Annotated in this window: 97 protein-coding genes, 9 pseudogenes and 1 riboswitch (2 of these 107 running past the window's edge); of the genes and pseudogenes, 27 read left to right on the top strand and 79 right to left on the bottom strand. The window is 38.0% G+C overall.

From position 1 onward, the window contains the following. On the top strand, positions 1-130 hold the 3' end of the coding sequence (locus GMB29_RS10110) for a LysR family transcriptional regulator (RefSeq protein WP_136357512.1). It extends 773 nt beyond the left edge of the window; the window shows 130 of its 903 coding nt (coding positions 774-903); its start codon lies off the left edge, out of view; the stop codon is at positions 128-130. A gap of 446 nt (positions 131-576) precedes the next feature. Here the strand turns inward: GMB29_RS10110 and GMB29_RS10105 are convergent, their stop codons facing one another. From GMB29_RS10105 to GMB29_RS10055, 11 genes are all read right to left on the bottom strand, one after another. After that, positions 577-1875: a (Fe-S)-binding protein gene (locus tag GMB29_RS10105; protein WP_136357570.1), complete on the bottom strand. Its 1299-nt coding sequence runs from the start codon at positions 1873-1875 to the stop codon at positions 577-579. Between the two features lie 41 nt (positions 1876-1916). Next, positions 1917-3359, bottom strand: coding sequence for an FAD-binding oxidoreductase (locus tag GMB29_RS10100; protein WP_227551654.1), 1443 nt, complete (start codon positions 3357-3359; stop codon positions 1917-1919). A 376-nt stretch (positions 3360-3735) separates the two neighbouring features. Next, entirely contained in the window at positions 3736-5088 is a 1353-nt protein-coding gene (locus GMB29_RS10095; RefSeq protein ID WP_136357510.1) for a TRAP transporter large permease, read from the bottom strand. Beyond that, on the bottom strand, positions 5085-5570 hold the full coding sequence (locus tag GMB29_RS10090; protein WP_136357508.1) for a TRAP transporter small permease: 486 nt from the start codon (positions 5568-5570) through the stop codon (positions 5085-5087). Before GMB29_RS10090 ends, GMB29_RS10095 begins: the two co-directional genes overlap by 4 nt. A 6-nt stretch (positions 5571-5576) precedes the next feature. After that, on the bottom strand, positions 5577-6605 hold the full coding sequence (locus tag GMB29_RS10085) for a DctP family TRAP transporter solute-binding subunit (RefSeq protein ID WP_136357506.1): 1029 nt from the start codon (positions 6603-6605) through the stop codon (positions 5577-5579). 890 nt (positions 6606-7495) lie between these two features. After that, positions 7496-8266: an SDR family NAD(P)-dependent oxidoreductase gene (locus GMB29_RS10080; protein ID WP_168733943.1), complete on the bottom strand. Its 771-nt coding sequence runs from the start codon at positions 8264-8266 to the stop codon at positions 7496-7498. Positions 8267-8550: 284 nt separating this feature from the next. Then, positions 8551-9318 (bottom strand): SDR family oxidoreductase, encoded by a 768-nt coding sequence (locus GMB29_RS10075; protein ID WP_211091273.1) that lies wholly within the window; start codon positions 9316-9318, stop codon positions 8551-8553. A 22-nt stretch (positions 9319-9340) separates the two neighbouring features. Next, a complete protein-coding gene (locus GMB29_RS10070; RefSeq protein WP_136357499.1) occupies positions 9341-9658 on the bottom strand; it encodes a Zn-ribbon domain-containing OB-fold protein in 318 nt (105 codons plus the stop codon). A gap of 2 nt (positions 9659-9660) precedes the next feature. Then, positions 9661-10797 (bottom strand): thiolase domain-containing protein, encoded by a 1137-nt coding sequence (locus GMB29_RS10065; RefSeq protein WP_136357497.1) that lies wholly within the window; start codon positions 10795-10797, stop codon positions 9661-9663. Further along, positions 10794-12275, bottom strand: a complete 1482-nt coding sequence (locus tag GMB29_RS10060; protein WP_136357495.1) for a class I adenylate-forming enzyme family protein — start codon at positions 12273-12275, stop codon at positions 10794-10796. Before GMB29_RS10060 ends, GMB29_RS10065 begins: the two co-directional genes overlap by 4 nt. Before the next feature lie 4 nt (positions 12276-12279). Continuing rightward, positions 12280-12774, bottom strand: coding sequence for a PPC domain-containing DNA-binding protein (locus GMB29_RS10055; protein WP_227551732.1), 495 nt, complete (start codon positions 12772-12774; stop codon positions 12280-12282). A gap of 1326 nt (positions 12775-14100) precedes the next feature. Between GMB29_RS10055 and GMB29_RS10050 the strand changes: the two genes are divergently transcribed. Beyond that, positions 14101-15519 (top strand): sigma-54 interaction domain-containing protein, encoded by a 1419-nt coding sequence (locus GMB29_RS10050; RefSeq protein WP_136357491.1) that lies wholly within the window; start codon positions 14101-14103, stop codon positions 15517-15519. Positions 15520-15755: 236 nt separating this feature from the next. On the opposite strand, the gene GMB29_RS10045 is transcribed toward GMB29_RS10050, so the two are convergent. Then, positions 15756-16763 (bottom strand): SGNH/GDSL hydrolase family protein, encoded by a 1008-nt coding sequence (locus tag GMB29_RS10045; protein WP_136357489.1) that lies wholly within the window; start codon positions 16761-16763, stop codon positions 15756-15758. Between the two features lie 378 nt (positions 16764-17141). Between GMB29_RS10045 and GMB29_RS10040 the strand changes: the two genes are divergently transcribed. Further along, the gene (locus GMB29_RS10040; RefSeq protein WP_136357487.1) at positions 17142-17582 is read left to right on the top strand and encodes a cell wall hydrolase; all 441 of its coding nucleotides are present in this window, start codon (positions 17142-17144) and stop codon (positions 17580-17582) included. 484 nt (positions 17583-18066) lie between these two features. Here GMB29_RS10040 and GMB29_RS10035 read toward each other — a convergent pair whose 3' ends face one another. The 8 genes from GMB29_RS10035 to GMB29_RS10000 all read right to left on the bottom strand — a co-directional run bounded on the left by GMB29_RS10035 (position 18067) and on the right by GMB29_RS10000 (position 25571). Beyond that, a complete protein-coding gene (locus tag GMB29_RS10035; protein WP_406600345.1) occupies positions 18067-19239 on the bottom strand; it encodes a M20 metallopeptidase family protein in 1173 nt (390 codons plus the stop codon). 192 nt (positions 19240-19431) lie between these two features. Continuing rightward, positions 19432-19584: a hypothetical protein gene (locus GMB29_RS10030; RefSeq protein ID WP_155443868.1), complete on the bottom strand. Its 153-nt coding sequence runs from the start codon at positions 19582-19584 to the stop codon at positions 19432-19434. Between the two features lie 97 nt (positions 19585-19681). Next, on the bottom strand, positions 19682-19840 hold the full coding sequence (locus tag GMB29_RS27345; RefSeq protein ID WP_227551652.1) for a hypothetical protein: 159 nt from the start codon (positions 19838-19840) through the stop codon (positions 19682-19684). A 226-nt stretch (positions 19841-20066) separates the two neighbouring features. Next, complete coding sequence (locus GMB29_RS10020; protein WP_136357484.1) at positions 20067-20861, bottom strand: XdhC family protein; 795 nt, start codon at positions 20859-20861, stop codon at positions 20067-20069. A gap of 24 nt (positions 20862-20885) precedes the next feature. Beyond that, positions 20886-21755: an FAD binding domain-containing protein gene (locus GMB29_RS10015; RefSeq protein ID WP_136357482.1), complete on the bottom strand. Its 870-nt coding sequence runs from the start codon at positions 21753-21755 to the stop codon at positions 20886-20888. Beyond that, a complete protein-coding gene (locus GMB29_RS10010; protein ID WP_136357479.1) occupies positions 21740-22216 on the bottom strand; it encodes a (2Fe-2S)-binding protein in 477 nt (158 codons plus the stop codon). Before GMB29_RS10010 ends, GMB29_RS10015 begins: the two co-directional genes overlap by 16 nt. Next, positions 22209-24371 (bottom strand): xanthine dehydrogenase family protein molybdopterin-binding subunit, encoded by a 2163-nt coding sequence (locus GMB29_RS10005; RefSeq protein ID WP_136357477.1) that lies wholly within the window; start codon positions 24369-24371, stop codon positions 22209-22211. The genes GMB29_RS10010 and GMB29_RS10005 overlap by 8 nt, the downstream gene beginning before the upstream one ends. 612 nt (positions 24372-24983) lie before the next feature. Continuing rightward, the gene (locus tag GMB29_RS10000; RefSeq protein ID WP_136357475.1) at positions 24984-25571 is read right to left on the bottom strand and encodes a nucleotidyltransferase family protein; all 588 of its coding nucleotides are present in this window, start codon (positions 25569-25571) and stop codon (positions 24984-24986) included. Between the two features lie 514 nt (positions 25572-26085). Here GMB29_RS10000 and GMB29_RS09995 point away from each other — a divergent pair. Next, positions 26086-26307: pseudogene (locus GMB29_RS09995) on the top strand (transposase); the annotation flags it as partial. Positions 26308-26362: 55 nt separating this feature from the next. Here GMB29_RS09995 and GMB29_RS09990 read toward each other — a convergent pair. The 3 genes from GMB29_RS09990 to GMB29_RS09980 form a co-directional block, all read right to left on the bottom strand. Continuing rightward, positions 26363-26665, bottom strand: coding sequence for a spore coat protein (locus GMB29_RS09990; protein ID WP_136357473.1), 303 nt, complete (start codon positions 26663-26665; stop codon positions 26363-26365). A gap of 13 nt (positions 26666-26678) precedes the next feature. After that, complete coding sequence (locus GMB29_RS09985; protein WP_136357471.1) at positions 26679-26876, bottom strand: spore coat protein; 198 nt, start codon at positions 26874-26876, stop codon at positions 26679-26681. A 316-nt stretch (positions 26877-27192) separates the two neighbouring features. After that, positions 27193-29475, bottom strand: a complete 2283-nt coding sequence (locus tag GMB29_RS09980; protein ID WP_136357469.1) for an ATP-dependent DNA helicase — start codon at positions 29473-29475, stop codon at positions 27193-27195. A gap of 417 nt (positions 29476-29892) precedes the next feature. Here GMB29_RS09980 and GMB29_RS09975 point away from each other — a divergent pair, with 417 nt between their 5' ends. Beyond that, positions 29893-30750 (top strand): dimethylarginine dimethylaminohydrolase family protein, encoded by an 858-nt coding sequence (locus tag GMB29_RS09975; RefSeq protein ID WP_136357467.1) that lies wholly within the window; start codon positions 29893-29895, stop codon positions 30748-30750. 626 nt (positions 30751-31376) lie between these two features. Here the strand turns inward: GMB29_RS09975 and GMB29_RS28030 are convergent. From GMB29_RS28030 to gltB, 5 genes are all read right to left on the bottom strand, one after another. Then, entirely contained in the window at positions 31377-31454 is a 78-nt protein-coding gene (locus tag GMB29_RS28030; RefSeq protein WP_406600344.1) for a putative holin-like toxin, read from the bottom strand. A 51-nt stretch (positions 31455-31505) separates the two neighbouring features. Next, entirely contained in the window at positions 31506-31739 is a 234-nt protein-coding gene (locus tag GMB29_RS09970) for a hypothetical protein (protein WP_227551650.1), read from the bottom strand. A gap of 58 nt (positions 31740-31797) precedes the next feature. Then, entirely contained in the window at positions 31798-32445 is a 648-nt protein-coding gene (gene sigH, locus GMB29_RS09965; protein ID WP_136357462.1) for an RNA polymerase sporulation sigma factor SigH, read from the bottom strand. A 1023-nt stretch (positions 32446-33468) separates the two neighbouring features. Then, on the bottom strand, positions 33469-34953 hold the full coding sequence (locus GMB29_RS09960; protein ID WP_136357459.1) for a glutamate synthase subunit beta: 1485 nt from the start codon (positions 34951-34953) through the stop codon (positions 33469-33471). 3 nt (positions 34954-34956) lie between these two features. Further along, complete coding sequence (gene gltB, locus GMB29_RS09955) at positions 34957-39552, bottom strand: glutamate synthase large subunit (RefSeq protein WP_136357457.1); 4596 nt, start codon at positions 39550-39552, stop codon at positions 34957-34959. 1040 nt (positions 39553-40592) lie between these two features. Here gltB and psiE point away from each other — a divergent pair. Beyond that, positions 40593-41057, top strand: coding sequence for a phosphate-starvation-inducible protein PsiE (gene psiE, locus GMB29_RS09950; RefSeq protein ID WP_227551648.1), 465 nt, complete (start codon positions 40593-40595; stop codon positions 41055-41057). Positions 41058-41443: 386 nt separating this feature from the next. Here psiE and GMB29_RS09945 read toward each other — a convergent pair whose 3' ends face one another. Next, complete coding sequence (locus GMB29_RS09945) at positions 41444-41902, bottom strand: CBO0543 family protein (RefSeq protein WP_136357455.1); 459 nt, start codon at positions 41900-41902, stop codon at positions 41444-41446. 512 nt (positions 41903-42414) lie between these two features. Here GMB29_RS09945 and GMB29_RS09940 point away from each other — a divergent pair. Then, positions 42415-43638 carry an IS110 family RNA-guided transposase gene (locus GMB29_RS09940; RefSeq protein WP_136359330.1) on the top strand — a complete coding sequence of 408 codons (1224 nt, stop codon included), beginning with the start codon at positions 42415-42417 and terminating at the stop codon, positions 43636-43638. 214 nt (positions 43639-43852) lie between these two features. On the opposite strand, the gene GMB29_RS09935 is transcribed toward GMB29_RS09940, so the two are convergent. The 3 genes and pseudogenes from GMB29_RS09935 to GMB29_RS28025 all read right to left on the bottom strand — a co-directional run bounded on the left by GMB29_RS09935 (position 43853) and on the right by GMB29_RS28025 (position 45257). Then, positions 43853-44461, bottom strand: a complete 609-nt coding sequence (locus tag GMB29_RS09935; RefSeq protein WP_136356380.1) for an NAD(P)-dependent oxidoreductase — start codon at positions 44459-44461, stop codon at positions 43853-43855. 465 nt (positions 44462-44926) lie between these two features. Then, positions 44927-45055: pseudogene (locus tag GMB29_RS27335) on the bottom strand (GNAT family N-acetyltransferase); the annotation flags it as partial. Between the two features lie 91 nt (positions 45056-45146). Then, positions 45147-45257 (bottom strand): IS3 family transposase, encoded by a 111-nt coding sequence (locus tag GMB29_RS28025; protein ID WP_406600322.1) that lies wholly within the window; start codon positions 45255-45257, stop codon positions 45147-45149. A gap of 10 nt (positions 45258-45267) precedes the next feature. On the opposite strand from GMB29_RS28025, the pseudogene GMB29_RS09930 reads away from it, so the two are divergent. Further along, positions 45268-45492, top strand: a pseudogene (locus tag GMB29_RS09930) (GNAT family N-acetyltransferase); the annotation flags it as partial. Between the two features lie 208 nt (positions 45493-45700). Here GMB29_RS09930 and GMB29_RS09925 read toward each other — a convergent pair. The 4 genes from GMB29_RS09925 to GMB29_RS09910 form a co-directional block, all read right to left on the bottom strand. After that, on the bottom strand, positions 45701-45994 hold the full coding sequence (locus GMB29_RS09925; protein WP_136356384.1) for a hypothetical protein: 294 nt from the start codon (positions 45992-45994) through the stop codon (positions 45701-45703). A gap of 181 nt (positions 45995-46175) precedes the next feature. Continuing rightward, positions 46176-46520, bottom strand: a complete 345-nt coding sequence (locus GMB29_RS09920) for a zinc ribbon domain-containing protein YjdM (protein ID WP_136356386.1) — start codon at positions 46518-46520, stop codon at positions 46176-46178. A 24-nt stretch (positions 46521-46544) separates the two neighbouring features. After that, a complete protein-coding gene (locus GMB29_RS09915) occupies positions 46545-46883 on the bottom strand; it encodes an ArsR/SmtB family transcription factor (protein WP_136356388.1) in 339 nt (112 codons plus the stop codon). Between the two features lie 57 nt (positions 46884-46940). Further along, a complete protein-coding gene (locus tag GMB29_RS09910; protein WP_136356390.1) occupies positions 46941-48671 on the bottom strand; it encodes a SulP family inorganic anion transporter in 1731 nt (576 codons plus the stop codon). Between the two features lie 529 nt (positions 48672-49200). Between GMB29_RS09910 and GMB29_RS09905 the strand changes: the two genes are divergently transcribed. From GMB29_RS09905 to ytzI, 3 genes are all read left to right on the top strand, one after another. After that, a complete protein-coding gene (locus GMB29_RS09905) occupies positions 49201-49359 on the top strand; it encodes a hypothetical protein (RefSeq protein ID WP_155443867.1) in 159 nt (52 codons plus the stop codon). A 141-nt stretch (positions 49360-49500) separates the two neighbouring features. After that, on the top strand, positions 49501-49977 hold the full coding sequence (locus GMB29_RS09900) for a DNA mismatch repair protein (RefSeq protein ID WP_136356398.1): 477 nt from the start codon (positions 49501-49503) through the stop codon (positions 49975-49977). Positions 49978-50033: 56 nt separating this feature from the next. After that, positions 50034-50201, top strand: a complete 168-nt coding sequence (ytzI, locus tag GMB29_RS09895) for a YtzI protein (RefSeq protein WP_136356400.1) — start codon at positions 50034-50036, stop codon at positions 50199-50201. Positions 50202-50336: 135 nt separating this feature from the next. Here the strand turns inward: ytzI and GMB29_RS09890 are convergent, their stop codons facing one another. Continuing rightward, a complete protein-coding gene (locus GMB29_RS09890) occupies positions 50337-50774 on the bottom strand; it encodes a GNAT family N-acetyltransferase (RefSeq protein WP_136356402.1) in 438 nt (145 codons plus the stop codon). A gap of 512 nt (positions 50775-51286) precedes the next feature. On the opposite strand from GMB29_RS09890, the gene GMB29_RS09885 reads away from it, so the two are divergent. The 3 genes from GMB29_RS09885 (at position 51287) to GMB29_RS09875 (ending at position 54381) form a co-directional block, all read left to right on the top strand. Then, a complete protein-coding gene (locus tag GMB29_RS09885; RefSeq protein ID WP_136356404.1) occupies positions 51287-51883 on the top strand; it encodes a beta-class carbonic anhydrase in 597 nt (198 codons plus the stop codon). 754 nt (positions 51884-52637) lie between these two features. Beyond that, complete coding sequence (locus tag GMB29_RS09880) at positions 52638-53465, top strand: carbonic anhydrase (protein ID WP_136356406.1); 828 nt, start codon at positions 52638-52640, stop codon at positions 53463-53465. 349 nt (positions 53466-53814) lie between these two features. Next, positions 53815-53915: riboswitch (guanidine-I (ykkC/yxkD leader) on the top strand. An 82-nt stretch (positions 53916-53997) separates the two neighbouring features. After that, a complete protein-coding gene (locus GMB29_RS09875) occupies positions 53998-54381 on the top strand; it encodes an ACT domain-containing protein (protein ID WP_136356408.1) in 384 nt (127 codons plus the stop codon). A gap of 273 nt (positions 54382-54654) precedes the next feature. Here GMB29_RS09875 and GMB29_RS09870 read toward each other — a convergent pair whose 3' ends face one another. Both GMB29_RS09870 and GMB29_RS28020 read right to left on the bottom strand, forming a co-directional pair. Continuing rightward, positions 54655-55770 carry a mandelate racemase/muconate lactonizing enzyme family protein gene (locus tag GMB29_RS09870; RefSeq protein ID WP_136356410.1) on the bottom strand — a complete coding sequence of 372 codons (1116 nt, stop codon included), beginning with the start codon at positions 55768-55770 and terminating at the stop codon, positions 54655-54657. Positions 55771-56147: 377 nt separating this feature from the next. Further along, positions 56148-56273 (bottom strand): annotated as a pseudogene (locus GMB29_RS28020) (ATP-dependent DNA ligase); the annotation flags it as partial. Positions 56274-56843: 570 nt separating this feature from the next. On the opposite strand from GMB29_RS28020, the gene GMB29_RS09860 reads away from it, so the two are divergent. Next, the gene (locus GMB29_RS09860; RefSeq protein ID WP_136356412.1) at positions 56844-57296 is read left to right on the top strand and encodes a VOC family protein; all 453 of its coding nucleotides are present in this window, start codon (positions 56844-56846) and stop codon (positions 57294-57296) included. A gap of 408 nt (positions 57297-57704) precedes the next feature. Beyond that, positions 57705-58726, top strand: a pseudogene (locus GMB29_RS09855) (DHA2 family efflux MFS transporter permease subunit); the annotation flags it as partial. Positions 58727-59240: 514 nt separating this feature from the next. On the opposite strand, the gene GMB29_RS09850 reads toward GMB29_RS09855, so the two are convergent. After that, positions 59241-60140, bottom strand: a complete 900-nt coding sequence (locus tag GMB29_RS09850; RefSeq protein WP_136356414.1) for a sulfite exporter TauE/SafE family protein — start codon at positions 60138-60140, stop codon at positions 59241-59243. A gap of 743 nt (positions 60141-60883) precedes the next feature. After that, positions 60884-61132 (bottom strand): hypothetical protein, encoded by a 249-nt coding sequence (locus GMB29_RS09845; protein ID WP_136356416.1) that lies wholly within the window; start codon positions 61130-61132, stop codon positions 60884-60886. Between the two features lie 593 nt (positions 61133-61725). On the opposite strand from GMB29_RS09845, the gene GMB29_RS09840 reads away from it, so the two are divergent. Both GMB29_RS09840 and GMB29_RS09835 read left to right on the top strand, forming a co-directional pair. Beyond that, entirely contained in the window at positions 61726-63354 is a 1629-nt protein-coding gene (locus GMB29_RS09840) for a family 14 glycosylhydrolase (RefSeq protein ID WP_136356418.1), read from the top strand. Positions 63355-63587: 233 nt separating this feature from the next. Further along, positions 63588-63779: a hypothetical protein gene (locus GMB29_RS09835; RefSeq protein WP_136356420.1), complete on the top strand. Its 192-nt coding sequence runs from the start codon at positions 63588-63590 to the stop codon at positions 63777-63779. Between the two features lie 20 nt (positions 63780-63799). Here the strand turns inward: GMB29_RS09835 and GMB29_RS09830 are convergent, their stop codons facing one another. The 10 genes and pseudogenes from GMB29_RS09830 to GMB29_RS27325 all read right to left on the bottom strand — a co-directional run. Continuing rightward, complete coding sequence (locus GMB29_RS09830; protein WP_136356422.1) at positions 63800-65200, bottom strand: sensor histidine kinase; 1401 nt, start codon at positions 65198-65200, stop codon at positions 63800-63802. A gap of 3 nt (positions 65201-65203) precedes the next feature. Further along, positions 65204-65932, bottom strand: a complete 729-nt coding sequence (locus GMB29_RS09825; protein ID WP_406600343.1) for a response regulator transcription factor — start codon at positions 65930-65932, stop codon at positions 65204-65206. A gap of 24 nt (positions 65933-65956) precedes the next feature. Further along, positions 65957-66685 carry an ABC transporter permease gene (locus tag GMB29_RS09820; RefSeq protein ID WP_168733909.1) on the bottom strand — a complete coding sequence of 243 codons (729 nt, stop codon included), beginning with the start codon at positions 66683-66685 and terminating at the stop codon, positions 65957-65959. Positions 66686-66698: 13 nt separating this feature from the next. Continuing rightward, a complete protein-coding gene (locus GMB29_RS09815) occupies positions 66699-67442 on the bottom strand; it encodes an ABC transporter permease (RefSeq protein WP_136356428.1) in 744 nt (247 codons plus the stop codon). Further along, a complete protein-coding gene (locus GMB29_RS09810; RefSeq protein WP_136356431.1) occupies positions 67439-68350 on the bottom strand; it encodes an ABC transporter ATP-binding protein in 912 nt (303 codons plus the stop codon). The genes GMB29_RS09815 and GMB29_RS09810 overlap by 4 nt, the downstream gene beginning before the upstream one ends. Positions 68351-68839: 489 nt before the next feature. Beyond that, a pseudogene (locus GMB29_RS09805) lies at positions 68840-69051 on the bottom strand (DDE-type integrase/transposase/recombinase); the annotation flags it as partial. A gap of 121 nt (positions 69052-69172) precedes the next feature. Continuing rightward, the gene (gene tatC, locus GMB29_RS09800) at positions 69173-69901 is read right to left on the bottom strand and encodes a twin-arginine translocase subunit TatC (protein WP_136356433.1); all 729 of its coding nucleotides are present in this window, start codon (positions 69899-69901) and stop codon (positions 69173-69175) included. A gap of 77 nt (positions 69902-69978) precedes the next feature. Continuing rightward, the gene (locus GMB29_RS09795) at positions 69979-70218 is read right to left on the bottom strand and encodes a twin-arginine translocase TatA/TatE family subunit (RefSeq protein WP_136356435.1); all 240 of its coding nucleotides are present in this window, start codon (positions 70216-70218) and stop codon (positions 69979-69981) included. 295 nt (positions 70219-70513) lie between these two features. Next, the gene (locus GMB29_RS09790; RefSeq protein ID WP_136356437.1) at positions 70514-72157 is read right to left on the bottom strand and encodes a PhoX family protein; all 1644 of its coding nucleotides are present in this window, start codon (positions 72155-72157) and stop codon (positions 70514-70516) included. A gap of 883 nt (positions 72158-73040) precedes the next feature. Next, positions 73041-73350: pseudogene (locus GMB29_RS27325) on the bottom strand (fructose-bisphosphatase class III); the annotation flags it as partial. A gap of 192 nt (positions 73351-73542) precedes the next feature. On the opposite strand from GMB29_RS27325, the gene GMB29_RS26975 reads away from it, so the two are divergent. Further along, positions 73543-73689 (top strand): hypothetical protein, encoded by a 147-nt coding sequence (locus tag GMB29_RS26975; RefSeq protein WP_168733910.1) that lies wholly within the window; start codon positions 73543-73545, stop codon positions 73687-73689. A gap of 276 nt (positions 73690-73965) precedes the next feature. Here GMB29_RS26975 and GMB29_RS09780 read toward each other — a convergent pair whose 3' ends face one another. Continuing rightward, positions 73966-74247, bottom strand: a complete 282-nt coding sequence (locus GMB29_RS09780; protein WP_136356441.1) for a hypothetical protein — start codon at positions 74245-74247, stop codon at positions 73966-73968. A gap of 1474 nt (positions 74248-75721) precedes the next feature. Then, the gene (locus tag GMB29_RS09775; protein ID WP_155443866.1) at positions 75722-76654 is read right to left on the bottom strand and encodes a hypothetical protein; all 933 of its coding nucleotides are present in this window, start codon (positions 76652-76654) and stop codon (positions 75722-75724) included. Positions 76655-76823: 169 nt separating this feature from the next. Between GMB29_RS09775 and GMB29_RS09770 the strand changes: the two genes are divergently transcribed. Beyond that, on the top strand, positions 76824-77021 hold the full coding sequence (locus tag GMB29_RS09770) for a hypothetical protein (protein WP_136356445.1): 198 nt from the start codon (positions 76824-76826) through the stop codon (positions 77019-77021). A 99-nt stretch (positions 77022-77120) separates the two neighbouring features. Next, complete coding sequence (locus tag GMB29_RS09765; RefSeq protein WP_136356447.1) at positions 77121-77399, top strand: hypothetical protein; 279 nt, start codon at positions 77121-77123, stop codon at positions 77397-77399. Between the two features lie 122 nt (positions 77400-77521). On the opposite strand, the gene GMB29_RS09760 is transcribed toward GMB29_RS09765, so the two are convergent. The 5 genes and pseudogenes from GMB29_RS09760 to GMB29_RS09740 form a co-directional block, all read right to left on the bottom strand. After that, positions 77522-78118 (bottom strand): 4-hydroxybenzoate synthetase, encoded by a 597-nt coding sequence (locus GMB29_RS09760; RefSeq protein ID WP_136356449.1) that lies wholly within the window; start codon positions 78116-78118, stop codon positions 77522-77524. 57 nt (positions 78119-78175) lie between these two features. After that, positions 78176-79024: pseudogene (locus GMB29_RS09755) on the bottom strand (bifunctional 3-deoxy-7-phosphoheptulonate synthase/chorismate mutase); the annotation flags it as partial. A 64-nt stretch (positions 79025-79088) separates the two neighbouring features. Beyond that, positions 79089-80324, bottom strand: coding sequence for a phenylacetate--CoA ligase family protein (locus GMB29_RS09750; RefSeq protein WP_136356453.1), 1236 nt, complete (start codon positions 80322-80324; stop codon positions 79089-79091). Positions 80325-80358: 34 nt separating this feature from the next. Continuing rightward, positions 80359-81702 carry a phenylacetate--CoA ligase family protein gene (locus tag GMB29_RS09745; RefSeq protein WP_136356455.1) on the bottom strand — a complete coding sequence of 448 codons (1344 nt, stop codon included), beginning with the start codon at positions 81700-81702 and terminating at the stop codon, positions 80359-80361. Positions 81703-82134: 432 nt separating this feature from the next. Beyond that, positions 82135-82326 (bottom strand): hypothetical protein, encoded by a 192-nt coding sequence (locus GMB29_RS09740; protein WP_136356457.1) that lies wholly within the window; start codon positions 82324-82326, stop codon positions 82135-82137. Positions 82327-82744: 418 nt separating this feature from the next. On the opposite strand from GMB29_RS09740, the gene GMB29_RS09735 reads away from it, so the two are divergent. From GMB29_RS09735 to GMB29_RS09720, 4 genes are all read left to right on the top strand, one after another. Then, entirely contained in the window at positions 82745-83404 is a 660-nt protein-coding gene (locus GMB29_RS09735) for a DUF4915 domain-containing protein (protein ID WP_235883166.1), read from the top strand. Between the two features lies 1 nt (position 83405). Then, on the top strand, positions 83406-83930 hold the full coding sequence (locus tag GMB29_RS09730) for a hypothetical protein (protein ID WP_227551646.1): 525 nt from the start codon (positions 83406-83408) through the stop codon (positions 83928-83930). 34 nt (positions 83931-83964) lie between these two features. Then, positions 83965-84648 carry a hypothetical protein gene (locus GMB29_RS09725; RefSeq protein WP_227551730.1) on the top strand — a complete coding sequence of 228 codons (684 nt, stop codon included), beginning with the start codon at positions 83965-83967 and terminating at the stop codon, positions 84646-84648. A gap of 99 nt (positions 84649-84747) precedes the next feature. Continuing rightward, positions 84748-84990, top strand: a complete 243-nt coding sequence (locus GMB29_RS09720) for a hypothetical protein (protein WP_136356461.1) — start codon at positions 84748-84750, stop codon at positions 84988-84990. A 907-nt stretch (positions 84991-85897) separates the two neighbouring features. Here GMB29_RS09720 and GMB29_RS09715 read toward each other — a convergent pair. Beyond that, positions 85898-87661 carry an AMP-binding protein gene (locus GMB29_RS09715; protein ID WP_136356463.1) on the bottom strand — a complete coding sequence of 588 codons (1764 nt, stop codon included), beginning with the start codon at positions 87659-87661 and terminating at the stop codon, positions 85898-85900. Between the two features lie 26 nt (positions 87662-87687). Continuing rightward, positions 87688-88661: pseudogene (gene aroC / locus GMB29_RS09710) on the bottom strand (chorismate synthase). Positions 88662-89002: 341 nt separating this feature from the next. Here aroC and GMB29_RS09705 point away from each other — a divergent pair. Beyond that, positions 89003-89788, top strand: coding sequence for a metal-dependent hydrolase (locus GMB29_RS09705; protein WP_136356465.1), 786 nt, complete (start codon positions 89003-89005; stop codon positions 89786-89788). 122 nt (positions 89789-89910) lie between these two features. On the opposite strand, the gene GMB29_RS09700 is transcribed toward GMB29_RS09705, so the two are convergent. From GMB29_RS09700 to GMB29_RS09670, 7 genes are read right to left on the bottom strand one after another with little or no spacing between them, the layout of a single operon-like run. Next, on the bottom strand, positions 89911-90522 hold the full coding sequence (locus tag GMB29_RS09700; RefSeq protein ID WP_136356467.1) for a malonate decarboxylase holo-ACP synthase: 612 nt from the start codon (positions 90520-90522) through the stop codon (positions 89911-89913). Further along, positions 90513-92198, bottom strand: coding sequence for a biotin-independent malonate decarboxylase subunit beta (gene mdcD / locus GMB29_RS09695; RefSeq protein ID WP_136356469.1), 1686 nt, complete (start codon positions 92196-92198; stop codon positions 90513-90515). The genes GMB29_RS09700 and mdcD overlap by 10 nt, the downstream gene beginning before the upstream one ends. Further along, complete coding sequence (locus tag GMB29_RS09690) at positions 92182-92487, bottom strand: malonate decarboxylase subunit delta (protein ID WP_136356471.1); 306 nt, start codon at positions 92485-92487, stop codon at positions 92182-92184. Before GMB29_RS09690 ends, mdcD begins: the two co-directional genes overlap by 17 nt. A gap of 15 nt (positions 92488-92502) precedes the next feature. Next, complete coding sequence (locus GMB29_RS09685; protein ID WP_136356473.1) at positions 92503-93357, bottom strand: triphosphoribosyl-dephospho-CoA synthase; 855 nt, start codon at positions 93355-93357, stop codon at positions 92503-92505. A gap of 12 nt (positions 93358-93369) precedes the next feature. Beyond that, positions 93370-95031, bottom strand: coding sequence for a malonate decarboxylase subunit alpha (gene mdcA / locus GMB29_RS09680; RefSeq protein ID WP_136356475.1), 1662 nt, complete (start codon positions 95029-95031; stop codon positions 93370-93372). Between the two features lie 14 nt (positions 95032-95045). After that, on the bottom strand, positions 95046-95978 hold the full coding sequence (gene mdcH / locus GMB29_RS09675) for a malonate decarboxylase subunit epsilon (RefSeq protein ID WP_136356477.1): 933 nt from the start codon (positions 95976-95978) through the stop codon (positions 95046-95048). A gap of 19 nt (positions 95979-95997) precedes the next feature. After that, entirely contained in the window at positions 95998-96651 is a 654-nt protein-coding gene (locus tag GMB29_RS09670) for a GntR family transcriptional regulator (RefSeq protein ID WP_136356479.1), read from the bottom strand. A 408-nt stretch (positions 96652-97059) separates the two neighbouring features. Between GMB29_RS09670 and GMB29_RS09665 the strand changes: the two genes are divergently transcribed. Further along, complete coding sequence (locus GMB29_RS09665) at positions 97060-98358, top strand: SLC13 family permease (protein ID WP_136356481.1); 1299 nt, start codon at positions 97060-97062, stop codon at positions 98356-98358. Between the two features lie 481 nt (positions 98359-98839). On the opposite strand, the gene GMB29_RS09660 is transcribed toward GMB29_RS09665, so the two are convergent. The 12 genes from GMB29_RS09660 to GMB29_RS09605 form a co-directional block, all read right to left on the bottom strand. Further along, on the bottom strand, positions 98840-99661 hold the full coding sequence (locus tag GMB29_RS09660) for a carbohydrate ABC transporter permease (RefSeq protein ID WP_136356483.1): 822 nt from the start codon (positions 99659-99661) through the stop codon (positions 98840-98842). 1 nt (position 99662) lies between these two features. Continuing rightward, positions 99663-100631, bottom strand: coding sequence for a carbohydrate ABC transporter permease (locus GMB29_RS09655; protein ID WP_136356485.1), 969 nt, complete (start codon positions 100629-100631; stop codon positions 99663-99665). A 387-nt stretch (positions 100632-101018) separates the two neighbouring features. Further along, the gene (locus tag GMB29_RS09650; RefSeq protein WP_136356486.1) at positions 101019-102317 is read right to left on the bottom strand and encodes an ABC transporter substrate-binding protein; all 1299 of its coding nucleotides are present in this window, start codon (positions 102315-102317) and stop codon (positions 101019-101021) included. A gap of 109 nt (positions 102318-102426) precedes the next feature. Continuing rightward, positions 102427-103887 (bottom strand): response regulator transcription factor, encoded by a 1461-nt coding sequence (locus tag GMB29_RS09645; RefSeq protein WP_136356488.1) that lies wholly within the window; start codon positions 103885-103887, stop codon positions 102427-102429. Beyond that, positions 103884-105323, bottom strand: a complete 1440-nt coding sequence (locus tag GMB29_RS09640; protein WP_136356490.1) for a sensor histidine kinase — start codon at positions 105321-105323, stop codon at positions 103884-103886. The genes GMB29_RS09645 and GMB29_RS09640 overlap by 4 nt, the downstream gene beginning before the upstream one ends. Then, positions 105320-106327 (bottom strand): sugar-binding protein, encoded by a 1008-nt coding sequence (locus tag GMB29_RS09635; protein ID WP_136356492.1) that lies wholly within the window; start codon positions 106325-106327, stop codon positions 105320-105322. The genes GMB29_RS09640 and GMB29_RS09635 overlap by 4 nt, the downstream gene beginning before the upstream one ends. 471 nt (positions 106328-106798) lie before the next feature. Next, entirely contained in the window at positions 106799-107653 is an 855-nt protein-coding gene (locus GMB29_RS09630; RefSeq protein ID WP_136356494.1) for a lipase family protein, read from the bottom strand. Positions 107654-107690: 37 nt separating this feature from the next. Continuing rightward, positions 107691-108521: a lipase family protein gene (locus GMB29_RS09625; protein WP_136356496.1), complete on the bottom strand. Its 831-nt coding sequence runs from the start codon at positions 108519-108521 to the stop codon at positions 107691-107693. Between the two features lie 286 nt (positions 108522-108807). Then, positions 108808-110127 carry a prolyl oligopeptidase family serine peptidase gene (locus GMB29_RS09620; protein ID WP_136356498.1) on the bottom strand — a complete coding sequence of 440 codons (1320 nt, stop codon included), beginning with the start codon at positions 110125-110127 and terminating at the stop codon, positions 108808-108810. Positions 110128-110368: 241 nt separating this feature from the next. After that, positions 110369-112771, bottom strand: coding sequence for a beta-glucosidase (locus tag GMB29_RS09615; protein ID WP_211091266.1), 2403 nt, complete (start codon positions 112769-112771; stop codon positions 110369-110371). A 348-nt stretch (positions 112772-113119) separates the two neighbouring features. After that, a complete protein-coding gene (gene sda / locus GMB29_RS09610) occupies positions 113120-113248 on the bottom strand; it encodes a sporulation histidine kinase inhibitor Sda (RefSeq protein ID WP_136356500.1) in 129 nt (42 codons plus the stop codon). Positions 113249-113438: 190 nt separating this feature from the next. Further along, positions 113439-115343, bottom strand: the 3' portion of a protein-coding gene (locus GMB29_RS09605) for a beta-glucosidase (RefSeq protein WP_227551642.1). 483 nt of this gene lie beyond the right edge of the window; only the last 1905 of its 2388 coding nucleotides appear in the window; the start codon falls outside the window, past its right edge; its stop codon occupies positions 113439-113441.

The following is a 115343-nucleotide window of genomic DNA, read 5'->3' as shown; positions in this document are numbered from 1 at the left end:
CATCGAACAAGAAGCCCCACGTGTAGAAATGAGTCTTGCCTGGCGAACGAATGAAAATTCAAATTTAGTTAAACAATTTCTCGATACAGCAACAAAATTCATTGATTGCGGAAAGCATAGCAAAGGTTAAATGACATCGTGTTAAACCAACTAATACAATCCAAATTATCTTTAAAATAAGCAAAAAACCCTGCCTACTTAAGCTTATGTAAACTTCATCAAAAGGAAGTCTGATACGATCTGAACCATTATAGACATGAACAAGCAGTACATCTATCCTTTAGCTTTTCTTTGCTGTTTCTATATAAAGAACAAAACATACTTTCCTTGCTGAAGTTATTGTCGCAAATTTGTATGTACCTTGCTTGTTTTTCATAGCCTAAGAGGTTCGGAATGAGACCATTCCGAACCCCTTTATCGACAAACTGAGGATTATCAAATTTTCTGCTCAGCTTCTTTCGTTCATAATTCTATTGAAATCTTCTACTGATTTAGTTATTTCTTTTCATTAATCTAGTAGCAATATAAAAAGGCATCTAAAGCATGTATCCTGAGGCCCTCTCCTATTCCCTAATTCTAAAGTGCTCTGGCTAATAAATCCATGATATGGATTGCTTCTATTTTATCTTGCATACCCGTGCGGATGATTCCTTGCTTCATTTGAAGCAAACAACCTGGATTAGATGTAACAATTAGGTGAGCCTTTGTTTTCTTTACATCTTCCATCTTATCGTCCAATATCTGCATAGACATATCATAATTGGTCATATTGTAGATTCCCGCAGAACCACAGCAGCTATCTGCCTGATGCAATTCAACATATTGGGCTCCGGGAATACTACGAATGAGCTCACGCGGCTGATTTCGAATGCCTTGTCCGTGAGCCAAATGGCAGGAGTCCTGATAGGTGATACGAACATTCATTGGTTTGGTAAATGAAAGAGGAGGCAATTCTGCGAGTAATTCATTAGCATCGCGCATTTTTTCTACAAAAGCCATGGCGCGCTCCTTCCATTCCGGTTCATCATGGAACCAATGGTGGTACTCCTTTAAAGCAGCTCCACAGCCACCCGCATTATTGACAACAAAATCCACATTCGCTTTCTCAAACGCTTCAATATTTCGTTTGGCCAGTCCCTTCGCCCCATTCATTTCACCTGAGTGAGCATGCAGAGCACCGCAACAGGATTGATTTTCAACAAAGACTACATCACATCCTGCCTTTGTTAACAATCGGGCGGTTGCCTGATTGGTTTCATAGAACATGACATCCATCACGCATCCGGTGAAAAGTCCAACGGTAAAGAGTTTTTCCTTTTCGGCGTTCATTTTTAGCTGCCGCTTCTTTCTTTCTTTGGGAGAAGCAACTGTTTCCACCGCTTCTTGCATTTCAGCCAACGGACGGGGAAGAACCTTGATTAACCCGGTTTTGCTCGCTAAGTTTTGAAGGCCTGCTGCCTGGGCAGCCCATAATACAGTCCCCATCCATTCCATCCGTTTCGGATGGGGAAACAGGTGTTCAAATGCGATTTTGCGAGCCAACGGTGGCTTGGCTTGACTCTTTTTATTTTCCTCTATGACTACACGAGCCGTTTCGATTAAGCTTCCGTACGCGACACCTGCGGGACAGGCCGTTTCGCAGGCTCGACAACCTAAACAGGCAAACATATTTTTCTCGAATTCATGATCAATTGACAGTTTCTCGTTGGCTACTCCTTTCATCAAGGCAATACGTCCGCGTGGACCATAGGATTCTAGTCCTGTTTGACGAAAAGTCGGGCAGGCAGGTAAGCAAAATCCGCAATGCATACAGTTCATGATTTCATCCATATCGAATTTACGCAGCACCCCTTCGCCCGTTTTGGTTAATTTCATCGATTCACAGGGCTTCGCCTCAGTGGCTTTGGCATTTGCACTCATTTTTTCACCACCAGCCTGCGACGTTCACTATTGGCAAAGATCTTACCGGGATTCATGATATTGTTAGGGTCAAAAGCTTCTTTGATCTGTCGCATCAGTTCAATGCCGCCTTCTCCGACTTTCAAATGCAAATAATTCATCTTGGCAAGACCAACTCCATGCTCTCCTGTAATCGTCCCTCCAAGTCGTATGGCAGTATGAAAGATTTCCTCAAAGGCTAGTTCCACTCGGTGTATTTCCTCTTTGTCACGTTCGTCGGTCATACAGGTAGGGTGTAAATTTCCATCCCCTGCATGGCCAAAGGTACAAATCTGGACTTGATATTTTTCAGCGATGCGTTCTACCTCTTCGACAATCTCTGCCAGTCGGGAGCGGGGAACGGTTGCGTCTTCCAAAATTGTGGTCGGTCTTAAGCGAGATAGGGCAGAGAGAGCCGCCCTCCTAGCAGCAAGTAACCTGGCACCATCTTCCATCGTTTTTGATACTTGAACAATGGAGGCCCCTTCTTGTTTTGCAATCTCAGCAATTCTCTCAATATCACGGGTTACCAATTCCTCTGGCCCATCCTGTTCAACCAAGAGCATCGCTTTCATTTCCAGTGGTAAACCCAGTTTAGCAAAGTCGTCCACGACCTTCATGGTCCCTTGATCCATAAATTCCATTGTGGCTGGAATAATTTTAGACGAAATGACCTTTTCGACCGTTTTTGCTGCGTCTACTAGTTTCGTAAAGTAAGCGACTAATGTTCGTTTGGTTTCCGGAAGAGGCAGGAGTTTTAAGGTAATCTCGGTAATAACAGCAAGAGTTCCTTCAGAACCAACCAAAAGTCTCGTCATGTCATATCCTGCTACATCTTTCACATTTTTCCCGCCTGACCGCAAGACCGCTCCTGAAGGCAGCACATATTCAAGCCCCATAATATAATCTTTCGTTACCCCATATTTAAGACCGCGCATGCCTCCTGCACACTGTGCCATATTTCCGCCAACCGTAGAAATTCGCATGCTTCCCGGATCTGGCGGGTAAAATAAACCCGCTGCTTCTACTGCATTATGAAGGTCTGCGGTAACTACACCAGGACCAATTGTAGCTGTTAAATTTTTTTGATCGATTTCAATTATTTGATTAAAGCGCGTCATATTCAACACAATTCCACCATGAACAGGAATCGTGCTTGCCGCTAAGTTCGTTCCGGATCCCCTGGGTATAATCGGAATTTGATGTTCATTTGCAATTTTTAACACTTCTGAAACTTCTTTGGTCGTTCCCGGCATCACAACCGCATCTGGCATCGATTGAAAAATAGGTGTAGCATCATAGGAATACGTATACAAATCATTTGGACTATCAAGATACCACTTTTCACCTACGATCGATTGGAGCTGTTTTTTCATGACAGGACTAATTTTACTGTCTTTTTTCATTCCAGTGGTTTGCATAAGCCCTCCTGTTAATCGTGTGACTTTTATTGATTTAGATCTATTTAATAAATGCTCAGAAGATGACAAGTAAACCGGAAAAAATTATGGATGTTTCTGTAAGGAAACAAATATAACAGCCATTTAGATATATAGATTCTTAGTTTTTGCTTAGTATTGGGATTGGAAACATCGCTTCAATTATTTAGAAAAGGAGTAGCTGTCATTTTGCAGCTACTTCCTTTCTTCTATTTATCGATATACATTTATACTTGGCTCTATCAAGAATGCTCCCTTTCCTTATACAATGAATCTCTGTTTACAGTACTGTCTGAATCAGATAATACCTTTTAAATGTTGTATATAAGGTGTAAGCCAACGCCTTTTTTCTGTTTATTTACTTCACACCTAACAAATTAGGAAGGTATGTAGAAATACTAGGAATAAATGTAATTAACAGCAAAACGATAATGGCTGATATAAGAAAAGGAAGCGTGCTTTTGGATATCTGATATAGTTTCACCCTGCCGATTCCGCTAGCAACATAAAGATTAACACCTACAGGCGGTGTAAAGAGCCCAATCGCTAAGTTTACAGTCATAAAAACACCAAATACGGTCGGATCCACATTCAAAGATAGAATGATTGGAGTTAAAATCGGTACGAAGATATAAAAGGCTGAAACAGCGTCTATAAAAGCACCTGCAATAAGTAAGATTAAATTGATAAGCAACAAAATAACAATTGGATTAGAGCTTAGAGCCAGCATTGAATCTGCCATGGATTGGGCAATTTGCTCTGTTGTAATAATATATGCAAAGAGCGACGCCGAGCTAACGATGAGCATAATGACCGCTGTCTGTGCACCTGCTTCGTACAATATCTTATAAATCGTGTTTAGCTTCAGATCTTTGTAAATAAAAACTCCTACAAAGAAGCCGTAAAAGACTGCAACAACTGCTGCTTCTGTCGGTGTAAAAACACCTCCATAAATTCCGCCTAATATGATGACTGGCATTAACAAGCCCCAAATGGCATCTTTAAATGCACGCGCGATATCTTTTGTCTTTTCTAAATCTGATGCTCCAGCGACAATTCCAAATTTCGTACTCATGTTCTCTTGTTCTTTTGCTGTAATGACCGAGACATCCTTATTCCTTACATATATTGCTGCAACAATAAAGCCGACTCCAAGCAGTATTCCTGGAATAACACCAGCTAAAAATAGCCTTTCAATTGAAATGTTCAATTGCCCACCTGCTACAATAGCAAAGACAATCATGGCAATACTTGGTGGAATCACGATGCCAATAGCTCCTGAACTAGCTAACAAAGCACTAGCTGACTCTTTTTTCATTCCGTTTTTCACCAGGGCAGGAATTAAAATGCCCCCAATTGCAGCAACCGTTGCTGGTCCTGATCCTGAAATGGCCGCAAAGAATATTGCTGTTAAAACCGTTACAAAAATCATGCCACTTTTATAATGGCCGACACATGCATAGGCAAAATTGATTAACCTTTTTGAAATCCCTGCATATTCCATAATCACACCCGCAAGAATAAAAAATGGTATGGATAGCAGTGTGAATTTTGAGACACTGGCATATAAAATATCTGGCAATAGTGTAAAGCTTGAAGGACCCCAATTGAGAAATAACACGACTAGAGAAGAAGCAGCTAAAGAAATGGCAATCGGCACCTGCAATAAAACCAATATGGCAAATAGACCAAATAACAATATAGCTGTCATGCGCGCGTTTCCTCCTCTTCCTTTAATGATTTCCATCCGGTGATGCCAGATTCAATAGCACGATAAAGACAGAACAGGCCTCCAATTGGGAGTGTCATGGAGAAAATCCATTGCTCCCAGCCTAATACTGGAGTTGTCAAGTTCCTGTCCATTTGAAACATCATCATATCAAACCCATAATAAACCAGTAGGAAGAATACAATTGAAATAACCGATGTTGAAAATACGATGAGGATTTTTTTTAATAACAACCCGGATTTTTCAAATAAAAGAGAAAAACCAAGATGCGCGTTCATCCTTAACCCTACAGCTGCACCTAGAAAAGATAGGAGTACAAAAAGGTTCACAGTGATTTCTTCAGTAAAAGATAAAGGATAATGGAAAAAATAGCGTGACATGACATTCGCGAATGTGATAACACACATCACAAGCATCGTAACAGCCAGCAGCACATTTTCAATACGGCTTAAGATCTTTGACATCACAGCTTATCTCCCCTCTGAACTCTGCTGAAATTTATCTAGTAATTCACTGCCCCAAACGGGTTCGTATTTTTGATAGATGCTTTCCGAAGCATTTCTGAACGCTTCGATTTCTTCATCATTAGGATAGTAGAGTTCCATTCCGGCAGCCTTTAGTTCTTCAATTTGTTTTTGTTCTGTTTCACGTGCCTTTTCAATTTGGAATTTGGTTGCTTTTTTTCCTGCATCTAGAAGGATCTTTTGATCTTCCGGATGCATGCTGTCGAATTTTTCTTTATTCATCCCAAATATAAGCGGGTCATAGGAGTAATTCCACATGCTTAAATATTTTTGGACTTCTTCAAGTTTTGAGGATTTAATCACATCAATTGGATTTTCCTGCCCATCAATGGTTCCTTGCTGCAAGGCAGTAAACACTTCTGAAAATGACATGGCGGTCGGATCAGCTCCAAGGTTTCTCCACAAATCTGTATACATTTTAATACCTGGTATGCGTATTTTTAGATTTTGTAAATCCTCAGGTTCTTTAATTGGGTGGACATTATTCGTCACTTGTCTGAAACCGCTTTCCCCAAAACCCAGAAGTTGGATTTCATTTTCCTTTAGAATCTCTTTTAACGCTTCTCCGCCTTCCCCATTCATCGCTCTGTCAGCTTCTTCTAATTTTTTGAATAGGAACGGTGCCGTAACGACTCCTAACCGCTTTTCAAAAACCGAATAAATAATTGGAGAATGGAAACTGATGTCAGTAGAGCCCTTCATTAACATTTCCACGCCCTTCCCTGGATCACCAGCTGAAAGTTGTTCATTCGGGTATATTTTTACTTTAATCCGCCCTTCCGTTTTTTCTTCTACCTCATCTGCAAAAAGTTTTGCACCCATATACCACGTAGAAGATTCAGAAGTTGTAATGGATAATTTCAAATTATAGTTGCCTTTTTCTTTTGCAGCACCAGTGCTTACTGTACCGCATCCCGCTGTTAGCAACAAAAGGAAAGCGCTCATAATGAGAAGTGCCACCTTTTTTAATTTCATACTCCCTACCCCCTTTTTAGATTTAACTTTGTTATTACTAAAATTGAAGAATGCTAATTCAGTTCTTCTTCCATCCAGGAAGTTCATTACCTAAACTAAATATCCTCGTTTCGCTAGAGTAGTAGGTATACGATACGATTGTTTCATTGCTATCCTTTAAAATGGGATGGATGACTAACCGGGTGAATATAAAGGTGCCTCGTAAATTGGTGCCTAAATCCAGGATCAAGATATCATCTGGGCTGTTCGTTAAATCCACCCGGCCGCAGGTACCCGCATGATTAACAGCAATATCAATCCTTTTTTGTTAGCGGTTTCATTTTTTAGGGAGGAAAATGACAAACACTGCACTTTGGAGTATGTGTATAAGCACAGGAAGCTCCGTTACCTGTTCGTTATTCAATGATGTTTTTCATATCGTCTAACCAACGGATTTTCTATTTCCCTCTTTATGTAAATGACTATTGTTCTGTGTCCCCCCTTTTCCTTATCCTTATCCTTATCCTTATTAAATACTTTTGCAAGTTCCATACCAATAAGCAGTGTTTCAATAAACTAATGCCACATCTCGGTTATTACATGTGATACAATCTATAACTTTCTACTAACATTTAAATATTTCCTCTCACTTTTGCAATATTGCCATTGTATTTTTGCAGAATATGGCAATATTACTATAAAAAATACCAAGTAAAATTAAGAAATAGATAATAGGGTCTATAAATGGATCTATCTACTAAAGGACAGTAGAACCACGTGAATTTAAATTTAACTAAAAATTTAAACATTCCTGAATACAATTATTCCGTAGATATAAATTGCAATAGTGTACCAGAAATAGATATCAAATGTTTAAGAGTCATAAGCAATGACAAGTAGATCATGATCGATTATTTCAATGTTAATCCTCCACATATATTTATCGACTGCCCCGTGATATAGCTTGATGCAGGAGATGCTAAAAAAACGACAGACTGTGCAACTTCCTGAGGAAATCCGATTCTTCCTAAAGGGATATGTCCGACATAATCCATTAGTGCCTGCTTGGGTTGAACGCCCGAAATATCTCCCATTGATTCCGACATTTCTCCCAGCAGGTGTGTCTCCATCGCACCAGGACAGATCGCGTTTACCCTAATGCCTTTGTCTGCAAAAGCGACTGCCGCTGTTTTTGTCATACTGATCAACCCTGCTTTAGAAGCCGCATAAGCGACCGATAAAGGTCTCGGACTGTTTGCCGCAATGGATGAAATATTAATAATGGAGCTCCCCTTGGACATGAAGGGAACGACCGCTTGCATGAGAAAAAAAGAAGCTTTCAGATTAATATCCATAACGAAATCCCAGTCTTCCGAAGTAACATCTTGGAGAGGCTTAACTTGATTGACCCCTGCATTATTAACTAATACATGAGGTGAGCCTATTGAATGAACCACATCATCGACTACACTTGAAATCTCATCGATGTTTGACAAATCACACCCCAGTCCATATGCATTAATTCTAAGATCTTTCAACTTTCCTACGGACTGAGCTAAGAGTTCCTCCCTCCGGTCCAATAAAACCACTTCATAATCGTTTACTCCCAGTTCCTTTGCAATTTGTAATCCTAATCCCCTCGCTGCCCCCGTAATGAGGGCAATTTTTCGATTGCTGTTCAAAATCATCCCCCCTTTTTACGTGATGGTTTTGTTTACATTGACTTGGGTATTGTAATTTCAACTCCGACCCTTTAACAAAAGAAAATTCTGTAAATATATACTAATCAGGTGCCGTCCTAGCTTATAAGTTGATCTAAGGAAAATCGAACTGCACAAAACTACACAATGATATACAACTTCCTATTAAACTTTTACCATCACTTCCCTTGCTAGTATCTATCAAATAAGTAAAATAATATTTTACAATTTTGCCGGTAAAATTTCATTTCATTACCTCTTTTGAATTAGCCTATAGCTGCCCCTCCACATACCTTTATCACTTCACCTGTTACATAATCTGCAGAAGCTAAATACACAACTGCATCAGCTATGTCTTCTGGATTGCCCATTCTTTTTATCGCTTGGTTTAATTGATAATTCATTCCTTGAGTAATCGCAGTTTCTATCGGTCCTGGTGCAATGCTATTACAATTAATTCCGAGCTCGCCAACTTCTTTGGCAATCCATTTCGTCATGGCAATAACACCACCTTTTGATGCAGCATATGCTGGACCAGAACGACCATCGTCACCATTCTCTCCTTTATTACCGGATAAAGGACCACCCATAATCCCTGAAATCGAGCTAATATTGATCAATTTCCCAAATCCTTGTTTTTTCATATGGGGATAAATGGCTGCCTGGCAAAAAAGAAATGTACCCCTAAGGTTGGTATCAATATCTCTGAACCACATCTCATCCGTCATGTGCTCTAAATCTAGACGGGAACAAGTACCAGCATTGTTCACCACAACATCCACACGTTTAAAATGTTCAACCGTTTGATTTACTACATTAACAACTTGTTCTCTTTCTCTGATGTCGATACTGAAAGATAACACTTCAACTTCAGGGTTTACTTCATTAATTTGTTGTTTCGTATGTTTGCAGTCTAATAGATCAACAAGCACAATATGAGAACCCTCTTTCGCTAATGCGATGGCTGCAGCTGCACCGATTCCACGTGCGCTTCCAGTTACAATAGATACTTTATTTCTAAGTTTTTGAAACATCTTCATTTCCTCCTTAAGAGATTTAATTATTTATTTGTTCGAACCAATAGATTGAATCTTCTTTTTTACAAAGCTTAACCTCCTGATTAATGCAAGGTTCCCCCTCAACAAGGCGGGCTGTCACGCGTAGACCCTCATCCAGGTCTACTAAAATAACATGATAAGGAGCCTCCGCAGCTAACCTTTCTGGTGCAGCATATATTGTTGTATAAGAATAAATCCGGCCTCTGCCGCTTACCTTTGTTTCTACTAGTTCCTCACTATAACAATGGGGACACATGTACTGCGGTGAAATAAAGTCTTTCATGCAGCCTTCACAAGATAATAAGGTCATATCCATTATTACAGCCCCTTTCCTTCAAAAATATGGACCGTCGAATAAGCTCCAGTTCCCCCAAGGTTTTGCGCCAACCCAATTCTAGCTCCTTCAACTTGGTTGACCGCTCTTCCTTGAAGTTGATTCACAATTTGAACGATTTGAGCTATACCGGTGGCTCCTATCGGATGTCCACGTGAGATTAACCCTCCACTGGTGTTGATAGGAACCTTCCCACCCTGCTTCGTTAAACCGCTTTCAATCGCTTTCCAGCCTGTTCCCTTTTCAAAGAAACCTAAGTCTTCAATCGCTAGGATTTCGGTCATCGCAAAACAATCATGGAGTTCAGCGACATCAATATCGTTCGGGCCCACCCCTGCCTGACTATAGGCTTGGCGTGCAGATTCCTGAATTGCCCCAATGCTTAGCAGGTCAGGAATATCTTGCATGAGCGGCGGTCCAGAAGCTTGACTTGAGGAAATCACCTTTACTCCTTCATCTCTCGAGGTTATCACCACAGCGGCTGCTCCATCCGTAATCGGTGAGCAATGGAATAGTCCAAGGGGTGCAGTAATTGGACGAGCATGCATGATTTCTTCAAGGCTAGTTTCTTTTCTGAACTGCGCTTTTGGGTTATTCATCGCGTATTCTCGATTTTTAAGGGAGACCATGGCCAAATGTTCTTCACCAGCTCCATATTCGTACATATACCTGTTGGCAACGACTCCAAAAAATCCTGGAAAGGTAAGTCCAGATATCCCTTCATTTGAATCATTATCCATTGCTGAATTAATTGCTTGAGTCACCACGTTCGTCGGTGCTTGGGTCATTTTCTCCACACCTACGACCAATACGGTCTCATGTACACCGGATGCGATCATATGATACGCGTGACGAAACGCAATACCTCCTGAAGCACAAGCTCCTTCCATTTTCGTAGCCGGGATTGGTCCCAACCCTAATTCTTTTGCTAAGATTGACCCGATAATTTCTTGTCCCGATAATAGTCCGCCTAAAAAATTCCCTACATAAATCGCATCCACCTTAGGACTTCCTGCTTCCAGCAGGGCCTCCCTGCAAGCGGCTAAAGCAAGGGATTTCACAGAAGCTTCATGCTTTCCAAATTTGGTCATGCCCGTTCCTATGACAGAGACATTTCTCATACCATACTCCTCCTATATGATTCCCGTATTTCTTTGCGTAAGATTTTTCCGTAAGGACTTTTCGGAAGACTCTCGACAATATGAAGTTGCTTTGGTTTTTTGAAACTGGCTAAATGACTTTTGCACAGGTCGATCAGTTCCTGTTCCGTTACCATATGACCTTCACGGAGGACCACATGTGCACAAATGGACTCTCCCCACTTCTCATCTGGAATGCCGAATACACATGTTTCTTTCACAGAAGGGTGAAGATTCAATACCTCTTCTACTTCACGAGGGTACGTATTGGCCCCTCCACTGATGATGACATCTTTCTTCCGATCCACGATATGAAGATACCCTTCTGCGTCAACCCAACCTAGATCTCCAGTGTGTAACCAGCCATCCCTAAGGGTTTCTGCTGTAGCTTCGAGATTATTCCAATATCCCTTCATGACCAGGGATCCTTTGCAAATAATTTCACCAATTTCTCCCACTTGGACTTCTTCACCCGTTTCATTGACAATTTTCATGTCCACAAAGGGGCCCGTGGCTCCGCAAGAAGTTAGTCTTTTACCCAGTTCGTGTCTCGGCATGACGGTAATCGTCATCGGAGCTTCGACCTGACCAAACGTTTCTACAATTTTCGGACCTAATAAATCTATAGCCAATTTAATTTTTTTAGCTGCCATCGGTGCCCCAGCCATGTTGATCGTTTTTAAAGAACTAAGATCCCTTTTTGAAAAGCTTTCTTCATGAATCATGAGATTCACCATAGTTGGCACTAAGAAAACCGTCGTAATCCTTTCCTTTTCAATGGCCTCAAGAAAATATTCTGGTTCAAACTTATTAAAAATGACTTGCTTACTACCGAGAAATAAAGCACTGTGAGCAAGAAAGTTACTTCCATGTGTCAGTGGAGCGACATGTCCGACAATGTCCTCTTGTGTCATATCACAAGCAATGATCAAAGTTAAAGAAGAAGAAAGGATATTCCGATGAGTTAGCATAGCTCCCTTCGGTCTTCCGGTTGTTCCTGATGTATACATGATCGCATAGACATCATCTTCATGAATCTCAACCTTTGGTACTCTGTCGGGAAATGATGTCATCCAAGCTTCATACTCTTCTCCCACTCGTATCATCGGAATGCTGCTTTGTATCGACCCGACTAAATGGTCTTCTGCAATGAGTATTTTTGCTCCTGAGTTTTCTAGAGCGTATTCATGCTCTTTGAAATGAAGCCTGTAATTGAGAGGTACTTTAATAAGTCCCGCAAGAGCAATGGCTACATCCAATTCGATATGTTCCAGTCTATTGGACATGAGAATCGCGACACGATCTCCTTTCATTAATCCACGAGAGAGTAAAGCATTTGCTAAACGTAATGAACGCTCCTTTAATTGTGCAAAGGTATAAGTCCTTTTCCCATCATATAAGGAAGGATGCTGACTAAATTTATCAAATGACTTGAGGTATACTTTACCTAATGTCTCCATCTTTTCATTCACCTCTTCTAAATTGGATCGTTTGGAAACCAAGTTCTGGTTTGAACTCACGAACTGCCCGGATACCCTTTCCAACCTGAATAGCAAATTCAATCATAACAAGCACAGGATTTTTACCAGAGACGATATGCCCTCCGGAAACAATCCCTTGAGTATTTACATACGAGGCATGCATGTGACAATCCGTTTTGGCTTCCTCATTTACGCAGAGAAATCCCGTCCCATTTAAGACTTCTAGAGGCCCTTTCACAATAATGGGGTCACTGTAGATTACTTTTCCATTCGGATCAACTTCTGGATTAACAAATGTTGCCTCTGATACAGAGCCGATGCAGGTTACGATTCCGGATGTTACGTTGTATTTTTCATATTCACGGATAATACCTTCCATTAAATCAGTCCCTGTCGTTAACGTCCCGAAGATCATACCGTTTTCTTCATCATAAAGAGATTGATTTTCAAGTTTGTCCATAACCTTTACTTCTTTCATATCCAATAACAAGCCCTCCTCATCTTTTAATGACTTGCCTCTTTACTTAATGAGATACCTAGAAGCATAGGATACTATACTAATAAAGATGCCATGCTTACTCCTGTGCACTGCATCAATACTAGATTCTGACTTTCAACACTTAACTAATTAGCAAATTTCATGCCAACATGATTAATGTGATAACTGAAGGCATGCTTCATCTTCTTTATTGATGAAGCAGGTAACAAAACTATCGTAAGTGCTATGATAATTGCAAGATTGCTATTGCATAAACGCCATAACCAGAACATATTTTCCTGTTTTATGGTACTCCTTAAGATTCTCCTCCTTTTTAAGTTTCGTTTTTTCTAACTTTCCTTGATCTTTTTACTTGTTCGCAACCTTCCGAGCTGCATTCATGAGGAAAATCATTAATTTCACTATCTTTTCATTTCTACTAGTTGGCGATGACAACAACTAGTTAAAAGATATATAATGAAGCAAAGACATTATCATATTTGCAATCGTAGAATTACTATAAAGTGAGACTTCCATCAGTGGGGATTTTCTTCATCCCCCACTGATGGTTAGCGAAACTTATCACGCACAATACGCCACATCGTGTGGCTTCGCCTGACTCGGAAGTCAATCGCTCGTCGGATCTTTACGGGCAGTTATCTCCCGCTAATCTTCTTTGTTTCTCTCGAATCTTGAAGTGGGAGTCTTACTGCCCGTTAAGAATGGGATAAAACTAGCATTATTGCCACATGTTGATTTCCTGCGTAAACATTCACAGCTTTTAACAACATTACAGCATAAAATTTGGTTTCTTCTTATCGCTTTACAAACCGTATATGGATAAGGAAACATGAAAGCGCTGACAAAAAAGTTCAAAGCGATGAAAGAAAACCTCTGCATTCAAGCAACCTGATTGAGAGCGGATGGGAAGCAATAAATAGAACAAGCTGTTCTATTCATCGTACATACAGTGAAATCCGAGATATACAGCGAATTCCAAGATATATCAGGGAAATTCAAGATATATCAGCGAAATCCATGATATATCAGCGAAATCCGAGATATATCAGCGAAATTCAAGATATATCAGCGAAATTCAAGATATATCAGCGAAATCCGAATTATATCTGCGAAATCCGAATTATTGGGGTCTATCTGCCAACTACAGTTAGAAAAGGATTATTTAAAATTAGTAACTGTTTCATTTTGTTATGACTGTTTTTTGGAAACGAAATTTACAAATTCTTAGCGTTATTTTGTTTGGATTCTATAGCTCTAATATTTATTCATTTTTAGGTAAATAAGCCGAGGAGCAGGAGGTAGAAGATGAATAGAGATAAAATCATTGAAGATCCCATTGAATCCCAAATATTACTTAGTAATTTAATAGATAGTCTATATGACGGAATCACTGTAACAGACCCGCAAGGCAATACCCTCTGGTATAATAAAGCGTTCTTGCGAATATCCGGCTTAACACCATACCAGTTAACGAATTATACGAGCTATGAGCTTGTTGAAAAAGGTTGGCTAAAAAATGCTGCAGCAATAGATGTTATTAAACAGAAAAAGACGATCAATACGATTGTTAAGTATCCTACTGGTATAGAAGCTTTAATCACTTCAACTCCGGTTTTTGATAACGAAAACAACTTGCATTTTGTTATAAATAATGTCAGAGATATTACGGAACTGAATAAATTGAAACGTGATTTAGACGAAACGACCGCTCTAACTAAAAGTTATCGACAAACATTGCATGAAGTGCAGCTTTCTAACGTAGATGGTAATCAGATTATTTATCGAAGTCCTGTGATGGAAAAGATTGTTTCGCTTGCAAATAAGTTTGCTGCTGTTGATACCCCTATCCTCATTCTTGGTGAATCCGGGGTTGGTAAGGATGTACTTGCGAATTACATTCATTCTGTAAGTGATCGAAATAAGAAAGGACCTTTTGTTAAAGTAAACTGCGGTGCTATTCCCGAACATCTCCTTGAATCAGAATTATTTGGATATGAAGCCGGTGCTTTTACCGGTGCTAATCGTCATGGAAAAGCTGGGCTATTCGAAGTAGCAAATAATGGGACAATCTTTTTAGATGAAATTGGAGACATGCCTTATTCTCTGCAGGTCAAATTATTAGGGGTTCTCCAAGATATGAAAATTCATCGAGTAGGAAGTACAAAATCGATACCAATCAATGTGAAAGTCATTGCTGCCACCAATGCTAATTTACAAGAGATGCTAAAAGAAAAACGTTTTCGGGAAGATCTCTTTTTTAGAATCAATGTATTATCTCTTAATATCCCTCCCCTCCGTGAGCGGCCGGAGGATATATTCGTCCTTTTAATGCATTTTCTTACATTTTTTAACGAAAAACATAGGATGAAAAAGACATTCTCGCCCACTCTGATTGATTTGTTATTAGAATATCGTTGGCATGGAAATATTCGCGAGTTGAAAAATTTAGTGGAAAGGCTTGTTATTATTTCAGATGATGAGGAAATTGATGACTCATTACTTCCATCGTATTTACGGAATAAACAACGAGACGAAATTAACACTGTAAATAATGATGATTTCCAAAATACCACTGGGTGCACTTTAAAAGAAATGGTTGAGGAACATGAAAAAAAAGTTCTATCCTATTATATATCACATTATAAACCTTTAAAAAAATGTGCTGAGATGCTTGGCATGGATTTAACAACTCTTTTCCGTAAGAAAAAGCGTTATGGGCTTTGATCAACCTACCATTCAACATCTTGAAGGGATGTAAAAAAGACTGTTCGGTGCTAGAACACCAACATTCATACAATAGCTAGGTTGCCCTTCAAAGGGGATCAGCGATGTTGGCAATAACCCCCACCCTATCGCCGTGCTAGGTTCAAGGGTGGGTTATTTTTCGTCTAAAAAATGTTTGAAAACACCAATCTATAAAGAGAACAGAATATGAAACATTTTCCAAAAATAAGAGAATTTTATTCAACATCCTCAGTAATACCCTCTTGTTCGACACTAACTTCTTCCATGTTCTCTAAGATACGCTCTGCCATGAGTTTATATCCGCTCGTGTTTGGATGGAAATGATCATCAGCTAATAGCTCAATGTCGGAATCACTAAATAGATCAGCGGTTGGGATATAGTTTACATTCTCAAATTCCTCTGTAACGGATTTACTTGATTCATTCCAATCGTTCACAATCATTTGTAATTCTTCAATATCGCCAAAATAACGTTCGAATGGATTATAAAAACCAATTAAATAAATTTTTGTATCTGGATTTATTTCATTGATCTTATGAAAAATAGCGGTTAATCTCTCAAGATACTCTATTTTTTCTTCATTAAAAAGCTCTAAATGAAGGTTAGTAAAACTGTTTTTGACAATTTTCATCATGTCGTTTGCTCCGATTGTGATGAAAACAATATCAGCATGTTGAATTGATTCTGCAATCTCTTCCTTTTCCAGGCGTTTTAATAATTGGTCTGTACGGTTTCCTCTTTTTCCATAGTTTTCAATCGTGATATTTATATTATTCTCTTCAAATGTGTTATTTAAGATCCCGACATAACCGCTGCTTTTTGTTTCATCTCCTACACCTTGAGTAAGGGAATCACCTATTGCCACGACCTGTAAATCTTTATTGAATAATTTGATTACACCTTCTACTGCTTCCCTAACCTTTCCCCCGATATCTTCTGTTAGTGTACTGCTTTTACGATTCTCGCCATCTACAACTTCTTCCTCTTCTTTACCTGCCATATCACTAGAATCATCCTCGACCTGTTCCACTTTCTCAGGGCCTGTATCTTCAGAAGCATTCTCTTCATCCATTATCGCTTCATCTGTCGTTACAGTTATATTCGAAGTTTCTACAGCTATCTGTTTTGTTTGTTTAGGATTAGAATTGAAAAGAAATAAGTACAGGCTAAAGCATACTACTAGCAAACTAGTAATAATGACTATTCCTTTCAGTCTCCGCATTTTAACCACACCTATCGATTTATATTACTGTTTCATTATTATAAAAGAATCGTAAAATAATAAAACATAGGATATTGTATCATTTATTGTACTATAAAAATGGATACACACTCTTGGAATTTTATAATACAATGGGCTATAACTACAAATTTACACTTCATTTACCACATAAAAATCCCCTAACAAAACAAGGAAAAGATAAAACCCACACACTTACCTGAACGTGGGAGATACATGACAAAAGACCTATGTTCTTACTAGTGAACTAAAAGCCCTATAAAGTTGACAATTTGATAAAAGTAGATGCTGTTTATTTTGCAGCGATTAGCCGACTTTTTTATCATTCTTTATCATACAATTCTTTTAGAGGTGATAAAAATGCCAAGGGTAAAATATACGGACAGTGACGTTGCTTTAATGGCGAGGATGATGAGGGCAGAAGCAGAAGGTGAAGGGAAACAAGGGATGCTTATGGTTGGTAATGTCATTGTCAATCGACTAAAGGCTAATTGTTTAGATTTTAAAGATTTAAGGACAATACCTCACGTGATTTTTCAAGTGCAGGGAGGAAATTTTTCTTTTGAAGCCGTACAAAAAGGCAATGTGTTTTATCAAAGAGCAAGAAGCGAAGAAAAAAGATTAGCCAAACAAACGTTAGACTATTGGAGAGAACATCCTTCAAAGTATGCTCTATGGTATTTTAACCCGTATGCTCCATGCCCGCCAACTTGGTACAACCAGCCAATTGCAGGACAATATAAACAACATTGTTATTATGAGCCACAGGCTAATACATGTGAAAGTGCTTATACTTGGTAAATCCCCACATATTGTGGGGTTTTTTGAGCATTAACCCTTTTTCTATCAATGCCTTTCGTTAAGTGTAACTTTTCACATTCTATAACCAATTATCAAATACCATGAAGGTACTAGTAAACTTGGCAATTATGGTCTAAGTTAATGTATATTTGTATTCATAAAAACTTGAAAGGCTTAAGCCATTCAAGTTTTTTAATGAAAATTTTTTTTACTATTTACTCTCTTCTTTAATAATGTACTTATCAATGATTGATTTTGGCCTATCACCTTCTGTGATTTGGAAATGATCTCCGTACTTGTACTTGGAAGGAAGTTCATGGTCCTGTGGATGATCACAGCATCCAAATGACTTGTTGCGGGCCTGTAACTCTTTTGAAAACTCTATTAATCTAGTGAGGCAAATATGATTTTTAAACTTTATTACGATGTTTTTCAGAACTCCCCATTAGAGTGACAACTTCGGTAATATTCTTTTTAATGATTTTTAAAAAAGATAGTGTGAAACGATTTTCACAAACGACTTTTCAATATTCAATAAAGCATGCTCATCAAAATCAAATTTAGGATGATGAAGTGGGAAATGAGTACTTTTATTGTCATTTCTCGAACCCACTTTGAAATAAGTACCTGGTTTTTCTTTTAGAAAATAAGCAAAGTCCTCAGCCCCCATGGAAGGTTCCATAACGATAACCCCTTCCTTAGTAAACACTTCTGATAAAAGTTCGCTTACAGTTTCCGTTTCTTTTTTATGATTAAACAATGCAGGGTAGCCATTAAGATAATCTATTTTATATGTTGCATGAAAGGAGCTAGTAATTCCCTTTACAATGGAATGAATCTCTTCCTCCACCTGCTTTCGAACATTTTCATCAAATGTACGGACAGTACCTTCAATTCTAGCAGTATCAGGTATCACATTAAATGCAGTACCAGCTTGAAAAATGCCAATAGTAACAACAGCAGATTTCAATGGGTCAATTTTCCGACTAACAATTTGTTGAAGAGAATTAACGATATTCGTTCCAATTACAAGTGCATCGATAGCCTGATGTGGAGATCCTCCATGTCCACCTTTTCCTTCCACAATAATTTCAAATTTATCTACAGCTGCCATCCTATACCCTTCTCCATAAGCTACTTTTCCTAATGGAATATTCGAGGCAAGATGGGCACCGAATACATAGTCTACTCCGTTCAAAATCTTTTCCTCAATCATAAATTTTGCGCCACCAGGAGGCTTTTCCTCTGCATGCTGAAAAACAAAGATAATTGTACCTTTTATATAGTCCCTGTATTTGCTCAATATCTTTGCTGTACCTAATAAAGCAGAAGTGTGACCATCATGTCCGCACGCATGCATGACACCCTTATTTAGTGATTTATACGGAACATCTTTCTCATCATCGATTGGCAGGGCATCAAAATCTGCCCGTAAAGCGATTGTTTTTCCTTGTTGTGCTCCCTTTAGAACCCCAATGATACCGTTTCCACCTATTTTTGACTGCACATCAAGTCCAAAGTTTATCAATTTTTCTTCGATAAACTTTGCAGTATTTACTTCTTCAAAAGATAACTCTGGATGTTGATGCAAGTATCTTCTCCAACTTTGGAGCTCCTTAAAGGATTCATCTATTTTAGTGAAAATGGATTCTACCAACTTATTGCCTTGTAGTGTCGTCATATTAATCCCTCCATTTTAATAGAAAATTTTATTTATAAAACTGCACCACCTGAAATTTTTATGGATTCCCCTACATTAGTTAGTAAAAATGCAACCGTGTTAGCCACTTCGATAGGTTTTATAATTTCACCAGATGGAAGCTCAGTCTTTATTTTTTTCAAGCTGTCTTTAATAACTTAAATCGTTTCGTTGAGCAACTGCCATAATGGCAGCTTTTCTCATTGCAGTAACTACATATCCAGGACACACGGCATTTACGCGATTATGATGTTGAATAGCTTCTAAAGCAAGCGACTGAGTATGTTGTTCCTTATACGTCAAATTTTAAATCCACTATCTTGTTTAAAATAAATAGTTATAACTACGAAAATTGAATTACCTCTTCTACTAAATTATTAAAAATACCGTAATGCGCCATTTATGATACCACCTTTTCCAGTGGTCGATCGATTGTTGCTCCTCCTCCTCTTTTCCATACAGGGATTGTAATCTCTTTTTCTTTTCTTTCTATTTTGTATTGTTCCATTCCAATTTCTTTATTTCTCTTAATTTCATTTTCAAGGTAATCTTCTTTCATGTATAGTGTCAATCCATTTTCTTGAAGTAATCTTAACTTTTGTTGGAGTTCAAAATCTTGTTTTTGTAAGTTTTTTTATGACAAAATCATTCTATGGAACCTGTCACTTCCTTGTTAAGCTATAAAAAGGATAGTAAGATGTTCATTTCTCCAAACAAAAAAACACTCACAAACATTGATATATCAACATTTGCTAGTGTTTTTCCCCACTGTTTCTTCTTTTTACTTATCTGTTTAATTGTTTCACTTTTATAGGCTTCTTTTCCCTGCTTAGTTTGATGATTTCCCCGATAATACTGATTGCAATTTCTTCAGTTGTTTCTGAGCCAATTCCCAACCCGATTGGAGAATGAACCTGCTCCAACTGTTCTTGTGTGACTCCTTCACTTTTTAATTTTTCAAATATGTTGATGACCTTTCGCTTGCTGGCGACCATCCCAACATATGCAATCGGAAATTGCAGTGCCATTTTTAATGCAATTTCATCACGATCTTTTGTAACAATCACCACGTAAGATTTTTCATTGAGGTTGGCTTCAAGCATTGCTTCTCCAATATCCTCATTCACAAAAAGGTTGGACGCATTAGGAAAACGTTCCTTCGTACAGTAACCAATCCGATCATCGACAACGCAATAAGGATATTCAAGAAAATCAGCAAGCTTTGCCAACGCATAGCCTAAATGACCGGCACCGGCCAGAACGAGTTCAGGCCTGCTTGTATAGACTTCAATAAACACCCGCAACGTTCCGCCACAATTCATTTGAATTCCGTCTTTTGCATGTTTATTCAATTTGTATTCAACGATTTTTGATTGACCCTTTTGAATCGCCTTTACACTCTCTTCGATAATATAGTGTTCAGCCAAGCCCCCTCCGACCGTTCCTTCAATCGTACCATCACGATAGACAATCATTTTTCCTACATGACTAGGTGTCGAGCCTTTTGATTCAATAATCATGGCTAAAGCAAAGGTTTCGTTTTGACGTGTCAGCATGGCCACTTTTTCCATCAGCAGCATAAGTAGCTCCCCCTTTTTTAAGCATTAATTCGATTGATATTGCTTCATGCAAAGAAAATAACGTAAAAGATTTAAGGCCACTGTTTTTCTGTATATTGCAGTGGAGCGCTGATCGTCGATTGGATTAATGATTTTGTCGAAGGCTGCCACAATCTGAGCGATGTCTGCTTCTGTTAGTGGTATGGTCAATCCATACAACTTCTTCTCAATATCAATGGAACGAACGATAGTAGGTCCGACCGCACCGAATGCAAAGCGAACATCCTCGATTCGAACACCATTTATCCGGATATATCCTGCAAACGATACTTTAGCAATTGCGTCTGCGTTGCGGTTGCCGATTTTCTCAAAAACGATATGAGAGCCTTCTTCTAATACGGATGGCAAGATAATTTCAACCAACATTTCATTGTAATGACGTTGAACCCTTCGTGGCCCTTGAATAAAATCATTAATCGCTACGACACGGTCACCATGAACGGAGCGCAGCAAAAGTTTTGCGTTGTATACATATAATAATGGCAGTGTGTCCCCAGCTGGAGAAGCGTTGCAAATATTTCCTCCCAATGTCCCTCTGTTTCTAATTGCCGGTGCCGCAATCGTTTTGATTGCCTTCTTTAATGGGATTGGAATGAACGGGTCTTCAAGTAAATCGCTATAGGTACAGCAGGCACCAATGTGGAGATCCTTATGATTTTGATAGATCCGCTTTAGCTCAGAAAGGTGATCTATAAAAACAATTGGTTTAGGGATTTTCGGGGGGACTCCCCTTCGACTTTTGTGAAGGACCATGACATCGGTGCCTCCAGCAATGATTACACAGTTTTCTTTATTCAATTGGGTCAACGTTTGGTCTAAACGATCGAAGCGATACGCGGTTATTTTTTCTGCCATAAGCCGTCCCCTTTTTTAGCTGCTAGTTTAATCGCATCAACAATCATATTGTAGCCCGTACATCGGCACAGATTTCCGGAAATACCTTCACGAATGTCACCCTCTGAAGGATAAGGATTTTTGGATAATAAAGCTGCACTTGCCATGACCATTCCAGGAATGCAATATCCGCATTGCACTCCTCCAGCAATTGAATAGCTCTCATCTAAAATCTTAAATTGGTCCGTTTCCATGATCCCTTCAATCGTTTGTATATCAGCCCCATCAATCGAGCCAATTGGTATAAGGCAGCTGTTTTGCAGGAGGTTATTCACAAAAACACTGCAGGCTCCGCATTCGCCTTCACCGCAGCCTTCCTTTGTTCCGATTAACTCAAACTCATCTCTTACTAAATCTAGTAATCTTTCTGTGGCAGGTGCGTTAGTTTCAACCACTTTTCCATTAAGTGTAAATTTAATCAACCTCTTCACCTTCTCTCACCCAAAGACTTTCAATAATGACTTCTGGTGTAATTGGAATTTGCTGAAAAAAAGTTTGCAGTGCATCCTCGACCGCTGCTTGGACTGCTGGAGCGCCGCCTATTAAAGTCAATTCACCTGCCCCTTTCGCTCCGTATGGACCATCAGCATATGGATTATCAAAGACCTTGCTTTCGATCGAAACAACGTCTAATGAAGTAGGGGGTCCATAATCTGTTATGCTTTTTTGCTGGATTCTGCCCTGCTTTGACGTCATCTTTTCTAGATAACCGTACGCTAATCCTTGGGCTAAACCACCGTCAATTTGACCTTTCATAATCCGTTCATCAATGACCTTCCCAACTTCATAATTGCCGTATACTTTTTCTAACTTTACATTTCCTGTTAATCGATCAACTTCTACTTCAACGATATTAACACCCCATGAATAAGCCGGGTAGGCATCTCCAGTGAAGGTTTTCTCGTCCCAAGGAATCATTTCACGGTGAACATAGTTCTCTACTATTTCCTGTTCCACCCCTATTTGCCACTGAGCCTTAAGTTTTTTTGCGGCACGTTCAAGCAATTTTCCCACGATCATTGTCGTCCTGGAGGCTACTGTCGGACCGGAGTCGGGAACCTCTTTTGTATCGGGATAAGGGTATAAAATTTCTTCATACGGGAGATCTAGTTCTTTGGCGACAATTTTACACAGCGTCGTCAAAATGCCTTGTCCTATATCAGAATTTGAGATTTTTAGCATAACCTTTTCGTCCTTTGATTTAGCCAGCTTCACCGTTGCTTTAATATGATCTCTTTCACCGCTGCCTGTAAATCCACATCCGTGGAGGAACAGCGACGTTCCTATGCCTTTTTTATAGCGATGATTTTGCTGATTGAAACGCTGAAACTCCCCTTTTTTCTTATTGTAATCTGACACGTTGAGCAGGTCCTCAATCATTTCTTCCATTAATATTGGGTCGCGGAATTGACCTTTGGTGATGGTGGGGTCTCCTTGTTTGACGAGGTATTTCCGTTTATATTTAAGTGATTCGATGTTTGCTAGTTTACTAAGATGTCCCATATGACTTTCGATTCCGGCAAAGCTTTGTGGAGCACCAAAGCCTCTGAAGGCACCGTTCGGAACTGTATTGGTTTTTAAACAAAAGCCTTTTGCATGAAAATGAGGAATTTTATAAACACCTGCACTGTTTATTAATGCGCGCTGCAGCACGACAGAGCTCAATCCCTCATTCGCTCCGCCATCAAGAAAAATGTCAACACACATGCTCAAAATATTTCCTTCCTTATCAAGGGCTGTTCGATATTTGAGTTTGGCAGGATGCCTTTTTGTCGTAACCACCATATCCTCAGAACGGTCGAACACGAGCATCACCGATTTTTTGACTGCTTTTGCAGCAACGGCTACATGACACGCCATCATCGAAGGATAATCTTCTTTTCCGCCAAAACCTCCGCCAGTAGGGCTTTGAACAACTCTGACTTCATCTTCACCACATGCTAAAGCGCTTAGCAATGCATTTTTTATATAATAAAGACATTGCATCGATCCCTGGACAACAATTTCATCATCCTTATAAATGGCAAGCATACCTTGTGGCTCAAGGTAGACATGCTCCTGATAGCCCGTATCATATTCTTCTTCGATAATTTGATGAGCTCCCTGCTCGATAGCTGAAATATTTGCTAAGCTTTCACCAAATTCATAGCTTGCAAAACACGCGGATGTTGATTTTTGTTTGATTGCTTCTTCCAATGTATAAATAGCTTGATGTTCTTCAAATTCAATCTTCACTTCATCTAACAAACGGTACAGGATATTCAGATCTGTTCCAACCAGCATGAGAATCGGCTCACCAATATAATTGACCCACTCACCCGCAAATATGGGCTGATCTTCTTTGATCATTTTGACATAATTCGGTCCGGGGATATGCTCGGCACCAACAGCTTCATATCCTTCTGGAAGGTTTGGTAATTGAATAGATATGATTTTTCCATAAGCAATTGGCGACCGATACAAAACACCATAAACCATATTTTCTACTTTCACGTCACTAATATAGGCCAACTGGCCAGATACTTTCCCTTTATGGTCCTTTTTTGGCACTGAGGTGCTTATGTCTTTTAGATTCATTGCAACAACACCCTTCGACTCATTTTTATCCCATTCTTAACGGGCAGTAAGACTCCCACTTCAAGATTCAAGAGAAGCAAAGAATATAACTGCCCGTAAAGATCCGACGAAGGACAGGACGTCCAAGTCAGGCGTAAGCCATAGGAAGTGGCGTACTAAGCGTGATAAGTCTCGCTAACCATCAGTGGGGGATGAAGAAAACCCCCACTGATAGAAGTCTCACTTTATAGGTGACATATTATTGATACAAACCTCTTCCTACGATTTTATAGATAAGAATGATATTTTATGATTAATTTCATGAAAAGACTATTGTTGTTTTTAATTATTTTTTAGGCTTTGTTAAACTTGAGACCTTATTACCTTTTATATTTAATAAATTTGTTTGATTCGCCCTTTACAATTGGCATAAACGAAACAGATAGGAATCAATCCTTACATCATTTCTAGTAAATAAAGCTATTTTACTTTTCCCCCACAAATAAAAAAAGCCCGATAATTGAGCTTATTCTAAGTTACCAATCTATTACGTTTACTCTTTCATGTAATTTTTAGATCATCGCAAAAGTAGATGAAGATCGATCATGTACGTGTCATTCATTACCTTTTTCATCAATTCATTTTCACTACATCAATGGCTTTTTGGTAATCCGCTGGCGTATCAACATCCATTATTACTCCCGGGTCATCTACATTAAGGTATTCCTTTTCGTAACCGCCCAGGACCACACGCAAATTACTTTCTGGATTGGTTTCGAGAATTTTCTGTTTCACTTCGCTTGATAATTTGATGGGGTGACCACCTTTATAATTAAAGCTTGGAATCACTACGTTCCCTTTGTGTTTTGCTATTAGCTGTACGGTCTCTTTTTTAACAAGCGGACAATCTCCGGGTGTTAGAAAGAAGTTTGGGGCATTTACTTCTTTGCAGCCCCTTTGAATTGAAGTAAACATTCCCTGATTAAAGTTTTCATTATAAACAACCTTTATCTTAAATGAAAAGGCATTTTCATTGCAGATTTTTGCAATTTCCTCTTGAATGAGTTCCACTTTAAACCCAGCTACGACGATGACTCTGCTGCATAATCCTTCAAATTTAGAAATCGTATGCTCCAACACGGTCATTTGCCCCAGTTTCAAAGTCATTTTAAACGCATTCGCTCGGCTGGAATATCCAGCAGCTAAGACGATGGCTTCCATTTTTATCCCCTTCTTTCTACTGTTTAGTAGTTTTGTCACTTTATCCCATTCTTAACGTGCAGTAAGACTCCAACTTCAAGATTCAATAGAAACAAAGGAGATAAGTGGGAGGTAACTGCCCGTAAAGATCCGATAAGTTTCGCTAACCATCAGTGGGGGATGAAGAAAACCCCCACTGATGGAAGTCTCACTTTATTCCCACATCGTTTACATTCCCATCCAGAGTTATGCCAAACTTTGTTTCACTTATGGTGAAATTTTCAATTTGAACGATATCACAACAAGGTCCACACCAGGTATTTCTTATTTCTCTCTACCATTTTTCGAGTTTCTTTCGGTAAGGAATGCCACTTCTTATTAGTAACAAGCGAAACCACTTTACAACGAAGATTCTGTTTTATGCCTTCTTTTGCTTTAACAGCTTGGCTACGAGTATGTTCTCATCTTTATCCATTTTTCCGCCTTTCAATGACATTTTCTTTGATAATCCTTATGATCTATCATTCTTTAATAGACCATGTCCCGTAAGGGAAATTGTCTTGATAATGCCGCGATGGAGAGTTTCTTTGGCGTGTTAAAATCTGTATTGCTTTATTTACAAGAATTTGATAGTTTCGAACATTTTGAAGAGGAATTGAAGCAATATATTGAGTACTATAATCACAAACGCATGAAGGCAAAATTAAAAGACCTAAGCCCGGTAGAATACCGAACTCAGGTCTTGGAAGCCGCTTAATCAAATATGTCTAACATTCTTGGGTCAGATCAAAGACCACTCGGCTCTATTTTATTTAATCTTGTCCTATTTTCAAAGCTTCTTCCGCATTTTTGAGGTCTTGAGAAACTTGTTCTTTGATATCATATGCATGGTACATCTCTTTTTCTATCATGTATTGGGCAATTTTATCATGAAGGCCAATCGCAGTTTCGAGTTCACTTTTTAATACTTTTTTAATTTCTGGTGTTGCTGTCTCTGTAATAGCCACCGCCAATGATCTTACACCGGATTTGGCAGACAGCAGCAGGTCAGTTGCAATTGTTTGATCATCAATAATATCTTTAAGAGTATTTAACTTTTCTGTTTTAGTAGTCATATATATCCTCCTTTTATGCTTCTCCCAAAATTTTTGATAGTTTTTTGACCGCATTAGTGGATGCTTCGACATCTTCTTCTAATATCTTCTTTAAATCTTTATCTTCTACAAGCTCTAACATAGCTGTGCCTTTCTTTACACAGGACGTTTTAAATAACAATACTTCATGTACTTCTAATTTTTCATGCATAGCAATGTCTTTTGTAGCCATAGATAAATTCCCTCCAATTTTTATTAATCCTTCTGTTTTGATATGTACCCGATTCCCTTATAAGTAAACATAAAATGAATAAATGACAAATGAATGCCACATACCTTTCACCCCCATTATTCCTTACTCATTGATTAATGACAGTTACTCCCTCGATTTTTTGTACACAATTTTTTTGTATGAATTATATATGTGATCATAAAAAAACGTTCCTTACAATGTGTAAGAAACGGGATTATTTACGTTTTTAAATCTTAATCAGACACCGGTGCTCGGAGTCAAACCGATAGCTTTCAAATTTTTAAAAATAGGCTCTTTAGATCCTAGTAAAGTCCCTCCATTCCATTGGTAAAAGCCCTTGATATTTCTGAGTAAGAAAACGATCGTCAACTAATACAATCACTCCTGTATCTGTCTCAGACCTGATTAATCGGCCTCCTGCCTGTAGCACCTTGTTCATTCCAGGGAAGGTATAGGCGTAATCATATCCGTTTTTTCCTGTTGTTTGAAAATAATCTTTCATAATATTTCGTTCTAGGCAAAGCTGTGGCAAGCCTACTCCGACAACGATAACACCATTAAGCCTATTCCCTTTCAAGTCAACACCTTCAGAGAAAATACCACCTAATACAGCAAAGCCAATAAATGGTTCCGACCTTTCTTCTTTAAACTCACGTAAAAATTGTTCCCGTTCATTCTCATCGAACCTGTTCGTTTGAATGATGGTGCGGATTTCAGGACAGCTTGCGGTAAAGTCTTCATATACACTATTCATATAGTGATAGGAAGGAAAGAAAATCAGATAGTTTCCACTTCGTTCTCTCAAAAGCTTTGAGAGCATGTCAATGATCTGCTTTTTTGTATGGTCTCTGTCGTGGTACCTGGTCGATAATGGTTGAAGAAAGACCTCTGTTTGTTCTTTTGCAAATGGTGAAGGAATTGAAAGTGTGTAATCCTCTGATGTACCACCAAGCATATCCAAAAAATACTGAAGTGGTAATAGTGTGGCAGAGAAATAGACAGTTGTTCGAAACTTTTTACGAATCTGCTGCAAATGATGAGAAGGATCCAAACAAAACAGTTTGATATGAACCTCATTTTTCTCCGTTTCCACATATGTCACATACCGTTCATCATAGAGCTTTGAGATTCGAACAAATCCCGCTGCGGCAAAATATGTATCTAATAGCGAGGTTTGGTCGACTGATTTTGTTGGTTGCAATAATTCGAACTCAGCGTTACGAACAAATTCTTCAACCATGTTGATGAGGTCCTCATCTATTTCCTCCCACACAAGATGCCCTTTCTCAGAACACTTTTTCTTCATTTCAATAAAAGATTTATTGATTTTATGAACAGATTCATACAAATCGGACCCTTTATAGGCACGTTTTAATGTAAGAAAATCTGACTTTTGTAATTCAGCTGAAAACATCTCTCGGGCTCGGTCAACTAAATTATGAGCTTCATCGATTAATAAGGCAGACTGTCTTTTATGGTCATCAAAAAATCGCTTTAGTGACACTTTCGGGTCAAAAATATAGTTGTAATCACAAATAATGGTATCTGCTACAAATGCTAAGTCTAAGGAAAATTCAAATGGACAAAGCGTATGCTTTCTCGCATATTCCTCGATTGTCTGCCGATTAATAAAGGTTTCATGAGAGAAAATATCTAGAACAGCCTCATTTATGCGATCGTAATATCCATTCGCAAATTCGCAATACTCCTTCTGACAAAGGGTTTCCTCTTTAAAACATACTTTATCCTTTGCCGTAATTGTAATAGCGCTCATACACAAGCCTTTCGTTTTCATAATTGAAAAAGCCTCTTCGGCGGTTTGTCTTGTGATTGTTTTTGCCGTTAAGTAAAACATTCGTTCAAGCTTTCCTTCTCCCATCGCCTTCACTGTTGGGAAGATAGTAGAAATGGTTTTTCCAATACCAGTAGGTGCATTTGCAAAAATATTTTTTTCCTCTGATATGGTTTTATAAATGGCACCTGCGAACTTACGTTGACCCTCTCGATATGCTGCAAACGGAAAGGACAACTTTTTAATGCTGTGATTTCTTCTTATTCGATGGTTTTCCATAAGAGAGGCATAGGGAAAATACTGCTTTACAAGCTCATTTACAAACTGTTCGAGTTCCTGAAACGTAAAATGTCTTTGAAATTTCTTTTGCTCTTCTGTAACAGTATGTATGTAAGTTAATTGGACATTCATTTCTTTCTGTTCATGATCTTTTGCATACATATAGGCATACACCTTTGCCTGTGCCCAATGTACAGGGTATGTCTCCTCCTCGATTTCACTCAAGTCTTTTGAGGTTGACTTAATTTCATCAATAAGGATGTCATGATCACGAAGAAGCACCCCATCACAACGACCTTCAATCATGAACATCAGCTTTTCATATTCCATTTCCGTTTTAAGAAAAACTTCCTTTTGATCTGATTCTTGATACGTACTTTGTATGGCCTTATGGGCTTTTGTCCCTTCCGTAAGGGTTGCATGAGTCCGAAATCGATTATCAATACTTCCACTTCGAAACACATATTCAACTAATGTACGGACAGAGAGCTTTATTTCGGGTAGCATGTCATCACCTAATCGTTAAAATCATTAGTTATATAGTACAAGGTGTAATAGAAATTGACAAAGGTAAAGTTAGCTAGTTAGGTAAATTAAAAAAGGTTAAAAAGGTAGGCCCATACATCTGGTTTACTGTCTACTGTAGCGGATGCTCCTTCTTGTTAGTAGTATTGACATTCCCAGCCTCGACTTTCATCAAGTTAATCGCTTACAGAGTTACCCGGCACCTTTTTAGAAAACTTCGCAAAAACCCTATCCAATTCCTTTTAACCGTTCCACTATCCATCACATTTAGGGGTATGGGGATTTTGTACGGTACATCTCGCCAATATAAATCAGCGTTGTTTTAAAAAATGCCGTTTTTTAAATAATAACGATCATTTAGGAGAACCTAGTTTATAAACAGAAGACAGGAGTACGAAAATGGAAGAAAGCCAAAACACAAATAACAAGACTTTTTGCATGAGTGAATACGATGTTTTAAAACGTGCAATCCTGTGTCAGCCACAATATATGACAATCCGTGAAGTCATTAATGAAACTCAGGAGCATTTTAAAAATGAAGGTATCCATATAGAACGTGCCCTCGAGCAGCACGGAGACTTGGTCAAAACGCTAAAAAATAATGGCATTGAGGTTATTTTATTGCCTTATCATAAAAAATATCCTGAACAGGTATTTACTCGTGATATTGGATTTACACTAGGGCAAACAATTTTTGTTGCTAAGATGGCTACGGATGTTCGGGCAGGGGAGGAAAACGTTCTTAAACAATGGCTGGATGATGAAGAAATCTCTTATTATAATTTAGAGGGAGAAAGAATTGAAGGCGGAGATGTTGTGATTGACCAGGAAACAATTTACGTGGGGCTAAGCAATCGAACGAACCAAAAAGCTGCTGAACAATTACAGCTTCTTTTGACTCAATTCAATGTCATTCCCATCCCGTTTAAAGATAAATACCTGCATTTGGATTGTGTATTTAACGTCGTTTCACCTGAAGTGGCCCTGATTTACCCAAATGCCTTAACGAAAAAAGACATTGAGCTTTTCTCTTCACGCTATGAATTAATTGAAGTTTCGGAAGAAGAACAATTTCAATTAGGCACAAATGTGTTAAATATTGGCAACAAAAAAGTATTAAGTCTGCCGGTAAATGAGAAGGTAAACAAACAGCTTCGTAACCGAGGATTTCAAGTTATTGAAGTGGATATCACAGAAATCATTAAATCTGGTGGCTCCTTCCGTTGTTGTACCCTTCCCATCTTACGAGAAACATAAAATAAAAATATAAAAAGACCAAATAAACAACCCACAATCTCTTACAAGGTGAGGTTGTTTATTTCTTTCTTTGATTACAAAGCATTTTATATATTTTTTAGGTACTTATTGTTTTAACTTAAATATACTTTTTCACAATGTCATACAATGTAACCGTAAAATTACTTTTACTTTTCAATTAATTCCTTGTTCAACCAAGTTTGTTTACCAACTTTTTATTGAAATATTACTGCTAAAATTCCCCAAGCACTACTTACAGAATCATTATCCTCGGTTGTATGTAAGGTAATCTGGACTGTTCACCTTCCCATATTTTTTTCCTAAGGAACAGTTCTAGATCACTAGGCTCAAACTAATTTTTGTTATACTTTTCCATACTCTTCATTGTATTGAGTAATTTTAATGACTTCACCCATTTTAGAAGATAAATCATGACTTCAATTATGACCACCAGACTTTCCAACACAGAATCTTTAGTTAGAATATTAGTAGATAAAGCTTAAACTAAAAAAGACTGTTCAGTGCTAGAACACCAAACAGTCATATAATAGCAGGTTCCCTTCAATGGACTTTAGCGTGTTAAGGTAAATAACTCACCCTGCTGCACTCCAACGCTCAAAAGTGGGTTATTTTTTGTCTCTAAAAGATATGATTGACAATACCAAACTTGCAAATGCTATCATGAGCATTAAGGTTTGCTCCAAATCAATATTCTCATAAAGGTAAAATTGATCCTGTCAGACACCATTCTTTCCCTATGCTGAACGAATGATTTCTTGCTCGATAGACTTTGCAAGTTGGACTGTTTTAAAGTCCACAAATTTCGAATTTCCAATTACAATTTTGTTCATTATTTTATAGTAGAAGTCTGTTTCGTGACCTTTTATCTTTTGCACTTCCATAAAAAAATCCAATAATGCTTCGTTCGTTTCTTTTGGTCGGCTAAAATCAATTGTATACATTTTTTGACGTAATGTTAAGTTTGTCATAAAAGTCATATTCCTTTTTCCTTTCTATTTAATGATACTATCATAATTAGGTTCAAGGTCAGATAACCTTTCGTATATCGAGATGTCGTTCCAATTTTCTTTTTACTCGTTGAAGAGCATTATCAATTGACTTTACATGTGTGTTAAGTTCTTTAGAAATTTCTGCATAGGATTGTCCATCCATATATAAAGTCAACACTCTTCTTTCTAAATCACTTAGTAATTCTATTATTTTTAGTTCTATATCATTAGCTTGTTCTTGGTTAATTATGAATGCTTCCGGATTCGTTATTTTTTCTCCAGGGATCATATCCATAAGAGTATAATTTGATTCCTCACTAGTAAGAGGCTTGTCCAAGGAAATAGATGAATTTAAAGGGCCATGTTTCTGACGATTAGCCGTTTTGATCGCTGTTATGATCTGTCTAGTGATACAAAGGTCAGCAAAAGAATGAAAGCTGACAATCTTTTCCTCTCTAAAATCTCGAATCGCTTTATATAAACCAATCATTCCCTCTTGAACAAGATCTTCTTTATCTCCGCCAATTAAAAAGTAAGGTCTCGTCTTCATACGAACAAAATGCTGATATTTATTAATTAAAAAAACCAACGACTCACTATCTCCATTTTGAGCTAACTCTACCAAAACTTTATCTTCTAATTTAGCATAATGATCAATCAGCTGTACTTCGATGTTTACACTCACCTAAATCCCTCCGCCTAACTCAATCTGAGTTTTGATGTTTCATAAACTGATAGATTGTCCTTTTCCTTAAAATATCTAATCCAATATGATGAAAGGTAAAAAGCGCACAGAGTAAACTGGCGCTTGTTTAATCTACTTTACGATCTTCTATCAATTCCTCTATCCAATTAAAAGTATAAGGTACGTTAACTAAAAACGTTGTCGAAATATAACAGTGCTTTTAAAAAAAATTCACTTTTCGAAAGTTTGGATCATTCTATTTATTAATGCCATTTTTAGAAAATAAGAAGATAGAGATAAAAATACTTTTCCTCAGGAGTCATCTCCTCTGAAACAATCGGATTCTTCCCAAAATCAGTACGCACCATTCGATATTTTGCCGTATTCAATCACTGCCCTTTCTTCTAAGTAAATTCTTTTCATTAGGAGATATAGTGTTAAATGAAGAAAAGGGGCTGTGTGTTTTACATAAAAAAGTGAATATTTTGTGACAAAACTATTTTATCGCACCTATCACTCCCCTGTTAAGCTATAACAAGATTTGTATAATGTACGCATTTCCAAAATAAAAAACACTTACAAACATTGAAAAACAACATTTATGAGTGTTTCATGTTGGTTAACGAACTTTATTTTTTCTTTTTTACCTTAATACTATGCCTTACCATATTTATTTCTGCTTGATTAAGGACAAGTAAGCATACGATTTTTGTATGAATTATATTGGTGATAAATAAAAACGTTCCTTACAATGTGTAAGAAACGTTGATTAATTCGCTTTTCTACTTACTAAGATACCTCGTGGTCGGAGGATGTGTAAAATGATTTGGATGTGTAATTCAGCAAAAACGTTTCACCTTCTTCTTTTGTTCACGCACTCCACATGTGTGTAGAGTGTGACTTTATATAACCTAAGCAAATAACAGTCTTTAAACTACTTATGAAAGTTAATAAAAGAAAATGTGTGACTACTATTAAGATAATGCCTGGGTAGACATTTTAGTTCTAATTACATGTACTATTCTAAGGTAAATTTGTTTCATCCATTAAATATCTATCACACTCCCTAGCAGCACCTCTTCCTTCATTTATAGCCCAGACGATAAGACTTTGACCACGACGCATATCACCTGCAGCAAAAACCCCTTCGATATTTGTTTTATATTTTCCATACTCAGCCTTTACATTTGAACGATTATCAGTCTCGACGTTCATTTTTTGAAGTAAATCCTGCTCTGGACCACTAAATCCAATCGCGAGTAATACTAACTGAGCGGGCCAGATTTTTTCTGTACCAGGGATTTCTTTTCGAATTCTCTGTCCGTTTTCATCGGTTGTGGTTTCAACGTTAATGGTATGAATTTCTTTGACATGCCCATTTTCATCCCCCACAAACCTTTTCGTCATCACCGCATAGGCTCGAGGATCATCACCGAACGTGGCTGCGGCTTCTTTTTGGCCATACTCCACTTGATGGATAACGGGCCATTGCGGCCATGGATTATCATCTTCCCGAACTTCGCCCTTTTTCTGATAAATATCAAATTGTGTTAAGCTTTTGCATTTATGACGTACAGAAGTAGCCAAACAATCTACACCTGTATCCCCACCGCCAATGACAACCACATCTTTGTCTTTTGCGGATATATACTCACCGTTCTCAAGGTTGGAATCCAATAAACTTTTTGTATTGGCATGAAGAAAATCCATGGCAAAATGGATTCCTTTTAGCTCTCTTCCTTCTACTTGTATATCACGATGTTTTGTTGAACCGCCGCATAGAACGATCGCATCAAATTCAGATTGTAACTTAGTAATGGGATAGTCCTTGCCCACGTCTGTATTTGTTACGAAGGTAATCCCCTCTTCTTTAAGAATATTGACCCTTCTCTCAACAACAGAATAAGGAAGCTTCATTTCAGGTATCCCATACGTTAAAAGACCCCCAACACGATCATGACGCTCAAAAACAGTGACACGGTGTCCCGCTTTATTAAGTTGGGCTGCACAAGCCAATCCGGCTGGACCCGAACCAACAACTGAAACCTTTTTATCCGTCCGGGTCTTTGGAGGCTCCGGTTTCACCCAACCTTCCTTAAAGCCTCGATTAATGATTTCCAGCTCAATTGTCCTGATGGCAACCGGTGGCTCATTAATTCCAAGGACACAAGCTCCTTCACACGGGGCCGGACAAGCTAGTCCGGTGAATTCTGGAAAGTTATTCATCTTATGCTCTCGCTTCAGGGCTTCCTCCCATTGGCCTTGGTAAACTAAATCATTCCACTCCGGTATAAGGTGATGTACGGGACAACCTGAAGTCATCCCGTTTATCATAATACCCGTATGACAAGTTGGAATCCCGCAATCCATGCAACGAGCACCTTGTTCTTTTAATTCATGTTCTTCAAGAGGTAACGTATAAACATCCCAATCATCCGTTCGTGTCTTAGGGTCACGTTCGTGCCTTGATTGGCGTTCGTAGTCCATAAAACCAGTTGGTTTTCCCATCGCTTACCCTCCCTCTTTTATCGCTTTCACTGCTTTTTGGCTTTCTTCAAATGCCCGGAGTGCTGCTTGATGTTCACTTAACCCTTCCTCTAGCAGTCGCTTAATTCGCTCTTTCATTTCCAAATAGTCCTTCGGAATGACTCTGACAAATTTCTTACTCATATCTGCCCAGCTATTTAACACTCTCTCCCCAAGAGGACTATGCGTATATTGAACATGCTTTTCAATCATTTGGTGGACAAGTTGGAGTTCTGACGCATCTTGAATAGGGTCGAGATAAACTTGAGCCTGATTACATTTGACTCGAAAATCGTTTGTTATATCCAAGACATACGCAACACCACCCGACATACCGGCTGCGAAGTTTTTCCCTGTTTCCCCCAGTACAATCACTGTTCCACCTGTCATGTATTCACAACCATGGTCGCCCACACCTTCTACGACCACATTTGCTCCGCTATTCCTCACACAAAAGCGCTCTCCGGCAATTCCGCTGATATAGGCTTCTCCTGCCGTTGCCCCGTAAAAGGCAACGTTTCCGACAATGATATTATTTTCCCAGGTAAAGGTAGCCCTCCGAGAAGGGCGAACAATAATTTTCCCCCCCGATAAACCTTTACCGATAAAATCATTGGCATCTCCTACTAGTCTCATCGTTAATCCGGGTGGAATAAAGGCAGCAAAGCTTTGTCCGGCAGAGCCAGTAAAAGTTAGGTGAATCGTATCCTCAGGCAGCCCCTTGGCACCATACCGTTTTGTTATTTCACTCCCTAACATGGTCCCAGCGACTCGGTTAATGTTCCGTATCGACAAAGTCGCCTTAATAGGTTCCTGGTCTTCAAGCGCTTCTTTACATAAAGGGATCAACTCTTGTTTGTCCATTGTTTTATCAAGTCCATGAACCTGTTCAACCGTGGCATAACGGCTGGTATTTTTCGGAACTTCAGGCTGATAGAGAAGAGCAGAAAGATCTACCCCTTTTGCTTTCCAATGGTTAATCGCTTGATTTGTCTCTAAAACATCAGTCCTTCCAATCATTTCATTGACCGTGCGGAATCCGAGTTCGGCCATTAGCTCTCTTACTTCCAAGGCGATGAATCTCATAAAGTTGATTACATGCTCCGGTTCACCCGTAAATTTTTTCCGTAACTCGGGGTTTTGTGTGGCAACGCCTACCGGACAAGTATCGAGGTGGCATACCCTCATGATGACACATCCTAATACAACTAACGGTGCCGTTGAAAATCCATATTCCTCTGCCCCAAGTAAGGCAGCAATTACAACATCCCGGCCTGTCATCAATTTCCCATCCGTTTCCACGACGATTCGATCACGAAGACGATTTAACAGCAATGTTTGATGTGTTTCGGCTAAGCCCAGTTCCCACGGCAATCCTGCATGCTTTAAGCTTGTCCTTGGCGCAGCCCCCGTTCCGCCGTCATATCCACTAATCAGAACAACATCGGCTCTTCCTTTGGCAACACCTGCTGCAATGGTTCCGACACCGGCTTCCGATACAAGCTTGACACTAATTCTGGCGGATGGATTTGCATTTTTTAAGTTATGAATTAATTCCGCCAAGTCTTCAATGGAATAAATATCATGGTGGGGCGGCGGCGAAATCAATCCTACGCCAGTTGTTGAGCCCCTAACCTCGGCAATCCATGGATATACTTTTTTTCCGGGAAGATGTCCCCCTTCTCCCGGCTTGGCACCTTGGGCAACCTTAATTTGGATTTCATCAGCATTTACAAGATAATGACTTGTCACTCCGAATCGGCCTGATGCTACTTGTTTAATCGCACTGCGCCTCAATTGCCCATTTGGATCCGGTGTAAATCTCGCCGGGTCCTCTCCACCTTCTCCCGAGTTGCTTCTTGCCCCAATTTTGTTCATGGCAATGGCAAGTGATTCGTGGGCTTCACGACTAATGGAACCGTATGACATCGCTCCCGTTTTAAACCTCTTACAAATTTCTTCAACAGACTCTACCTCGTCCAACGGTATAGGTTCCCGTTTTTTAAAAGCCAACATGCCGCGAATGGATTGAAGATTGTCGCTAGGGTCTGTCAATAATGCTGAATACTCTTTAAAAAGTTTATAATTATTCGTTCGGCATGCTTGCTGTAATAGATGTATGGTCCGAGGGTTGTATTGGTGATCTTCTCCGTCATGGCGCCACTGAAAATCATCACCTGAATCCAATGTCCTCTCCACGCCTCTTGTCGGATCAAATGCTCGTTTATGCCTCATCATCACTTCTTCGGCAATGATATCCAACCCAATACCCTCTATTCGTGAAGCCGTTTCAGTAAAATATTTCTCGATTACGCCTTGATCAATCCCGATTGCCTCAAATATTTGTGCTCCAATATAACTTTGAATGGTTGATATCCCCATTTTCGATAACACCTTAACGATCCCATCGGTTGCTGTCAAAATGTATGTGTTAATAACCTTGTCGACTTCTGTTTCGCGTATATCACCGATTTCAATCAAACCCCTTAGAGACTCAAAGGCTAAATAAGGATTGATCGCTTCCGCCCCGAAACCAAGTAATGCTGCAAAATGATGGACCTCTCTTGGTTCCGCCGATTCAACAATGATGCTTACCTTTGATCGTGTTCCTTTTCGAATTAGGTGATGATGCAATCCTGAGACTGCGAGCAGAGCTGGCAACGCGGCATATTCGGCATCGACTCCGCGATCAGATAAAACCAGTAAAGAAATACCACTGTCGATGGCGGTGTCAGCTTTTAAAAATAAGCTATTTAAAATTTTTTCAAAATTGGGTGTAGCTGTTTCAACAGGAAACAGGATGGATAGTGTTTCCGTTTTAAAGCTGGAATAGTGAAGTTTTTCTAACTGACTATTCGTCAAAATCGGTGTCTGAAGCTGAATTTGTTGACAACTTTCAGGCTCAGGTTTAATTATGTTTTTCTGTGGTCCAATTGTTGTTAAAACGGAAGTAATAATCTTCTCCCGAATGGCATCAATCGGCGGATTGGTTACCTGGGCAAAAAGCTGTTTGAAATAGTTATATAGCAACTGTGGTCTTTTTGATAAAACCGCAAGGGGAGAATCATACCCCATCGAACCAATGGGATCATGCTTATCTGTAACCATCGGCTTCAAAATTTTATTGAGGTCTTCGTTTGTATACCCAAATGCAAGTTGCTGTTTGAGTCGTTCATCTGTATTAATAACTTGTTGATGACTGTCCGTTTCAGGCAGATCATCAATATGAACTAAATGTTCTGCTAACCAATCTTTATACGGATACTCTGAGGCGATTTGCATTTTAATATCTTCATCCGGAATAATTTTGCCCTTTTCCAAATCAACAAGGAGCATTTTCCCTGGGAGAAGTCTTCCTTTATATTCAATATCCTCAACAAAAATATCCAATGCGCCTACCTCAGAACCCAAAACAATCATACCGTCTTTTGTTACATAATAACGGGCAGGACGCAGCCCATTCCGGTCAAGACATGCCCCGATTTGTTTTCCATTCGTAAATACAACAGCAGCAGGACCATCCCATGGCTCCATTAAACAGCTATGAAATTGATAGAATGCCTTCTTAGCTTCATCCATTTTTTCATCATGTGCCCATGGCTCGGGAATCATCATCATCGCTGTATGCGCAAGTGAACGTCCTGAAAGATGCAGAAATTCAAAACAATTATCAAACATGGAAGAATCACTGCCATCCGTATCGATGACCGGAAATAACTTTTGATAATCCTTGTCTCCAAATAACTTAGATTCACAAAGAGCCTCTCTAGCCTGCATCCATTTAACATTTCCTTTAATCGTATTAAATTCTCCATTATGGATCGTAAACCGGTTTGGATGAGCTCTTTCCCAGCTAGGAAACGTGTTTGTACTAAATCGCGAATGAACAAGGGCTAGTGCAGACTTAAAATCACGATGATTTAAGTCAACATAAAAGGAATCCAACTGTTCAGGAATTAACATGCCTTTATAGACAATGGTTCTTGAGGATAAACTGCAAACATACATCCCTTCTTGATGCTCCTTATCTGAAGGGCACACTTCTTTTTCTAACCGTTTACGGATCACATATAATTTTCTATCGAAATCATTTTGATCATGTGGATTAAGAGAAGAAGCAATAAACATTTGACGGATAAACGGTTTTGATTTTTTGGCCATGTCACCAACAAAAGAATCATTAACCGGAACAGTCCTCCAACCTAGAAAGACCTGCCCTTCCTCTTTAATGACGTTTTCAATTTGTTTTTGAGTTTTTTTTCTAACTTCTGGATCCTGTGGTAAAAAGATCATACCAATCCCGTATTTACCCGCTTCAGGGAGTTCAATATTTTCTTTTTCACATTGTTTCTCAAAAAATGAATGGGGAATTTGAGTAAGAATCCCTGCTCCATCCCCGGTACTCGTGTCTGCTGATTGTCCGCCCCTGTGTTCCAAATTACATAAAATCGTTATAGCATATTCAACAATATCATGGGTCTTTTTTCCATTTATATTAGCGACCATTCCAATTCCACAAGCTTCATGTTCATATTCAGGGTGATACAAACCTTGCGGACCAGGATACCCAGGATTTTTCATGACAACATCCCTTCTTAAAGAACTTGTATTTCTATGTTCAAGCAGCCTTGTTATGCACAGCTGTTACTAGGTAAATATTTCTTCATACAAAAATAGTGTATACATTCCATTTCTATTTATCCTATTGCAATAAAAAATCTATAGCTGTCAACACCGATATATTCAAGCTACTTACACAAAAAATAACTCGTTTATACATGTGAAGAACCTTGTTGAACCTACAGCAATACTATTACGCCAAATAATAATAAAAAGAGCCTTTCTAGAAGGAAAGGCTCTTTACTCACTATTGCATCTCATATTAGTCCTTTCTTACAAGTAGTGAACAACACTCCATATGTGCAGAGTGTATGTTACAACACATGGGGTACTGGTAAAGTTTTATGGGCTTAATAAGTTGCCTCTTTTGTATTCGGCAGTTGTATGGCGGCTGTTACTTTTTATAGTTTCTGTCTATGTCACTTTTTTATTGTATAGGATAATCTTGAATATTTTCTACCAATGATCTTCAACAATCGCGCCCTCTTGTTGAATAAGATAATAATAATAAATTTCAAATTTGATTCTATGCTTTACCCCATTTTCCAAAATAGACTTTTTTCTCTTTTGCGTTATCAAACCCTTCATTAAACCAAATATTGTTACATTTTATTACATTTTTTATTTTACGTGTTAGATAATGTTCCATTTTTTAACTAAACTTCCATTTGAGATGATAATATATAAAGTAATTCATGATAATGGTGAGATCTATTTGACATCAATAAGGAGCAAATTTGTCAACAGCTGACCCTTGAAGCAATTGTAAGATTAGAAAAGAAAGCCAATGAATTTGAAGGCTATGTATTAGTAAATCAAAATGTCAATGCAAAAAGTATATTAAGCATGTTCTAGTTGGCGGCACAAGCTGTACGATGACCTTTCATGCTTCTAGAAAAGACAGCAAATAAGTTGTTAAGGTATTAAAGACATTTTTACAAAGTGCTAATGGAATAATAGTGTAGTATTGTGTCTGTGAAGATAAAGGGGGTTATCAATTAATGAGAGAGATGTGGAGAATTACCTCGCAAAAAGCGATTTTTGAGTTTAGTAAACTTCCGGATATTCGTACCGCTGTCCCATCAATATTACAATTCAGCTTAAATGTAGCATTAAGCATACTTGCGACGGTTTTATGTATTTTAATGGCTAAAGAAATCTTTTATTTTGTAGAATTCATTGTCACATCTGAAACACCCAATTTTCAACATTTCCTCGAACAGATCCTTGTCTTTTTTCTCTATTTTGAATTTATCTCAATGATTGTAAAATATTTCCGCGAGAACTACCATTTTCCGATGCGATACTTTCTCTACATTGGCATTACAGCAATGCTCCGCTTAATTATTGTTGATCACCACGACCCATTCAATACATTAATACATGCTTTCGTTATCCTCATTTTAATTTTGAGCTACAATATTATTAACAATACACCTGCCAGGAAATCCCTCAATAATAAATAATTGGTTAGAATTCGATGATGCTATTGCTTGTTATCAATACGAATACGTTGTTAACATGTCTTCAATGTAAAATTTTTTATGGATTAAAGATTCTTTTTACCCCTAAGTAAAATAATTGCGTATTTACAACGTTTTGCGTATTACAGTATAAAAAATCCCAATTTCATTTATAAATGAGAAATTGGGATTTAATTATTCAACAAGAGCGCCCTTCAATAGAGTATCATGACTGGCGTTTTTAAACATCTTTATTGTTAATCAGTACTACAGACTCAATTTCGTGGCTAATAAGATAAAAATGGATTTAATCCCTGTTTAATATAAAAAAATAAACGTTGAAAGCTTTTTGATATATCCGTCTTAAAGACTTATGGATAGTCTTCAATTTATCTATCATGTCTGTTAATTAATTTCATAAGGATACGGATAAACATCATTAGAAAAAAGATACTGATAAACGTGTGTATCCATGTCCAAGTATGATATTCAATTAAATCAGTATATCTTTCCAAAAGAACCTCAATGCTCGTTAAAACAGATGTATACAATGCACATTTTAGAATAATGCTAGGATATCTTGAATAATTAGTTGCTTGATAAAAGTAAATACAGACAACTGGTAGTAAAAGATATTCATAAAGAAGGCTAGAACTGAAATAGTTACTTAAAAAGCTTATTGGATATTCGATCATTTTTTCTTCTACAACAAGAACACCAAGAAATATTGTGAAATAAGAGGTCAATAAGAAAATTAAAATCAAATCTTTGATTGGTGTTTTTCTTAAACTATAAAAGAATAAGGTGATTCCTATTATGAGCAGTGACCATAAAATGATTCTTTCCATGGATAATCAGTCCTTCAAAAATCGTTAACTTTCTCATGAGTCATTATAACCAAAATAAAAATTAAATCTTTACTATTTGAAATCTCTCATTTTTAAATTTAATCTTCAAGAATCTGGCCCTTAAATGAAATTAAGCGCTAATCCTTGTTACAGGAAAGCGCTTCGATTGTTAAATATTAATTTTCTATTGCATAGTGTATTTGTACTGTTCAGCAATCAATGTTAATTTATCAACTTTTTCAGAATAGCTCCCTTTAGCCGCCCATGCAGCGCAAAAATCAGCGCTGCACCACAGAGAATGAAAATGGTCTAGAACCGTCAATACTGATTCTACGGCTGGGAGAGGAAGGTCGATAAACTATGGTGCGTTAGAGCCCACCCTTTAGTCTGACTCCTTCGACCACGGTGCACCACTGACTGTTGCTCCCTTGCGGAAGCACTCATAGTAGATTAATCCCTGTTCTGGTTGTTGCACCAGCCTCCACTAATATGTCGTAGAGAGGAAAATTAAAATGGATGTAATCATTGAACGAGCATGTGGGATGGACGTTCATAAAGACTCTATCACCGCATGTATTCTTACACCAGAAGGAAAGGAGATTCAAACTTTTTCAACGAAAACCGTGTTTTTGTTAAAACTATTAGACTGGATTAAGGAACACAATTGTTCTCATGTTGCCATGGAAAGCACCAGCGTATACTGGAAGCCAATTGTGAATTTACTAGAAAGTGAGGGAATTGAATTTTTAGTAGTCAATGCACAACACATTAAAGCTGTTCCTGGACGGAAAACTGATGTAAATGATGCTGAGTGGATTGCGAAGCTTCTTCGTCATGGATTAATAAAAGCTAGCTATATTCCCAATCGAGATCAAAGAGAATTACGAGAATTAGTTCGATACCGTAGAAGTATCATTCAAGAACGGGCGAGACAACAAAATCGAATCCAAAAAGTGTTAGAAGGTGCTAACATTAAACTGGGTTCAGTTGTGTCACAAATTAAGGGTGTTTCCGCTATGGAGATGCTTCGTGCGATTGCTGATGGAGAAGATGATCCCGTAAAGCTCGCAAGCTTCGCTCGCAGAACATTGAAAAAGAAAAAAGAGGAACTAGAGTTAGCATTACGAGGCTACATTAGCCCTCATCAGCGAATGATGCTTAAAACAATTATCACTCACATTGATTTTCTTACAGATCAAATCGAGAAGCTTGATAATGAAATTGCAGAAAGAATGAGTTCTTATCAAGATGACGTTGAACGTTTAGATTCAATTCCAGGTGTCGCTACCCGTATGGCAGAACAGATTCTAGCTGAGATTGGAACTGATGTTAAAAATCAATTTCCAAGCGCTGCTCATATGTGTTCTTGGGCAGGGTTAGTTCCAGGACAAAACGAAAGTGCTGGTAAAAGAAAATCTTCCAAAACTAAGAAAGGGAATAAATATTTAAAATCAGCCTTACAAGAAGCAGCTCACTCAGTAAGAGGATCTAAAAACTACCTTGGGGCATTGTATCGACGTACAGCTGCCCGCAAGGGTACAAAACGCGCTGCTATTGTTGTCTCTCATGCCATATTGCGAATATGTTACTATCTTTTAACACGAAAAGAAATGTATGTAGACTTAGGTGAAGACTACTTTGATAAACAAAGAGCACAATCAATTGTACGTCATTCGCTTCGACGACTTGAAAGCTTAGGCTACACCGTTTCGCTGACAGAAACAGAAGCATCCTGATCCAGTCTAAAGATTAGCTTTTTAATTGCCTATGAATCAGGCGCTCTCCTTTTTTTAAAAATGAATGAGCTGCGTCTTCTTTAGTATTGCCTTCTTTTCTTCCTTACATAATTTAATTTTCATAGTAGTTGAAGAGTAGGGATTGTTGCAGCAACTCCTTTTCTTATTCAACAAACGGGTTAGTCCAATAAGCAAGTAGTATAAGAGAATATTATTAGTAGGCGATACCTACACGTGATTTTATATAATCGCTACTTTTTATCTGGTTAAATGTAAATTCTGCTGTATCCGGCACGGATATTTCAACTCCACCCTCCGGCAAAAAATTACGGTCTACACGATATTTACCTAAACTTTCTCCATCCGGCAAATACGTAGGACAGACAATCGTCCATTCGAGTGTTGATTGTTTAAGCATATCGTAAACCTTAGGATGTTCTTTCGCTGCACGGGTTGACTTACGCTTTGATTCACTTGACTGATAACGCAGTGAATTTGGGGTGGTTCTACTTTGCAGGATACCTGCAGTTCCTATAGTTATAATTCGTTGTATACCTTCGTTTTCCATTGCTTCGATAATGAGTGGCATACTTTCTGATAAAGTAGTTGTCCCATCAGTATTTAGTGCACTAATAACTACATCAATCCCATGCATTGCACGTACGATATCATCTTTATTTAAAACATTACCTTGAATAATAGTTAAATTTTCATTATTTATTTGAATCTTCTCTGGAGTGCGAACTAATACAGTAACATGATGTCTGTCATGAAGGACATAGAATACAAATATTACACTAGCTATTATATCGTCTTTTTTCAACTAATGTAGGGTTACTTTAAGTACATAATTTCACAATCTCCTTTAAAATTTAGGATAGAGATCTAATTTTCTTTAAAGAAGTTGCTCAACAATATGGCCCGTTTCTTGAATATAGTTCATGCAAAATGAGTAACTTTCATTTTTACTTTACATAAAAATTTTGCATTTGGGCAAAATTATAGAAACAAATCTAATTGGAGAGTAACATTTATGATTTTTCTTTCCCTTTTGTTAATGTTAGGCGGGTTATTAATTATTAATGCTATTTACGCTTATTACACCAAGCACATTGATTCTAATTTTTTACTCACTTTATGGTACTATATTAAACTTGTACCTTTTTTCCTGTCTACGAGTATGATGATTGGATACGGAGTGAAGTTTTTAACAAAAATCGTAGATAACTTAACCTTCTCACTTATTGTCTCTAAAGGAATGGAGATCCTATTAGTGTAGCAATTGGACGGGTCTTGTAGGAAGTAGTACATAAACTCCAATAATTTGCTTATCAATTTCAGCTACAAAACATTCGCCTCTTTTCACATATTCCTCAACAATTCTCTGAGACGGGTCTGCTAATAACAATAAATCCATTGGAGGTTTTTCATTTATATTTAATTTCCTAATAACATTTTTACTCTCCTCAATAAAATTATATTTAATCCATATTACTATCTACTCTTTATTAAATAAAACTGTTCCGTTGGCACAATAAGTAAAATCGATAAAATAGGAAATCTATTGGAGACAGGTAGTTTAATTTTTGCTGAATACGTATTTGATTATAGTATTGCATATATTAATGGAAACAGTTAGTAATGGATGCAATTCAAATAGCCAGGAATAAAGGGTATAAAACAATAGAAATCGGTACTGGAAATTCAAGTATAGGACAATTAGCTTTTTATCAAAAATGTGGTTTTAGAATTATTGGTGTTGATTTAGACTTTTTCATTAGGCACTATCCAGAAGAAATATTTGAAAATGGGAAACATTGCAGGGATATGATTCGACTTTCACAAGATTTATAAATTAAAAAACCAATATTTACATTGCATACATGTAAATGATGTGAGAACCATTGATATCCCAATAGTTCTCACATCGAAGTTAAGATAAATGCAGATTTACAACGTTAAGGATATTCCGTATTAAAAATCCCAATCTCTTAGTGATATAAATAAGAAATTGGGATTTAATTATTCAACAATTGTGTCTGGTATGGAATAGCATAGAAGACTAACTAAAATACCCTGTTTTAAAAAATTTAATACTGGGTATGATCTGAAAAATTTGTGCTTTTTTTGCTTCCCACTCTTTTATTAGGTCTTGTTTTGATAAATTTATAGCTGTTTTATCATTTTCACTCTCACCAAAACCAATAATTTTTTTATCTTGTTTTTGATCGTAACAAGAATACGCGTGAAATAATCCATTTTTAAGCTGAAAAACAGCTGTTATAATATCCCCGTTTTCGTCTTTAGTTTTTATGATAGTAGAAGGTTGATGAAATTTGTGTCTCCATTTTTTCACACCTCATGATAAACTTTAGAGCAATTTATATAAAAAATGTATTAAGAACTTTTTTGATGTGACTTATTTAGAAAGATTTATTCAAAATGTTATCTGAAGTGACCTATAACAAACCTATCTCACCATTACAAAATATTTATTTCTTTTGTTACAATAAAAATCTGTTACATTAAATCTCCATTTATATCTTTTTAACAAATTCAGATTTTAATTGCATAGCCCCAATACCATCAATTTTGCAATCGATATCATGATCTCCTTCAACCAAACGTATATTTTTTACTTTTGTACCTATTTTTACGACTAATGAACTTCCTTTTACTTTAAGGTCTTTGATAACTGTTACAGAATCACCATCGTTTAAGATATTTCCATTTGCATCTTTGAAAATCTTTTTATCTTCACTATTATCAGTTTCTTTTTCCAATAAATTCCACTCATAAGCACATTCTGGGCAAACAAAAAGACTTCCATCTTCGTAAGTGTATTCTGAATTACATTTAGGGCAATTTGGCACATCAACCATAATTTCTTTCCTCCATTTACTTTTTTATTTCTCATTATCTGTATCATTAAATTTATCTAACATTGATATCGCATCAACAAGATGATTATTAAATATTTGACGAGCAACACTGAGCAGCTCAATAATCATTGGATCTCTTAAAGAATAGATTACACGATTACCATCTTTGGTACCTGTAACTATATTTTTGGCTCTCAAAACTGTTAATTGTTGTGATACTGCTGAACCTTCACTACCCACAAGATTCTGAATTTCATTTACATTTTTGTCTCCGTCTGCTAAAAGTTCAAGAATTCTTATCCTAAGAGGATGGGCAAGAGCTTTAAAAAATTCAGCTTTAAACTGTTGCATTTCTAAGTTCAATTTATTTCCCTCTCTTTCTAGATACAATTAAGATGTCGTAACTACTTTTCCTCTTTCTTAAATGTGCTCGTATTCACCCGAAAAGACTGTACATTCCCTAAAAGCAAAATGTTTGCATCCAAGACATTTATCTTTATTTAAATGTTCAAGTCCAAAATCTAAAGCATTTCCAGTATGATCAAAAAATCGTTCTTCTCCTATATATTCAAATAAACCTGTCTTTACTAACAAGCTTTTAGGTTGAGGTTTAATACCAGAGATCAATACAACCCCATGTTTGGAAAAATCCTTTATGATACTTGATAAATAAGATTCACCGGTTGTATCCATAAAAGGGACTTTCCCCATTCTTAAGAGTAAAACCCTCGGTTTGTAATTGATTGTATTCATTATTGATTGCTCAAACGCTTGAGCAGCCCCAAAAAATAAAGGACCTTCTACATTATAAATACTAATTTGAGGACAGTCACGAACATCTGTCACCATGTGAGATTCCATCTTTTCATGTTTATTGTTTGGGTTAGGTAGTGCCTTGAGTGTTACCATAATATCACTCATTCGCTTTGTAAATAAAACTACTGCTAATAAAAGACCTACTTCAACAGCAACTGTAAGATTAACAAAAACAGTTAATAAAAAGGTAACAACTAGTACAAATGAATCTTCCGTTTTTGTTTTTAACACGTGATAAAATACATGTCTCTCACTCATGTTCCAAGCTACTACCATTAATATTGGTGCCATACTGGCTAAAGGGATACTTGAAGCATAAGGAGCAAGAAGTACTAATACTATCAAAACTACAATTCCATGTATTATTCCGGAAAGTGGTGAGACAGCACCATTTTTGATATTTGTAGCTGTTCTTGCTATGGCTCCTGTTGCAGGAATTCCACCAAATAAAGGAGTAATCATATTAGCGATACCTTGCCCCACTAATTCTCGATTACTATTATGCTTACTATTTGTCATACCATCAGCAACCACTGCAGATAATAAAGATTCAATACCCCCAAGCAATGCAATTACAAAAGCTGGTCCAATTAATTGTTGTACGCGTTCAAAAGTCATTTCAGGTACCTCAAAATGGGGTAAGGTACTTGGAATTTCACCAAATGTAGAGCCAATTGTAGCTACTTGATTAGGATAAAATATGCTGGCTATCACTGTAGAAAATAGTAATCCTATAAGTGGACCTGGAACCTTAGGAAAAAGTTTGGGTGTTAATAAGACGGCAATAAGACATATTCCAGCAGTTAAAACACTATAAAAGTTAATGGAATGAATGTGTATGATAATTTCTCTAAAATTACTTAAAAAGTTTTCATGTTTTTCTACCCCTGTAAGGCCTAGAAAATTAGCAATTTGACCAACAAAAATAATAACGGCTATTCCTGATGTGAAACCTATTGTCACTGGCCTTGGAATAAATTTAATCAATGAACCCAGTCTAAAGATTCCCATTAAAAATAGTATAATACCTGCAAAAAATCCAGCAATTAATAAGTTTTCATACCCATAAGTCATGACAATTCCAAATAAAATAGGAATAAAAGCTCCTGTAGGTCCACCAATTTGGTACTTTGACCCACCAAACAGAGAAATTAAAATTCCTGCAATGATTGTGGTGTAAATTCCATATTCCGGTTTAACTCCAGAAGCAATTGCAAACGCCATACCTAAAGGTATAGCAATTACACCAACGACAAGACCAGACAAAAGGTCTTTCTGAAAATTCGGTAAAGAATACCCATTATATCTCCCAGTAAAAAACCATTTATGTTGCATTAGCAACCCTTCTCCGTTTATAATATTTTAGTGAATTAGTATATCTGATTATTTGAATATATCATGATATGAATGTACACTGTTTCATTATTTATGTCAAAAAGAAATCTTTGAGGTGAAATTTATGAGAGTTGGGGAAAAAGTTCTATTTAATGAAATGATTTATAAAATTCTATATTTTTATTCAACAGGATATTGTGAACTTAGAAAAGAGGACGACCCCTTCAAATTTGAATTGATTCATAAAAAAGATCTAAAAGAAATTAAAGATACTACATTAAGTAAAGAAAGTTTTTAATGATTCTTCATATTAAATATAATATTTTCACTAATTCTCTATATTTTAAAAACCTCTTCTAAAGAAGATTAGGTGATTATTAGGCCAAATAATCAATTATTAGTTGAGTAACTAGTTTGAATTAAGAGCATTATCTCCAACATAATTAATAGATAGAATCATAATATTCCCAAAAGACTTAAATTAAATGGAACAAAAAACTACATTTAATTAAGAAATAAGGAGATTAAAATGAATGTTTCAAAAGGTGAAAAGGTTGATTATTTAGGAAAGATATATACGGTAATAAAAGTTTATGATAACGGTTTTTGTAAAATTGGGATAGAAAAAAGTCACTGTTACCAGGAAATTGTACTTGTGAAAATAAGCAACCTTACTTCACATTTATAAAGGTACCATTTTTAGTTTTTAGGGATATTAAGTTCTAGTAGCTTTAAGTATGTTCATAAAAAGGGAACTTCAAAGTGAAAACATAATAAAAAAATTGGTTATTCTATCAGGAAAATAATCAATAACAGATGGAGGATTAGATTGAGTATAGAAATAAAGAGGGAAGACATTATCCAACATGGTTTGAACGTACTTCAATTAGTTGGGTCACATTATATTTGCAAGGTTTGTATTAATAGTGGAAACTCCTGTTGTAAAGGGTGTGAGTTTTTAAAAGACGGTTTTGGTTGTCAGAAAAGAAATACAAGTTGTACTGCCTGGTTATGTGGTTTACAAAAATTCTTTTTAAATGAAATTGGATTGTTAGATGAGTGGGAAAACTTATGGGAACAGGTCCCTGGACAATGGTTTCGTAGAGATAACACCCCAGAAACGATAAAAATAAAATCATTACTTAATATTGAACAGCTAGATAGTAAAGTGGGAAAATTGATAGCTACAAAGTTAGAATTATTTGTAAAAGAGGGAGGAAATGTAGATAAGTTAGAAAGAAAGTTGAACCTAGATTTTGAGCTTAGAAATTCAGATAATATTCATCCTTTATATAGAAGGCACTAGGGTCTTGTGAATTTATAAATAAGAGTTATTTAAATATTTGAGGAGGAACCATAAAAATGGCGATTTTTTTGATTGTAAGCTTAGTCATTATCTTTATTATCTTATTATTAAGTTTAACCACTACATCGAAAGCATACCAATATAAACACACAATTGACCCAGTTGATCACCATACAGCTGTTAACGATATAAATAATCAAGAAAATGATAATAAACAAGAGTAGGATAAGATGTCGTATCCTTGTTTCCATCTTCTTTTTTTGTAATTTGCATTTTTCTTAGCAAAAAGAGCATCAATTCTTACTCTGGGAAAGCCCCTCTAGTTAAGCGATATAAATATTACTTATAGCTGGCATTGTTTATAATGGCAAACTCATAGTAACTGTTTTTATGCTAAACCCCATTTTTTCATACATTTTAATAGCTTGGTTCTGTGCATAAGCACTTAAACGGACTTCAGAATATCCAACTTGTCTTAGATGGTCAATAGCAGTTCTCATTAACTGTTTAGAGATTCCTTTTCCTCTAAATTCTTCTATAACAAATAGTTCATAAATAAATCCATTCATCTTATCAGTAAACTGGTCTTTACTTTCTCCTAAAAGAATCCATCCCATTAATTTATCGTCTTCTGTTGCTATTAAGTAATAGCTTCCCTTTTTTAGTAGTGGTTCAACAAGTTGTTCGATTTTTTCATTAGTAGGTTTTACTTCACCCAATGTGCCATCATATACGGCTTGTGGTGAAAATGCCAAAACCTTATTAAGTTCCGAATCATTAGGTTTTCTAATATCCATTAATTGAGTCCAGTCCTTTCAATATCCTTTTAATCAGTTTAACATGGTATCCCAGTAATCTTCTCCAAAGTCTTTAATTAATTAAACAAAACTATTTCATGAGAGTTCACTTTATCCTCTTTAAAACTCCTTCCTTATTCCATTAAATGGCTGTAAAAAGAGCACTGCCTTTTTTAAGGATAGCGCCCTAGGACTTGTTCTAAAATGGAATATTTAAAAAAGGAACTATTGAATGGGCAATAGTTTAATAAAAGTTCATCAACAAATTTCATATCTATTTAATAATAGAAGGCAAGAAACATGTTAGCATGTCTAACATGTTTCTTGCCTTCTTTCTTGACCTTGAGTATTATTAATCTTAAATCGTTATCAGTATGTTATCAATGGCCTTTTGGTTATTCACACTTGATCACTGATTCACAAGAAATTTTATAGATATCGCATAGAGTTTCTTTGTAGGATTATTTGTTAAAACTCTTAAGTTCCAACACAAATAACAAGGAGAAAAATCAATGTCTATTATTTCCACTATTTTAGATTATAACAAAGTTTTTGTTGATGAAAACAAGTATGAAGAGTTTCAAACTACGAAATATCCGGATAAAAAAATTGTCATTTTAACCTGTATGGATACCCGTCTATTAGAATTGCTTCCAAAAGCAATGGGTTTGAGAAACGGGGATGCGAAAATTATCAAAAATGCTGGAGCTATTGTGTCTCATCCTTTTGGTAGCATTATGCGCAGCATTCTTGTCGCTATTTATGAGTTGAAAGCAGAAGAAATATGTGTGATAGGTCATCATGGATGCGGGATGGTAGGCCTTCAATCGTCCTCGATTCTTGAAGCCGCAAAACAGAATGGGATCTCTGAGGTTCAAATTGATACCCTAACGAATGCAGGTATTAATTTGTCCGAGTGGCTAACCGGTTTTCAATGTGTAGAGGAGAGTGTCACAAATAGTGTTCATTTAATCAACAATCACCCTTTAATGCCAAAAAATATTGCAATTCATGGTATGGTTATCCATCCTGAAACCGGTAAATTAGATGTCGTTGTAGATGGATATCACGATGTTGATTCTAGTAATACTGAAATATTCAGTATGTAAAGGAAAGAATTTATATAAACTGCTTTGTGATATATGACAGCAACCCCGTCACTACCCCTTATAAACCGTTAAACTTTTTAAAATTATCAAGACCTAAATTGTAAAAAGTCATAAAAAATAAAGGGTGATATATATTAATCATGTATAATATTTTCCACCCTTTTACTTCTTGTTCAAGAAACGCGCCCTATTCTTGAATAAGCTACTACATAATGTTTGCGAATTGTTCACTAGACAGGTAGGTTTAACTAACTTCGTTTCATGTGCATTTCCATTAATCTTTCTAAAATTAACCACTTTTTCAAACATCCGCATTACCTTTTAACCAACTGATTTATCATTTTATTTCCTTGTATTAATTTTCTTAATTATGTTATTATATAAAAATATCTTTTAAGGGGCGTGAAGTTTTGAATAGATACTTAGCCCTCTCTATTTTGGTTATAATATATAGCTTTTCCTGTTATTTTATTTACGATTACCCACAAGCTATTGGTGTTCAAGAAATCAATCTTACGGAAAACCAAAGTTCAGACTACCCAATTGATGATAATGGAAAACTAAAGAATATTAATGTTATCATGGCAACTGTTTTAGTCATAATTACCTTAATTATTACTAGTTCCTTTAATCTGATTTCTATATTTACTAGAAGACTTATGCTAATTACCATCATTTTTTATCAATCCAATTACGTGATCAACTCTTTTGAATAAATATCTACTAACCTTAATTTCAAAGGAGGAAATGAAAAATGATGTGGATTCGATTTATTATGATGTGTATGTTCTTGGTGACTATTACTGCATGTTCTTCATCACCTTCCCCAATAGACCACGATAATAAGAATGCGGCTCAGGATGAAACGAAAAAAGAAGAACACGAGATACATTGGTCTTATTCTGGGGATACTGGACCAGAATATTGGGAAGCCTTAGACTCGTCTTTTAAAGCATGCGGAAGAGGAATGAAACAATCTCCCATCAACTTAGAAGATGCAAAAGCAAATAAAACTTCAGAGGCAGATATCCGAATCAATTATCAGCCGAGCTCCTTTACAATTAAAAATAATGGACATACTGTGCAAGCAGATACAAACACAGACGAAAACTCTATTGTTATTGATGATAAGGAATATAAATTAGTTCAATTCCATTTCCATGTTCCATCTGAACATCAAATGGAAGGAAAAAATTTGGATATGGAGCTGCATTTAGTACATAAAAGTGAAGACGATCAATTAGCTGTACTTGGTGTATTGATGAAAGCAGGAAAAGAGAATAAAACTCTAGCAGAACTCTGGTCAAAGTTACCGAAGGAAGAATCGGAAGAAAATATTCTATTGGAAGAGGAAATTAATCTTTCTTCTTTATTACCTCAAGACAAAACGGCGTACCATTATAACGGATCCCTAACCACCCCACCTTGTTCTGAAGGGGTAAAGTGGACAGTTTTTGCTGAACCGATTTCAGTATCTCAAGAACAAATTGACCTATTCACATCCGTCTTCCCAGACAATCATCGACCAGTTCAACCTTGGAACGATCGAGATGTATATGAGGTTTTAACTCATGAAAATTGACCTTAGATTTTGTCTTCTAAAGCTTTAAGATCTATTCTTATTTATACTTCAATAGAAAAAAGGTGAGCTGGAAATTATTTTTCAGCTCATCTTTTTTCCTTTTTGAAAATCCTCAGATTCAGTCGTCTTCATTTTGTTCAACAATATGGCCCTTAAATGGAAAATGAGCGCTTATCCAAGTTACTTTTTTAGGAGGTATTGTAAACCCTTAAACTCATAGAAATCTTCCGGTCTACATACCCAAATTCTTTATATAATTTCTTAGCAATACTATCAAAAACGATAAAGTGGTAATATCTTGAGAATTGACAATTACATGTTTCTGATAGATAATTTCTCTAAATTAATAAAAAATGTTTTCTAGGGTTCCGCGGTTTATTTTATCCGGTCAGGTCCGAGAGAAAACACACAGTAACACTGTGGACACGGAGGGATAAAAGCCCGGGAGATATCATTAACGATATTTTCCGGGCTTTTTTGTTTTTCGTGTTAAACAAAAACTTATTCTATGGGGAAATGGAGTTGATATTTGTTGAATTTATCTGTACTTCCTGGAACAATGTCTGTCTTAAAATTAGATCCTTCTAAAGCTATTCCTAAATGGGCTCTTGAAAATAAAAATTTTGTTTCAATTACTTATACAGATGAAGAACTATCTATAGTATGTGCAGAAGAAGTAGTACCGTCGCATGTTGAAAATATTGAAATAAGTAACGAATGGAGATGTATTAAAGTGGAAGGACCTCTTGATTTTTCACTGACAGGAGTATTATCTTCCCTTGCTTCCCCACTTGCTGAAGCTAAAATTAGTATCTTTGCCATTTCTACTTATAACACAGATTATCTTCTAGTTAAGTCAGACACTTTAGAACAAACTTTACAGATATTATCTGAACACGGACATTCTGTCATCTAATAATAATTTGCACTCAAACAAACATAACTGGAATGATCTATAACCTCCTTTGGCTCAAAGCTAAAGGAGGTTATTTTAGTATCCTAGATACATTGAATTCCTATAAGGGGTAACTAGCGAAGCTGGTTCAATAAACCTTACTCCAGAAAATGGCCCTTAACATAAAGAAAGAGCACAATTCTTGCTGTAGAATTGCGCCCTTTAATTGAATAAATAAAATATAAAATTAGTCCTAAAATCACTTAATGCTTCTTCAACTAAACTGCACCGTTGTTAATAGGATGAACCATCCCAAAGATATTTTTTAATCAAATCCATATTCACTTCAACTCCAATTCCCTCTCCCTGTGGAATACAGACCTTTCCATTCACTGGCTTAACAGGAAGAAGCTCCGAGAAAGGATTCTCCATCACATCCCATTCGGCCGGCTCAATAGCATCCTCCCCCATTTTGCTCCATGGCTTCAGGTTGGCCAGACAAAACAAGGTATATAGACGAGTTATCACTCCATCATAGCTATGAGGGGAAACACGAATTCCAAAATGGCGTGCAAGCTTCAAAGTGTCGAAAAAATCATCTATTCCATTTTCATGCATGATATCCGGTTGAATGATGTCAATTGACTTTTTAGTAAGCAGTGGTATAAATTGCTTTGTACTTTTGATGTTTTCCCCGCCGGCAACAGGAATGGACAGGTTGGAACGAAGGAACTGATAATCCTGAACCTGATCCATTGGCATCGGCTCTTCCAGCCACAAAAAATTCGCCGATTTAGAAAAACACCTCTCCCACTTTCGGGAGGTTGCCAAATCATAGCTTTGATTGGCATCCAGAATAATTCCCACCTTCTCGCCGACGGTTTTCTGAAGAGCTTCGATATGCTCCAGGTCTTCCCTGAATACCCTACCTCCTATCTTGACTTTTATTTTCCCCAACCCGTTTAAAACACTTTCTTCCGTCATTCTGAGAGAATGCCTTATCCAATCTGAGTGATCCGAATAAGACTGGAACGAAGCATAAACCGGAATACTGCTTCTAAAGCTTCCTCCCCAAAGCTCACAGACAGAAAGATGGGCATATTTAGCAACAATCTCGGTTAAAGCCATACTAACAGCGGAGGCTGCACGCTGATGCCACTTCTTCACAGTGCCGACAAGCTTCAGCCGGTCAGTTACCTTTTTTCCAATTAAGAAAGGAATAATTCTCTCTTTAAATCCGATGTCCAGGGTCGGCAACCAATCAACGCATTCCCCCCAGCCATGTACACCCGATTCCGTGATAATCCGGATAAGATAGCAGGACCGGTAATACTTGTAGCCATTTGCATCCCCATATGGCTGAGATAGCTTATAGAATAAGGGGTAGGTTTCGATTTTTTGGATTTTCATACGATCACACCTTTTTTTGCATTAAAAAACTCCTAAATAGTGTTGCCTATCAAAGGAGCTTTGTTTCAGAATAACGATATTTATTTAAGAGGTATTTAGCATTGGCTTTTTAGTGGTAAGCTCTGTTAAACTTGCCTGGTTAATAAAAAACCCTGGAGTTTAAGTACATTTCTTCAAAATTTTCGCTTTACAATTTAACATGTTATTCAACAATCTGACCCTATAATGGAACAACTTATTTGTTCTTTTCTCTTTCATTAAAAAAACGCCCACAGATAAAACATCCAAAGGTGCAAAACGGTGCAACTTTTTTGATTACGGTACAACTTTATTTCAAATTTATATGTAAAGAATGAAATACTATATAAACCCAAAAGTTTAATTAAGGCTTCAATGTCCGGTTTTCCGCCTGAATCAGTAAAAATAATCTCTCCATCTAATACCGTACCATCATGAATATCTATTGTTAATAATTCCGGGAACTTTGCAGTAACCTCGTTGTTTATCAAGACTTAATTTTAAAAAAACTTTTTAATAAAGGGTTAATATATATTAGTCATGTATAATATGTGAAACACGAAGAATTTTTTCTTCCCCTTTTTTCTATAATTTTTCGTCAACTAATGAACAATTATAGTTTTAAAATAAGATTCGATTATTTATAAAAACTCCAATCACCTTAAAAAGTTTAAGCAAAATTCCCAATTATGTTATTCCATAAAAGGGCCATTTAATGGAGTACAGGGCAGGAATATTTTGTGGGGAAGTCGAAGTTGTTTTATCGAATAGCAACTACGGTATCGAATTTTTGAAACTATTTGAACATGATGGCATTCACGAAATAAGGTTCGCGAATATTCCAATAGTAGAGGGTTTACGAAGTGTTGTTCGTTAACAAGATGTTATATGACATACCCGAAAACCCAATTTCACATTTTCCTATACTGTGACTTTTCTTTGTTATCATGAACTGTGACAAGGTGTTTTTTGTTTGGAAGGAATTTGTAACTTTTTAATAGAATAATTATGAAGATGATCAGATAATAAATTTTTACACATAAGGAGATAAAACTATGGCAAAAAACAAATTACTAAGAATGGACAATGTCGGCATCGTTGTAGAATCCCTTGATGACGCAATCTCTTTCTTCGAGGAGATTGGCTTGAACCTCGAAGGGCGAGCCACTGTCGAAGGTGAATGGGCTGGTCGCGTAACCGGATTGGGTTCTCAGTGCGTAGAGATTGCTATGATGGTTACACCAGATGGCCACAGCCGACTTGAACTTTCACGATTTCTCACCCCACCTACTATATCAGATCACCGGACTGCTCCTGTAAACGCCCTCGGTTATCTACGCGTCATGTTCACCGTTGAAGACATTGACGAAATGGTATCCAGACTCATTAAGTATGGTGCTCAGCTCGTTGGCGAAGTGGTTCAGTACGAGGACTCGTATCGGCTCTGCTACATTCGTGGAACCGAAGGACTTCTAATCGGTTTGGCGGAACAACTCGATAACAAATAAATAAGTGACGTTTTATAAAAAGCCTTTACTGAAATATACATTACTGAATTAAAAATTGAAACAGAAAAGCAGTGTGAAAGTAACTTAAAGAAGTCGGGTACGTCATATAAAACAGCATTCAAGCTGCGGGACTCTCCGAGCCCCTTGGTCACCAGGAGAAGAAGCAGGGAAGCAGATTCAGATTAGTACTGTTAATCATTCTATTATGTATAAAAAAAAGAGAATATATGCTTGATTTAAACATAGTATCCTCGTTTATTATAGTATAGTTAATCATTATCATGGCGAGTGTACAGTCGAACTTTGATATCAAACTTTGAAAGTATTAACCTAATGCCATCTAGTTTAAGTTACCAAGACCTAAATCGTAAAAAGTCATAAAAAATAAGGGGCAATACATATTATCCATTATCCGGTTTTATGATTGAATATCTGTCATGGAGATGGCTATTTATTGGGATAACCCCTTTAGTATTAGTCGTTATTGTTCTTGCATTTAAATATTTAAAGAATGTTGCTGAAACAACAAAAGCGAAATTAGATATTACAAGTGTCATTTTGTCAACGGTTGGTTTTGGCTCTATTTTATTTGGATTTAGTAGCGCAGGAAGCAAAGGGTGGGAGAACCCTGTTGTCATTACAACAATTATCGTCGGAATAATCGTTTTACGATTTTATTTTGTTTACGTCAAATAAAATCCAAAGACCCTTTATTAAATCTATCTGTTTTTAAGTATAAAATTTTCACTATCACATCGTTCATTAATGTATTAATTACGTTAATTATGTATGCGGATTTAATTCTTTTACCAATATACTTGCAGGATGGACGAGGTTTTACAGCTTTTGAAGCAGGTTTACTTTTATTACCTGGAGCTGTGATTAATGCCTTCCTATCACCTGTCACAGGTAGAATGTATGATAAATACGGAGCTAAACCACTCTTTGTGACAGGTTTACTTTTTATCATTATTTCCATGTGGGGAGTCATTGATTTAACTGAATCTACAACCTATCTATATTTAATGGTTCGTACATGTATTTTACGAATTGGATTAAGCTTTATAACTATGCCGTTAAATACAGCAGGATTAAATGCTTTACCAAGAGAACTGAGTTCACATGGTTCGGCAGTAAATAATACTGTTCGCCAATTAGCAGGTGCTATTGGAACAGCAGTTGTCATCACAGTGTATACCATTCAAACAACTTCACATACCTCTGAGCTATCTATGGAAAATGAAAATATTACAGCTACGCAACTAGCGAAATTAGCTTCTATCTTTGGCTCAAGTGATGCCTATCTATTTATGTTAGTCTTATCTTTTGTGGCGTTAATTTTTGCTTGCTTTATGCCTAACAAAACAGTAAGTTCAAAAAGTATGCTTGAAAAAACTGGTATGACAAAAAAGGCAAAGGTAATCACCTAAATTTAACATTGTTATTCAACGTAATAAAATGAAAGCATATCTAAGATTTGTCAGATATGCTTTATTTAGAATTCTTACTAATGATAGTACAATTTCATCCATTATTTTACAATCCAATTCATTAAAATAACTATCAAAGTCTTATTCCATTATATTGATACAAAGCTATATAGGAAAAAATTAGAAAACTCAAAGGAATTCTACTTCCCGCACTGGCAGCGTAGAGGTCAATATGCCCTATTTTTCTATGTAAAAACAAAGAGCCTTTCCGGATTGGAAGGCTCTTTACTCACTGTTACATCATGAACTACTGTTTTAATTCGAGTAGTGAACAGCACTACATGTGTGGACTGCAATTGGCAACACATAGAATTTTGGTGGGTTTATCAACACATTCCTAAGATAACTTCATTGAGAGGCTTTCAAAAACTACTCAAAACTAAACTTATTGTAAGTTTTTCATTCTACCTGTTGAGATACTGCCAATTTCTAATAGCAGTGCCTTCTTAACGCCTTAACCCTCGATACTTGTTTTACCACTTCGATCGAATCGAATATTATTTCGAACTGTCCATGCAATTGCAAAAATCCAACCAAACCCCAAAATACTATAGCTAACAAAGGTTAGTTCAGAACTAATACCCATTGCATTTAGAACTGTGTTTAAATTCGTAAGAATAATAAATCCTCCAACAACAACACCTAGTAAATAGGAAGGAATGATACGAACTAGGTATGCTGCAATTGGTGCGGCAATGACTCCACCAATTATAAATGCTGCAACCCAAATCCAATTTAATTGTTCCCAACCTAAAAATAGTAAAAATCCTAAAGTAGCCGATGTTGTAACAGCAAATTCGCTTGCACCCACTGTTCCAATTACTTTTCTAGGTACTGCGTCTTTCCTAGATAAAAGCGTTGGAGTATTAATTGGTCCCCAACCTCCACCACCAACTGAATCGAAAAATCCCGCAACTGCTCCTAAAGGTACTAAATACCAAGTTGAAGATCCCTCAGATTCTTCTCCTTCCGTATCTTTTGAATTGTTCTGTTTAAACGAAAATCGTGATAGCACATAAATACCCATTAAGATTAAGAAAAAAGAAAGATACGGCTTGATCAAATCCCCGGATATACTACTCAAGAACGCCGCCCCAATAAAAGCACCTAATGCCCCTGGGATCATTAATTTAAAAAGCATTTTTTTATCTACATTCCCAAAACGATAATGAGAAACACCTGATGCTGCAGTTGTAACAATTTCAGACATGTGAACGGAAGCAGAAGCCACTGCTGGTGCCACACTAAACGCCATTAATAGTGATGTTGAAGTAAGTCCATACCCCATTCCCAGTGAGCCATCAATTAATTGAGCAAAAAAGCCGACAATAGCAAAAATAAGTAACTTTCTCATAGTAATCTCCTTAATGTCCTATTCCAAACACAAACAAAACATATAAGTATAGTGTGTTTTCATTTTGAAATAGACCCTTTTTCTGTTATATATATTAGTAAGTTCATAGACAATGTAAATTGATCTTTTTCATTTCGACTTTTCAAGGTCAAGATTCAAACGTTTAAACATCATTCTTCATATGATTAATAAGATAACATCGGAATTTAATTCACAGTATTTAAATAGGATTAATATGTATAATATATATGAGCAATGTTTAAATGTCTATACTAAGTTAATTGAAAATTCGTAGTTTTCTCCTAAATCTACATATCTCTTTTATAGATACTAAGAGATTCCTCAAAATAGTTCATCCTAAATCTTGCTCGAATTGTGTGAAAGTGAATTTGGGTAGTCATTCACACAACAAAAAGCAGGGGAATTCGATTCCTCTGCTTTTATTAAATTAAATCATTTTTTAAATATGCTAATCATCACTTGAATGACAAAAATGAACAAAATGATAAAGGAGTAAAACCGAATGATAAGATCATCAAATCCTCCACAACAATACGCAAGTTTAACGGCATTTTGATAAAGGATAATTGCTAGAAATAAATTCATAAAAGTAAATAAGAATTTAATTATTATATTTTTCACACAAATCGTTAAACTTATTATAATTATCTCAAAAAACAATAAAAAAAATTCTAGAAATGGTCTAATAAATTCATACATCTTAAACCTATCCTCCTTTATTATTAATAAAAGGAAATATAGTAAGATTTATCGTTGATCAAGATCCTCACAATTTCATTGTATGTACTAATATTAGAACCATTTACCAATAAATTAAAAAGATTGGGAGCATCTGAACTAGGACGAACTCTTTTTCGGTTAACCCAACCATCGCCCAAAGGCCGCCACCAAGCATCATACCGTAACTTGCCTCTTTCGTTTAAGTGCTCAACTAACGCACCTTTTTGCTGAATAACAGGTTTACTGTACATTTGGCACAGAATCCAATGAACCGTTCATTAAGTATTTCATTCATCTATGAATTGAAGTAGCGTTTTCAATAATCTCATCAACCTAATTTTTCCTAGTAGAATTAATATATCTTGTTCCTTGAAAAAGTACCGATATCTCCTTCTGAAAGAATACCATACTCCTTGCCTGAAACATGAAATTCTGAAATCAAGATTTGGTATAATTTTTTCAAATTTTCAAAAAATAACTTGACGAATATTTCCAGGCTAACTATAATTTTTTAAGAAAGGAGTATAACGGTCTTTTTTTTTGGATGTTAATGCAATCGTTTGCACATGTAGACTAAACAGATACATCCAAACTAGAATTCACTCCTTTTTTCTGCTTGTTTGGCCGTTTACAAAACATAGAAATGAATAGAAATCCAGAAAGGAGGTTACTCACTCGTAACCGGCAATCAAAACAATTTGTAACTTTTTCAATCAAACTGCTAATTTCAAGTTAGACATGTTCTTTTTAAACTTGTAAAAAAGAGTTATTTTCCGGCAACGACTTATCATTCTATGAAAGTTATTTTTAGTAAACCAAGTAAAAAAAGAAGGAGTATTCGTTTATGAGAAAAATATCCTATACAATACTAGCTTTTATGCTATGTTTGGTTGCTTTATTCTCAAGTTACTCACCTGCTCAGGCTGAAGTAAAGTCCGACTACAAATTGTATGTTATGGCCCCTTTAGGGGAAGTAACAGATTGGGATTCATTTAAAAAACAATTGGTTCAATTAAAAGAAAGTGGTGTATATGCATTAACAACAGATGTGTGGTGGGGTCTTGTCGAAGGCAATGGAGATAATCAATTTGACTGGTCTTACTATAAAAAATATGCGGAAGTAGTTGAGTCGTCAGGGTTAAAATGGGTGCCTATTATGTCTACACATCAATGCGGAGGTAACGTAGGAGACGATTGTAACTACCCTCTTCCGACATGGATATGGGATGAAGATTCTGTAGAAAATATGGCGTTCAAAAGTGAAAGCGGTTACCTGAATAAAGAGGCGCTTGCTCCTTGGTGGGATGAAGCGACAGGCCAATATAATGAATTATACAAGTCGTTTGCAAAGAACTTTGCTGACAAAAAAAGTCTCATAGTTAAAATTTATTTAAGCGGAGGTCCGGCTGGTGAACTAAGATACCCGTCCTACCAATTTGCAGATGGATGGGACTATCCTGAAAGAGGTCAACTTCAAGCCTATACAGAAGGCGCTAAAAAAGATTTCAGGCGCGCTATAAAAGAAAAATACGCAACCCTTAAAAAATTAAATACTGCTTGGGGTACAAAACTTAAAAATTGGAATCAAATTCAGCCTCCAAACAACGGTGATGAGTTCTTTACTAGTGGTGAAGCATACAGTTCACAATATGGTAAGGACTTCATGGAATGGTATCAAGGTGCCCTTGAAGATCATTTACAAAAGATTGCTAAAGTTGCTCATAAACAATTTGATAGCACCTTTAACGTGCCCATTGGAGCGAAAATTTCAGGTGTTCATTGGAAAATGAATGACCCTGAAATGCCGCATGCCGCCGAGTACAGCACGGGATACTATAACTATTCTCAATTACTTGATCAGTTTAAGAAATCTGATTTGGCCATCACGTTTACTTGTTTAGAAATGGGAGACCACGACGCATATAATGCTCCTTACTACAGTGCTCCTAGAAAGCTAGTTACTCAAATTGCTAACTTGGCGAATGAACGGGGTATTTCATTAAATGGCGAAAATGCACTCCCTCTTATTAATAACGAGTGGGGATTTGATAATTCTGCAGAAGTCGTTTTCAACTACAACTTTGAGGGTTTTACTTTACTAAGAATGACTTATTTATTCAATGATGAAGGAAATCCGACAAATGAATTTAACATGATGAGGGATAAATTGGGGGTGAAATCCGTTCCTGTTACATTTACAGTTAACAATGTTCCTTCAGCGGCAGGCCAGGGAGTTTACTTGACTGGAGCTAGAGGAGAGATTGGGAGATGGAATCCTGCTGAGTACGAATATAAGCTAACGCAAAATTCAGACGGAAACTGGAGCGGTACGTTCAATTTAGGTGCTGATCGGTTGTACGAATTCAAGTTTGTGCTAAAAGATGCGAATGGTAACATTACGTGGCAGCATGGCGATAACAACAGCTATCATACGCCTTCGACCGGTGTTGGAGAATACAGTTCCTCTTGGTAAAAGTAAGAAACTTCCTCAAATATGTCCCAATATAGGAGGAATTTATTTTTTCTTTGATAAACTGTAACTCAAATCCTTGATTTTATTGAATTTTTAATTACATTTTCTTGCAAGAGGGTGTTCTAAAATAACCTTTTAGGACACCCTTTTTATTTGATATTATTCTTAACCCGTATTAATTCTTGAAAATACCGCGATCAATTTTGCCAGTGCAAAGTTCAAAAGAGCTGTGAATGTCGGTACATGGTAATGTTTGGTGTCTTATGGTTCTTATTTCAATCGGCAATTTTGTTTCAAGTTCTGGATTGGGAACAATTGTCATGACACCAATAACCAGCATGCTTGCACTTCATACTCAGATTGACCATGGAAAAATAAGGATAGAAAAAGACCGAAAACAGTCTTTTTCCTTTAGCTATAATTAACAGCAAAATAGTAAATCCTCTTAAAAGACAATACAAATCCTAGTCCCTTTACCCAATGTACTCTCCACAACTATTTCACCGCCATGCGCTTCCACAATCTGTTTAGCTATGGCCAGTCCCAAACCGCTTCCTTTATGTGTTTCACCTGTATTTGTTCCGCGATAATAGCGCGTAAACAATTCTTCTAATTCTTCATTTGCAATGCCAATTCCATTATCCTCTATTAAAATATAGACATGTTCTTGTTGTTTTTGAACGGCAATCTGAATAATGGTTTCTTGCGGATTATGAACAATGGCATTATAGATTAAATTCATTAAGGCACGTTGTATCAAGGTTCTATCGCAACAAAACGAATACTTGTCAATCTCTGGTTTAAATTCCAAGTGGCTTTCCTCATATAAGGGATGATTTAAAATTTGAATAATCGATTCCCTTACGACTTCAACTAAATCCTCGTCATTCTTATTTAATGGAAAGGAAGTGCTTTTTAGCTTATATGTGATGTTTAGATCTTCAATCAAATGTGCAATATAATCCGATTTTTCTAGGATAATATCCAGGTATCTCTTCTTTTCTATTTCCTCCAGCTCGTATTCCTGAATTAATTCGGAATATCCCTTAATGGAAGCAAGCGGGGTTTTAATATCATGTGTTATATTTGTCACCCACTCCTCCCTCGTCTTCTCCAGTTTCCTTCGTTCATCCTCGTTCGACTTTAGGCTGGATGACAATTCATTTAAGTTCTGAAAGACATTTTTATAAATGCCCTTTGGTTTATATTCGGTTTGAAAATGACCTTTGGCAAGGTTTTGAATCCCATTAATGATTTGAACAAGTGGTTTTGCTAACCGATTACTGAAAAAGTATCCAAAAAACAAGGCGATAAAGGTGACCACCAATACGACAGTCAAGATAATGAAAAGGATATCTCGTATAAGCGTTTCTGGCCGATAATTGATACTGCCTTTCCCTATGACACCTTCCGGAAATCCCATGATATAACTTAGATCCCGATTTCCTCTCTTTAGCTTCCCAACAAAAATAGTTGAGTTCTCAAGAGCTCCTGTAAACTTATGATAGTGAATGAGATCGGCAGGTGTATAATGCACAGGAGCTTTTTCCGGTTTAAATCGACTGTATATTTCTGTCCCATTTTCGTCCAGGACTTGGATCCAGATATCCCCTTGTTCCAGCTCAGCTAACATGGAATCCGGAATCGTTATCTTCCCGTTTTCAAACCGAATATGAGTCTCAAAATCTAAGGTATAATAACTCGGATTCTGATAAGGCAAAAAATGATCCTGTTTGCCATAATTACTGTATAATAGGAAAACGTTAATAACGAGAAACACAAAAAAGGACAGCAGCAGGCTTAGAACCATAAATATGAGAAATTGTCCGGTAATTTTCCATTTCATTGATCAATTCCCTCGTACTTGCAGCTTGTAGCCTAATCCTTTAACGGTTTTAATCCATTTCGGTTTACTCGGATCATCCTCTATTTTTTCTCGCAGCCTGCGAATGTGGACCATGATGGTATTGTCATTCCCAAAATACTCTTCTCCCCAAACCGCTTCACAAATTTTACTTTTGCTGAAAATTTGGTTCGGATGATTCGCTAAATAAATCAGCAATTGAAGTTCCTTCGCTTTAAGTGTAATCGACTGATTTCCTTTTTTGACTTCCCCTGTATTCGGAAAAATCTTGACGTCTCCAAACGTAATCAATTGATCTTCAATTTTGGCTTGAGCAACATACTCGTTTCTCCGCAATTGTGCCTTGATTCGAAATACCACTTCTTTTGTGCTGAACGGCTTCGTGACATAATCATCTCCACCAATTCCAAGACCAAGGAGTTTGTCAATTTCATCCGATTTGGCTGATAGGAAGATAATCGGTGCAAACGTTATCTCTCTCATCTTTTGGCAGACCTCATAGCCCTCCATATCCGGAAGCATGATGTCAAGGATAATAATATCAGGCTTATTTTTATCGCAAAGTTTGATTCCCTCTCGACCTGTTGTTGCTTTATCAATCTGCCCGAAACCATCCTTCCTCAAGACGGTTTCAAGCAGATTTAAAAGATCAACTTCATCGTCCACAAGTAATACTCTCTTGTTCACTAACCCCGTTAATGACATGTGCAAGATTCCTTTCTTTTCATCCTATACGCTTTATAGTACATCTTTTGTTCGAAAACGTAAAAATCCGATGCAGATCGTCAGAAGGAATAAGAAGATGGAAACAATCAGCATGATTAGATTTTTTCCGCTCATATCAAACACGTGGTTCAGGGACGAAACAATCGGATAATCCCATGGATAAAAAATCCAATATTTTTCTGAATTTGCGACTAGCATGGACGGAAAAGCAAGTCCTGCCCCCATAACCATCGGGACACCAAAGTGGCTAAACTGATAACTCAAATAAAAGATAACCCCGGTAATGCCCAAAGAGGAAAGAAACATGATCATGAATCGTTCTGTTATCCATAAAAATGGGATTTCGTCCAGGCCAAGCAAGTAAGCTGCCAAAACCATTCCAACATAAAGCAATACGAGACTATACAGGATAATCCCCATGCCCACAAGTAATTTGGAAATATACACCTTCTCCTTTTCTACCGGTAATGACAGCAGCTGTTTCCAGCTATTGTTACTATGCTCCATTCTTGCCATCATTGCCAGGACAATGGTAATAATGAGCGGTAAGATCAGCCAGCTGTACACCGCGATACTCCCTTGATATAAAAATGCTCTAAATACATCTTCCACTCCTTCTGTTCGATCCATTTTTGCAAACATCCAGCCCTGAAAAAGGGCAAACAACGTTAAAATCGTTGTGATCAAAATAATTTTCGATCGTCTTAATTTGTAAAATTCTACTTGTAATAACTTCTTCATCGGTCTTTCCCCCTTACAGAACATCTTTTTGTTTAAAATGCCACAATCCTAAACCCAAAAAGGTAAGCATAAGCAATAGATTGTTTCTTACCATCTCTGTTAATTCCTCATTGACAAGTCCATCCGTAAAGAAGGGAAAGGCATACGGGAATAATTTTGCGGCAGAGGGATGCTGAAATATAATGGTAGATAGAATAACCCCACCAAATCCAATGACTATTGGAAGAATGGCATTTTTAAAGTAGGAACTAAGCCAATTTTGCAGGCTTGCGACAGATAGAACCATCAAGATTTGTTTCCCAACATAACTTACGTAATCGCTCCATTCCACAGTTTCTGGAAAATCCATCATATACCCAACCAAAACAAGTCCCAACATATTTAATAGAATAAGAATCATGCTAAACAATAAGCCTGCTAGAAATTTAGAAAAATAAACACTCTCACGCCGGACTGGCAAGCTTAAGATTTGTTTCCAGTTGTTTTTGCTTTCTTCCACTTGATAGATTAAGGCATAGATGATCGCGATAAACATCGGTAAAAACATTCCCCATCCTAGTACAAGATGATTTTCTAATAATAGTAAATCCCAAGAGCTATATCCTGGTTCTGCTGTATCCAGCAGGTAATCATAACGGAGACTAAAATCCACAAACATCGCCAGGGTAGTTCCAGCAGGAATGACAAGTAAAAATAACCAGATCAAACCCTTTTTCTGTTTGTAGCCTTCCAGCCAAATTAACGTTCCAAGCTTCATACCATCCCCTCCTTGCTCCCAATAATAGATAAAAAGATTTCCTCTAAAGAATGCTTTTTCATCATTAATTGGTGCACCTCATACCCATTCAAAATAAGCTCACGATTGATTTTAGCTGGTTGAAGCCCGGCGTCAAAATAGAGAAAACGCTGATCCTTCGTAAAGGGAATACCACTATCAGTTAAATAGGTTTCCACTTCGTCCATAGGTTCCGCCTCCAGTTGGATTTCTGCTTTTTGTTTATCCCGCAAATCCTCTATCGTTCCTTGAAATAACAACTTCCCTTTGTTAATGATCCCTACATGGGTGGCCATTAATTCGATTTCACTTAAAATGTGGCTTGATATTAAAACGGTAATCCCATATTTTTCAGGCAAGCTTTTAATCAGCTCACGTACTTCAATAATACCTGATGGATCCAAGCCATTTGTTGGCTCATCAAGGATTAACAGCGCTGGATTTCCCAAAAGGGCCTGAGCTATTCCAAGCCGCTGCTTCATTCCAAGTGAAAATTTCTTCACCGCTTTATGCTGAACATCGACTAATTTTACAATCTCTAACACTCGAGTCATTTCACTTTTTTCCACGCCTAATAGTTTTCTTGTAACCTCCAAGTTTTCATATGCCGTTAAATGTCCGTAATAAGAAGGTGTTTCAACCAACGAACCAACACGTTTTAAAATATCGAGTCGCTCTTTCTTTATCGATTTCCCAAATACCGCTACTTCCCCTTTTGTTTCCTTAATTAGTCCGAGCAGCATCCGAATTGTTGTTGATTTCCCGGCACCATTTGGCCCAAGAAATCCATAAATCCCACCCATCGGAACCTGTATATTTACTTGATCCACTGCCAAAAACTTTCCAAACTTCTTCGTTAAGTTCGATGTTTCAATAATATAAATAGACATTTATTTCTCCTCCATTACCTTTCGTTACACTTATTCTAATCCACGTACCTTAACTCTTAATTGGCTGTACCTTAACTAAACCTTAAAAATAAAAAAATCAAGGAATCCCCTATTTGGAGTATCCTTGATTTCTAACGGCATTCGTATCATGAAATCTTTGGTTATACTATAAGTAGAAAGTTGCTTATATAAAAAAGACTGTTCGGTGCTCAAACACCAAACAGCTATACATAGAAAGTCCTATCAAGGGGATCAGCGGATTGTGGGAAATATAACTCGCCCTATTGCACTGTCTAACAATTGGGGTGCAGTTCAAGCGAGAATAATAGAACAAAAACAGCTCGCAGAAAGGACCGGATTAACTTGAACGCACAATTAGGGGGTTATACACAATAAAAGTAAACGAGTACTGTGGGTTCCGTTATTGTGCAAAATTTGAAATTCATGGAACACCCGAGGTTTAGAAACATGTAAAGACCGCAAAGCTTACTTAAAGAAGAGCTTTGCAGCCTGTCTGTCCCTTATTTTACTGAGATAAAAGCGATCGTATTCCCTTTGGAATCCAATGCACGATACAGATACATCCATTGACCTTTTACTTTGATATATGTTTCATCGACTCTCCAAGGGTCATTTGTTGTCTTAAGATGACAAAGTACTCTTTCATTTAATTCGGGTCCATATTGATGAACCCAACGTATAAAGAAAAACTCGATAAGACGAATCTAACTATAAATTAAACAGAGATAAGGCTGTCCTTTTAAATCAAGATTACTGATTTATGGGACAGCCTCATCCTTTATTTGAAATAGATTTTATTCATCATGAATCAAGTGCCAAGGCTTGCTTTTGTTTTTTCCGAAAAACAACTTTAGATAATAAAACACTACATTCGTATAAAAATAACAGTGGTATAACGACGATAACATCTGAAACAAAATCTGGTGGTGTTATGAGAATAGCTGTTACGACTAAAATAAAATAAGAAACCTTTCTCATTTTTTGCAAGCGGTATGGATTTAAAATTCCAAGACTAGTTAAAAACATAATAATCACCGGTAGCTCAAATAAGAATCCAAAAGGAAGTATAATATGAACCATAAAACGAAAATATTTATCAGCAGTAAAAAAGGTCATAAACATTTCATCAGATAATGAAAGTAGGAAGTCAAATACTAATGGAAAAATGACAAAATAACCGAAGGAAATTCCTATTATAAAGAGAATAAACAATGCTGGTATATACGCCAACGTTACCTTTCTTTCATTTTCGGATAATGCTGGCTTTACAAATAGCCAAATTTGATGTGCCGCTATCGGTATTGTACCTGCAATGGCGATAACACCTGACAGTAATAAATAGACCCACAGTATGTCGCTAGGTCCAAGAACTGCTAACTTTAGTGATGTATCTTGAAGTAACCAATTGTAAATGTCTTGCACATAAATAAATGACAAGATTATCAAAATAATGAAACTGCCGAGTATAATAATTAGGCGTTTTCTCATTTCACTTAAATGATCGATAAGATTCATTTCCCTGTTTTCCATAGGCCACCACTTTCTAATTACTAAAAAGAGATGCAAGTAAGAATCAGCTACCTACACCTCTTTTGAATTCATTTTTATTAAACTGCTTTTGGTTTATTTGTTTTTTCTTCTGTGCTAGGCTCGTCATTTTTTTGTTTATTTTGTTTTTCTTTTTCTTCCTGTTCATCATCAGAAACTAATTCACGTGTTGATTTTTTAAATTCCTTTAAAGTTGTTCCAAACGCACGGCCAATTTCCGGTAATTTTTTCGGACCAAAAATAACTAACGCGATTACAAGAATCAGAATAAGACCAGGAATTCCAATATTCTGTAACATAAAGATTCCTCCTTTATTTTAAATAGCTTGTTTCCTTACAGATTCAAAGTTATATAGTTTAAAATCAGCTTTCTGGGCGCAGATTTGACAATGAAAATTCCCAGAGATTTTATTTTCGTCGGAGATTGGTTGAACATGTGGAAGAAAAATCATTTTCAACCCTTTATTAACATGTTTTTTACACACGACGATCATGAAAAATGCACCTCTCTTACTTAGGAACGAAGGTTTAAACGTACCCATATACGTTTAAACCCTTCTTTTTAAGCAGACCAGAGTTTTCTATAAATCATTCTTACTTTAATGGACCGCCTTGAACAGCTACTAGGCAAGAACGTCCAAAACTTTGACCAGGATATGGATTCCACGTTTCAGGATGTTGTACATCTAAGAATAAAGTGCGTTCATCTGGTGTTAACCATGGACCTGTTACTTCACAGCCTTTTGGACCTGAAGCAAATTGGAATGGCTCACCATAATTTTTTCCATCAGTAGGTACCATGAATACTCCACAGTTTTTATAAGCAGCATATTGGTTATCTTCAGTAGCAGCGTAATCTTCTACTACCCATAGATTTCCCTTGCTGTCAAAGTGAAGATTATCAGGACAAGTAATACCGCTTTGTTGTCCGCCGGCAACAAATACTTCGAATGTAAATGTATCACTGCCGTGATCACTATTTGCAGGTACAAAACGATAAATTTGACCGTGGAAATTTCCGTGACTAGAGTTATTTGTTAATGATAAAAATACACTTCCGTCATGTGGATGAATTTCCACGTCTTCTGGGCGATCTAGCTTTGTTGCACCTACAGCAAGAGCTGCTTCACGAGCATGTGTTAATACATCTGCTTGACTAGTGAAGAATTTTTTACCATCTTTTACATAGTTTTGCAGCTTTGTGTTAGTTGAATAGTCTAAAGCGATCCATGTTTGCTTATTAAGGTCTGCAACATATAATGTTCCGCTTTCTAAAATATCAAAGTTTGCTTCACGGTTATTTGGGTTAAATTTCTTTTTACTAATAAACTTATAGAAACTTTGATCGCGAGCGTCATCTCCCATATAAACAACAACTCTGCCATCTTTCGTTTGTCCCATAGCCGTATTTTCGTGAGCAAAACGTCCAAGTGCTGTATGCTTACGAACAGGTGCTTTTGCATTAAATGGATCTACTTCCATTACCCAGCCGTAGTGTTCATCTGTAAAGTTTGGCCAGCCATAGTCGTCACCATATTCCGTATTTTCTTCACAAGAAAGAGCTGTATTCCAAAGCGTACGTCCACCACTGCAGTTTCCAAGTGAACCTTCAACTACTTTTGCTCCTTTTACTGCTGAACTTCCAGCTGCAGCACCCGTTAATTGAATAGAGGTTGTCCCATCCACACGGCGGTTGTAGTTGTCATCTTGAACTAATGTCCATTTGCCTTTTTCCTTTTTAACATGAATAACAGATCCACCAACAGCTTCTTTTTGCATCTTTAAGAACTCTGGGTATTGTGCAAGATTAGCTTTATTATATGAAGATGGGTTAATTCCTAATATTTTCATATAGTTATCTGGCTCAGGAAATTCATGATTTACCCAGATTAAACCCTCTTCAGAATTATTTCCGCCCTCTAGGCTATCAATTGGAAAATATACTGTAAGGTCAGCTGCATCCCCAAATTTTTCACCTTTTGAATTAATTACATCTCCATAAGAAGCAATAATGTTATAGTGATAACCATTTGGAAGTACTAATTCATTTTCCCATGTACGTCCAATCGCTTTAAAAGGCGCAGTTAATGCCTTACCTTTCCCGTTAGGTTGTCCATCCATTAAATGATTTGCTGTTGCAGCATCTGCTTTAGATGCTAATACCCCTAGCCCAGATGATGCTGCTACGATTGCTGCTGTACCGCTCCCCATATATGTTAAAAACTTACGACGATCCATTAGTTTACTCTCTCCTTTTTTAAAAATAATAGTTTATTTAATTAACTCATTAAATATTATATTTATAAAAAATTAAGACAGTATTTAGGTATTTTATTGACTTTGTAAATCTAGAAAAGTCAGGAATATTTTCATAGAATCACTATTATTATTTGCTTTTATTTACATTTATTAAAGAAAAAACCTGTTAATTAAGCTGAAAATCCAAAATAATGTCGAACATTGCACTCTCCTGATAGGTATTACGCACTGTTTGTCGATAAATGACTAGAATTGTAATTTTACAATAAATTAACAAATTTACATTAAATAAATCTTTGATTTAATTGCAATAATAAGTAAAACATTTTGAAACAAATTAAAATATCTTTCATTTGAATGGATTCGACTAGAAATTGTACCAAGCAGGTATCTTGTTCACCACTTCTATAAACCGGTGCAAAAACAGAACGAATGTTACCAACAACGTTAACTACAGAACGGTTCATATCAATCTGAGAGTTGACCTGCTTTTTTTCTATTTGTCTTGGTATTTGTACCAAAATCTTAATAAATGTAGGTTGCTAAACAACGTAGGTATACATGGGTTTAGAATGAAATGGACCATCCCCTTTAATATCTCTTACTTTAAGTAAAATATAAGAATAGATGTCCAGAATAGTATGGTCATCATAATAGTAAGTTATGGTGTCTCCGCTGGTGTTGTTTATGAATCCAACTTCCTAGCCATTGTAATAGTGTCCAGGACGGTTGTTCCTTGACCAGCATACACACGAAGTAAGCTGTCTGGTTCGATTTCAAACCGGTCTCCAATACGTAAAAGGTAACCGCCTTGTTCGAGTAAATAATGGTTGCTTACATTTATATCGCTAATAAAGACTGCTTTTTTCATAAGAAAATTAATCTGTCTGGCGTGCTTTTCCGAATGCTGGACTAAGAATAACAGTTTTCCATCACTTGAGCTTCTTCCTCTAATTAATTGATCAGGCTGCTCTGTATTAACTGTTGCAAAGGAGGTATTTTCCAGAGGGTACTTTTTTTCATGAATCGTTATTTCGTTTTGGTCATAATCAATTTTCTCAAGCAGCAGCCTTTCTGACATATTAAAGGCCGGCGTCACTTTATAAAGGGCTTTCAAGTTCGAACTAAATCATGGCAATGGCTTGATGTATTTTCGTAACTATCGCTATCTCTTTATATACCAGCTACTTATTAAGCTGCATCTATACTCAAATATCAATAAAATATCCTTTCCCAACAAAATCATCTCAACTTGATATTAGTTTAATCTCAAATTGAGATATATAATAAAAGTAAGAAATTAAAGCAATCGTTTACAAAGTGGTAACTGCTTCGTTACTTCTTATATATTAGGAGGATTTAAAATGAGTAAATTAGCCAGAGATTCAAAAGTGAAGGATTTATTAGACAAACAAAAATTCAGTGAAAAAGATATTGCTAAGATGTCTGATCCACAGATTGAATATTACCACTGGCTCTATTTTGAAGATTCTGTTTACGATTATATGTAAGTAAAAAATAAAATAATAACGATGAAGCTTTTGTACTAGGTACAGAAGCTTTTATTTAACAAAAACAACGAAAGCCCTTTAAAACTCAAACTTTAAAGTTACTGTCGATTCTGACAAAATATTATAGGTAAAGGTCTTTCCGTTATTCATAAATAACACTCCTACTTGTTTATCAGTATCAATTTGCAGTATTCATTTAAAATTTATACTCTCGATTTCTCCACTATAAAGTGCAAAATAATAAACATAAGTATAGATCAGAATGATACCCCTTCTCTAACCCCTTCTCTTTCCTACTAGATAACCAACATAAAAAATCAAAATCGTATAACCGATTATCATAAAAATAGGCATTGGAATCGATTTAATAAAGGTAATAAAGGTAGTGGACAACTGTAATATATAGATTAGTAATTTATCTTCCGTATATAAATAGTAAGTAAAGACAATGAGAAGTCCAATTGTTATAAATAAGAAAGCTCGTAAGATTTTTGTGATGGGGGTTCCTTTCCTGCGGACACGCTTACGTTTGTTTTGAGTGTTTTTGGCAGCATCCATTTTGATAACACCTTTCTATACGATTCTATTACTAGTATGATCGATAAAAAATTGATATTCAAGTTAGGAAAATGCCTGAAAAGTCGACAACGATCGCTCTCCTCCAATCAAATCTACTTCAAGTTTATTAGTTAACTTTGTCATGTAAATCCTTATTTTTAATAGAAGTACCCTTCCTAGAACGCTTACCTTTATTGTTATGACTATCACCCTATTCAATTAGAAGTATATATTTCCCAATACTAAGAATAGAATGATGTGAGAATTTATTTCGAATCATAAAGGAGGCAATTTATGAACATTTTACGTCTTAGTCATGCTATGTATGTTTTGATAAGTAATAAAGGAAAAAACTACTTAATTGATCCTTTTTTTTGATTTAAACCATGGGTTACCTCCACATTTGGATAATGAGGATTTTTATCTATCGATTGATGGTATCTTGCTTACTTATCTTCATAAATAAATCGAAAGCACACTAGCCAAATGCATAGACCCGCATGCTGGATCTAGCAATCTTTTTTCACGCTTTGATCTTTCATTTGTCTGTATGGAAAATAAAAATGCTGGTTCAATAAATTCTCTTGGCTGATATCCTCAGTAGATTCATTAGCCTCTGAAACTTCCTTACCTTTTCTTAGGAAGATTTCATTTGGACGTTTGACCAAGTAAGAACATTCATCGAGAAAAGATGTTTCACCTTGCGTTATCTCATACCAAATACGTCCTAGCGTATTATCCTTCAACTACTTGAAAAACATATCTTTGTGTAAAAACCTGGTTACGCACTGCTAATTCCCGACTATTCCGAGAACCCTAGACTTGGATTTTATCTGTCTCCGCTCTTCAGTGGAATTACATTACTGATATATCCAACCTATTGTTTCATCCTCTGTCCATAATTGAATTATTTTCGGATCATTAATCAAAGATAACAATTCTAAGAGCACTGATTCGCGGTGGAAAAGGCGCCCCATTCGAGAGTATCTATCAAAAAAGACAGGCAAGTCATTCGCGAACTCATCAAATAAACTATATATAAAACTTTTATAGGCATCACCCTTTTCTCCACGAACTGTTCTCGATAAACTTGTATATAATTGAAACCTTTCGAATTGTAACCATTTCCAATAAGATCAACTATTCCGCGAGCCTCAGCCATTCGCATAGCACATAAACGATTGTGAATTGTGAAAGCCTGTTCACGAACTATACGTTTCATTACTTTGAATATACCACTGGTAGGACTTGAAGCAATGTAATGATTAATTGTATCTCTTATTAAACTTGCCGTTTGTCTTCACGCATCAACAAGATGTTTAAGTTTACTTAAGTCGCTAACGAGTACGGTATTTGGGTCTAATCCATATTCATCTGGCATTTGTCTAATATACTCATTTGACAAGAGCAAAATGGTGCTCCACTTACAAACTTTTAAGTTTACTTTGTGTACCTTGGTCAAATGCCATTTTCATCATTCCTCTATTTTCTTGGAATTTTTCATTTGCTTTTTCAACTCATATAACCTCAAAATAAGATCATTCAATTCGTCAGAGGTTTTTAAGGAAGATGGTATTTTAAATGCTTCAATGAATTTTTCTTTACCATCTCTTAGTGCTTTTTCTTTTTCAGCTTCAACACGCTGTAAATGTAGTTGCTGGCCGCGGCGTTTTACTTTTTCTTTTAACTCATTTAACAATGAATTACTGTCATATTCTTGATTCATGTAGGTGCCACTTAGAACTATCTCTTTTTTCCGGTTCTGTTTTTTTTGTTCTGTTTTTTTCGCTTTTGTCTTTTCTGGTTTTGTTTTTTCCGCTACTGTCTTTTCTGGTTTTGTTTTTTTCGCTACTGTCTTTTCTGGTTTTGTTTTTTCTGGTTTTGTTTTTTCTGGTTTTGTCTTTTCCGCTACTGTCTTTTCTGGTTTTGTTTTTTCTGGTTTTGTCTTTTCCGCTACTGTCTTTTCTGGTTTTGTTTTTTCTGGTTTTGTCTTTTCCGCTACTTTCTTTTCTGGTTTTGTCTTTTCTGGTTTTGTCTTTTCCGCTACTGTCTTTTCTGGTTTTGTTTTTTCCGCTTCTGTCTTTTCTGGTTTTGTTTTTTCCGCTTCTGTTTTTTCTGGTTTTGTTTTTTCCGCTTCTGTCTTCTTATTAAAAATTCGTATTGCTGAATCGATCATTTTTTCTAGAGGTATCTGCTCGATAAGGGAACTGAGTGTAAACTCCGTCTTAGCCGATGAGGTCGTCTCCGAGTCTTCTTTCCCTTCATCCTTTTCCTGATTTTCTAGTTTCTCTAACTCTTTTTGGATAAACTGCTTCCACTCCAAATTGCCCTCCTGGTTCGAAACGGTTGAAAGTGCTTCTTCATCTGTGAACGGATTAGAATCAGTTTTCCTCTGAATATGATCCATTGATGGGGAACCTCCTTTTATAGGGTTGATGACACTTATATTTATATGTGAGTTTGCTAACCTGGATTGGACTAAAGTGGAATTCACCGAATAATAGTCCATTACCTATATGATCTAGGATATTTAATCATATACTGAACTAACCTTATAAGGAAGGAGTCCAAGTAGAATGAAAACAAGGATTGGGGATAGAATTTTATTCATTCTGGGTATGAGTTTATGCGGCGTGTTTGTTTTCGTACTAGTGGTGGGCGTTATCGTTGCATTGGTTACATCTAGGGACGGCAATAAACGAACGGCGATTGATTCCCTTCCGATGCAGGATCACGAGGGTGCGACCGCGTTGAAAGCCGCATCCGACGAGTAAAGGATGGCTGAAGCAATTCAGTTTCATGATGAAGGGTAGCAGGAAGTGTAGACTCCATTTGGAAAGCAACTAATGTAGAATCGTAAGGAGGTGAAACAGTTGTTAAGGGATAATCAAGAGGTTTCGAATTTTTTTCGCGAAATCAATCAAAGATTTAGATACTTTGTCGCTAACTACACGACGGCAGTCAAAAATGGAGCAGACGTAGCCGAGAAAGAATTCATTGAAGCTTTAAAAGATCGTGATAAACCCGTCGATATCGTTGTAGGAAATTTATTTGAAGCCGTAAAGAAGGGTGTACAATATGCTGGTGAACAAATGGTCGTCTCCGGGGGCGATATCTTCGAACAAATGAAAGCAAAATCAAGAAAAAAATAAGAAAGCCTGTTAGCATATAATTCACTGCTGAGGCCCTCATATTCAAAAAGCAATGGCTGATCTCTAAGGGATGCGTTTCTCCAGTAGAGTCAGCCATTATTCAGTTACTCTTCTTTTAGAACCTATTCTTCTTTGTTCGATTGCTCTTTCGTCATCCCCTGCTGTAAACGGTGTCCGATAATGCTCGGATGGAAATATTCGAGCAGCTGAATCCCCGGTTTACGGCCGAAATAAATGTAGTATCTTTTGTAAGGCACCTTATTTTGCAGATTAGAAAAGTGAACCTTGATTGGCCGTTGAAAAAGATCGATCGTTTCCGCTTCGTTCATGAAACCGGAGTCGACCACCTTTCGGAATGTAGGCATTCCGAATGAGCTGATTGCTTTTCCAATTCCCTCTTGTTGATGCGCAATTTTCTCGAACAAATCGGGAGGTATATGCTTCGAATATACAACCGCAATGTTGTGTGACACGACAAATCCACTTTTCTCGCCGATCAAAACGGATTCACGAATATAGTACGGACCTCCCGAGGATTCACCCATCAGATTTGCATCCTCTCCACCTATTTCTTCTTGCCGGATCACATCTACAATAATTTTTTCGTTCAACAGCATTTCCAGCAAATCTGTTGTACGTCCATCTGTTACTAACAGTAAGTCGAATATCAATCCGTGTAAAAAATCAGACGCCTTTCTCTCAAACTGTGAGTCTGCCATACTCTAACCTCCATTAGACTAATATCCGCGACTCTCTTCGACATTTATTGAAATTTGTTAATGGTACAAACCGGAATCGCAGAGCCCCTTCCAGAACGCATGAAACTCATCAATGTTGACTTGCTGCTTCGCATCAGAGAGAGCGGCTGAGGGATTCGGGTGCACCTCAACCATAATCCCGTCGGCACCAGCGGCAAGCGCTGCCTTTGCACAAGGCAGCAGAATATCTTTCCGCCCGGTAGAATGACTGACATCCACTAGCACGGGAAGGTGGGTCTCCAGCTTTAAGATTGGAACAGCGGAAATATCAAGCGTATTGCGAGTCGCTTTCTCGAAAGTGCGTATACCACGTTCGATTAACATGACCTGGTCATTTCCTTGATGCAGAATATATTCTGCTGCAAGCATAAACTCCTCCAAAGTAGCAGAAAGGCCGCGTTTCAGAAGTACGGGCTTCTTCGTTTGACCGACAGCTTTCAGCAGGTCGAAGTTCTGCATGTTGCGCGCCCCTATTTGAAAGATATCGATATAACGGGCGGCTGTATCGATTTGAGAGGAACTCATAATTTCGCTGATGGTCACCAATCCAAATTCATCAGCCACATCCTTCATAATTTTTAATCCCTCTTCACCGAGTCCTTGAAAATCGTAAGGAGAAGTTCTCGGTTTGAACGCCCCGCCGCGTAAGACCGGTAAGCCAGCTTCCTTTAAAGCGGAAGCAACAGTTACAAGCTGATCTCTCGATTCGATTGAGCAGGGACCTGCGATCAGCGTATGTGAAGAACCACCGATCACCGCTTGCTTAATATCAATAATCGTATCCTCGCTTTTATGGTGGCGGCTTACGAGCAGCCGTGATTTCTCCTGTTGCAATTTATCACTCATGATGAACAATCCTTTCTTTAAATCTAATTAATGGGAATCTCCCTAATCAATTATCGTTATCTATCGAATTCAATGGATCTATTTTCTATGAGCCGATACTTCGCTTTTGGATATAAACAGGCTTTACTGATGGAACGTTACTCATGAGATCGCCACGATCAAGCAACTTAGTGATTTCAACGGTAACGGGCACTTGAAGTCGAGAAGATAATCGAGAACGGACTTTTTCCTCTGACCATTTCCCGGAATCATGTGAATCTATTAAAATGTGCAACCCCTCTTCCTGCTCTAGCACCTTCCAAGCATCCGGAGCAGGAGACAAAGAATATACGGCTTCCTGAATATCCATTGCGTCTAGCACGATGTTTCCGAAACGGATTCGATCCTTGCTTCTGCCGTAATGAACCAACTTGGCTCCTGCCCGGCCGCAATCGCATAAACAGGGCTCTACAGAGATAATGTCTTCATTAAAGTATCGCAGCAGAGGTGAACCTTGATGGGAAAGCGTCGTGATCGCCGCAAACCCTTTTTTTCCATAAGCGATAGGACTTGAACCGTCCTCATTTAGTACTTCTACGTAAAAATCTTCTTCAACGATATGCATTGTGCCATACTCGCACATTGTCGCGATATTAGCAGTTTCCGTCGAACCGTACATATTAAATACAGGCACGTTCCACAGCTTTTCTATATGTTCCCTACGCTTGTCGCTCATCAATTCACCGGCTACGCATATGGCGCGCAAAGCCGGAAAGTCCTTACTCGGCTCAGAACCGCTGAGACGAGCCGCTTCGGCCAGCAGTTCCATCTCACGCGGGAGTCCCGCCAACACCGTGACAGAAAGATGTTTCATCAGGCTTAACACTCTGGGGTAAGGGGTAACTACAGTACGTCCGCTTGCGGGAACGACCCCGGCTCCTGTCTGCCAAGCTGCATGCTGCATTAAGAATGCAGGCAGCGCCATTGCGTAAGGAAAACGGATCAGCACCAGATCTTCAGACGTCAGATGCACACCGCATTCCTTCAATTGTCTTCCGCCAGTTATCAAATCTTTTTGCGTAAACCAGGCGGCAGAGGGCTCCCCGGTCGTACCGGTCGATTCGTGGTATTGAGCGATTTCCTTCATATCGACGGCGAGGTGACCGAAGAGGCCGGCTTTCCGCAGATCTTCCTTTGTCGTTAACGGAAGTGTCTGGATTTGACTCAACCCAATGCCGTTTAAAGCATAGTCCGATAATTTCCTCTTATACAGAGGGGATTTTAGAATACGCATATACATCTCCTGAAACTTTCGCGCCCTCTCTCTATCGATGTCGCTCATTAAGGCACCTTCCTTTCTCGTTTTTTGTATATAGCTAATTGAATACTCTCGTCGCTTTGCCGAACGTACGAGGGATATCGTGTCTGATTACGACTTCGCAATGTATTCCAATCCGATCAGCCATATGCTTTTGAATTTTTGCCGCCAATTGCTCGTCGCTTAGCTTCGTGCGAAACTTCTCGGCTTCGATTGTGAGCACTCCTTGATCCAGCTTAAGGTGATACCATAAACCTACTTCGGGAATCTCCATGAGAAAGTGCTCGATCAAAAATGGAGAATAGTCTTCGGTGCCTATTCGCAGCATGTGCTCACTTCGGCCCCTTAGCTGCATAACGTCCATTGTGATTCCGCAATCACATTTGGATTTTTGCAAGTTGCCAAGATCCCCGGTCCGGTAGCGTACCATCGGCATTCCTTCACGCAGTAGCGTCGTCACAACAATTTCTCCCGTTCGACCGTACGGAAGCACTTCCTCCGAAACCGGATCAACGATTTCGACTTTTACATGCCCTTCCATGACGTGATACCCTTTATGCTTACTGCATTCTACACCGATAACTCCGCACTCGGTTGAGCCGTAGAAGAAGGAGACCTCACATCCCCACCACTTTTCCAGCCGTTCGCGAAAGGTGGAGGAGCATCCTTCGCCGGTAAGCCAAATTTTTTTTAGGCGAATATCTTCACCAATTTTTATACCGAACTTCTCGCTTTCTTCTGCCAAGAGCGCTGCGTAAGAAGGGGTTGTAGTAAGGACAGTGGCTTGATATTCCTTCATTAATTCCAACGACTTATCGATAGGAGCCATGTAACCGCCTTTGCCAAGCGACAGAACCGCCGTACCAAACGCAAATTGAAATAATCGCTGAAATCCAAGGCCGGGCAGCGCAAATTCATAAGGCAGCGCAATCGCAGCGACATCATCGTCCGACTCCTTAAACAGCTCCAAATACTTCGGGAGCAGATCGTAAACATATTGATCAGCTAATGTGTAAGAGGTATATATCGGCTTACCCGATGTGCCGCTAGTTAGGTGAACTTGACCTATTTCTTTTGGATCGACGCATAAAATCTTTGTTTTATCACCTCTAATGACATCTTTCTTCAGCATCGGTACGGAAGCTAATTGTTCTAGACTATCGATTTTAGGCTCTGTGAAGCCTGCCTCTTCCAACGTCGAACGGTAGTATTCATTTCGGTTCCACACATGTGCAAGAGTAGCGTTAACAGCTTTTAACTGATAATCTTCTTTTTTTTCATGAGGAATTATTTCAATGGTTTTCCCTTCATCATCCAATTGCTTATAAAATTCCTTGAATTGTTCTAGATGGGATGAATGTTCGTCAATGGAAACTGTCATCTTATGAGTTTGAAACTTCATCTAAATCCTCCATTCCATGTATTCTTAATACTCATAGAATTATGCGGGCTAAACTGCTTGTACCAGTACCCTGAGATAGGACAACATCCTACAACCATTTGAAGCCTAATATCAATTGTGGCGATCCTATCTCAAACTTTCATTGCGACTCTTGAAAAATATAGTTATAGAAATGTAAAGCAGCCAGGATCTGCGCAACGAAATCTCCTGCCGATTGCCTATCGGATTTCTATAACGTCTCTTATGGACTAGGATTCATAAGGATCGGACACACACGTAGACTCCAAGGGTTTCACCTGCTTTGACCTTTTTATAAAGACCTTTAGGTTCTTGTCTTTCGCGTTCGCCGAGGAAACAAAACACATAAATTTGATAAAATCACCCACATGAATAATGTGAATTGTTTCCTTGGACAGTTTTGATCCATCTAAATTAATCTATATCTTCATTATTTTTTGCTGCTTCCTTTTCTTGTTTCTTTTTTTCTTTTGCCTGCTTCTCTGCCTTTTTTCTTGCCAACTTCTCTTCTCTTTTTTTTGCTTTTTCTGCTTTTTTGCTGTCGTCTTTATTTAGATTTCCATGACACATGTTCTCTCCGTCTTTATTTAGATTTCCATTACACATGTTCTCTCCTCCTTCCTCTAATCTTTATGTAATGCAGGAAATTCAGACTTGCCTCGGATAAACATACATTTTTTAAAAAATGAGTATTCCATCCAAACCGTTCATATAAACCTTACATATCTTAGCAAGCACAAATCTTTTATTTTAAGGAGGGGTTTGATCCGTGTTGTTATTCGGATTAGAGAATGATCCAGATTTTGAGTATCTAAATACACGTCTTCTGGTAAGCTGTCCAGCCAGTGGTTCAGATCAGGGTGGACTTTTTTTACTAGACTTTAAAAATAACGCTTTGGAGAAGCTTTACACCGGTAGTTGTTCGGGAATGACATTTGTTAAGGATCGATTATTCATAGCGTCCGACGATAATCAGATCATTACTATGGACCAGAGGTTCGAGGTCATTCAGAAAACGAAACACATGAGACTCGATTTTCACGACATCGTTAAGTTTAATGATCATGTTGTTTTGGTTGTGGAAACAGCGATTAATGCAATCGGATGCTATGAGACCGAAACGTTCACCCGAATAGGGGAGATTCGATTCAATTCTGAGGACAAAGACGTTCATCATATTAATGACATTTGGTTGGATGGTCATACTTTATATGTTTCTATGTTTTCTCCTTATGGTAAATGGTATCTGGACCCTACTCATAAAAACGGTGGGATTGTCGCGATTGATTTGACTGATTTTGATCCCAGTCAACACCTCGACATAGACCCGGCAAATCATGTCGTCGTAAAGAGTTTGTATATGCCTCATTCGATAATGGTGCATCAAAACAAACTATCTTATTGCGACTCTATGTCGTTCAGTGTCATAACCGGGAACGAGACGCCGATTCAACTACCAGGTTTTACACGCGGACTTGCAATAACGGACGATACGATCTTTATCGGACAGAGCAAGATGAGGCATGTTTTACGAATACCACACGAGTTCTCGAATTGCTGCTTGGATGGCGGAATCTATGTCTACAATCCCGAATTTAGAATCTCTCGATTTGTATCATTGCCAGTACAACAGGTGTATCAGATTCTTGTTCTTGATCCGAATTTTTCGTTAGGAGGAAATTGAAATGAAAAAAAACAACACAAATATGAATCAATTTGAAGAAGGAAAAAAGGTTCTTATGAAAGGCGTAGACGGAGATAAAAAGTCGGTGAAAAACGCCTATGAAATTTTCTTAAAGCTTCGCAATATCGAGCCCGACAATGCTCTTATTGAAGCCTATTACGGCAGCACTCTTGCGCTATTAGGGCGAGATGCTGTTCAGCCTCTGGAAAAAGCAGATAAAGCGCAAGAAGGACTAGATTCATTGAATCAAGCGATTTCCATGGACCCGAACCAGAAGGAAATTCGGATGTTGCGTGCGAATGTATGTCTGCGGCTGCCAGAGTCCTTCTTCCATTGCACACAGACTGCGATCGAAGACTACTCCTTCCTGCTGGAACGTTATAAAAAAGATCCCAGTTACCTTACTAATACGCAAGTGAGGGGAATTATGGAGGATCTAAGTACCGCTTACAAAAATGTAGGAAAATTGAGCGAAGCAAATGAAGTATTGCAACGATTAAAACAGTTTACATCAAAGAAAAAGTAACAGGAAAAAATGACAGGAGAGGAATAGACAATTGGTGAATATAAACGAGACGGATATTGAGATTTTACTTAAGCAGGTTATTCAACTACACAAGGACGCCGTCGAGGGCAATGAAAAGGCCGTTCAAGACTTGCATCAGTTGTTGGAACGGGTGCGATCAGACTCTCTAAGCCACCCGCTTGTGGATGCATACCATGGAAGCACCATGATTCTAATCGCTCGGGATAAGACAAAACCTTTGGAAAAATTGAGGTGGTCGAAAGCAGGGCTGAAGCTTCTTGACGGAGCGGTAAGTGCCGCCCCTCAGGATGGCATGATCCGAATCCTGCGAGGCAAGGCCGCATATAAGTTGCCTGAAAAGCATTTCCACCGTGCCCACACGGCGATTGAAGATTATACCTTTCTCATCGAACGGGAAATGCATAAAGAAGGGTTCCTTGAGAACGAAATATACTTGCAGCTTGTCTACGAACTTGGCGAGGTATACTGTCGGATCGGTCAAAATCAGTCTGCGGCTATGTGCTGGAAAAGGCTGATGAACCAAACGCTGGATCCTGATTTTCTGCATCTCCTCAAGCTAAAGCTTAAGAATTTGGAAGGAAAACCGGCTGTTGAGCATATACCGAACACCGAGAGCATCACATCAATTTTGATAAGAAGGACCGTTACTGCTGCAGGGAACGCTCTCCAAAGCTGGGCGGAGGAGCAAAAGAAATAAAAAACTCCTCGCAACCGGCTCAATCAGAAAGGACGGCGCTATTTCATGCTGTAACAGACCATAGGGAGGGAAAGTTTCTTTTGAAAGGAGGTGACACGCATGTCAAAAGTTGATATAAAGAAGATCTTTGGGAAAATAAAGGAACAATCCAAACCTATCATTACAACCGGTTTAATCACCGGTGTTAACCAAGTCGGCAATGATATGAAAGGTGCGGTGAGTGGAGTAAATCAGAATCAGTCTCCACAACTCATATTGGGAAAACTCCCTACTATCTTAAAGAGTGGTGCCGTAGCAGCCGGACAAGAAATGATGAAGAGTATTAAGAAAAACCGGGAATAACCAGCCCGGTCCTTTGTCAAGATGAGAGGACATCCGATAGTTTATATTCCTGGCCATGAATGCCTTTGTAGGATTCTGGATAAATTTCTGCTCTACATTTTCACAGCTAAATTGTGGTGGGACGATCGGATCTCCTCCATCCATGATGCCATAATCTAGTACGACATCATAAGGAATTACCTCTTCCTCCTGACAAGCCAAGCAATGATAGTTGATGGCTTTTTTCACACACTGCCTTTTTCACTAACTCGCAATCCGGAATATAGACTTCTCCTTTGTATTCAAAATAACACGAACACTTGAGGCAAATCATCGGATCTTTCCCTGTCTGGTGTTGTATTCGCTCTCTCCAATTTCTTTTACGCACCATTCGTTTCTCTTTCACGATTAGACGACGACTGGTTTGTGAAATAAACTGATTTTTTCTTTGCTTTAACGTTTGAGGCGACGTCAATTCACCTCATAATAACGAATTGTTTTAAATTGTTCATCCTGTATATGAGGTACTAATCGTCTGATAAATGCTTCTATCGAGAGCATTTATCGCTTATCTTTCTCATTGGTTTAATCGACGTACTTAAACGTTACATACTCCCCGCCATATCCCTCGACCTCCTAACAGCAGGTCAATGAATATAGCATGCAATATATTGTAACAGCTCTTTTACATTCCCTTTCTGTTTCGATGAATGCACATAGAAGCCTTCCCCATTCTTTAGGGTTACCTTATTAAAGGAGACAAAGGAAATAACACCCCTCAACTTCGTATCTACAATGATCGACATATTGGGGGTGTTTTTCTTGGTTATTGATTCAATAATTATTTTAACAAAAAATATCACAGTTACAATGGCTGTGATATTCTAAAGACTTTATACTTTCTTACCTTTTATATTATCGCAATTTTTCATAAATCCTCGCGTTTTTTTGCTTGCTCCAATAATTGTGTCGCTCTTTCATGCATTGGCTCTAGAGCCAATGCTACTTTTAATACTTCTTTCGCTTTAACCGGATCATCCATTTTCATATAACATTCAGCCAGCGATACCCATATTTCAACGTCATTCATCCCCTGGTCGATACAATAACGGAATTCATTGGCTGCTAAGGAGGGGTCTCCCCCTAGCATATCCGGCGTATTTAACAATTTCGATCCGTTCATTCTCCTAGCGAGCGGCAATGTCGGGTCGATTCCAAGGGCGGTCGTTATTTCGTTTTCCAGCATCGAAAAAAGTTCAATTTTCTCCTTCAAACTCCAAGCCGCATCGATCTGCCGACCGTAAACCGCAGCCAGCCATGCATGCGCTTCAGCACTATGGGGAATCAGCGCAACCGCCTCTTCAAACAATTTCTGTGCTTTCTTGTACTTGTCGCTCATAAACTCGCTGTAACCGCGACGAAGCAAGTCTCGCAATAGAATGGAGCTGCTTGTGTCAGGATCTTCGTTGTCGCCCTTACATATATAGACCTCTCTCTTTGGAGCAACATTTCGTGTGAGCTCATCCCGGTTAAGCAGCGTGTTGAAGCCGATCTCCGCGGTTACCGTCACCTTCAGCATTTCGGATAATTGAACCTGAATTCTCTCCAACGACCAATCGGCATATCGCTCCGAATCGAGAATCATATGAAATCCGTTCTCTCGCTGCATAGCTTTCCAAGCATCGGGTACGGGAGCCAACGAGTATACGGCGTCCTGAATATCCTTTTCATCCAACACAATCTCCCCAAATCTAGTTCTATCCTTCAGTCGACCATAATGGACGAGCTTGCTTTCGGTTTGGCCGCATGCGCATAAACCCTGCTCGACGGAGATCACGTCTTCGTTGAGATACCGCAGCAGCGGTGAAGCTTGATGGGACAATGTCGTAATTGCAGCGAGCCCCCTCTCCCCCGGTTTGGCAAGTCGGGAACCATCTTCCTTAAGCGTTTCAACCAAAACGTCCTGCTCTAAGACATGCATTGCGCCATGCTCGCACATTGCTGCAATATTAGCAGTCTCGGCAGTACCGTATATATCAATTATTGGAACACCCCACCTCCGTTTCAAATGCTCCTTTCGACGTTCACCCACTACTTCTCCGGTAACAATGATCGCCCGGAGAGAGGGGAAATGCTCGCTACTGTTTAAACCAAGCAAGCGCGTCGTCTCGGCCAACAATTCTATCTCTCGAGGAGATCCTGCAATGATCGTGACGTACAGTCGATTCATGAGATCAAGCAACTTAGGATAAGGGGTAATCGTACTGTACTCGGGGATAATCGTCGCCCCCACTTGAAGGCAGGTTTGCTGCATAAGAAATGCGGTAGCCGTCAATCCATGTGGAAATCGAAGCAGTACAATGTCTTCTTTGTCAATCCGTACCCCGCACCCTTTTATTTGTCTTATGCCTGTTTCCAAATCCTCCTTCGTCAACCAAGCAGATGTTGGTTCTCCAGTAGTACCGAACGATTCGCAATAATGTACCGCTTCTTTATGGTCAACAGCAAGATGATCAAATGATCCTGCCTTTCGAAGTTCGCCTTTTACTGTAATCGGCAATGTAGAGATTTGTTTTAGTCCTATGTTCATCAGATTATAATCCGCTAATTTTCGATTGTAAAATGGCGAATCCGTTAAACGTACCAGTAAATCCTTTAATTTCCTCTCTCTCTCCAGCTTTTCATCAGACATGGATAACTCTCCTTTCCAAATAACCTTCAGCCCAGCATAGCGGATTGTCGTTTATAATGATCTTCCAATACCAGGCATGCCATCGCCTCGATGACCGATACGATTCTCGGGCAAATACACGGATCATGCCTGCCTTCTGTCCAAATCTCCTGTTCTTCTCCTCTAAAGTTAATCGTCTTCTGCGGAACTGAAATCGATGACGTCGGCTTTTCGACAACTCGGTACGAAAATGATTTCTTGTCCTGTACTTATTCCGTCGATAATCCCACCCGAATGATTAGACAAAAAACCAGAGGAACTCAACTCGCCGTTATGCTCGCTTCCAAGCATTGAAGCTGCGGAGAAGCCAGAACCTATTCTATGCCTTTCACCACGTCGATAGATAACATTACCTTGGCCAACTCTGCATCCAACTTATCGAATACCTGTTCACCGAGGCCGGATGACGACACCGTGGATCCGGCATTCTACGATGCCTCCGCAGCTGTTGCCTACCGTCGCCAACTGCTCGATCTTCTTCGCCATTTCAGTTGCTGATGTCGGGTCGCAGGCACGGACGATATTTTGCTCGATGGCTTGCTCTTCGAATGCCGGCATGCATTTTCCCCCTATTTCTTTCGTATAAGCCAGCACCTGCACACCTCTTCGTTCCAGTAGTATACACGCCACTGCCCTCCTACCACTCGGCCTGCTGATTCCCTTCCTGATGCCCTCCAACTCCCTCGGTAATCACGAATTCCGTACTTCTTGAGCTAAGTAAAGTCCGCATGGCCCGGGCGGAAAACATGTTGAATCATGCTGTAAGCTGCCGGGCTTATGTCATGATTGTTCAGGATCACAAAAAGCGACGTACCGGTCGTCTTTCCCTCAAATACACCTGATAAAATATGGACGATAACGTATTATTTGCGCGGTGAAGTCACGCTGACACCGACCGCCGCTCCATGCGACTCTCCAAGGTCGTGATTTAGAACATCTCGCCGAACGTATTTCCAGCAATACTGTAAAATCATCCTTTGATCAGCACTTCATTTGTATCGCCATGCAGGATAGTATGTTGGAAGAAATTTAGAACAAATTGCGGCAATACTTTCACAGGGTTACCTATGTGCCAAGTATGGTTTTCCTATCTACTTATGCATAAATAAAGAATTACATAATATTTATATGTCCTTTCTTATGATATGTTCTCGGCTAATGCCACTGTTAAACAGATACCTTTCCTAGAACGATTATCTTTATAATCATGACTATCACCCTATTCAAATAGAAGTACATATTTCCCAATACTAAGAATAGAATGATTTGAGAATTTATTTCGAATCGTAAAGGAGGCAATTTATGAACATTTTACGTTTGGGTCATGCCATGTATGTTTTAAAAAGTAATGAAGGAAAAAACTACTTAATTGACCCTTTTTTTGATTTAAACCCTGGGTTTCCTCCAGATTTGGATCATGAGGATTTTTATCAATCAATTGATTGTGTCTTCCTTACTCATGGACATTTTGATCATACAAGTGGACTTTCTAAATTAGTTGAAGTCAAGCCTGACATTATGATTGTTGCACAATATGAATTGGCTTTGATCCTCCTTCAACAAGGTCTTAAAAATGTGCTTCCTATTAATATTGGTGGTGCAGTCTCATTTGATGATGTTACTGTGACGATGGTGCAGGCAATACATACATCTTCCTATCAAGAGACACAAGGTACGCCAGTGTATGCCGGTGAAGCAGCTGGCTATATTTTTGATTTTTTACACGATTATACCCTTTACCATTCAGGTGATACGGCACTCATGTCAGATATGAAGCTGATTCAAGACGTTTATCATCCGGACATTGCTATCTTATCCTCATCAGGCCATTTTACGATGGGGCCGAAAGAAGCAGCTTATGCAGTTAAACATTTATTAAAAGTAAAATATGTGATTCCAAGTCATACCTTTCCTACTAAAAAAACGGCAGCTTCACAGGAGTCTTTAAATCAATTATTAAAGGCCTTTCCTGTCGTAGAATTTATGATTGATAAGGACCAGGAGTTGAAAGAGTTGTTAAAAGATTATAAAAAAACCGAAGTAATTATCATTGGTTATGGAGAGGAAATAAATTTTAAAAAATGCTAAGAAGCAAGGGGGACCATTATTTAGCTAATCCCCCTTGCTTTTTTTAAACAACTGAGCATATTCCTACTAGATTTTCACAGTCTGAATGTTAGATTTAAGGTAATGAATGGTATACCCCGTCTTTATCGTAAATTACTTTTCTTTAAGATTGGTCCATCGATTGTTCGAATGAGAATCGGTTTTCCTTCTGAAGCTGCATACTCACTTAGAGAAAAGGCTCCAATTGTCGATTCCACTTGAACGTCCACACGATGCTGAATTTTTTTTAATTCAGCTTCTATTTTTTTTGCAAACTCAGTTGTGAACCCTTCTGAAATACGAATAACAATATCAATATCACTTTTTTTAGTCGTTGTCTTTTTCCCGCTTAACAACTCAAATCCTACACTTCCCACCGGTCCCCATATAAGTGAATGATCATTCATGATATGACTGACCTGTTCTAGGCAAGAAAAAATTTCTTGAGGATGCTTCTTCCATTTTCTTTCTTGTGCCAGCTGTTCTGGCGTAATCCGTTTTAAAAGATGATCAACCGGCATGAAGGCAGCGTATCGCTCATTTCTTGCCCTACCTCGTACACCGACCGCCACAAATCCTTCACTTGCTCGGGAACGTCTTACAACTACAAAAGGTGCTCTTGTAATTGATGGTTCTACCCATTCTGGCAATGGTGAATGACTGATCAATCCCTTTACACTTTTCAATTCTAGCAAATCATGTGGATTTAGTTCCATTGCTCACTCAACTTTTCTCTTACCAAAATTGATGCTTTTCTGCCTGACTGAGCAAAAGATGAAGTTAATCGTTCGTGTAAATCCTTTGAACGAGCCATGCATACATCTTTAATTGCACGTTCTAACTCTTTATAGATGATGTCAAGGTCTTTTTTTCCGGGAATGTCTGCCTCTATTCCATCCACTAACGAGAATAGAGCACCGAGCTTTTCAAATGATTCAATATCATAGGCCATTGCCGGTACTTTTTTTGTTGCGAATTCTAATTCTTCAAGACTTCGCTGTGTAATCCGGGCGGCTGATTCCTTCGACATGACGTGGACATTCACACCAGCATCACGAAGTGCAATCAGTCGATTTGCCTGTAAGCCATGTGCCAAAAAAGCGCCGGAAATTGCATTTCCTGGTATAAATGAAATGACAGGATGACCACTTAATCTTGCAGAAGCATAAGCATCAACTGCTGCTGCACATGCTTGATGTATACCTAGCAGTTCTTCATGGTAGCCATACGCCTGACTCGGAACATCAACAATTGCTACAATAGCACGCTTTTCACTATTTTGATCTTCTTTGATGGCTTCTCGAATATATTTTGCAATTGACCAGCCTTCCTGCAGACCTACTTCCCCTTTTCTCGCACGTGGAAAACGATTATTAACATCTGGAACAACAGCAATAAACCGAACTTTTTTCTCTCCGATTACGCCGTCAGCTACTCGAACAGATGAAAGATCCCCTATTTCCATGGCGTCTCCACGTAGTAAATCGAACCATGTATGCCCCCGACCCATATTATTAATACCTTCTAAATTAACTTGCTTTGCTTCAACCACTTCATTTTCAGACTGAGCCCAGAGCAACCGCGCATCATCAGACGACAACCGCTGTTCTGGATTGACCAAATCCAAAAAGGCTTCGTACCTTCTTACTTGTTCTGTTCTAGGAACAGGAATAATATTATCCTTAATAATAGAAGAAATTACCTCTTTTATTGACTCTGTATCATCTTCAATTAATACATCTGCAAAACCAGCAGCTTTACGCTGTTCTCCTCCAATCGTACTCCAGATAAGCGGTCTGTCTTTGGAATCAAATTCACGTATACCAGCTTCCTGTTCAATAACTTCTGGACCGTTTAATCCAAGACGACCTTCACGTGTCATAATAATTGCACTGCAAAGACCTGCTGTAATGGACATCCCTCCAAATGCCCCGATTTTCCCTGGAATGACGGCAATGACAGGTACATATCGTCGAAGTGCCACAATTGCAGCACTAATTTCAGCGATAGCAAGTAGACCATAATTTGCTTCTTGAAGCCGTACTCCTCCAGTATCAAATACGAACACAGGGATCGTTTTTATACCAGTTTCACAGTCTTTTAACGCCTTTTCGAGTATTCCAGCAATTTTCGCACCGGAAACTTCACCTATTCCTCCCCCCTGGAATTTTCCCTCTATTGAGATCACTACAGCTGGGTGTTTGTTTATTGTTCCTTTTGCGATGATAACCCCATCATCACTTTGCGGTACAATTCCCTGTGGTTCCAAATGAGGTGACTCTAAATGATCCCACGGGCCAAGCAATTCTTTAAAAGTATCATAATCTAATAGGTTTTGAGCACGCTCCCGTCCACTACATTCTACAAAACTAGCTTTACATGTTCTGATCATGACAGCTAACCTCCAATGCCTGTTCAAGACGAAGTTTCACCACACCAGGTGTTGCTCCGAAATCATTAATTTTCACTTTCACCGAGACATCATTTTGTGTGAAAAAACGTTGAATAACGGAATCCCAAGTATTTTTATAACCGGTGATTCCTGTTCGAATGGTTACTTCTGACTGTGTATGGCTAGATGGTTCCATGATAATTTCCAGGTCACCAGATCCGACGACTCCTACGTGGGAAATGCGAAGAATATTTTTTGTTGCAGGAAATGTGTATGTAATTTTTTCCAAATGAAGCACCCCCATTTATTTTATCAATTCATATTTTTGTACTTCATCAACTGCTTTAAGTGCATGAATTTTATCCAAAAACAATGTTGCTGCTAACAGATCAGCACTGCCACCTGGTGAAATATTTCGACTGATAAATTCTTCATCAAGTGTGTTGATGCACTCAAGATTGTCTTTTGTTAAAAAATAAGCGGCCTTTTTTTTTGCAAACATCAGAGCTTCCGTACCGCCCCTGTGTAATATGCACGTATCATCTACATGAGCAATTAATGAAAGAAGCGTCTTCAATCTGGCTTTTTCTTCTGTTAAACCGTACGCTCTAGAGCGATATAACATAGGGAGAGAAAATTTCATAATATGGGGAAATCCTTGCTGTGCTTCTCCTCTCGCTCCTCCAACACCGTATTTTAAAGTGACAATCCTACCATTTGTATTAGTGTTTGGACAATGCCGATCAGGAAAGGAAGCTATTTCTCCGGCTCGTTTTACGATCTCTTTAATGGTAAACCTTCCTTTTCCAATCGAGGCAGCCGAGACGAGCAGACCAATTGCCCAAATGGCTCCTTTATGGGTATTTACGCCGCCAGTTGCCTCAAACATTTTTCTTTCTCCAATCCGTCCAATCGCAGCAATTTCTTCTCTTAAAGCTTGTGAAGGATTACGGCCATAGCTAACGAATGCAATATTTTTAAACGTATCTGTAAGTGTTTCTGCTGATTTTATCATTAGTTGAAGGGTCAAATCTTGATGTGCACCCGTATTTACTTGATCTACAAGACCTGGTTTTGGTGTGAGTTCCACTTCTTCAATTAATGAACGAACGGCTACTTTAGCAGCGATGTCACTGAAAGATTGCATCTCACTTTTCATTTCTATCCTCCTTTACCAACTCCTGAATTTTGAAGGCGGCTCATACAACCCATCTGACCACTCGACAAGCTCCTCTACATTTTTGGCCGCCAGCAGTGAGCGTTTTGCATTCGTACGACGAATGTTTAAATCTTCCGGAAAGGCAATCAATCCTTCACTTCGTAACTTATCTACTTTTTTCGTATTATAACTCGATCCAACTTGTGTAACACCTGCTATTGCTGCAATGGCTTCTTTCCTTGTTTCGATACAATCTGCCTTGTACAAATAGGCAATCCCATCTTCTGTAACAACATGTGTGACATCATCTCCGTAAATCATGACCGGTGCTATACTTAGTCCAGAATCTTTTTTCACATTAATTGCATCAAGTGACTCAACAAAAACAGGCTTATTACCAGTTTGAAAGGTTTCTACCACTTGCACGACCAGTTTTTTCCCACGAGCTAATGGATCGGTTGACGTCATCATATTTAACCAAGCAGGTGTTGAATGACGACGTCCTCCAGGATTATGCCCCATATTCGGTGCACCGCCATAACCAGCCAATCTGCCTCGTGTTACAGTAGACGAATTTCCTTCTGAATCTATTTGTAAAGTGGAACCGATAAATAAATCAACCGCATATTGTCCGGCCATTTGACAAAGAGTCCGGTTCGAGCGCAAACTGCCATCATGTCCTGTAAAAAAGACATCACGTCGAGCAGCCACATATTTCTCCATGCCTACTTCCCCACCGAAACAATGAACACTATCGACCCAGCCGCTCTCAATCGCTGGAATCAGTGTAGGATGTGGATTCAATGCCCAATGTTTGCAAATCTTTCCTTTTAAACCAAGTGATTCTGCATATGTCGGTAGCAGTAATTCAATTGCAGCTGTGTTGTATCCTATACCATGATTCAACGATTGTACCTGGTGCTTCTCATAAATACCGCGGATGACCATCATCGCCTGTAAAATTTGAATATCAGTAATGTGACGGGGATCCCGTGTAAATAACGGTTCAAGCTCATACGGTCTATCAGCAACAACAAGATAGTCAACCCAAGATCCAGGTATATCGACACGTGGCAGCTCATCAGTTAATTCATTCACCTGAACGATGACAATGCCATCACGAAAGGCAGCAGCCTCAACAAGTGTCGGTGTTTCTTCCGTATTTGGCCCTGTATATAAATTTCCGAATTTATCTGCTTTATCCGCAGCTACAAGTGCGATAGAGGGAATCAAATCGATGAAAAGCCGCCCATACAATTCAATGTATGTATGAATTTCACCCATCATTAATTGCCCGTCTTCAAGCATTTGCGCCATTCTAAGACTTTGCGGACCTGAGTACGCAAAATCCACTTTCTTTGCAATACCCCGCTCGAAAAGATCAAGATGTTCCGGTCTTGAAATACTCGAAATAATCATGTGTAAATCAAATAACTTTTTGGGATTTGTCTGGGCAAGTGCTTCTGATAAAAACGAAGCTTGCTTTTGATTGTTTCCCTCTAGAACAACACGATCTCCCGGTCTGATTAGCTTTTCCATTGCCTCTACTATATGTTCGGTTGGAATCACCATCCCGTCTACCAAGCCTTTGACACTATCCATTCGCTTCTTTTTCTCATCAAGTCGTGTCGTCCAAGATCTTTTTTGATTAACTCCTTGTTTCATCACTTCCATCTCTTATTCCCCTTTCATCTTTTCAATCGTTCGAGCTTTGCTATAAACTGACAATTATCAAATCCATTCTCTGCTACAGATAAAACTCTTGCATCAGGAAATGCCTTTGCTGCTAAGCGTGATAGTACGTTTCCCGGAGGCATTTCGATAAATAATCTCGCCCCTTTTTCATACAAAACCGTAGAAGCATCATGCCATTGAACTGGAGAAGAAACACTTTCAGCGAGATCTAGTCGAATGTCGACCGGATCAGACAAAAGACGTGCTCTTCGATTCCCAGCGTATGGAATAACAGGATCATGAAATTTAATATTATGAAGAGCTGTAGTGAGAGCATCTGATACAGATGAAAGAAGCTGACAATGTGAAGGAGTATTAACATTTAACATTGATGCACAACGTGCACCATTCTGTCTTGCATCATCTAGTACTTTCTGTATCCCATGTAAGGCACCCGAGATCGTAATTTGATCTAATGCATTTTGATTCGCAATAAAAACCGGATATTTTTCATCGAAATGATATGATACAAGTGACTGCAATTTATAAAATTCCATCCCTAGTATAACTCCCATACCATATCCTTCAGGATATGCTTGTTCCATTAACTCCCCGCGTAGCTTAACGATTTTTAATGCGTCTTTTAATTCAATGACACCAGCTGCAACCGCGGCACTAAATGCACCGACGGAATGACCTGCAACAAAATCGGGTTTCACTCCTTCTGCTTCAAATGCTTTAAAAGTAGCTACTCCTGCAATCAAAAGTGAGAGCTGTACTGCTTTTGTTGAAGCAAGTGCCTCCTTTGAATCTAATTTGTATACGCTTTTACCAAGCAAATCAGTTACTGTTTCCAGGACATTTTCCACAGCAGCACATGTCTGCAGCTCATTCAGAAATTCCGGTTTTTGGGAACCTTGCCCTGGAAACAAAAATGCAAGCCTCAAAAGATACACCTCCTTCGTATTAATCAACTATGAAGAAGTTTTTTTCGATACTAGAGATCACGTCATGATTATGTTTTGATAAAACGGATGACAATTGCACCATGTTTTGTTCCTTCAATAATTTGATGATGATTTCATGTTCTGCAATGGATTTTTCAATATTTCCCTCATTAGAAAAAGAGATGCTTTGAATTCTTAACAACGGCCAGCCAAGGCGCAAGTACATATTTTTAATTGTTTCACTTTTGCTCATCTCGATAAGGCACATATGAAAGGAGTGATTCAATTTCGTATAGGAATAAACATCCTTAACCTGTTTCATTTGGCCGAGAAGTTCGCTCATCTTTTTTATCAAACCTTTATCTGTTCCATGCTTTTTTATTCGATCCATACACATATTCTCAAGCATATTCCGAATTTCAAGAAGATCGTATATTTCATTTTTAGTATATTTTTTTACAAGCGCTCCCTTTCGCGGAATTCTTTCAACCAGTCCTTCTATTGCAAGTAGGTATATTGCTTCACGAACTGGGGCTCTGCTCGTACCATATTCTTCTGCATAGATGTGTTCAACCAATTTTTCACCTGGCTTCAGTTCACCTGTAATAATTTGTTCAGAGATATGTTCTGCGATTGAATTTGATAATGCATTATTCATAAAGTTCGATTTCATATTGCAGCCCCCTCCTTAATTTATATATAGTCGACTGTCGATTTTTATTTTATCAATAAATAACTGATTATTCAATGTTTTTTAAATATTAAAAATAATGTTTGCTTTTTTAATTTATTGCCATTATTATAAATCTTAGAATACAGTCGACTGTATAAAACATTTTTGTAAACGCTTACTTTCAGAACTATTTCCTCTCCATTGCCATACTCTTACCACATCTTACTACTACCAACTTTAGCATTGTAGTCGATTGTTGATTATCTCAATTTTTAAGGTTTAACGAAAGGAGGATTATATCGAATATCGTAGATAAATAGTAAATTGGGGAAAAGCTTCAACATTCTTATACAATCATCCTCTCCGCTAACCTTTTAAAACACTTCTAAAAAATAGGAGGAGGTTCTTATGAGCTTAGAACTTGTTGGTATTATTGTCCTTCTTTTAATGTTTGTCATTGGTGCATGTTTGCCTATAAATCTTGGCATTTTGAGTTTCATCGCTGCTTTTGTGGTTGGCTCTCTTGCCAGTGGGTTGAGTGTTGACGACATCTTTAACGGCTTTCCAGAGGATCTCTTTATTCTTCTTGCCGGGGTAACCTACCTGTTTTCTATTATCCAGAACAACGGGACTATTGATTTAATCACAGGATGGGGCCTCCGCTTAGTTAAAGGAAACCTCGGTCTGATACCTTGGGTTATGTTTTCACTTTGTACTCTGCTAACCAGTGTCGGTACATTAGGTCCAGCTGCTATCGCAATTCTAGCTCCTATCTCGTTACGATTTGCTTTTCAATACAACATCAATCCTCTCTTGATGGGCGTAATGGTTGTAATCGGTTCAACTGCGGGCTCCTTCTCCCCGCTAAATCCGTATGGTGTTATTGTTAACGGTGTCATGCAGTCTAGGGATTTGCCATATTCTCCTGGTATGCTCTTCGCAAACGCATTTATATACGGAGTTGTAGCATCGCTGATTGTATTTATCGTTCTCGGCGGGCTCCGGATGTTTAAAAACCAGGCCAATCATCACACGTATGTAGCAGCTACGATAGACGTAAATCCTGAAAATAAAATTGAAAAATCCGAAAACAGCAAAGAAAAGCAAGACGGTATGACTTTTTATAAAGGAGCCTCGGTTTTTGGCTTAGTACTCCTTGTCGTGTTGGCTCTTGGCTTCAAAATAAACATTGGTTTTGCGGCATTTGCAATTGGTTTGGCACTAGCATTGATTGCCCCCAAAAAACAAGCCGCAGTGCTAGGAAAAATGCCATGGTCGGTCATCCTACTAATTACAGGAATCGTTACATACGTGGGGGTGCTAGAAGAGATTGGAACCATTGACTACGTTACAGAATTAATAGCCAGTGTAGGGAATCCCGTCATCGCGGCTCTTACAGCGTCTTACGTGGGAGGGTTTGTCTCAGCATTTGCTTCAACAACAGGTTTCTTGGCGGCTATCATTCCGCTTGCAGCACCAATCCTACAAGATCCGACTATTTCATCCATCGGCGTAATCTCAGCAATCGCAATATCATCCAGCATCGTGGATTTAAGTCCTTTCTCAACAAATGGTGCGTTACTCCTTGCAAATGTTCAAGGTATAAGCGAACGAGTGTTTTTTAGACAGCTTTTGTTTGTTACAGCCATCGTCGTCGCTCTTGGACCAGGCCTTGCTTGGCTCATATTTGTGTTAATAGGAGGATGATCCTTTATACTAGGAACAAAAGCGCAAGAGCCTTGATCAGCCTCGGGCAAATAAGACGCTCTTGAATAGAAGGTGTTTTTTTACCTTCAATTCAAGAGCAGCCTATGACTCGAGGCAGTTACAGACGCGACGTTATTCACTGTAACTGCACTTGCAGGTCCTGTGCTTCGGAGCGATGCCGAGCAACTATCCACAGTACAAGAATTTTATTATTTCCTAAACGATAAAAAAGCATGGATTGAATTTGAATTCAATCCATGCTTTTTCTTTAGTGAAAGGGAATTTCAAAAGATTCTACTCTCATTGTTTTTATTTTTAAATTTATACTATCTTATTACCTGAGATCTCATCAACAACGGCCATGACAACCTTTGCTCCTTCGCTGAACCCAATGATTGGGATTAAGAATCTCCCTAGAAATTTTCAAAATGACGATCCGCTCATTGTTTAAGGAGATCGTCATTTTTTGTATGGGTTCCACTTAACCTTTCACTGACCCAGCTAATAATCCCTTTACAAAATACTTTCCTAGCAGAATGTAAACCAACAATGTCGGTAATGCCGCTAACAGCGCCCCAGCCATTTGCACGTTCCAGTGTACAATCTGACTGCCAGATAGATTCTGCAACGCTACCATAACTGGCTGTTGATCAGAGGTTGTAATTGTTACCGCGAACAAGAACTCGTTCCATATATTCGTAAATTGCCAGATTGCCACAACGACAAAGCTAGTAACCGATAATGGAATCATGATGTGACGGAAGATCCCTAGGAATCCTGCCCCGTCAATTTGCGCTGATTCGATCATTTCGTCTGGGATGTTCGCGTAGAAGTTACGGAACATCAGTGTTGTAATTGGTAAGCCGTATACGACATGAACAAAGATTAATCCTAAAATCGAGTTATAAAGACCTGCCTCACGTAAAAATTGAATTAATGGAATAAGGATACTTTGATATGGGATGAACATTCCGAATAAGATGACCGTAAATAAGACATCCGCACCTTTGAATTTCCATTTTGCTAATACATACCCGTTCATTGCTCCAAGTATTGCAGAAAGAAGTGTTGCTGGGATTACAAGATAAAATGAGTTCATTAGGTTTGGCGCAAGCTTTCCAAATGCCTCCGCGTAACCACTGAAATCCAGTGTGGTTGGCAGCTGCCACATCGTCGCTAATGTTACTTCATCAAATGGCTTTAAACTTGTGATAATCATGACGTATACTGGCATGAGGAAGAAGAGACTCATGGCTATTAAGATGAAATAGATAATCGGTTTGCTTATACGTTGCAGTACCATGTTACCTCTCCGCCTTTCTGCTGTGGATTAAATATGGTACGATGAAGATCGCCACTGATACAAGCATGATCATCGCAATGGCCGCCCCATTTGCATAGTAGTTACCACGGAATGTTGTTTCAAACATGTACACGCCTGGTACGTCTGTGACAAAGTTTGCTCCAGGTCCAGTCATGGCATAAATTAAATCAAAAATCTTTAATGAAATATGGGCCATAATGATGATGACACTCACAGTAATTGGACGTAATAATGGAAGAATGATTTTACGATAAATTAAAAATTCTGATGCACCATCCATACGTGCAGCTTCTCTCACTTCATCTGGAATGCCGCGTAAGCCTGCTAAGTACATCGCAAGGGAGAACCCAGTCATTTGCCATACAGCTGCAATGACAACTGCAATGAGTGCTGCTGGAATCCCAAATTCAATTTTCCCCCACTGAAATCCTGCAAGAATGTTTGTATCTGTATACCATTTCGGGTTCATTCCTAGTTTATTTAAAAATAGGTTCACACCTGTTGATGGGTTTAATAACCACTGCCAGACAACCCCTGTTACAACGAATGAAAGGGCCATAGGGAAGAAAAACAGATTTCGAAAAACGGGCTCTGCTTTTATTTTTTGATCTAGTAAAATCGCTAGACCCATTCCACTTATAATAACAAAGCCAATAAATAAGATCGTGAAGAAGATCGTATTTCGGAGATCAGCTTGGAAACGGAAATCCTGGAATAAAAAAAGATAGTTTTTTAGACCAGCGAATGAAAAGTCTGGTACAAGAGTGTTCCAATTACTAAAAGACACATAGCCGGTCCATCCAATAAAACCATAAACAAAGATCAAAATCAGAATGAATGATGGCAAAATAAATCCAATAGCCATTAGTTGATCACTTGAGAGCCTTTTCTTTTTTGACAAGGATGCAACGGTCTGTTCAGTTAAATGTGTAGGTTTGACTGTTTCCATCTTACGTTTCTCCTCCTTTATCCCGCATTAACGGGCAGTAATCCCCTACCTCAAAGCTTAAGTGATACAAGAAGCGAAGACATTAGGATAACTGCCCGTAAATGCCCGATAAGTCTCGCTAACCATCAGTGGAAAACCCCCACTGATAGTAGTCTCGCTTTATCCCGCATTAACGGGCAGTAAGCCCCCCAACCTCTAAGCATTAGTGATACAAAGAAGCGAAGCCACAAGGATAACTGCCCGTAAATGCCCGATAAGTCTCGCTAACCATCAGTGGAAAACCCCCACTAATGGAAGTCTCGCTTTACGAGAGGTCATTTATAAGGGTTTGCCCACAAATGGCCTCTTTAAAAAAGGGGAAGAGACTAATGCTCATCCCCTTGGTCATTACTTAAGCTCTGCTGCTGCTGCAACTAAGGAATCTGTGAATTGACCTACGTCCTGCTGTGTAACGAAAATGTTGATATTTTGGTTTACTTTTGTTACGAAGCCTTCTGAAGCTGCTGAACCGTGTGCTAAGCTCGGTGCCAGCGTAGCGGATTTAAAGTCTTCGATTGTGTCTTTTCCGTATTGGTCATATTTTTCAATGTCTGCATCTATGCGTGCTGGAATCGACCCTTTAAGCGGGTTGAATGCGTCCTGCCCTTCAACAGATGCTAGTACGCTTAAGAATTGCTTAACACCTTCAGGGTTTTTAACACCCTTCGGTAAACCAAATGTGTCTGTTATAACCATAAATTGACCATCTGTACCTGGTGTTGGGACATAGCCAAAGTCTTCGTTCACTGCTAATTTCAAGTCATTTACAAGATATCCTTTTGCCCAGTCACCCATGACATTCATTGCTGCCTCACCGTTAGCAACTAATTGAGATGCATCCTGCCAGTTGCGCGATGCGTGATCTTCGTTTACATATGAAAGCATCTTTTTAAATATTTCTGCTGCTTCTACTACTTTTGCATCATCAAATGCTAGTTCTCCAGTCCAAAGCTTTCCATAATCTTCAGCACCTAATACACCTAGAAGAACTGTTTCATATAAGTGTGTAGCTGCCCATGGCTCTTTATCACCAAGAGCTAATGGTGTGATCCCTTTTGCTTTTAATGCGTCAGCTACTTCAAAAAATTCATCAAATGATGTTGGAGCCTCTAAGCCATTCTCTTCTAGTACTTTTTTGTTATACCAAAGTACGTTTGAACGGTGAATGTTTACTGGTACTGAATAAATGTTGCCATCTTTACTTACCATGTCAATCAATTCCTGTGGAAATTTGTCATTTAGACCTTCTGCTTCATAAAAGTCGTTAAGCGATTCCATTTTCCCTGCTGCCACCCAAGCTTCATTTAGTTCCGCACCACCATGAACTTGGAATGTTGCCGGAGGATCGTCACCTTGCATACGGCTTGCTAAAACAGCCTTTGCATTTGTACCTGCTCCACCTGCTACTGCTGCGTTTTCAATTGGAATATCTGGATGTTTTTCTTCAAATAATTGAATAAGGGCTTTTAACCCGTCTTCTTCACCTGCACCAGTCCACCAGCTAAAAATATCGAGTGGTGCGGAAGCGTCTCCGCCGCTGCCTTCTTTGTTCCCCTCTGATGTTTCGTCTGTGCTTGATTTTGAGCTGCAAGCTGAAACGATTAAAGTAAAGACTAAAAATAGTGATAATAGGACAGTCTTTTTCATTTAAGTACATCCCCCTTATTTATGTTGTAATCGCTTACTATATTCAGTATAAAGGGGGTTGGAAGCATTTTAATGATCTAAATTCTTCACTATTTTATTTATTTCTGTATTATTTTGTGGTTGACCTATACTGTTTTGGTGATAAATTTGTCCACTTTTTAAATACCCGGCTAAAGTAGTTCGGATCATAGCCAACCTCAAAGGCGATCTCCTTCAAGCTTAGGTTTGTCTGAAGCAATAGCTCTTTTGACTTTTCAATTCGATAATCCGTCACATAGTCGATAAAGGTTTGTTTTGTTTGCTCCTTAAACATTTTTGTAAAATACGTTGGTGTTAGCCCCACATTTGCTGCTACATCCTCAAGACTAAAGGGTTCTTTATAATGATCATGTATATAGGACTTCGCTTTTGAGATTAATTGATTGCCTTCACTTTGAATAAAGATCCTTTCACCAAATTGGCGAATGATTTCAACAAAGTCTTCCTTTGCTGTTGCACCCATTACAGAAAAGTCTCGAAGATTGGCGCCCTCGGTTTCGAGCGAATGCTTTAACCGAATCCCCCACTCTGTTAAATATTGAATGATAGTTGTCATGTTCTTTTGTCTGGTAAGCTGCTCGTAATATAAGTGAAAGTAATCAATTGCTTGTTCGACTCTTCCGGCGATTAATTCATGATAGAGTGCTTTTTCCAGCTTACGAATCGTGCCATCCTTATTTTCATCTAATAACGGGAAACCATATGTAACACTTGCTTCCTTTGTAAGCTGTGCAGAAGCCAGTAATGCCTGCTGATAAGAAATGATTAGTTTATCTAGCTCGATAAACGGAGTCCCTATCCCTATGGTAGTTGAGGATGGCAATGAATGACTCATAGCTCGAGCAAGAGTAAGTGAATCTGCCTTAACATGGTGGGCTGACTTTTTATCTGTTATGAAAAGGAGAATAAGTTTGTCTCCTAATTTCTTTATAATAGTAGGAAGCATCGTCTTTTTGTTTAGTAATTCTGTTACAACTTCTCTATCACAACCAGTGATGACCTGAAAGTAGGCCATATGAGCATTAGGAAAGAAATTTTGATACATCCGTTCGATCTCAACTGTGATTTCATTTTGAATAATGGCTGTGATGATCTGCTGTTTTGCTAGTTTCTCGGACTCATTCAGTTGTTGCTTTAGTTGCTCTTCAAGCTTTTTCGCTTCTTTAATTTCCAATTCCACTCTTAAAAGTGATTCTAATGTTTCCTGTTTATTACTCGGTTTAAGAATATATTCCTTGACTCCCTGCTTCATCGCTACCTTTGCATATTCAAAGGAGTCATAAGCGGAAACCAGAATGAATTTGGTATGCGGAAGCTCTACGAGGATTTGTCTAATCGCTTCAAGACCATCAATTCCTGGCATATGAATGTCCATAATCATCACGTCTGGCTTATGTTTTCTTGCTAATTCAATCGCAACTCTTCCATTTGCCGCTTCTCCTATTACCTCTATATGATTAAAACTCTCTGAAATGAATTTCCTCATAGCTTTTCTCTCAATTAATTCATCATCGGCAATGATGATTTTCATACGATTTCCCCCTTACGATCTGGAAGCTTTAATCGGATTGTGGTCCCTTTGTTTAGTTCAGATGAGATGTCTAAGATTCCTTGTTGTTTATAGACAAGCTCTAGCCGCTTGATCACATTTCTTAAGCCGATGCCTGTGGAATGGCCGCTATGCTCTTCATGTAAGTCAATTGGTTCTCTTGAAAAGATTCGTTGCTTCGTTTCATCATCTATGCCTTTTCCATTATCCGTTACCTCAACAATAATGTTTTGATCATCTTGATAGATTTTGAGACTAATTACCCCGCCCTCCTCTAAACCTTCAACTCCATGAATAAATGAATTTTCAACGAGTGGCTGCAGGGTTAGGGCCGGAATTTTAGTATCTAAGCAGCTTTCATCCATCTCGATTTTAAAGGAAATCCTTTCTACGAATCTCGTTTTCTGAATGTAAAAATACTCTTTGACAACATTGACCTCTTCTTTTAATGTTACCGATTTATTTATGTCACCAAGGCTTGATCTGAGAAGTGTTGACACGGATTGGATCAGTCGAGACGTGACATTGGCATCCTCTAGGTAAGCCATTCTAGAGATCGTGTTTAGAGTATTAAATAAAAAGTGCGGATTAATTTGATTTTGTAAATGATTTAGTTCAAGCTCCTTTAGAAGCTTGTCTAGCTCAGATTTCTCCTTAATTTCTTCTACTAATTGTTTAATATTTTCTCGCATATTCTGGAAGGTTTCACTAAGTACCTTTACTTCATCCTTTGTTTTTACCTTAATTGGAGGACCGTCGAAGTTTCCTGCAGATACCTCCTTTGCAGCTTTTGATAAATTTCGAAGTGGGTTTGTTAACCCTTTTGAAAACCAAACAGCCGTTAATAAGGCCAATATTAAAGTTGAACTAAAAAGGTTAATCGCAAACCATTTGAATGAATGCTGCCGTTGTTCCATTTCTTGATAAAAGATTTGGTATTCTGCTAGTTCAAAGTTTAAAAGCTGTAATGTTGATTCAAGAATATAAGATGAAATATTTCGAACTTCCTTTACATGTGTTGTGTATTGATCAAGGTTATCATAACGGACAGCCCATATGGTCAGATCACTTTCAAAAAGGAGGTTTTTAATCATTCGTTGATATTTTTCAAGCTCTTCCTTGTTAATGCCTGTGATTGCATCCTCCTGCAGTCTTACGTTATTTTTTTGAAGCCGCTTTTTAATATCCTCATATTCTTCAATAAATACCGGATCCTTCTCGACAACATAGGCATTGACTTTTTCATAGACTTGTGTTGATTGCTGTGAAATTTCATTAAACAAGAGAAATCTCTCAAAGCTGCCATGATACTCTGACACGATTTGCGAGCTGCTAAAGTAGATCGCATATGAAACAATATTGAATAAAAGAACGAAGGCTAAAAAGTATACTAATAGCTTGTTACGAATGCTTGTCATGGCTGATTTCCCCCATCCATAGAGTCTGGAGAAATTGGTAAATCCTCCTTATAGATCACCTTTGTATCAGTATGCTGAAGAGGCTCTATATCCTCTCCTCTATTGAGCATAATCATTTTTTCAACAGCCTCATAGCCCATTTGATAAGGAAACTGCACAACCGTTGCTTCAATCGTTCCTTCCTTTATGTATTCAAGTGTTTCAGGCAGTATATCAAAACTAATGATATACTGATCATTTTCAGCCTGTTGCTTTTTAACGACTTGGGCAATGCCAATTCCATCAAGTGCACTTGTTCCATAAAAGGCAGTCGTATTTGGATATAACTGAAGAATTCGATGTGCCGCTTCTACTGCTCCAAGTTTGGTTATATTAGATTCCTCTACAGCAATAATTTCAATGCGTGGTTCTGTAGCGACAGCATCCTTAAAACCTTGAACACGAAGCTTTTGATGTGGGGCATCATGTCGCCCCGTGATAATTGCTACCTTTTGTTCTCCCGTTGTATCATTTAGTAATGCTTTTCCGGCTAGAAAACCAGAATAGTAGTTATCTGTTCCAACATAAACAGCTCGATCACTTTCAGGTGCATCTGTATCAATTGTGACAACTGGAATCTGCTTTTCCTTTGCTTTGGTCACAAGGGTTTCAAATTCAGGTTCAGCTACACCTTGTGTAATGACTCCGTCGACAAGGCCAGCAATCGCCATATCGATCGTTTTAAGATGTTCATCATTGTTTGCCTGCTTCGGACCTAGATACTCAAGGTATACATTATGAAATTTTGCCGCATCTCTTGCACCCTGTTCGACAAGGTGCCAATAGTCGTTATCGAGCTCTTCTGGAATGAGGACGAAGTGGTAATATGGTTCGGATTCTTTTGTCATAGCTTCTGTTTCCTCATAAAAGTGGAAGGTTTTTTCTCCGTAATATAAAGTTAGAAAACAGGTTAGTAAGAGTACGAGAAAAGTCAGAACGTACATGAAACGCTGAATAAATCGCATGTATGGGAACCACCTTTCAATAAGAGTTCTCTGTGACTTGCAATTAAGTATTTTTTATAACACTTTAACGTTTTTCTCCCCACAATCTCTAAAATTTTTTTGGCTGATTTTCCGTAGCTTATGCCTTCCATGCTAGTCTTTTTTCGGGAAACAAAAAACCTAAGCCATTGAAAAAAGAAGACAATTCCTGTCCCACAATTTTTCACGACTTAGGTTTTGCCTGCATCACCAGTAACAACCCTAGATTAATAGATATTATTTTTCATTATAATCGTTATTTTTTAATAATGTCAACGCTTTCACCATTGTGTTATCTAATTATTATAAGAGTAGTGCCCACAAAACGCGGATTTCTCACGCTAAGAAAAATAATACAGTAAATAAGCCGGATTTCCGCATGCTAAGAATATCCGGCTTTGGTTCATTTATTTCTAAGAGGAATTACGAAACAAAGATCCACACTTCTGAGCTTTAATTGTTTGTGGATGTCTTCTCACCGCATATTCCTATAAACGGAACACATAATCCCGTATCGGGACAAAAACCCGGGTTTTTAGCACAAAATACTTTAGTAAAATCAGGATTCTGTTGGCTGAGGTTTTTAAAATAGCAGACAATCTCATGATTCCGTACAGGTAAACTATTCAGTTGGAAAGAGAGCGGATACTTCATGTTTACATGCCGATAGTATAATCCTTTCTTTGTAAACGGAGGCGGATACGCATGATCCGGTAAAGTAGGAATAATGTCATGGACATTGTAAATACGAACACTATTCTTTACCGTTTGGTTGAAGCGGGAAGCAAAGTCAGGGTCTGCGACACGCGGACTGCCATACGTATACACGAAAGGATTTTTAAACCTGGTGTTTACCGCAAAATCTAAAGCAGCTAATACGGCTAAAGCTCCGCCTAAACTGTGGCCTGCTACAAATAGTTTTTTTGTTGTAGAAAGCTTGTTTAATTCTCTGATCAAGTCATTTCTTGTCGATTGATAAATACATGTAAATCCGCGATGAGTTTTTCCTGCATTTATGACAAAAGGATATGGTACTTGATATAAGTCTTGGTCCGACTCATTGTCCTTAAATGTTCGGGTTCCTCTAAAAGCTACAATAATTTTATCTTGTGACTCTGCAATAAAACCAAATACTTCCTCTTCCGGCTCCTCGACACCAGCAAGAGCTCGTATGGTATATCGGAGGCTATATCCTTTTGGCAAGACAAGTGGTTCCGTTTCAAAGAGTTGGTATGACTGATAGATCATGGCCGAAAGCAATATCGCATCTTTCGTGTTAAAAATATACTTTATGCTTGTGATATTCATCTATGCAGCTCCGTTCTTTTATTCAAGGCTTCAGACACTAGCATGTTCCTCGAAACGGAACACACATTTCGGTATCGGGACAAAAACCCAGATTTTCATTGCATAATGCTTTGGAAAAATCAGGATTCATTTTGCTGAGGTATTTAAAATAACAGGCAATCGCATCATTGCGCGGCGTATTATTTAACTGAAATGAGATTGGATACTTTGTTTTTACATGTTGATAGTATAATCCTTCCTCCGTAAAAGGAGGTGGATACTTTTTTGCTGGGAAAGTTGGAAAAGAGTCATGAATATTTACAATGCGTATACTATTTTTTACCACTTGGTTGAATCGGGAAGCAAAGACAGGGTCTCCGATACGCGGACTGCCATACGTGTACACGAAAGGATTCTTAAACCCGGTGTTCACTGCAATATCTAAAGCAGCTAACGTTGCCAAAGCTCCTCCGTAGTTGTGTCCGGTGACAAACAGCTTTTTTGATGTAGAAAGTTTGTTTAATTGTCTGATTAAATTGTTTCTTGTTGATTGATAAAGACATGTAAATCCACGGGAGGTTTTTCCTCCATTTTTAACATAGGGATAGAGAACTTGAAATATGTCATAGGATGCTAAAAGATCTGCAGGATATGCAGCATATCCTCTAAACGCTATAATGATTTGATCTTGTGACTCGGCAATAAAACCGAATACTAATTCCGTAGGATCCTCTACGTTAGCAAAAGCACGAATGGTATATCGAAGTTTAAAGCCTTTTGGTAAGATAAGTTTCCCTTCTAAAAAGAATGGATATGTCTGATAGCTCATTGCTGCAAGTAATATTGCGGCTTTACTATTAAAAATATTGTTTTTATCTGAAAAAACCATATTTACAATTCCTTTCCTAATATAGGCTGTTTACGATAACATATGAATTAAAATCCGGAATTGTTAATGATGGTGATATTAACGTGGGTGTTGGTAAAGAACCGGGAAAGTTCCTTAGTGTAGGAATAAAAGCATTGTTGATAGTCAAAAATCTCTTAGCGTGCGACCCGCGTTTAGTTGGCAGAACCCCTTATAGAGCATTAGTGAAAGGAAAAAACGGAAATCATAAAAAGATCCTGACCTCCGCTTTTAAATGTCAATATATTAGTTACATCATTTGCGTAACTTATTTATTTAATGACTGAGCAGCCATCCATTCCATAACAGTTGTAGTTTCCCCATCGTTTGTTGCTTCAACTTCGTTATTGTATACTGGAATCCATGACCAATGCCCATTGTATTCATATGGTGTACCATCTGCATTTTTGTATAATCCCGTCGTATCACGTACATCATCAAACAGTGTTAAATGAACATTTTCAGCACCTGCATCAATTAAACGGTCAAAAGTCGGAAGTGTATTGAGTTCTGGCAGCAATGTTGTATCATTTGCTGCTGTAACGAACCAGGTCGGAGTCTTTGTCAAATTTTGTATGTCTTCATCTGTAATCAATGTATCATTTAAACCTTCACATACCGGATATGCAGCTGCAAAGTATCCTGGATAATCGCGAATCATAAGCATCGTCATATATCCACCATTTGAAGCACCACCAATGTAAATTCGATTCGGATCGATATCAGGATTATTAGCAACATAATCTTTTATTAATGCCATAAGTGCTTCCTGATAGATGGAAGTTCCATCAGCTACTCCTGTAAAACCGTCCATCCATTTAGTTGGTGCCTGAGGTGCTAAAACGTATGCTCCATCAAAATACGATTGAATTTCTTCACTGGCAAAGCTAACAGCTTTATTGGCAGAAAGTGGAATAGTTGTATCCGTGCCACCTTCTCCGCCACCGTGTAACCAAATAATTAATGGATTCTTTTCCTTATCTTTTGCTGGTGCATAATCTGCATATGTTAAAGTAACGTCATTATATGTTTTTGATCCAGAAGAGAAATCATCTACAAGTTCTCTCGTGCCACCTGCAAATGTATCGATCATCAATTCTGAAATTGTTCCTGAATTCAAAGCAATATCTTGCACCTGAGTAATCGTATACTTCGTATCAATCCATGCGTTTAATCGCGTATTAGCCCAATCATAATTAAGTGGTGAACCTAAAGAGATATTTGGTCCAATTTCCATTTCTAAAACGACATATTTTCCTCTTGCAGCAGGGCTTCCTTCTTTATCAGAAACATAAGCGTTTGTGACTGTACGATCGCCTTCTTCCAATAATGGAGTTGCTAATCGATCGTCACTTCTTGAAACATGTACGTTAAAAGTATCCTCTGTCACCGAATTATTTGGTACTGGTTGACCAATATCAACAATTACTTTTGTAACCGCTGCACCCCAGTCATGGATTTCTGTAACAGTACGGTAAGATGTTTGTTTTGTAATTCCTTCCTTAGCAAGTACACCAATGCTGAAAGAAAGTGACATAACAATTGTTAAAATACATAACAATCCAGTTCTTACGTGTTTTTTTAGCATATCTTCTACCTCCCCCATCTTACCTGTGTTTTTAGCAAATACGTTTCTTGTTAAACCTGATGTAGCATGAGACAAACTTGGATGTCCGTCATAACTTTTTTCCTCTCTAACTTATAAGCCCTTACAATAAAAAACTAGCATATAGAAAGAGTTTTTTTAGAAGCGATTATAGGACTAAATACGCCTCTTCTTGTAGAGGCGCATTTTCCTTTTTTGTAACCTATGGAGATGAATTCATGTTTTATTCATTTAGTTTAGAAAGTTTGTTGATCTCGACTTGTGGTGCTAATACATCATTTACCGTTTCAACTACGATATCTTTATCAACCTTAAATGAAGCAGCTCCTCTAATATCAGTTGAAGATGCACCTACAAGGACTTCATAAGTGCCTTTTTCAACTAGCCAAGCGGATTTCTCTTCATCAAAAGAGGCTAAATCCTTTAGATCCAAATCAAATGTAAGATTCTCTTTTTTACCAGGTCTTAATTCGTTTGTTTTCGCAAATGCCTTCAATTCTAATTCTGGTTTTTCAAGCTTTCCATCTGGAGCAGAAACGTAAACTTGAACAGCCTCTCGACCCGCAACATCACCTGTATTTTCAACTGTTGCAAATACGGTCATTTTGTCCTTTATTTGCCCGTTTCGGTTGACCCTTACATTCTCATAATCAAACGTTGTATATGACAAGCCGTAACCGAATTCATAAGCAGGTTTTAATCCAAATGTTGAATTGTAGCGATATCCTACATAAATATCTTCTTCATACGTAAATTCATTATTTTCACCAGGATAACGGTCTGCATAAGGAAGGTCTGCATAGTCAACTGGGAAGGTTTGTGCAAGTTTACCTGATGGGTTGACTTTCCCAGTGAGGACATCCGCAACTGAATTTCCTAATTCTTGCCCTGGTTGCCACCCGAGGAGAATTCCATCAACTTTATCTTCCCAGCTTGCTGTTTCAAGTGGTCCTTCGACATTAAGGACAGCAATAACAGGTTTCCCTTCTGCATGATAAGCCTTTGATACATCATCAATCATCTTTCGTTTAGATTCTGATAAATAGAAGTCACCCTTTGATCGGTCCGATCCATAAGTACCAAATTCACTTGAAAGTACGATAATACCTACATCTGTGTTTTTAGCAGCTGCAACAGCATCCTCTTTTACATCCATTTCAGGAAGTGTCGGGAATGTAGAGACAAAGAAATTTCCTGGTGTTTGTTTATATTCATCTGTTGCCCTTAGTTCTTCTACATATGTTTCATATTTACCTAACAACTCTTCATTAATCTGTAAGCCGGCATTTTGTAAACCTTCAGGAAAGCCTACTTGGTATGGTGCGTACACAAGTGCACTTCCACGTCCCCCTGTCATTTTCTCAATGTTTGGTGTTCCAAACAATGAAACGCTTACATCGTTATCTATTGGTAATGCTTTCTCTTCATTTTTTAGAAGAACCATTCCATCTGCTGCTGCTTGACGTGCAAGCTTAGCACCTGCTTCTAAATCCGGTGTATTTGTTGCTTCATGTCCCTTAAATGTTGGCGTTTGGACAACAATAGTAAGAATTGATTTAATATTACGATCAAGATACTTTTCATCAAGACTTCCATCTTTCACTGCATTTATGATTCGATTAATCTGATTCAAGTTACCTGGCATAAACAGATCTGTTCCTGCAACGACCTGTTTAACAATATCTCTATTATTTCCATTTTCCCAATCCGTCATCGTAAAGCCTTTAAATCCCCAGTCTTCTCTTAACACGCTTGTTAAAAGATCCTTGTTTTCTGTTGCATACGTACCGTTAATTGCATTGTAGGAATCCATTACCGCCCAAGGGTCAGATTCTTTAACAGCTATTTCAAAGCCTTTTAGGTAGATTTCTCTTAATGCTCTTTGGCTTACATTCATATTTCCATTATTTAACGTTCTTTGATTATAAGCAGCAAAATGCTTAATTGTCGTTCCAACACCCTTGTCTTGAACACCATTTACAAATTCAGATGTCATGATACCTGTTACTAAAGGATCTTCTGAAAAGTATTCATAATTTCTGCCATTTAACAAATAACTTTGGATATTCATACCTGGTGCGAGTAGTAGGTCAATGCCATACGCCTTTAGTTCATCTGCAGTCGCACTCCCAACTTTGTTCACTAATTCTGTATCCCAAGTTGAGGCAAGTACATTAGGTGAAGGGAATTTTGTGGCATGAAATGTTTGTTCAGTCCCTGGTCTTGTTGGGTCAATTCGAACCCCCATTGGTCCATCTGCTAGGACAATTGATGGAATTCCTAAACGCGGGATTGCTTGTGTTTGACCAGCTGCTCCAGGTACTTTTCGTGCTTGTGCGCCGATAATCTCCCCATTAACTGGGTCTAGCGCCACAGTATTTGCTCCAACTACCATCGCAGCTTTTTCTTGTAATGTCATAGCCGCAATGACAGCATCAATTGAAGCTGCATCTACCAATTGTGGAACTTGTTGTTGCTCTTCTGCTGACTGTGAAACGGTTTCATTAGTATTAGCATTTGAATTAGAAGCAAAGGCTGAATCAGTGTAAGTTCCACTTACAATAACCCCCGAAGCTAAAGCAATTGCTAGAAGCTTCCTCCTTTGTTTTTTCCACTTTTTTAACAATATTCTCTACCCCTCTCAACATGTCATTTCAAGTCGTTATGAAAACGATTACAAATTAAGTTTACAAGAGCTTTACTGTGAGGGGACTTTTTAAAATACTGACTTTTTTATTATTTCTAGTATTTTCTTGTTATCTTCTACCTGAAGATTAAGAACTTCAACTTCTTTATTCGTTTTGTTGTACTCTCATCTGCAAAATGCTTGTTATTATACCGTATTAAAAGAAATAGGAAGTTATTTCATTCATGAAAAATAACTTCCTATTTCTTTTTTTAATCATGCTATAAAGTTCGTTCAAATTCTTTTTGAATCATATAAGTTCGATTAAAAACATCAGTTGACATCTAGCTACTGTATTGAGATTAACTTTCTATTTTGGATTTCTACTTTTAATAAAGAAATAAAAGTAGAATCAAGTTTTAATTCTTTTGCTTTCATATAAGAAAGTATGAGTAAATCATTACTTATCCGAATCATTCTTACTCTTTCCTCCTCAAAACAAGTTAAAACATTGAACCCTATAAAAATAGCATGATGTGCAGCAATTGATTCAAGTGACAGGTAAATCCCTTCTCCCATACACCATTCTAGGCTCTCTAAATGAGAGCCTCTTTATTATTTCATTTTTGATATCAGGTTGGTTAAAATCTCTAACTTTCTAACGAATTTAATTTTTAGTTAATTTATTGATCTCAACCTGTGGTTCTAAAGAATTACTTACTTCTTCTACAACAATATCCTTAGCAACCTTAAATGTAGCAGTACCTTTAATATTTTCTGATGACGCGCCAACTTTCACAGTATACGTACCTTTTTCAACAATCCATTGGTCATTTTCTTCATCATAAGAAGCTAAATCCTTTGCATTTAAATCAAACTTCAGCAGCTGACTTTGGTTAGCATTTAGCTCCTTTGTTTTTCCGAATGCTTTTAATTCAATTTCAGGCTTTTCGAGTTTCCCATCTGGAGCCGTTACATATACTTGGACAGCCTCTTTTCCTGAAATAGCACCTGTATTCTTAACATTTGTAAATACTGTGATCTCATCCTTGAATGTTCCGCCGTTACTTACTCTAATATTGCTATAATCAAAGCTAGTATAAGATAATCCATAGCCAAACTCATAGGCAGGCTTCACATTGAATGTTGAATGATAGCGATAACCTACGTAGATATCCTCTTCATAGACAACCTGTGTTGGATTTTCTTCAGGTGTTCCAGGGAAGTTCTCCGCTGAAGGTACATCACTATATTGAACAGGGAAGGTTGTTGCAAGTTTGCCAGACGGGTTAACTGCCCCTGTTAAAACATCTGCAATGGCATCTCCAGCTTCCTGTCCAGGCTGCCATGCTACAAGGATTGAGTCCACTTTATCTCTCCAGCTGGCTACTTCAACAGGTCCTCCAATATTAAGGACAACCGCTACTTTTTTTCCAGCTTCATGATATGCTTTTGAGATGTTTTCAATCATTTCTTGTTCTGCATCTGTTAGTAAATAATCTCCCTTTACATTTTGGCGGTCTACTCCTTCGCCTGAATTTCGGCCAATGACGATTACACCGATGTCTGATTCATTCTGAATTTTTTCTATATGTTCAGTATTTAGAACCTTTTCAGGGATAACAGGAATGACTTTTCCAAAGTCTTCTCCCCATGGACTTGGTTTAATCTTGTATTCATCCATTGCTCTTAATTCACTTATATAGTCATTGTACTCACTAATGAGCTCATCATGTAATTTGTAGCCTCCATGTTTTAGTCCATCTACAACCGAAACTGTATAAGCTGCGTTTACATCTCCGCTGCCAGTACCGCCTTTAACTGTTTCAATTTGCGCAGTGCCAAATAATGCAATTTTGTTTTCCTTCTTAAGCGGGAGTGCTTTATAATCATTCTTTAAGAGGACCATGCCGTCCGCAGCAGCCTGACGTGCAACTTTTGCATGTGCATCCAAGTCTGGATTATCTGAATGAGCATAGTTCTTAAAGCTTGGAGATTCTACTACAAAATTTAAGATATTCTTTACATTGCGATCTAAGATTGCCTCATCTAATTTTCCATTCTTAACAGCATCAACTATTTTATCTGAACTCTGAGGAGAACCAGGCATAATCTGATCATTTCCAGCTTTCATTTGTGCTACAGGGTCTGTCCCAGCAAACCAATCTGTCATGACATAGCCCTTATATCCCCAGTCACCTCTTAAAACAGTTGTTAATAATTCTTCATTTTGGGAGGCTGGTGTACCATTTAGTAGATTATAAGAGCTCATAACAGCTTTAGGATTAGACTCCTTCACAGCAATTTCAAAGCCCTTTAAATACAGCTCTCTTAAAGCCCTCTCTGATACAATTGTATCTATCGTAAATCGATTGGTTTCCTGATTGTTTGCTGCAAAGTGCTTAACTGTTGCTCCTACACCATTTGATTGGACACCATTTACTAACGCAGCTGTCATTTTCCCTGTAATTACTGGATCTTCAGAAAAATACTCAAAATTCCGGCCGTTCAGCAAGTTACGGTGAAGGTTTAATGCTGGTGCTAATAAAACATCAACACCATATTCCTTCAC

The sequence above is a fragment of the Metabacillus sediminilitoris genome (assembly GCF_009720625.1).
Classification (GTDB): Bacteria; Bacillota; Bacilli; order Bacillales; family Bacillaceae; genus Metabacillus; species Metabacillus sediminilitoris.
This window is presented reverse-complemented; position numbering and strand designations above follow the sequence as displayed.

Excerpts from the sequence above, each read along its gene's own strand:
- GMB29_RS10105 (WP_136357570.1), bottom strand. The coding sequence starts at position 1,875 with ATGAAATTAACCAAAACGGGCGAAGGGGTGCTGCGTAAATTCGATATG.
- GMB29_RS10100 (WP_227551654.1), bottom strand. The coding sequence starts at position 3,359 with ATGCAAACCACTGGAATGAAAAAAGACAGTAAAATTAGTCCTGTCATG.
- GMB29_RS10095 (WP_136357510.1), bottom strand. The coding sequence starts at position 5,088 with ATGACAGCTATATTGTTATTTGGTCTATTTGCCATATTGGTTTTATTG.
- GMB29_RS10090 (WP_136357508.1), bottom strand. The coding sequence starts at position 5,570 with ATGTCAAAGATCTTAAGCCGTATTGAAAATGTGCTGCTGGCTGTTACG.
- GMB29_RS10085 (WP_136357506.1), bottom strand. The coding sequence starts at position 6,605 with ATGAAATTAAAAAAGGTGGCACTTCTCATTATGAGCGCTTTCCTTTTG.
- GMB29_RS10075 (WP_211091273.1), bottom strand. The coding sequence starts at position 9,318 with ATGTTTCAAAAACTTAGAAATAAAGTATCTATTGTAACTGGAAGCGCA.
- GMB29_RS10070 (WP_136357499.1), bottom strand. The coding sequence starts at position 9,658 with ATGGATATGACCTTATTATCTTGTGAAGGCTGCATGAAAGACTTTATT.
- GMB29_RS10065 (WP_136357497.1), bottom strand. The coding sequence starts at position 10,797 with ATGAGAAATGTCTCTGTCATAGGAACGGGCATGACCAAATTTGGAAAG.
- GMB29_RS10060 (WP_136357495.1), bottom strand. The coding sequence starts at position 12,275 with ATGGAGACATTAGGTAAAGTATACCTCAAGTCATTTGATAAATTTAGT.
- GMB29_RS10055 (WP_227551732.1), bottom strand. The coding sequence starts at position 12,774 with ATGAAAGAAGTAAAGGTTATGGACAAACTTGAAAATCAATCTCTTTAT.
- GMB29_RS10050 (WP_136357491.1), top strand. The coding sequence starts at position 14,101 with ATGAATAGAGATAAAATCATTGAAGATCCCATTGAATCCCAAATATTA.
- GMB29_RS10045 (WP_136357489.1), bottom strand. The coding sequence starts at position 16,763 with ATGCGGAGACTGAAAGGAATAGTCATTATTACTAGTTTGCTAGTAGTA.
- GMB29_RS10040 (WP_136357487.1), top strand. The coding sequence starts at position 17,142 with ATGCCAAGGGTAAAATATACGGACAGTGACGTTGCTTTAATGGCGAGG.
- GMB29_RS27345 (WP_227551652.1), bottom strand. The coding sequence starts at position 19,840 with ATGAAAGAAGATTACCTTGAAAATGAAATTAAGAGAAATAAAGAAATT.
- GMB29_RS10020 (WP_136357484.1), bottom strand. The coding sequence starts at position 20,861 with ATGCTGCTGATGGAAAAAGTGGCCATGCTGACACGTCAAAACGAAACC.
- GMB29_RS10015 (WP_136357482.1), bottom strand. The coding sequence starts at position 21,755 with ATGGCAGAAAAAATAACCGCGTATCGCTTCGATCGTTTAGACCAAACG.
- GMB29_RS10005 (WP_136357477.1), bottom strand. The coding sequence starts at position 24,371 with ATGAATCTAAAAGACATAAGCACCTCAGTGCCAAAAAAGGACCATAAA.
- GMB29_RS10000 (WP_136357475.1), bottom strand. The coding sequence starts at position 25,571 with ATGGAAGCCATCGTCTTAGCTGCTGGATATTCCAGCCGAGCGAATGCG.
- GMB29_RS09990 (WP_136357473.1), bottom strand. The coding sequence starts at position 26,665 with ATGACTACTAAAACAGAAAAGTTAAATACTCTTAAAGATATTATTGAT.
- GMB29_RS09985 (WP_136357471.1), bottom strand. The coding sequence starts at position 26,876 with ATGGCTACAAAAGACATTGCTATGCATGAAAAATTAGAAGTACATGAA.
- GMB29_RS09980 (WP_136357469.1), bottom strand. The coding sequence starts at position 29,475 with ATGCTACCCGAAATAAAGCTCTCTGTCCGTACATTAGTTGAATATGTG.
- GMB29_RS09975 (WP_136357467.1), top strand. The coding sequence starts at position 29,893 with ATGGAAGAAAGCCAAAACACAAATAACAAGACTTTTTGCATGAGTGAA.
- GMB29_RS09970 (WP_227551650.1), bottom strand. The coding sequence starts at position 31,739 with ATGACAAACTTAACATTACGTCAAAAAATGTATACAATTGATTTTAGC.
- GMB29_RS09960 (WP_136357459.1), bottom strand. The coding sequence starts at position 34,953 with ATGGGAAAACCAACTGGTTTTATGGACTACGAACGCCAATCAAGGCAC.
- gltB (WP_136357457.1), bottom strand. The coding sequence starts at position 39,552 with ATGAAAAATCCTGGGTATCCTGGTCCGCAAGGTTTGTATCACCCTGAA.
- psiE (WP_227551648.1), top strand. The coding sequence starts at position 40,593 with ATGAGAGAGATGTGGAGAATTACCTCGCAAAAAGCGATTTTTGAGTTT.
- GMB29_RS09945 (WP_136357455.1), bottom strand. The coding sequence starts at position 41,902 with ATGGAAAGAATCATTTTATGGTCACTGCTCATAATAGGAATCACCTTA.
- GMB29_RS09940 (WP_136359330.1), top strand. The coding sequence starts at position 42,415 with ATGGATGTAATCATTGAACGAGCATGTGGGATGGACGTTCATAAAGAC.
- GMB29_RS28025 (WP_406600322.1), bottom strand. The coding sequence starts at position 45,257 with ATGCAATACTATAATCAAATACGTATTCAGCAAAAATTAAACTACCTG.
- GMB29_RS09920 (WP_136356386.1), bottom strand. The coding sequence starts at position 46,520 with ATGGTTGATGTGCCAAATTGCCCTAAATGTAATTCAGAATACACTTAC.
- GMB29_RS09910 (WP_136356390.1), bottom strand. The coding sequence starts at position 48,671 with ATGCAACATAAATGGTTTTTTACTGGGAGATATAATGGGTATTCTTTA.
- GMB29_RS09905 (WP_155443867.1), top strand. The coding sequence starts at position 49,201 with ATGAATGTTTCAAAAGGTGAAAAGGTTGATTATTTAGGAAAGATATAT.
- ytzI (WP_136356400.1), top strand. The coding sequence starts at position 50,034 with ATGGCGATTTTTTTGATTGTAAGCTTAGTCATTATCTTTATTATCTTA.
- GMB29_RS09890 (WP_136356402.1), bottom strand. The coding sequence starts at position 50,774 with ATGGATATTAGAAAACCTAATGATTCGGAACTTAATAAGGTTTTGGCA.
- GMB29_RS09885 (WP_136356404.1), top strand. The coding sequence starts at position 51,287 with ATGTCTATTATTTCCACTATTTTAGATTATAACAAAGTTTTTGTTGAT.
- GMB29_RS09880 (WP_136356406.1), top strand. The coding sequence starts at position 52,638 with ATGATGTGGATTCGATTTATTATGATGTGTATGTTCTTGGTGACTATT.
- GMB29_RS09870 (WP_136356410.1), bottom strand. The coding sequence starts at position 55,770 with ATGAAAATCCAAAAAATCGAAACCTACCCCTTATTCTATAAGCTATCT.
- GMB29_RS09860 (WP_136356412.1), top strand. The coding sequence starts at position 56,844 with ATGGCAAAAAACAAATTACTAAGAATGGACAATGTCGGCATCGTTGTA.
- GMB29_RS09850 (WP_136356414.1), bottom strand. The coding sequence starts at position 60,140 with ATGAGAAAGTTACTTATTTTTGCTATTGTCGGCTTTTTTGCTCAATTA.
- GMB29_RS09845 (WP_136356416.1), bottom strand. The coding sequence starts at position 61,132 with ATGTACAGTAAACCTGTTATTCAGCAAAAAGGTGCGTTAGTTGAGCAC.
- GMB29_RS09840 (WP_136356418.1), top strand. The coding sequence starts at position 61,726 with ATGAGAAAAATATCCTATACAATACTAGCTTTTATGCTATGTTTGGTT.
- GMB29_RS09835 (WP_136356420.1), top strand. The coding sequence starts at position 63,588 with ATGTCGGTACATGGTAATGTTTGGTGTCTTATGGTTCTTATTTCAATC.
- GMB29_RS09830 (WP_136356422.1), bottom strand. The coding sequence starts at position 65,200 with ATGAAATGGAAAATTACCGGACAATTTCTCATATTTATGGTTCTAAGC.
- GMB29_RS09820 (WP_168733909.1), bottom strand. The coding sequence starts at position 66,685 with ATGAAGAAGTTATTACAAGTAGAATTTTACAAATTAAGACGATCGAAA.
- GMB29_RS09815 (WP_136356428.1), bottom strand. The coding sequence starts at position 67,442 with ATGAAGCTTGGAACGTTAATTTGGCTGGAAGGCTACAAACAGAAAAAG.
- GMB29_RS09810 (WP_136356431.1), bottom strand. The coding sequence starts at position 68,350 with ATGTCTATTTATATTATTGAAACATCGAACTTAACGAAGAAGTTTGGA.
- tatC (WP_136356433.1), bottom strand. The coding sequence starts at position 69,901 with ATGGAAAACAGGGAAATGAATCTTATCGATCATTTAAGTGAAATGAGA.
- GMB29_RS09795 (WP_136356435.1), bottom strand. The coding sequence starts at position 70,218 with ATGTTACAGAATATTGGAATTCCTGGTCTTATTCTGATTCTTGTAATC.
- GMB29_RS09790 (WP_136356437.1), bottom strand. The coding sequence starts at position 72,157 with ATGGATCGTCGTAAGTTTTTAACATATATGGGGAGCGGTACAGCAGCA.
- GMB29_RS26975 (WP_168733910.1), top strand. The coding sequence starts at position 73,543 with ATGAGTAAATTAGCCAGAGATTCAAAAGTGAAGGATTTATTAGACAAA.
- GMB29_RS09780 (WP_136356441.1), bottom strand. The coding sequence starts at position 74,247 with ATGGATGCTGCCAAAAACACTCAAAACAAACGTAAGCGTGTCCGCAGG.
- GMB29_RS09775 (WP_155443866.1), bottom strand. The coding sequence starts at position 76,654 with ATGGATCATATTCAGAGGAAAACTGATTCTAATCCGTTCACAGATGAA.
- GMB29_RS09770 (WP_136356445.1), top strand. The coding sequence starts at position 76,824 with ATGAAAACAAGGATTGGGGATAGAATTTTATTCATTCTGGGTATGAGT.
- GMB29_RS09760 (WP_136356449.1), bottom strand. The coding sequence starts at position 78,118 with ATGGCAGACTCACAGTTTGAGAGAAAGGCGTCTGATTTTTTACACGGA.
- GMB29_RS09750 (WP_136356453.1), bottom strand. The coding sequence starts at position 80,324 with ATGAGCGACATCGATAGAGAGAGGGCGCGAAAGTTTCAGGAGATGTAT.
- GMB29_RS09745 (WP_136356455.1), bottom strand. The coding sequence starts at position 81,702 with ATGAAGTTTCAAACTCATAAGATGACAGTTTCCATTGACGAACATTCA.
- GMB29_RS09740 (WP_136356457.1), bottom strand. The coding sequence starts at position 82,326 with ATGTGTAATGGAAATCTAAATAAAGACGGAGAGAACATGTGTCATGGA.
- GMB29_RS09735 (WP_235883166.1), top strand. The coding sequence starts at position 82,745 with ATGAGACTCGATTTTCACGACATCGTTAAGTTTAATGATCATGTTGTT.
- GMB29_RS09730 (WP_227551646.1), top strand. The coding sequence starts at position 83,406 with ATGAAAAAAAACAACACAAATATGAATCAATTTGAAGAAGGAAAAAAG.
- GMB29_RS09720 (WP_136356461.1), top strand. The coding sequence starts at position 84,748 with ATGTCAAAAGTTGATATAAAGAAGATCTTTGGGAAAATAAAGGAACAA.
- GMB29_RS09715 (WP_136356463.1), bottom strand. The coding sequence starts at position 87,661 with ATGTCTGATGAAAAGCTGGAGAGAGAGAGGAAATTAAAGGATTTACTG.
- GMB29_RS09705 (WP_136356465.1), top strand. The coding sequence starts at position 89,003 with ATGAACATTTTACGTTTGGGTCATGCCATGTATGTTTTAAAAAGTAAT.
- GMB29_RS09700 (WP_136356467.1), bottom strand. The coding sequence starts at position 90,522 with ATGGAACTAAATCCACATGATTTGCTAGAATTGAAAAGTGTAAAGGGA.
- mdcD (WP_136356469.1), bottom strand. The coding sequence starts at position 92,198 with ATGATCAGAACATGTAAAGCTAGTTTTGTAGAATGTAGTGGACGGGAG.
- GMB29_RS09685 (WP_136356473.1), bottom strand. The coding sequence starts at position 93,357 with ATGAAAAGTGAGATGCAATCTTTCAGTGACATCGCTGCTAAAGTAGCC.
- mdcA (WP_136356475.1), bottom strand. The coding sequence starts at position 95,031 with ATGGAAGTGATGAAACAAGGAGTTAATCAAAAAAGATCTTGGACGACA.
- GMB29_RS09670 (WP_136356479.1), bottom strand. The coding sequence starts at position 96,651 with ATGAAATCGAACTTTATGAATAATGCATTATCAAATTCAATCGCAGAA.
- GMB29_RS09665 (WP_136356481.1), top strand. The coding sequence starts at position 97,060 with ATGAGCTTAGAACTTGTTGGTATTATTGTCCTTCTTTTAATGTTTGTC.
- GMB29_RS09660 (WP_136356483.1), bottom strand. The coding sequence starts at position 99,661 with ATGGTACTGCAACGTATAAGCAAACCGATTATCTATTTCATCTTAATA.
- GMB29_RS09655 (WP_136356485.1), bottom strand. The coding sequence starts at position 100,631 with ATGGAAACAGTCAAACCTACACATTTAACTGAACAGACCGTTGCATCC.
- GMB29_RS09650 (WP_136356486.1), bottom strand. The coding sequence starts at position 102,317 with ATGAAAAAGACTGTCCTATTATCACTATTTTTAGTCTTTACTTTAATC.
- GMB29_RS09645 (WP_136356488.1), bottom strand. The coding sequence starts at position 103,887 with ATGAAAATCATCATTGCCGATGATGAATTAATTGAGAGAAAAGCTATG.
- GMB29_RS09640 (WP_136356490.1), bottom strand. The coding sequence starts at position 105,323 with ATGACAAGCATTCGTAACAAGCTATTAGTATACTTTTTAGCCTTCGTT.
- GMB29_RS09635 (WP_136356492.1), bottom strand. The coding sequence starts at position 106,327 with ATGCGATTTATTCAGCGTTTCATGTACGTTCTGACTTTTCTCGTACTC.
- GMB29_RS09630 (WP_136356494.1), bottom strand. The coding sequence starts at position 107,653 with ATGAATATCACAAGCATAAAGTATATTTTTAACACGAAAGATGCGATA.
- GMB29_RS09625 (WP_136356496.1), bottom strand. The coding sequence starts at position 108,521 with ATGGTTTTTTCAGATAAAAACAATATTTTTAATAGTAAAGCCGCAATA.
- GMB29_RS09620 (WP_136356498.1), bottom strand. The coding sequence starts at position 110,127 with ATGCTAAAAAAACACGTAAGAACTGGATTGTTATGTATTTTAACAATT.
- sda (WP_136356500.1), bottom strand. The coding sequence starts at position 113,248 with ATGATTCGGATAAGTAATGATTTACTCATACTTTCTTATATGAAAGCA.